The sequence below is a fragment of the Streptomyces sp. TSRI0281 genome (genome assembly GCF_001905125.1).
In the GTDB taxonomy this organism is placed as follows: Bacteria; Actinomycetota; Actinomycetes; order Streptomycetales; family Streptomycetaceae; genus Streptomyces.
The window spans coordinates 1-89,299 of sequence record NZ_LWLE01000038.1; the positions used below are offsets into that span (position 1 = coordinate 1).

Annotated in this window: 69 protein-coding genes, 1 rRNA gene and 3 pseudogenes; 56 read left to right on the plus strand and 17 right to left on the minus strand. The window is 71.4% G+C overall.

The window, feature by feature from the left end; all coding sequences use genetic code 11:
• Positions 1–143 precede the first annotated feature (143 nt).
• The 3 genes and pseudogenes from rrf (at position 144) to A6A29_RS46095 (ending at position 2,784) form a co-directional block, all read left to right on the plus strand.
• Positions 144–260: ribosomal RNA gene (gene rrf / locus A6A29_RS40915) — 5S ribosomal RNA — on the plus strand.
• Positions 261–372: 112 nt separating this feature from the next.
• A pseudogene (locus A6A29_RS46090) lies at positions 373–1,914 on the plus strand (hypothetical protein); the annotation flags it as partial.
• 93 nt (positions 1,915–2,007) lie between these two features.
• On the plus strand, positions 2,008–2,784 hold the full coding sequence (locus A6A29_RS46095) for a tetratricopeptide repeat protein (protein WP_198953579.1): 777 nt from the start codon (positions 2,008–2,010) through the stop codon (positions 2,782–2,784).
• Between the two features lie 70 nt (positions 2,785–2,854).
• Here the strand turns inward: A6A29_RS46095 and A6A29_RS40925 are convergent, their stop codons facing one another.
• On the minus strand, positions 2,855–4,132 hold the full coding sequence (locus A6A29_RS40925) for a DUF1015 family protein (RefSeq protein WP_073728920.1): 1,278 nt from the start codon (positions 4,130–4,132) through the stop codon (positions 2,855–2,857).
• Between the two features lie 72 nt (positions 4,133–4,204).
• Here A6A29_RS40925 and A6A29_RS40930 point away from each other — a divergent pair, with 72 nt between their 5' ends.
• Entirely contained in the window at positions 4,205–5,236 is a 1,032-nt protein-coding gene (locus tag A6A29_RS40930; RefSeq protein ID WP_073728922.1) for an HAD hydrolase-like protein, read from the plus strand.
• Positions 5,237–5,588: 352 nt separating this feature from the next.
• Positions 5,589–6,467, plus strand: a complete 879-nt coding sequence (locus A6A29_RS40935; protein WP_073728924.1) for an ABC transporter ATP-binding protein — start codon at positions 5,589–5,591, stop codon at positions 6,465–6,467.
• 100 nt (positions 6,468–6,567) lie between these two features.
• Here A6A29_RS40935 and A6A29_RS40940 read toward each other — a convergent pair whose 3' ends face one another.
• A complete protein-coding gene (locus A6A29_RS40940) occupies positions 6,568–6,915 on the minus strand; it encodes an SCP2 sterol-binding domain-containing protein (RefSeq protein WP_073728926.1) in 348 nt (115 codons plus the stop codon).
• A gap of 42 nt (positions 6,916–6,957) precedes the next feature.
• Here A6A29_RS40940 and A6A29_RS40945 point away from each other — a divergent pair, with 42 nt between their 5' ends.
• The 5 genes from A6A29_RS40945 (at position 6,958) to A6A29_RS40965 (ending at position 12,393) form a co-directional block, all read left to right on the plus strand.
• Positions 6,958–7,308 (plus strand): hypothetical protein, encoded by a 351-nt coding sequence (locus A6A29_RS40945; RefSeq protein WP_385728832.1) that lies wholly within the window; start codon positions 6,958–6,960, stop codon positions 7,306–7,308.
• Between the two features lie 7 nt (positions 7,309–7,315).
• Positions 7,316–8,131 (plus strand): TlyA family RNA methyltransferase, encoded by an 816-nt coding sequence (locus A6A29_RS40950; RefSeq protein ID WP_073728930.1) that lies wholly within the window; start codon positions 7,316–7,318, stop codon positions 8,129–8,131.
• On the plus strand, positions 8,128–9,033 hold the full coding sequence (locus A6A29_RS40955) for an NAD kinase (RefSeq protein WP_073728932.1): 906 nt from the start codon (positions 8,128–8,130) through the stop codon (positions 9,031–9,033). The genes A6A29_RS40950 and A6A29_RS40955 overlap by 4 nt, the downstream gene beginning before the upstream one ends.
• A gap of 97 nt (positions 9,034–9,130) precedes the next feature.
• A complete protein-coding gene (gene recN, locus A6A29_RS40960) occupies positions 9,131–10,876 on the plus strand; it encodes a DNA repair protein RecN (protein WP_073728934.1) in 1,746 nt (581 codons plus the stop codon).
• Positions 10,877–11,295: 419 nt separating this feature from the next.
• Entirely contained in the window at positions 11,296–12,393 is a 1,098-nt protein-coding gene (locus A6A29_RS40965) for a glycosyltransferase family 4 protein (protein WP_073728937.1), read from the plus strand.
• Between the two features lie 42 nt (positions 12,394–12,435).
• Here the strand turns inward: A6A29_RS40965 and A6A29_RS40970 are convergent, their stop codons facing one another.
• The 4 genes from A6A29_RS40970 to A6A29_RS40985 form a co-directional block, all read right to left on the minus strand.
• Entirely contained in the window at positions 12,436–14,061 is a 1,626-nt protein-coding gene (locus tag A6A29_RS40970) for a PucR family transcriptional regulator (protein ID WP_073728939.1), read from the minus strand.
• A 164-nt stretch (positions 14,062–14,225) separates the two neighbouring features.
• The gene (locus A6A29_RS40975) at positions 14,226–14,768 is read right to left on the minus strand and encodes a DapH/DapD/GlmU-related protein (RefSeq protein ID WP_073728941.1); all 543 of its coding nucleotides are present in this window, start codon (positions 14,766–14,768) and stop codon (positions 14,226–14,228) included.
• An 86-nt stretch (positions 14,769–14,854) separates the two neighbouring features.
• Entirely contained in the window at positions 14,855–15,856 is a 1,002-nt protein-coding gene (locus A6A29_RS40980; protein WP_073728943.1) for a LysR family transcriptional regulator, read from the minus strand.
• A gap of 212 nt (positions 15,857–16,068) precedes the next feature.
• Positions 16,069–17,871, minus strand: a complete 1,803-nt coding sequence (locus A6A29_RS40985) for a glycoside hydrolase family 15 protein (RefSeq protein ID WP_073728945.1) — start codon at positions 17,869–17,871, stop codon at positions 16,069–16,071.
• A gap of 424 nt (positions 17,872–18,295) precedes the next feature.
• Between A6A29_RS40985 and A6A29_RS40990 the strand changes: the two genes are divergently transcribed.
• The 14 genes from A6A29_RS40990 to A6A29_RS41055 all read left to right on the plus strand — a co-directional run bounded on the left by A6A29_RS40990 (position 18,296) and on the right by A6A29_RS41055 (position 33,852).
• On the plus strand, positions 18,296–19,960 hold the full coding sequence (locus A6A29_RS40990) for a CTP synthase (RefSeq protein WP_073728947.1): 1,665 nt from the start codon (positions 18,296–18,298) through the stop codon (positions 19,958–19,960).
• Positions 19,961–20,042: 82 nt separating this feature from the next.
• Entirely contained in the window at positions 20,043–20,669 is a 627-nt protein-coding gene (locus A6A29_RS40995; RefSeq protein ID WP_073728949.1) for an NUDIX domain-containing protein, read from the plus strand.
• A gap of 179 nt (positions 20,670–20,848) precedes the next feature.
• Entirely contained in the window at positions 20,849–22,915 is a 2,067-nt protein-coding gene (locus A6A29_RS41000; protein ID WP_073728951.1) for a tetratricopeptide repeat protein, read from the plus strand.
• A gap of 143 nt (positions 22,916–23,058) precedes the next feature.
• A complete protein-coding gene (gene ald / locus A6A29_RS41005) occupies positions 23,059–24,174 on the plus strand; it encodes an alanine dehydrogenase (RefSeq protein WP_073729557.1) in 1,116 nt (371 codons plus the stop codon).
• A gap of 368 nt (positions 24,175–24,542) precedes the next feature.
• The gene (locus A6A29_RS41010; protein WP_073728953.1) at positions 24,543–25,661 is read left to right on the plus strand and encodes a ParA family protein; all 1,119 of its coding nucleotides are present in this window, start codon (positions 24,543–24,545) and stop codon (positions 25,659–25,661) included.
• Positions 25,658–26,272 carry a hypothetical protein gene (locus A6A29_RS41015; protein WP_073728955.1) on the plus strand — a complete coding sequence of 205 codons (615 nt, stop codon included), beginning with the start codon at positions 25,658–25,660 and terminating at the stop codon, positions 26,270–26,272. Before A6A29_RS41010 ends, A6A29_RS41015 begins: the two co-directional genes overlap by 4 nt.
• A gap of 155 nt (positions 26,273–26,427) precedes the next feature.
• On the plus strand, positions 26,428–27,489 hold the full coding sequence (locus A6A29_RS41020) for a segregation and condensation protein A (protein ID WP_073728957.1): 1,062 nt from the start codon (positions 26,428–26,430) through the stop codon (positions 27,487–27,489).
• Positions 27,486–28,151, plus strand: coding sequence for an SMC-Scp complex subunit ScpB (gene scpB / locus A6A29_RS41025; protein ID WP_073728959.1), 666 nt, complete (start codon positions 27,486–27,488; stop codon positions 28,149–28,151). The genes A6A29_RS41020 and scpB overlap by 4 nt, the downstream gene beginning before the upstream one ends.
• Positions 28,151–29,413: a pseudouridine synthase gene (locus A6A29_RS41030; RefSeq protein WP_073728961.1), complete on the plus strand. Its 1,263-nt coding sequence runs from the start codon at positions 28,151–28,153 to the stop codon at positions 29,411–29,413. The genes scpB and A6A29_RS41030 overlap by 1 nt, the downstream gene beginning before the upstream one ends.
• 135 nt (positions 29,414–29,548) lie before the next feature.
• Positions 29,549–30,205 carry a nicotinamide riboside transporter PnuC gene (gene pnuC, locus A6A29_RS41035; RefSeq protein WP_073728963.1) on the plus strand — a complete coding sequence of 219 codons (657 nt, stop codon included), beginning with the start codon at positions 29,549–29,551 and terminating at the stop codon, positions 30,203–30,205.
• Entirely contained in the window at positions 30,202–31,281 is a 1,080-nt protein-coding gene (locus A6A29_RS41040; RefSeq protein ID WP_073728965.1) for an AAA family ATPase, read from the plus strand. Before pnuC ends, A6A29_RS41040 begins: the two co-directional genes overlap by 4 nt.
• Positions 31,282–31,315: 34 nt before the next feature.
• Positions 31,316–32,050: an NUDIX hydrolase gene (locus A6A29_RS41045; protein WP_073728967.1), complete on the plus strand. Its 735-nt coding sequence runs from the start codon at positions 31,316–31,318 to the stop codon at positions 32,048–32,050.
• 2 nt (positions 32,051–32,052) lie between these two features.
• Entirely contained in the window at positions 32,053–33,069 is a 1,017-nt protein-coding gene (locus A6A29_RS41050) for an ADP-ribosylglycohydrolase family protein (RefSeq protein ID WP_073728969.1), read from the plus strand.
• 3 nt (positions 33,070–33,072) lie between these two features.
• Entirely contained in the window at positions 33,073–33,852 is a 780-nt protein-coding gene (locus A6A29_RS41055) for a nucleotidyltransferase domain-containing protein (RefSeq protein ID WP_073728971.1), read from the plus strand.
• Positions 33,853–34,056: 204 nt separating this feature from the next.
• Here the strand turns inward: A6A29_RS41055 and A6A29_RS41060 are convergent, their stop codons facing one another.
• Entirely contained in the window at positions 34,057–34,755 is a 699-nt protein-coding gene (locus A6A29_RS41060) for a nucleotidyltransferase domain-containing protein (protein WP_073728973.1), read from the minus strand.
• Between the two features lie 128 nt (positions 34,756–34,883).
• On the opposite strand from A6A29_RS41060, the gene A6A29_RS41065 reads away from it, so the two are divergent.
• Positions 34,884–38,186: a hypothetical protein gene (locus tag A6A29_RS41065; RefSeq protein WP_073728975.1), complete on the plus strand. Its 3,303-nt coding sequence runs from the start codon at positions 34,884–34,886 to the stop codon at positions 38,184–38,186.
• 72 nt (positions 38,187–38,258) lie between these two features.
• Here A6A29_RS41065 and A6A29_RS41070 read toward each other — a convergent pair.
• Positions 38,259–38,588, minus strand: a pseudogene (locus tag A6A29_RS41070) (Rieske (2Fe-2S) protein); the annotation flags it as partial.
• Between the two features lie 367 nt (positions 38,589–38,955).
• Here A6A29_RS41070 and aroH point away from each other — a divergent pair.
• The 5 genes from aroH to der all read left to right on the plus strand — a co-directional run bounded on the left by aroH (position 38,956) and on the right by der (position 43,390).
• Entirely contained in the window at positions 38,956–39,318 is a 363-nt protein-coding gene (gene aroH / locus A6A29_RS41080; RefSeq protein WP_073728977.1) for a chorismate mutase, read from the plus strand.
• The gene (locus A6A29_RS41085) at positions 39,315–40,400 is read left to right on the plus strand and encodes a prephenate dehydrogenase (RefSeq protein WP_073728979.1); all 1,086 of its coding nucleotides are present in this window, start codon (positions 39,315–39,317) and stop codon (positions 40,398–40,400) included. The genes aroH and A6A29_RS41085 overlap by 4 nt, the downstream gene beginning before the upstream one ends.
• 100 nt (positions 40,401–40,500) lie before the next feature.
• Complete coding sequence (gene cmk / locus A6A29_RS41090) at positions 40,501–41,196, plus strand: (d)CMP kinase (RefSeq protein WP_073728981.1); 696 nt, start codon at positions 40,501–40,503, stop codon at positions 41,194–41,196.
• On the plus strand, positions 41,193–41,849 hold the full coding sequence (locus A6A29_RS41095) for a lysophospholipid acyltransferase family protein (protein ID WP_073728983.1): 657 nt from the start codon (positions 41,193–41,195) through the stop codon (positions 41,847–41,849). The genes cmk and A6A29_RS41095 overlap by 4 nt, the downstream gene beginning before the upstream one ends.
• A 68-nt stretch (positions 41,850–41,917) precedes the next feature.
• Entirely contained in the window at positions 41,918–43,390 is a 1,473-nt protein-coding gene (gene der / locus A6A29_RS41100) for a ribosome biogenesis GTPase Der (protein ID WP_073728985.1), read from the plus strand.
• A 196-nt stretch (positions 43,391–43,586) separates the two neighbouring features.
• Here the strand turns inward: der and A6A29_RS41105 are convergent, their stop codons facing one another.
• Together A6A29_RS41105 and A6A29_RS41110 are read right to left on the minus strand one after the other, a co-directional pair.
• Positions 43,587–43,916: a hypothetical protein gene (locus A6A29_RS41105; RefSeq protein WP_073728987.1), complete on the minus strand. Its 330-nt coding sequence runs from the start codon at positions 43,914–43,916 to the stop codon at positions 43,587–43,589.
• 137 nt (positions 43,917–44,053) lie between these two features.
• Positions 44,054–44,836, minus strand: a complete 783-nt coding sequence (locus tag A6A29_RS41110; RefSeq protein WP_073728989.1) for a hypothetical protein — start codon at positions 44,834–44,836, stop codon at positions 44,054–44,056.
• A gap of 447 nt (positions 44,837–45,283) precedes the next feature.
• Between A6A29_RS41110 and A6A29_RS41115 the strand changes: the two genes are divergently transcribed.
• Both A6A29_RS41115 and A6A29_RS41120 read left to right on the plus strand, forming a co-directional pair.
• Entirely contained in the window at positions 45,284–46,567 is a 1,284-nt protein-coding gene (locus A6A29_RS41115) for a glycosyltransferase family 4 protein (RefSeq protein WP_073728991.1), read from the plus strand.
• 423 nt (positions 46,568–46,990) lie between these two features.
• Entirely contained in the window at positions 46,991–47,206 is a 216-nt protein-coding gene (locus A6A29_RS41120; RefSeq protein WP_073728993.1) for an I78 family peptidase inhibitor, read from the plus strand.
• A 107-nt stretch (positions 47,207–47,313) separates the two neighbouring features.
• On the opposite strand, the gene A6A29_RS41125 is transcribed toward A6A29_RS41120, so the two are convergent.
• Positions 47,314–48,342 (minus strand): phosphatase PAP2 family protein, encoded by a 1,029-nt coding sequence (locus A6A29_RS41125; protein ID WP_073728995.1) that lies wholly within the window; start codon positions 48,340–48,342, stop codon positions 47,314–47,316.
• A gap of 509 nt (positions 48,343–48,851) precedes the next feature.
• On the opposite strand from A6A29_RS41125, the gene A6A29_RS41130 reads away from it, so the two are divergent.
• Both A6A29_RS41130 and A6A29_RS41135 read left to right on the plus strand, forming a co-directional pair.
• On the plus strand, positions 48,852–50,537 hold the full coding sequence (locus tag A6A29_RS41130; RefSeq protein ID WP_073728997.1) for an MFS transporter: 1,686 nt from the start codon (positions 48,852–48,854) through the stop codon (positions 50,535–50,537).
• Positions 50,538–50,642: 105 nt separating this feature from the next.
• Positions 50,643–51,881, plus strand: a complete 1,239-nt coding sequence (locus A6A29_RS41135; RefSeq protein WP_073728999.1) for an acyl-CoA dehydrogenase family protein — start codon at positions 50,643–50,645, stop codon at positions 51,879–51,881.
• A gap of 40 nt (positions 51,882–51,921) precedes the next feature.
• On the opposite strand, the gene A6A29_RS41140 is transcribed toward A6A29_RS41135, so the two are convergent.
• Entirely contained in the window at positions 51,922–52,368 is a 447-nt protein-coding gene (locus A6A29_RS41140) for a cell division protein SepF (protein WP_073729001.1), read from the minus strand.
• A 309-nt stretch (positions 52,369–52,677) separates the two neighbouring features.
• Here A6A29_RS41140 and A6A29_RS41145 point away from each other — a divergent pair, with 309 nt between their 5' ends.
• A complete protein-coding gene (locus A6A29_RS41145; RefSeq protein ID WP_073729003.1) occupies positions 52,678–53,853 on the plus strand; it encodes a DUF5685 family protein in 1,176 nt (391 codons plus the stop codon).
• Positions 53,854–53,904: 51 nt separating this feature from the next.
• On the opposite strand, the gene A6A29_RS41150 is transcribed toward A6A29_RS41145, so the two are convergent.
• Positions 53,905–54,852, minus strand: a complete 948-nt coding sequence (locus tag A6A29_RS41150; protein WP_073729005.1) for an ABC transporter substrate-binding protein — start codon at positions 54,850–54,852, stop codon at positions 53,905–53,907.
• A gap of 504 nt (positions 54,853–55,356) precedes the next feature.
• On the opposite strand from A6A29_RS41150, the gene A6A29_RS41155 reads away from it, so the two are divergent.
• From A6A29_RS41155 to A6A29_RS41200, 10 genes are all read left to right on the plus strand, one after another.
• Positions 55,357–56,223, plus strand: a complete 867-nt coding sequence (locus tag A6A29_RS41155) for an amino acid ABC transporter permease (RefSeq protein WP_073729007.1) — start codon at positions 55,357–55,359, stop codon at positions 56,221–56,223.
• On the plus strand, positions 56,220–58,073 hold the full coding sequence (locus A6A29_RS41160) for an FAD/NAD(P)-binding protein (protein ID WP_073729009.1): 1,854 nt from the start codon (positions 56,220–56,222) through the stop codon (positions 58,071–58,073). The genes A6A29_RS41155 and A6A29_RS41160 overlap by 4 nt, the downstream gene beginning before the upstream one ends.
• Positions 58,074–58,115: 42 nt before the next feature.
• Positions 58,116–59,003: an amino acid ABC transporter permease gene (locus A6A29_RS41165; RefSeq protein WP_073729011.1), complete on the plus strand. Its 888-nt coding sequence runs from the start codon at positions 58,116–58,118 to the stop codon at positions 59,001–59,003.
• Positions 59,004–59,020: 17 nt separating this feature from the next.
• The gene (locus tag A6A29_RS41170) at positions 59,021–59,773 is read left to right on the plus strand and encodes an amino acid ABC transporter ATP-binding protein (RefSeq protein ID WP_073729013.1); all 753 of its coding nucleotides are present in this window, start codon (positions 59,021–59,023) and stop codon (positions 59,771–59,773) included.
• A 33-nt stretch (positions 59,774–59,806) separates the two neighbouring features.
• Positions 59,807–60,775, plus strand: coding sequence for an ABC transporter substrate-binding protein (locus A6A29_RS41175; protein ID WP_073729015.1), 969 nt, complete (start codon positions 59,807–59,809; stop codon positions 60,773–60,775).
• Positions 60,776–60,790: 15 nt separating this feature from the next.
• On the plus strand, positions 60,791–61,867 hold the full coding sequence (locus A6A29_RS41180; RefSeq protein ID WP_073729017.1) for an LLM class flavin-dependent oxidoreductase: 1,077 nt from the start codon (positions 60,791–60,793) through the stop codon (positions 61,865–61,867).
• A gap of 14 nt (positions 61,868–61,881) precedes the next feature.
• A complete protein-coding gene (locus tag A6A29_RS41185; RefSeq protein WP_073729019.1) occupies positions 61,882–63,162 on the plus strand; it encodes an NtaA/DmoA family FMN-dependent monooxygenase in 1,281 nt (426 codons plus the stop codon).
• Positions 63,163–63,166: 4 nt separating this feature from the next.
• Positions 63,167–63,991: a DUF1684 domain-containing protein gene (locus A6A29_RS41190; RefSeq protein ID WP_073729021.1), complete on the plus strand. Its 825-nt coding sequence runs from the start codon at positions 63,167–63,169 to the stop codon at positions 63,989–63,991.
• 250 nt (positions 63,992–64,241) lie between these two features.
• Entirely contained in the window at positions 64,242–65,174 is a 933-nt protein-coding gene (locus A6A29_RS41195; RefSeq protein WP_073729023.1) for a S1 family peptidase, read from the plus strand.
• 133 nt (positions 65,175–65,307) lie between these two features.
• Entirely contained in the window at positions 65,308–65,787 is a 480-nt protein-coding gene (locus A6A29_RS41200; protein ID WP_073729025.1) for a hypothetical protein, read from the plus strand.
• A gap of 51 nt (positions 65,788–65,838) precedes the next feature.
• Here the strand turns inward: A6A29_RS41200 and A6A29_RS41205 are convergent, their stop codons facing one another.
• Complete coding sequence (locus tag A6A29_RS41205) at positions 65,839–66,738, minus strand: DUF4231 domain-containing protein (protein WP_073729027.1); 900 nt, start codon at positions 66,736–66,738, stop codon at positions 65,839–65,841.
• Between the two features lie 268 nt (positions 66,739–67,006).
• Here A6A29_RS41205 and A6A29_RS41210 point away from each other — a divergent pair, with 268 nt between their 5' ends.
• The 5 genes from A6A29_RS41210 to fxsT all read left to right on the plus strand — a co-directional run bounded on the left by A6A29_RS41210 (position 67,007) and on the right by fxsT (position 76,053).
• On the plus strand, positions 67,007–67,753 hold the full coding sequence (locus A6A29_RS41210) for a hypothetical protein (protein WP_241838851.1): 747 nt from the start codon (positions 67,007–67,009) through the stop codon (positions 67,751–67,753).
• 428 nt (positions 67,754–68,181) lie between these two features.
• Positions 68,182–68,346, plus strand: a complete 165-nt coding sequence (fxsA, locus tag A6A29_RS41215; protein WP_073729029.1) for an FxSxx-COOH cyclophane-containing RiPP peptide — start codon at positions 68,182–68,184, stop codon at positions 68,344–68,346.
• A 30-nt stretch (positions 68,347–68,376) separates the two neighbouring features.
• Positions 68,377–70,683: a radical SAM/SPASM protein FxsBH, inactivated beta-hydroxylase extension form gene (gene fxsBH / locus A6A29_RS41220; RefSeq protein ID WP_073729031.1), complete on the plus strand. Its 2,307-nt coding sequence runs from the start codon at positions 68,377–68,379 to the stop codon at positions 70,681–70,683.
• Positions 70,684–70,774: 91 nt separating this feature from the next.
• On the plus strand, positions 70,775–72,121 hold the full coding sequence (gene fsxC, locus A6A29_RS41225; protein WP_158074510.1) for an FxsC protein: 1,347 nt from the start codon (positions 70,775–70,777) through the stop codon (positions 72,119–72,121).
• Complete coding sequence (fxsT, locus tag A6A29_RS41230; protein ID WP_073729035.1) at positions 72,118–76,053, plus strand: FxSxx-COOH system tetratricopeptide repeat protein; 3,936 nt, start codon at positions 72,118–72,120, stop codon at positions 76,051–76,053. Before fsxC ends, fxsT begins: the two co-directional genes overlap by 4 nt.
• 36 nt (positions 76,054–76,089) lie before the next feature.
• Here fxsT and A6A29_RS41235 read toward each other — a convergent pair whose 3' ends face one another.
• Positions 76,090–76,974 carry an alpha/beta fold hydrolase gene (locus tag A6A29_RS41235; protein ID WP_073729037.1) on the minus strand — a complete coding sequence of 295 codons (885 nt, stop codon included), beginning with the start codon at positions 76,972–76,974 and terminating at the stop codon, positions 76,090–76,092.
• Positions 76,975–77,350: 376 nt separating this feature from the next.
• On the opposite strand from A6A29_RS41235, the gene A6A29_RS41240 reads away from it, so the two are divergent.
• The 3 genes from A6A29_RS41240 to A6A29_RS41250 all read left to right on the plus strand — a co-directional run bounded on the left by A6A29_RS41240 (position 77,351) and on the right by A6A29_RS41250 (position 82,260).
• Entirely contained in the window at positions 77,351–78,436 is a 1,086-nt protein-coding gene (locus A6A29_RS41240; protein ID WP_073729039.1) for a S1 family peptidase, read from the plus strand.
• A gap of 358 nt (positions 78,437–78,794) precedes the next feature.
• Positions 78,795–81,392 (plus strand): bifunctional acetaldehyde-CoA/alcohol dehydrogenase, encoded by a 2,598-nt coding sequence (gene adhE, locus A6A29_RS41245; RefSeq protein ID WP_079183254.1) that lies wholly within the window; start codon positions 78,795–78,797, stop codon positions 81,390–81,392.
• A gap of 253 nt (positions 81,393–81,645) precedes the next feature.
• Positions 81,646–82,260 (plus strand): hypothetical protein, encoded by a 615-nt coding sequence (locus A6A29_RS41250; protein WP_073729043.1) that lies wholly within the window; start codon positions 81,646–81,648, stop codon positions 82,258–82,260.
• Here A6A29_RS41250 and A6A29_RS41255 read toward each other — a convergent pair.
• The gene (locus A6A29_RS41255; RefSeq protein ID WP_073729045.1) at positions 82,253–83,305 is read right to left on the minus strand and encodes a DUF3533 domain-containing protein; all 1,053 of its coding nucleotides are present in this window, start codon (positions 83,303–83,305) and stop codon (positions 82,253–82,255) included. The genes A6A29_RS41250 and A6A29_RS41255 overlap by 8 nt on opposite strands.
• 173 nt (positions 83,306–83,478) lie before the next feature.
• Between A6A29_RS41255 and A6A29_RS41260 the strand changes: the two genes are divergently transcribed.
• From A6A29_RS41260 to A6A29_RS41270, 3 genes are all read left to right on the plus strand, one after another.
• Entirely contained in the window at positions 83,479–86,958 is a 3,480-nt protein-coding gene (locus A6A29_RS41260; protein WP_073729047.1) for a DNA polymerase III subunit alpha, read from the plus strand.
• Entirely contained in the window at positions 86,955–87,953 is a 999-nt protein-coding gene (locus tag A6A29_RS41265) for a DNA polymerase Y family protein (protein ID WP_073729561.1), read from the plus strand. The genes A6A29_RS41260 and A6A29_RS41265 overlap by 4 nt, the downstream gene beginning before the upstream one ends.
• A 207-nt stretch (positions 87,954–88,160) precedes the next feature.
• The gene (locus A6A29_RS41270; RefSeq protein ID WP_073729049.1) at positions 88,161–89,069 is read left to right on the plus strand and encodes an esterase/lipase family protein; all 909 of its coding nucleotides are present in this window, start codon (positions 88,161–88,163) and stop codon (positions 89,067–89,069) included.
• On the opposite strand, the pseudogene A6A29_RS47415 reads toward A6A29_RS41270, so the two are convergent.
• A pseudogene (locus tag A6A29_RS47415) lies at positions 89,064–89,264 on the minus strand (chitin-binding protein); the annotation flags it as partial. The gene A6A29_RS41270 and the pseudogene A6A29_RS47415 sit on opposite strands and share 6 nt — an antisense overlap.
• Positions 89,265–89,299 lie beyond the last annotated feature (35 nt).

The following is an 89,299-nucleotide window of genomic DNA, read 5'->3' on the forward strand; positions in this document are numbered from 1 at the left end:
GCTGACTGGTACTAATAGGCCGAGGGCTTGTCCTCAGTTGCTCGCGTCCACTGTGTTGTTCCCGGGTTGCGAACAGTCGCACCGGTTGAACAGCTTCACTACTTAATTGAAAAGTGTGCTTGTTCGCTAGAACCCGATAGTGTTTCGGTGGTCATTGCGTTAGGGAAACGCCCGGTTACATTCCGAACCCGGAAGCTAAGCCTTTCAGCGCCGATGGTACTGCAGGGGGGACCCTGTGGGAGAGTAGGACGCCGCCGAACAATTTTTCAAGGACCCTTGGTCCCAGCGTTCACGCTGGGACCAAGGGTCCTTTTTTGCTTTTCTTCGAAGCGCGTCGGATCGTCGGCTGCGCGAGAATGTCTGTGGTACCCGATGACAGGAGTCACACCCATGTCCACCAACTCTCCCGACGATCGTCCGGAGCGCGAGCCGCGTCGCCGGGACGGCGGCGACAGGGGCGGCTTCCGCGGTGGTCGTGACGACCGGTCCGGTTCCGGTGCGCCTCGACGTGACAACGACCGTGGCGGTTTCCGCCGTGACGACAGCCGGCCTTCGGGCGGCGGCGGCACCGGTGGCGGCTTCCGTCGCGATGACAACCGTGGCGGTGCCTCGGGCGGTGGTTTCCGTCGTGACGACAATCGCGGTGGCGGTGGCTCCGGTGGTGGTTTCCGCCGTGATGACAACCGTGGCGGTGGCTCCGGTGGTGGTTTCCGCCGTGATGACAACCGTGGCGGTGGCTCCGGTGGTGGTTTCCGTCGTGACGACAACCGTGGCGGTGCGTCGGGCGGTGGTTTCCGTCGTGACGACAGCCGTGGGCCGCGTCGTGATGACGACCGTGGTGGGCGTCCCAGCGGTGGGCAGCAGCGCGACGACCGTGGTGGGCGTCCCAGTGGTGGTTTTGAGCGTCGTGATGATCGGCCGCGTGGGCCGCGTCGCGATGACGACCGCCCCTCCGGTGGCGGCTTCCGTCGTGACGACAGCCGGCCTTCGGGCGGCGGTGGCTCCGGTGGTGGTTTCCGTCGCGATGACAACCGTGGCGGTGCGTCGGGCGGTGGTTTCCGTCGTGACGACAGCCGTGGGCCGCGTCGCGATGACGACCGTGGTGGGCGTCCCAGCGGTGGGCAGCAGCGCGACGACCGTGGTGGGCGTCCCAGTGGTGGTTTTGAGCGTCGTGATGATCGGCCGCGTGGGCCGCGTCGCGATGACGACCGCCCCTCCGGCGGTGGCTTCCGTCGCGACGACAACCGTGGCGGTGGCTCCGGTGGTGGCTTCCGTCGCGATGACAACCGTGGCGGTGCGACGGGCGGTGGTTTCCGTCGTGACGACAGCCGTGGGCCGCGTCGTGATGACGACCGTGGTGGGCGTCCCAGTGGTGGTTTTGAGCGTCGTGATGATCGGCCGCGTGGGCCGCGTCGCGATGACGACCGCCCCTCCGGCGGTGGCTTCCGTCGCGACGACAACCGTGGCGGTGGCTCCGGTGGTGGCTTCCGTCGTGACGACAACCGTGGTGGCGGTGCCTCGGGCGGTGGTTTCCGTCGTGACGACAGCCGTGGGCCGCGTCGTGATGACGACCGTGGTGGGCGTCCCAGCGGTGGGCAGCAGCGCGACGACCGTGGTGGGCGTCCCAGTGGTGGTTTTGAGCGTCGTGATGATCGGCCGCGTGGGCCGCGTCGCGATGACGACCGCCCCTCCGGCGGTGGTTTCCGCCGTGACGACAACCGTGGCGGTGGCTCCGGTGGTGGCTTCCGTCGTGACGACAACCGTGGCGGTGGCTCCGGCGGTGCCTCGGGCGGCGGTTTCCGTCGTGACGACCGGGACCGTGATCGTGGGCCGCGTCGTGATGACGACCGTGGTGGGTACCGCGGTGGGCAGCAGCGCGACGACCGCGGTGGCTTCGAGCGTCGTGACGACCGGGACCGTGACCGGGATCGCGATCCGATCAAGCGGCTTCCGATTCCCGATGACGTCACCGGCGACGAGATCGACAAGGATGTGCGGCAGGAGCTGATGAGCCTGCCGAAGACCCTTGCCGAGGATGTCGCGCGCAACCTCGTCATGGTGGCCCGGCTGATCGATGAGGACCCCGAGCAGGCGTACGCGTACGCGCGTATCGCGCTGCGGCTGGCCTCGCGGGTCGCGGCTGTGCGTGAGGCGGCCGGCTTCGCGGCCTACGCGACGCAGAAGTACGCCGAGGCGCTGGCGGAGTTCCGGGCGTCGCGGCGGATGACCGGGTCCGTGGACCTGTGGCCCGTCATGGCCGACTGCGAGCGTGGACTGGGGCGGCCGGAGCGGGCCATGGCCATGGCCGGTGAGCCCGAGGTGCAGAAGCTGGACAAGGCCGGGCAGGTCGAGATGCGTCTGGTCGCGGCAGGTGCGCGCCGGGACATGGGGCAGATCGAAGCCGCCATCGTCACGCTGCAGAGCCCCGAACTCGCCTCCAGCTCCGTTCAGTCCTGGACGCCGCGTCTGCGCTATGCGTACGCGGACGCCCTGCTGGAAGCGGGTCGCGAGGACGAAGCGCGCGAGTGGTTCGCGAAGGCGCTGGAGGCCGACAAGGACGGTTCGACCGACGCGTCGGACCGGCTCGCCGCGCTCGACGGCGTGGAGTTCGTGGACGCCCTCGGAGAGGACGACGCCCCCACGGATGCGGACCGGGTCGCAAACGTCGAGGACGACGTCGAGGTTGTCGAGACCTCGGACGATGATGACGACGACGACGACGACGATGACGATGACGACGACGATGACGATGACGACGAGGCGGACGGTCCCGCCAAGGCGTAAGCAGTGACGAAAAGGGCGGCACTCCTTCCGGAGTGCCGCCCTTTTCCGTTTCCGGGATTTCCGGGGTTCCTCAGTTCACGCCGAGGCTGCGCAGAACCAGGCCCGTGGCCGGCTTGGGGCCGAAGGATGTCGATTTGCGGGGCATGGTGACGCCCTGCCTGGCCAGGTCCCGGACGACCTCCTCGCGTACCGGATACATCAGTACCGCCGTGGCGCCGAGCCGCTCGGCCTGTTCGACGGCTGCCGCGGTGTCGTGGATGTACGAGATGTGCTCGGGGGCGTCGGGGATGCGCCAGACGTGGTCCAGCAGTGTGGAGTGCAGGACCGTCGCGTCCAGGGTGCGCCAGGCCGGTGGGCGGTCCGTCGGGACCGTACGGGCGAGGAGGGCCGGGTCCGGGCGGTCGATCAGGTGGAAGCCGCCGTCGCCCGCGAGGAGGAACGCGTTGCCTTCGGCCGCCGCCCCGGCCAGGGCGTCGAGGGCGTGAGGGAGCGGCCCGTCGACCTCGCTGACGCGGAAGAGGCCGGTGAGGGCGGCGATCGCTTCGGAGACCGGGAGCCCGCGCAGCAGCCGGTGGATGGCGCGGACCTGGAGCGGGTAGCGGGCCGTGTCGACGAGGAGGACCAGGCCGAAGTCCCACGGGCCGGGCGCGGCCTGTTCCCGCTGGAGCCGGAGGTAGGTGGCCCAGCGGTGGTGGCCGTCGGCGATCAGGGCCTGCTGCCCGGAGAGGTCCACCTCGATCTCGGCCCGCTCGGCGGGGTCGGTGACGGCCCAGAGGCGATGGTTGAAGCCGTCCTCCGTCGTGGTGGCCAGCAAGGGCGGACGGTCCGTCATGCGCTCGATGACAGCGGTCGTTCCGGTCCGGGTGCCGTCGCCGCGGTAGGTGAGCAGCAGCGGTTCCAGATGGGCCTGCATCGTCCGCATCAGGTCGGCGCGGTCCTCGACGACGTGGTCCATGACGTCTTCGTGCGGGAGGACGATGCCGTCGGCCGCGGGGGAGAGTGCCAGGGCGCCGATCACTCCGCGTTGCAGGATCTCGCTGTTGCGCTGCTCGTAGACGTAGAGCGCCGGTGCGGGGTCCGGGGCGAGTACGCCCTCGGTCAGCCAGCGGCCGAGGGTCTCGGCCGCCTGCCGGTGGCGGGCCTCGGCGGTGTCCGCCTGCGGCAGGATCAGCCGGACGATGTTGTGCGGGTCCGCGGATTCCAGGTGGTGAAGTCCGTCCGGCCTGACGACGACGTCGTACGGGGGCGAGGTCACCGCGGCGAGGCTGCCGACCTGCTCGGGGACGTAACGCAGTCCGCGGAACGGGATCAGCCGCAGCCCCTGCTCGACGGGACCTGATGTGTTCATTTCTGCATCGTATGTGTGCTCCGGGGATGCGCGATGATCGGGGGAGAGGCATGGAACGAGGAGCGAGGACATATGAGTGATCAGCAGTACGCGTCCCGGCCGCGCGGGAGCAGCACGGCGCTGAGCGAGGCGTACGACACGGCCCTGCTCGACCTGGACGGGGTGGTGTACGCGGGCGGGGTGGCGATCGTTCACGCCGTCGAGTCACTGGGCACCGCGCGGGACGGCGGTATGCATCTCGCGTACGTGACCAACAACGCGCTGCGGACACCGGACGCCGTGGCGGAGCACCTGACCGAGCTGGGGGTTCCTGCCGAGCCCGCTGATGTGATCACCTCGGCGCAGGCGGTGGCCCGGCTGATGTCCGATCAGTTGCCGTCCGGGGCACGGGTGTTGGTGATCGGCGGCGAAGGGCTGCGGGTCGCGTTGCGGGAACGCGGTCTGGTGCCGGTGGAGTCGGCGGACGACGGGCCGGCGGCGGTGGCCCAGGGGTACGGCGGGCCGGACATGGCCTGGGGACGTTTCGCCGAGGCGAGCTATGCGATCGCTCGGGGGGTGCCGTGGTTCGCGTCCAATACCGATCTGACGATTCCGAGTGCCCGCGGTATCGCGCCGGGCAATGGTGCGGCGGTGGAGGTGGTTCGGATCGCCACCGGTGCCGAGCCCCAGGTCGCCGGCAAACCGTTGCCGCCGATGCACCGGGAGACGGTGCTGCGGACCGGGGCCGAGCGGCCGCTGGTGGTCGGCGACCGGTTGGACACGGACATCGAGGGGGCGTTCAACGGGGGCGTGGACTCGCTGCTGGTCCTGACCGGGGTGACCGACGCGGCGCAGCTGCTGGCCGCCGAGCCCCGGCACCGGCCGACCTATGTGGACCGGGATCTGCGGGGGCTGCTGACCGGGCAGCCCGAGGTGACCGTGGCCGGTGACGCGTTCAGGTGCGGTGACTGGACGGCCCTCGTGCGCGGGGAGGCCCTGGTGCTGGAGGGCGACGGGGACGCACTCGACGGGCTGCGGGCTCTGTGCGGGGCCGCGTGGACACAGGCCGGAGAGGGTTCGTGCGGGCTGGATGCGGCGAAGGTGATCGCCAGGCTCGGGCTGTAGGGCTGTAGGGCGGCAGAAACGCTGACGCGGCCCGTGGTGGCGTGGCGGCGATGGGAGCCGAGGACAGCGGACCTCGTACGGAGGTGGCCTCGTGAGGAGGGGCGGGCTTCGTACGGAGGTGGCCTCGTGCGGGGCGGACCCTGTAGCGGGGGCGGACCGCGTACGGGGCCCGAGCGGCTCGGAGGACCTCCGTCACCGGACCGGCGGCTTCAGGTGGAGGGTAGGCTAACCTAACTTCGCGGTGGCCGTGGTCGGTGGGCTGCGCTCTCCCGGGTTCCGGTCCGCCCCTCTGTGCGGGCTCGCGCTCGCCACGTACCGCGCAGACCCACCCATCAACTCGGGGAGCAGGACCATGCAGCGCCTCACCGCGGACTCGGTGACCCTTGGTTACGACCAGCGGATCATCACCGAGAACCTCTCGGTAGCGATTCCCGACAACTCCTTCACGGTGATCGTCGGGCCCAACGCCTGTGGCAAGTCGACCCTGTTGCGCGCGCTCGCCCGGATGCTGAAGCCGAGAGCGGGGCAGGTGCTCCTGGACGGACAGGCCATCCACCGGATGCCCGCGAAGAAGGTCGCCAGGACGCTGGGGCTGCTTCCCCAGACGTCCATAGCCCCGGACGGCATCACCGTCGCGGACCTCGTCGCCCGTGGCCGCTACCCGCATCAGGGGCTGCTGCGGCAGTGGACGCCGGAGGACGAACGCGTCGTCGTCGAGTCGATGGCGTCGACCGGTGTGGGCGAGCTCTCCGATCGCTATGTCGATGAATTGTCCGGTGGTCAGCGTCAGCGGGTCTGGATCGCGATGGCGCTCGCGCAGCAGACCCCGCTGCTGCTGCTCGACGAGCCGACGACGTACCTCGACATCCAGCACCAGATCGATGTGCTCGACCTCTGTGCGGAGCTGCACGAGGACCGGGGGCGCACGCTGGTGGCCGTGCTGCACGATCTGAACCACGCCGCGCGGTACGCCACGCATCTCATCGCGATGCGGGACGGCGAGATCATCGCCGAGGGGGCGCCGTCGGACATCGTCACGGCCGAACTGGTCGAGCGGGTGTTCGGGATGCGGTGCCAGGTGATCGACGATCCGGAGACGGGCACGCCGTTGGTGGTGCCGGCCTCACGCAGGGCACGGCGCGCGGCAGCCGGAGCCGGTGCGGCAGCCGGTGCGGCCGGGGAGGGTGCCACGGCCGATACCGGTGCGAAGGCTGCGGCGGGGGCGGTCTGAGGGACTCGGCGCAGCCGCCGCTCATGGCCCTGTGTCCGGTGTCAGACACCGTACGGGCTTGATTCCGCGGCCCCGGGCCCGTGTGCCCCGGACCGTTTCGTCACAGCAGTGATCTGAGCTTCAGCAGGTCGCGGAAGCCCGCTTCCAGGCGGACGCGGCCCGAGCCCCATGCCTTGGCGAAGTTCAGGTGTCCGTCCACCATCGCCACCAGGTCGTCGCCGGTCATCGCGAGCCTGATCTCGGCCTTCTCCCCGGGCGGGCCCTCGACCGTGTCGAGCACCCGGATCCGGCCATCGGCCAGCCGGCCGGTGAACGTCACGTCGAGGTCCTTGATGTGGCAGCTCAGCGAGCGGTCCAGGGCAGCAGCGCCGCGCACGTCGCCGTCGGCTCCTGCGATGTTGTCGGAAAGTCTGTCGAGTGCGCTGCGGCACTCCGCCATGGTCGCCATCGCGATCGACGGTACACCGGCCCGTCGCGGTAGCGTTTCGGCATGAGCGACTGGATGCCGGGGCCGGAGACGGCGCCCGCGAGTACGCCCGGGGAAACGGCCCAGGCGAGTATGCCCGGGGAAACGGCCCAGGCCGACGTGGCCGCCGCCGCGCCCTCCTTCGAGCCCGCGGATCCCGCGCCCCTCGGCGTCGGACGCACCCCTACCGGGAGCGCCGATATCGATGCCCAGCTGGAGCGTCTGGCCGACGCGGACCACCTCCCGGCGGACGGACACACCGACGTGTACGAGGATGTACACCGTGGGCTGCGTGATGCGCTGACCTCGCTGGACACCCGTCCGGCACCCGCACCCGGGCCCGCGCCCATGCCCTCGTACAACAACAGGAGCTGAACCGAACGTGGCAGGAGTGGCACGTCGCCGCCTCGACGCCGAGCTGGTACGCCGCAAGCTCGCCCGCTCTCGTGAGCACGCGAGCCAGCTGATCGCCGCGGGGCGGGTGACCGTCGGCGGGAACACCGCGACCAAACCCGCCACCCAGGTCGAGACCAGTGCCGCGGTCGTCGTCACCAAGGACGACAGCGACCCCGAGTACGTCTCGCGCGGCGGGCACAAGCTCGCTGGCGCCCTCGCCGCCTTCGTCCCCCTCGGGCTGAGCGTCGAGGGGCGGCGGGCGCTGGACGCCGGGGCGTCGACCGGCGGCTTCACCGACGTACTGCTGCGGGCCGGTGCCGCCCATGTCGTCGCCGTCGACGTCGGCTACGGGCAGTTGGCCTGGTCGCTCCAGTCCGATGAACGCGTCATCGTCAAGGACCGCACCAACGTACGGGAGTTGACGCTGGAGGCGATCGACGGACAGGCGGTGGACCTGGTGGTCGGCGACCTGTCGTTCATCCCGCTGGGGCTCGTGCTGCCCGCCCTCGCGTGCTGCGCGGCGCCCGACGCGGACCTGGTCCTCATGGTCAAGCCGCAGTTCGAGGTGGGCAAGGAGCGGCTCGGCAGCGGCGGGGTGGTGCGCAGCCCGGAGCTGAGGGCCGAAGCGGTACGGGAAGTCGCGCGCCGGGCCTGGGGGCTGGGCCTGGGAGTCCGGGGCGTGACGGCCAGCCCCTTGCCCGGACCGTCGGGGAATGTCGAGTACTTTCTGTGGCTGCGGGCCGGTGCACCTGAGCTGGATCCCGCGGATGTCGACCGTGCAGTGGCGGAGGGGCCTCGTTGACGACGAATGCGGCACGAACAGTCTTTCTTTTGGCGCACACCGGCCGGCCGGCCGCGATCCGGAGCGCGGAACTCGTCGTGCAGGGGCTGCTGCGCAGCGGCCTCGGTGTGCGGGTCCTGGCGACCGAGGCGGCCGATCTGCCGCTGCCGCCGTCCGTGGAGACGGTCACGGACACCACACCGGCGGCCGTGGACGGCTGCGAGCTGCTGATCGTCCTCGGCGGGGACGGCACGCTGCTGCGCGGCGCGGAGTTCTCCCGGGCCTCCGGCGTCCCGATGCTGGGGGTCAACCTCGGCCGGGTCGGCTTCCTCGCCGAGGCCGAGCGGGACGACCTGGACAAGGTGGTCGACCGGGTCGTCACCCGCGCGTACCAGGTCGAGGAACGGATGACGCTCGATGTGCTCGTGCACAGCAACGGTGCCATCGTGCACACCGACTGGGCGCTCAACGAGGCGGCCGTGCAGAAGGTGTCGCCCGAACGGATGCTGGAGGTCGTGCTGGAGATCGACGGCCGGCCGGTGACCGGGTTCGGCTGCGACGGGATCGTCTGTGCGACCCCGACCGGTTCGACGGCGTACGCCTTCTCGGCGGGCGGGCCCGTCGTCTGGCCCGAGGTCGAGGCGCTCCTGATGGTGCCGATCAGCGCTCACGCGCTCTTCGCCAAGCCTCTGGTGACCTCGCCGAACTCGGTCCTCGCCGTCGAGGTCCAGCCGCACACCCCGCACGGGGTGCTCTGGTGCGACGGCCGCAGGACCGTCGAGCTTCCGGCGGGCGCACGGGTCGAGGTGCGGCGTGGCGCGGTGCCCGTACGGCTGGCCAGGCTGCACCAGGCCTCGTTCACGGACCGGCTGGTGGCGAAGTTCGCGCTGCCGGTCTCGGGCTGGCGGGGCGCGCCCAACTGATGCTCCGGCGGTCCGTCGCGGGGGGTCCTCCGGTGCCCGGGAGAGTGAATTGACGACCGGGGGCCGTCACACACCGGCTCGCGGACCTCGTAAGGTCATGTCCGTGTTGGAGGAGATGCGGATACGGTCGCTCGGAGTCATCGACGACGCGGTGGTGGAGCTGTCACCCGGCTTCACCGCGGTGACGGGCGAGACCGGAGCGGGCAAGACCATGGTCGTCACCAGTCTCGGGCTGCTGCTCGGCGGGCGCGCCGACCCTGCCCTGGTGCGGATCGGTGCCAAGGCGGCGGTCGTCGAGGGGCGAATCACCGTCTCCGAGGGCGACGCGGCCGCGCTGCGCGCCGAGGAGGCCGGTGCGGAACTCGACGACGGCGCGTTGCTGATCAGCCGTACCGTTTCGGCGGAGGGGCGCTCCCGGGCGCACCTCGGAGGCAGATCCGTGCCTGTGGGGGTGCTGGCAGAGCTGGCCGACGAACTTGTCGCCGTGCACGGTCAGACCGACCAGCAGGGACTGCTCAAGCCCGCACGGCAGCGGCAGGCCCTGGACCGGTACGCGGGCGGCGGCGTCGATGTCCCGCACGCCAAGTACGCGGCGGCCTACCGGCGGCTGCGGGCCGTCGTCACGGAGCTCGACGAGCTGACCACCCGTGCCCGGGAACGGGCCCAGGAAGCGGATCTGCTGCGTTTCGGCCTCGACGAGGTCGCCGGGGTCGAGCCGCTGGCCGGGGAGGACACCGAACTGGCGGCCGAGGCCGACCGGCTCGGTCACGCCGAGGCCCTAGCCTCCGCCGCGGCGCTCGCGCACACCGCGCTCGTGGGCGATCCCGAGGACCCGGAGGGCATCGACGCCACGACCGTGGTCGCGGCCGCCGGCCGGTCCCTGGACGCGGTGCGGGCCCACGACCCGGTCCTGGCCGCGCTGGCGGACCGGATCGGCGAGATCTCCATTTTGCTCGCCGACGTGGGCGGGGAGCTGTCCGGGTACGCGGATCAGCTGGACGCCGATCCGCTGCGGCTGGCCGCGGTCGAGGAGCGGCGGGCCGCCCTCACGGCGCTGACCCGTAAGTACGGCGCGGACATCGGCGCCGTGCTGGCCTGGGCCGAGGAGGGCGCGGGCCGGCTCACCGAGCTGGAGGGCGACGACGACCGGATCGGCGAGCTGACGGCGGAGCGGGACGCGTTGCGCGCCGAACTGTCCGGACTCGGCCAGGCGTTGACCGACGCCCGTACGGAGGCGGCGGCGCGCTTCGCCGAGGCGGTGACCGCCGAGCTGGCCTCCCTCGCGATGCCGCACGCCCGGGTCTCGTTCGCCGTCCGGCAGACCGAGGCGCCGGACGAGGCCTCCGGCATCGACATCGGAGGGCGGAGCGTCCTCTACGGCCCGTCCGGTGCCGACGAGGTCGAGCTGCTGCTGGCCCCGCACCCCGGGGCCCCGCCCCGGCCGATCGCCAAGGGTGCCTCGGGCGGTGAGCTGTCCCGGGTGATGCTCGCCGTCGAGGTGGTCTTCGCGGGCTCCGCCCCCGTACCGACGTACCTCTTCGACGAGGTCGACGCGGGCGTCGGCGGCAAGGCGGCGGTCGAGGTCGGCCGCCGTCTGGCGAAGCTCGCCAAGTCGGCCCAGGTGGTGGTGGTGACGCACCTGCCGCAGGTGGCGGCCTTCGCGGACCGGCAGCTGCTGGTCGAGAAGACGGTGGACGGCTCGGTGACCAGGAGCGGTGTCACGGTCCTGGAGGGCGAGGACCGGGTGCGGGAGCTGTCCCGGATGCTGGCCGGCCAGGAGGACTCCGAGACGGCACGGGCGCACGCCGAGGAACTGCTGGCCACGGCACGGGCGGACGGCTGACGGACGGGGGGCGGCGGTACGGGGCGGCCCCGGACCGGCCTCGACCGGGCCCTCGTACCGGCCCCGGACCGGCCTCGACCCGGCCCTCGTACCCGCCCCGGACCGGCCTCGCCCCGGCCCCCCGACGGCTCGACCCGCCCCACACCCCTGGGACGGTCCGGAGGCGCTTGTCGGCTCGTCCCCTGCACCCATGGGCGCCGGGCGCGCTCTCTTCGCGCTCCGGGCGTGCGCTCAGGGGGATGGTCCGTACCAGGGGCGGCAACTTCACGCCAGGCACTTCACTCGTACGAGTGGTGCGGTGCGTCCGGTTGTCGACGAGGGTGCCGCAGCAACGTTCCTGCGGTCCCGGAACGTGCGTACGGACTGGCATCCTTGGCGAGTACCCACCGCCGACTCGGGAGCCCCGGGAGCCATTCAACGTGTCACATCTGCGTACGGTCCAAGTCCTGGGCGGCGGCAGTGCGGGCAGCAGCGCGCACGTCGGTTCGCTGGCCGCGGGACTGATCGCCAGGGGAGTGCAGGTCACCGTCTGTGCCCCGGCCGCAGTGGACCGCGTCTACGACTTCCCGGCGACGGGGGCCCACTTCGCCCCCGTGCCCCGGCGCAGCGACCCGGCCGCCGTCGCCGCGCTGCGCGCCGCCTGCGCGGGCGCGGACGTCGTGCACGCCCATGGGCTGCACGCGGCCGTGCGTACCGCTCTCGCCCTCAGCGGCCGTACGGTTCCGCTGGTCATGACCTGGCACACCCGCGTCCATGCCGAAGGTGCCCGTCGGCGGATGCTGCAACTGCTGGAGCGAAGGGCCGCGCGGGCGGTGGACGTTGTACTCGCCCCGTCGTCGGACCTGGTGGACCGGGCGCGCGGCCGAGGGGCGCGCGATGCCCGCCTCGCACCGGTCGCCGTTCCGGTCGCCCGGTTCTCCGACACCGTCCACGGCGCCAAGGTGCGGGCCGAACTGGGAGCGGTGGGGCGCCCGTTGCTGATGGCAGCCGGTAGTCTCGTACCGCATCACGGATTCGACAGCCTGCTGGACGCCGCTCGGGTATGGCGTGAACTCGACCCGGCGCCCCTGCTGATCATCGCGGGCGAGGGGCGGGACCGGGCGGCGCTGCAACGGCGCGTCAGCGAAGAGGAGTTGCCGGTCTCTCTCCTCGGGTGCCGCAGCGATATCGGTGAACTGCTGGCCGCCGCCGACGTGGCGGTCGTGCCCAGCCGCTGGGAGGCCCGGTCACTGCTGACGCAGGAGTCGCTGCGGCTGGGGGTGCCGCTGGTCGCCACCGCGGTCGGCGGGGTGCCCGAACTCGTGGGTGACGCCGCGGAACTGGTCCCGTACGGGAACGCCGAGGCGCTGGCCCGTACCGTCGTGCGGCTGCTCGGCGATCCGCGGCGACGCGAGCGGCTCGCCGAGGCGGGGCGGATCCGGGCGGCCGACTGGCCCACCGAGGACGACACGATCGCCCAAGTGCTCAGCGTGTACGACGAGTTGGCGCAGCCTCTGGCGGCGCCCCGAGTGCGTTGAGCGCACGGGGCGCCGAAACTCCGGCCCCGTGCGGCGGCGACGTCATCCGGCGTGGCGGCGGGCCCGCAGCGCCAGGCTGAGGGCCAGTACCGTCTGCGGGTCGTCCAGGTCGGTGCCGAGCAGTTCACCGATGCGGGCCAGCCGGTTGTAGAGCGTCTGCCGGTTCAGATGCAGCTCGCGCGCCGTCTCCGCCTTGCGGCCCGCATGGGCGAGGTACTCCTCCAGGGTGGGCAGCAGCGCGGGGCGCGAGGTGCGGTCGTGATCGCGCAGCGGGCCGATCGCCCGGTCCACGAAGGCCGCCAGGTCCGGATGGTCCCGCAGCCGCCACAGCAGCAGGTCGATGTCCAGCCGCCGGGCGTCGTACCACGGCCGGTCGCTCAGCCCCTGCGCCGCCGCGGCCGTCTCCGCCGCGTGCCGCAGCCCCGCCCCGGCCGCCGCCCAGCCGCCCGCGACGCCGACCACCACGACCGGCGGATGGGCCCCCGCCCGCTCCAGCCCGGCCCGCTCCACGCCCGCCCGCAGCGCCGCCGCCACCCGGTCCGCGACCGCGGTGCGTTCGCTCTCCGAGCGCAGGCCCAGCAGCAGCGGCACCCGGCCCTCCACGGGTCGCACCCCCAGCAGAACCGGCACGCCGACGGAGGACAGCTCCTCCAGCACGGCGCGGGCCAGCAGCGCCCAGTTGCCCGAGAGGGACAGCTCGGGGGCCAGCCGCATCACGACCGGGAGCAGCGGGGTGTCGCCGGGCTTGAAACCGAGCACCCTGGCCTGCGCGGGCGCGTCCTCCGGGGCGATCCGGCCCTCCGCGAGGTCGGTGAGGAAGTCGCCCCGGCCGCGGGCCGCCAGCTCCTCCTCCTGCCGCGCCTGCATCAGGACGACCGCGAGGATGCCCGCCGCCCGCTCCGCCGCCATACGGTGCACGGTCACCAGCGGACCGGACACGGCGAGCAGCACCAGCCTGGCCCGTACCGAACCGGTACCCGGGCCACCGCCCGGAACATCCACCAGCACCGCGCCGGTCGGCGGTGTCTCGCGGGCCGCCCGGCCGCCGCGCATGCCGTCCCAGACCTGGAGCGGGTCGGCGCCCACCGGGCCGGTGCCGGTGCCGGCCGCGTACAGGAGCTGGCCGTCGGGTGTTTCGAGGAAGACCGGGTTGGCGGTGAAGTCCGCCAGGATGCCGAGGACCTGCGGTACGCCACCCCCGCCGAGCAGGGCGTGCGTGCAGCGCCGGTGCACCTCCTCGGCCTGCTGGAGCAGCGCGTAGTGCCCGTTGACGATCTCGGTGTGGACCTCTTCGGTGACCGCGACGAACGGCACCTCGCGGTGCAGCTGGACCAGGGGCAGCCCGGCCGCCCGCGCGGCGTCCACGATGGACGCGGGCAGCCTGCTGAAGCGCGGGCCCAGCTCGACCACGAGGGCGGCGATGCCGCGGTCGGCGAGTCTGCGGACGAACGCGCGCTGCTCGGCGGGGCGGGTGCCCAGGCCCAGACCGGTGGTGAGGAGCAGCTCGCCGCCCTTGAGCAGGGAGGCGATGTTCGGCACCTCGCCCGCGTGCACCCAGCGCACCGTACGGTTCAGCCGCTCGGCGCCGGCCACCACCTCCGGGAGCCCGCCGCGCAGGCCGGGCAGTTCCAGCGCGCGTCGGACGGTGATTCCGCCTTGGCTCTCCACAGACTTCGGCCTCGTGCTTCCACTCACCTACGAAACGGGCAGCAGCCCTGGTCAGGAAGCTACCCGGCGGTCGGCCCCCGCGTCACGCGCGGACGGTGGCGGGCCCGATGTCGTGATGGAGACGGAACACGTCGTGCGGGGCCCGGTGCGGCCCGGAGGGGCCGTCACCACTGTCGGTGCACGGTCGCCTTGCCTCCGGTCACCAGGCTTGCCGGCGGAACGTCATCGGCCACGACCGCGCCGGCGGCGACCACGGCATCGCGGCCGATGCTGACGCCGGGCAGGATCGTGGCACCGGCGCCGATCCACACGTTCTCCGCCACGTCGATGGGTCCGCCGCTCAGCCAGCCCCGTCGCTCCTCCGGGTCGACCGGGTGACCGACGGTGATGAACGTGACCTTCGGCCCGACCATCACGCGCTCGCCGAGCCGGATGCCGGCGTAGTCCAGGAACGTGCAGTTCTGGTTGATGAACACCCGCTCCGCGAGGTCCAGGCGAAGGCCGTGGTCCGTGTAGAAGGGCGGATAGACCGTGACTTTCCCGGGCAGCGGCTTGCCGAGGATCTGCTCGAACAGTTCCGCCTTGCCCGCTTCGTCCTCGAAGGGCAGGACGTTCAGACGGGAGGTGAGCTCGGTGGCCCGCAGGACCCTCTCGGCCATGGCCTGGAACTCTGCGCTGTGGATGCGCAGGAGACGGTCGTTGGACATGCCACGAACCTTTCTGGTGTACCGGTGGTTGGACTCTGGCGTACCGGTGGTTGGACGGGACCACTGGGCGCCGGTGGAGGCTGCTCTCAGCAGCCGGTCGCGTCACCCTGCCGGGGTGGGGACCTGCGGACATCTGCGCTGTCGTCGGCGCCGCGCCGTGGTGCCGTGGCCCAGGACGGGAGCCAGACCGGCCCGGGGAGGACCGGCAGGCTTTCGAGGTGGGTGATGATCCCGCGGAGTCCCGGGTGCGGATTCGTCCTGGGGAGGATGAGGGAGAGCGGGTAGGCGAGCGTCGGATTCACGACGGGGATGCGGCGCAGGTCGTGGCTCGCCGGCCAGATGTACCGGTCGCGTGCCCCGACGAGGGTGGCCACGTCCGCGGAGTCCGCGAGGGTGTCCAGGAGCACTTCGTCCCCGAAGTGCGGGCCTGCCGCGTCGATGCGCAGGTCGAAGTCGGTGGCGAGCTGATCGTAGAACTCCGACCATTCGCTTCGGGGCGCGATGCCCGGTACCCAGATCCGGTGTTTGCGCAGCTGGGGTGGTGTGAGACTGCGCGCGGAAGCGAGCGGATGTCCCGGGCCGACGAGGAGTTCCAGCGGAGAGGCGAACGCGTGGATCATCCGCACGTCGGGCGGCAGTGCGTCCGGGGTGGTGACGGTACGGAACGAGGCGTCGATATCGCCCGCTTCGACAGCGGCGACCGCCACGCGTGGGTCGTCGACCCGGAGGGTCACCACATCGAGGTCGGTCTCGGGATGCGACCGCCAGTAGTCGTGCAGCACCACGGCCTGCGCGCTTCGCAGCCCGAGAACGTCGATCCGAAGGGCCCGGGAGCCCGGCCTGACCGCGCCGATGGCGCGCTCCATACCCGCGACGATGCTCCGCGCGTGGGGGAGGAACGCCTGGCCGTCGAGCGTCAGCTCGACCCCTCGGGCGGTACGGGTGAACAGCCGGACCTCCAGCTCGCGCTCCAGGGCGGCGATCCGCTTGGAGACCGCCTGCTGCGTCACGCCCAGCTCATCGGCCGCATGCTGCAACTGTCCGATCTCGGCCGCCCGGACGAACGAGCGCAATGCCTCGGTGTTCACCGGTTCACCTTAGGCGTGCACAACCGGTCGTTGTGGCTCGCCGGGGGTCGGTTGTCCGATGGCGCTCCTGCGCGGTTGATGTGCGGGAACGCCGGATCCCCTGTCCTGCCGGCCACGCGGTGGACAGCACCGGTGGGAAAGGGCAGGGGATCCGGGATCCTGCGGCGTTCCGCGTCGCGTCAGCCGCGGGATCCTGCGCGTTCCGCGTCGCGTCAGCCCACGTACGCCCCGCTGGCCGTCAGCCGCAGTGCCGTGTCGATGAGCGGCACATGGCTGAACGCCTGTGGGAAGTTCCCCACCTGGCGCTGGAGTCGCGAGTCCCATTCCTCGGCCAGCAGGCCCAGGTCGTTGCGCAGGGACAGCAGCTTCTCGAAGAGCTGGCGGGCCTCGTCGACCCGGCCGATCATCGCGAGGTCGTCGGCCAGCCAGAACGAGCAGGCCAGGAACGCGCCCTCGTCGCCCTCCAGACCGTCCACGCCCGCGGCGTCCCCCGCCGTGGGGTAGCGCAGGACGAAGCCGTCCTCCGTGGACAGCTCACGCTGGATCGCCTCGATCGTGCCGATGACCCGCTTGTCGTCCGGCGGCAGGAAGCCCATCTGCGGAATCAGCAGCAAGGACGCGTCGAGCTCCTTCGACCCGTACGACTGGGTGAAGGTATTGCGTTCCTTGTCGTAGCCCTGTTCGCAGACGTCGCGGTGGATGTCGTCGCGCAGCTCGCGCCACCGCTCCAGCGGTCCTTCCACGTCCCCGGACTCGATCAGCTTGATCGTGCGGTCGACCGCGACCCAGGCCATCACCTTGGAGTGCACGAAGTGCCGGCGCGGCCCGCGTACCTCCCAGATGCCCTCGTCGGGCTCGAACCAGTGCTTCTCCAGGTACTCGATCAGCTTGAGCTGGAGGCCCATCGCGTAGTCGTTGCGGGTCAGCCCCGTCATATGCGCCAGGTGCAGCGCCTCGGTGACCTCGCCGTACACATCGAGCTGGAGCTGGTTCGCCGCGCCGTTGCCGACCCGGACAGGCCCGGAGTTCTCGTAGCCGGGCAGCCAGTCCAGCTCCGCCTCGCCCAGTTCCCGCTCACCCGCGATGCCGTACATGATCTGCAGGTTCTCCGGGTCGCCCGCCACCGCCCGCAGCAGCCACTCGCGCCAGGCGCGTGCCTCCTCGCGGTAGCCGGTGCGCAGCAGCGAGGAGAGAGTGATCGCGGCGTCGCGCAGCCAGGTGTAGCGGTAGTCCCAGTTCCGGACGCCGCCGATCTCCTCGGGGAGCGAGGTGGTCGGCGCCGCCACGATGCCACCGGTCGGGGCATAGGTGAGGGCCTTGAGCGTGATCAGCGAGCGGACCACCGCCTCCCGATAAGGCCCGTGGTACGTACACTGATCAACCCACTCGCGCCAGAACAGCTCGGTCGCCTCCAGGGAACCCTCCGGGTCCGGGAGCGCGGGCGGCTGATGGTGCGAGGGCTGCCAGCTGATCGTGAACGCGATCCGGTCACCGGGTGCCACGGTGAAGTCGGAGTACGTGGTCAGGTTCTTGCCGTACGTCTCCGCCTCGGTGTCCAGCCAGACGGAATCCGGTCCCGCCACGGCGACGGTGCGGGAGTCGACCTTGTGCACCCAGGGTGTCACCCGGCCATAACTGAACCGCATGCGCAGTTCCGAGCGCATCGGCACCCGGCCACTGACGCCCTCCACGATCCTGATGAGCTGCGGTGCGCCGTCACGCGGCGGCATGAAATCGGTCACGCGGACCGTGCCGCGCGGCGTGTCCCACTCCGATTCCAGGATGAGGGAGTCCCCGCGGTAGCGGCGCCGGTCCGCCGTCGGCGGCTCGGCTCCTTCCGCCCGCGCAGGACCCAGACGCCAGAAGCCGTGCTCCTCGGTGCCCAGCAGTCCTGCGAAGACGGCGTGCGAATCGAAGCGGGGCAGGCACAGCCAGTCAGCTGTGCCGTCCCGGCAGACCAGGGCGGCGGTCTGCATGTCTCCGATGAGTGCGTAATCCTCGATGCGCCCGGCCACGTGCGTCTCCAGTCGAACGGCCTTGTCGCCCCTCAGGGCTCTTACTGCGGGTTCAAGGGGGTCGTAGAACCGACGAGCTCCTGCACCGGTGAGCGGGCTGGGGTGGTGCCGCTGGCAGGCCGGCTCGGCAGCGAATGTTTGAGCAGGATACGACGCACCAGCAAGATCCGCGCGACGGTCTTCGCAATACGTCTGAGCCGAACGGGTGGGACGTGAAACCAGTGCGGTGAACTTGTGATGCCCGTGTGAGGGGTGTGGCCGGAAGCAGCCTCCCGCCGTCGCTGTTACCCTGGTAGCCCGTGGACCGGTGGTCGTTCGCGACAGCGGACGAGGCCCCCGAACCGCAGCGACGGCACCTCCGGATTCTCCGGTTCGGCAGCCGGTACGCACCTCATCATCGCGACCACGGGAGCCCCCTTTGGCTATGCAGCCCACATCCACGACGACCAAGCACATCTTCGTCACCGGGGGTGTCGCCTCCTCCCTCGGCAAGGGTCTGACTGCCTCCAGCCTGGGTGCCCTGCTCAAGGCGCGGGGCCTGCGGGTCACCATGCAGAAGCTCGACCCCTACCTCAACGTCGACCCCGGCACGATGAACCCCTTCCAGCACGGTGAGGTGTTCGTCACCAACGACGGCGCCGAGACCGACCTGGACATCGGCCACTACGAGCGCTTCCTCGACGTCGACCTCGACGGCTCGGCCAACGTCACCACCGGCCAGGTCTACTCCCAGGTCATCGCCAAGGAGCGGCGCGGCGAGTACCTCGGCGACACCGTCCAGGTCATCCCGCACATCACCAACGAGATCAAGCACCGCATCCGCCGCATGGCGACCGACGACGTCGATGTCGTCATCACCGAGGTCGGCGGCACGGTCGGTGACATCGAGTCGCTGCCGTTCCTGGAGACCGTCCGCCAGGTCCGCCACGAGGTCGGCCGCGACAACGTCTTCGTCGTGCACATCTCGCTGCTGCCCTACATCGGCCCGTCCGGCGAGCTGAAGACCAAGCCCACCCAGCACTCCGTGGCCGCCCTGCGCAACATCGGTATCCAGCCGGATGCCATCGTGCTGCGCGCCGACCGTGACGTGCCCACCGCCATCAAGCGCAAGATCTCGCTGATGTGCGACGTGGACGAGGCCGCCGTGGTGGCCTGTGTGGACGCCAAGTCGATCTACGACATCCCGAAGGTGCTGCACACCGAGGGCCTGGACGCCTACGTCGTGCGCAAGCTCGACCTGCCGTTCCGGGACGTCGAGTGGACCACCTGGGACGACCTGCTGGACCGGGTGCACAACCCCGACCACGAGGTCACCGTCGCGCTCGTCGGCAAGTACATCGACCTGCCGGACGCCTACCTCTCGGTCACCGAGGCCATCCGGGCCGGCGGCTTCGCCAACAAGGCCCGCGTCAAGGTCGAGTGGGTCGCCTCCGACGATTGCAAGACCCCGGCGGGTGCCGCGAAGCAGCTCGGCGGCGTCGACGCGATCTGCGTCCCCGGCGGCTTCGGCGACCGCGGTGTCAACGGCAAGATCGGCGCCATCCAGTACGCCCGTGAGAACAAGGTGCCCCTGCTCGGCCTCTGCCTGGGCCTGCAGTGCATCGTGATCGAGGCGGCGCGCAACCTCGCCGAGATCCCCGACGCCAACTCCACCGAGTTCGACGCCGCCACCGCGCACCCCGTCATCTCCACGATGGAGGAGCAGCTCGCGTACGTCGAGGGCGCGGGCGACCTGGGCGGCACCATGCGGCTCGGCCTCTACCCGGCCAAGCTCGCCGAGGGCTCGCTCGTGCGCGAGGCGTACGACGGCCAGCCGTACGTGGAGGAGCGTCACCGCCACCGCTACGAGGTCAACAACGCCTACCGCGCCGAGCTGGAGAAGAAGGCCGGACTGGTCTTCTCCGGCACCTCCCCGGACAACAAGCTCGTCGAGTACGTCGAGTACCCGCGCGAGGTCCACCCCTACCTGGTCGCCACGCAGGCGCACCCGGAGCTGCGGTCCCGCCCGACCCGCCCGCACCCGCTCTTCGCGGGTCTGGTGAAGGCGGCCGTGGAGCGTCAGCTCGCCGCTCGCACGACGGGCGAGTAACACCGAGGCATTACGGTTGGCCGGGGTACGGATCCTTCAGGGATGCGTACCCCGGTTTCTGTTTGTTCGTGGGAGGACGTACATGGGTTTCCAGGACACGCCCGAGGAGTGGCAGGTCACCGCGACGGTGACCCCCTTCACCGGTAAGAAGACCAGCGTCCGCACCGACGACGTGGTGATGCCGGACGGCACCGTCGCGCGCCGCGACTACCAGGTCCACCCCGGTTCCGTCGCCGTGCTCGCCATCGACGAGGAGGACCGCGTCCTCGTCCTGCGGCAGTACCGGCACCCGGTGCGCCACAAGCTCTGGGAGATTCCCGCCGGGCTGCTCGACATCCCCGGCGAGAACCCGCTGCACGCGGCCCAGCGCGAGCTGTACGAGGAGGCGCACGTCAAGGCCGAGGAGTGGCGGGTGCTGACGGACATCTACACCACGCCCGGCGGCTGCGACGAGGCCGTACGCGTCTTCCTCGCCCGGAACCTCTCCGAGGCCGAGGGCGAGCGGTACGCGGTCTCCGAGGAGGAGGCCGACATGGAGCAGGCCCGGGTGCCGCTGACGGAGCTGGTACGCGCAGTGCTCGCCGGGGATCTGCACAACTCCTGTCTGGTGGTGGGCGTACTCGCGCTCACCGCGGCGCTCGCGGGCGAGGGAGTGGACTCGCTGCGCCCGGCCGAGGCGCCCTGGCCCGCCCGGCCGTTCGAGGCCTGACGGCCATCGGGTCCACCGCTTTCCGGGGTCCCCGGTCGGACGATCATAAAAAACGCTGATCCGATCGGGGGACCTTCCCGCCCTGCTCCGCCATGATCGTCCGCACCCCTGAACTACGCTCGGAAGGTCCCGACCGGAGTTCCGGCGGGCACCGCGTGCAGCGAAGTGGAGCGTGGCTCGTGACGGATCAGGCGGTGGACACCAGCGGCCCGGCCCGGACTGCGGGGACCGAGGAGCCGTCCGGCGCCGCCCCACCCCAATTCTTCGGCCGGGAACGTGAGTTGAAGGCCCTGCGGGCCGACATCGAGCGGGCCGGGCTGGACACGCTGGCCGGCCGCAAGACCCCACGCGCCCGGGTCCTGCTGATCGCCGGACGCCCCGGCTCCGGCCGCAGCGCACTCGCCGCGGAGCTCGCACGACGGCTCGTGGGGACCGGCGACTACCCCGACGGTGTGCTCCGTGCCGGGCTCACCGACCCCGGCGGCGAACGCGTGCCCACCGAGCGCACCGCCCGCGACATCCTCGACCTGCTCGATGTGCCCGCCCCGCCCGGCGCCGATCAGGACGAACTCTCCGAGATGGTGCGCGAGGCCCTCGCCGTACGCCGGGTCCTGCTGCTGCTCGATGACGCGGTGGACGCCGAACAGGTGGACCCGCTGCTCCCCGACAGCCCGGACTGTCTGGTCGTCGCCACCGCGACGGGCCCGCTGACCGGCATCCCCGACGTGCGCCCCTGCACCATCGGCGGGCTCGACGTGGGCTCCGCCGTACGGCTGCTCGGCAGCCTGATCGGCCAGGTCCGCATCACCGTCGACCCGTTGACCGCGGAGACCCTCTCCGAGGAGTGCGGGGGGCAGCCCGCGGCCCTCGTCCTGATCGGTGGCTGGCTCGCCGCCCGCCCGGGGGCCTCGGTCGCCGATGTCGCCAAGCGGCTGCACACCCTGCCGGAGACCGGTGACCAACAGCCCGCGGGCGCCCGCCCGTTGTCCCGGGCCTTCCGGCTGATCCACGACTCCCTCCCGCAGGCCGCCGCCCGGATACTGCGCCTTCTCGCACTCGCGCCCGCCGGGCTCGCCGACGCCCACACCGCCTCCGCGCTGGCCGGCTGCTCGGTGCCCGCCGCCCAGTCGACCCTGGACGACTTCGTGAAGCTGGGGCTGCTGCGGACGAACGGTGCGGCGCAGCCCCAGTACGAGGTTCCCGGCTGCCTCGCGCCCTTGCTGCGGGCCCTGTTGGAGGACCGCGACCGACCGGCCGAGATCCAGCTGGCCAGGGCTCGGATGCTGGAGCGGACCGTGCGCAGGCTCCAGTCCTGCCGGGCGATCACCGAGCCGGAGGGCTCCGCCGCCCGCCGCAAGCTCGCCGGACTGCCCCGCTCGCTGCGCTTCCCCAACGCGGAGGAGGCCGCCGCATGGCTGCGGGTCCGCCAGCCCGCCCTGCTCGCCTCGGCCCGGATCGCCGTCGAGGACGGTGAACTGGACACCCTGGCACGGAGGTTGGTGGCCGCGCTGGTGCGGGCACTGGCGGCGCACCGGGGCACCGAGGCCGCCGCGCCCGAGCTGTACGGGCTGCACGGCCTGGTCCTGGATGTGGCCGAGCGCCGCGAGCTGCCCCGGGAGCGGGCCGCCGCGCTGCTCAACCTCGCCGATCTGGACGCCAGGACCGGCCGCACCGAGGAGGCGCTGGCCCGCTACCGGGCCGCGCTGGACGCGGGCCGCGAGGCGAAGGACCTGTACGCGACCGGCCGCGCGATGGAATCCGTAGGCGGCGCCTACGCCGAGCTCGGGGACTTCCACCGGGCCTCCGACTGGTACGGCCGGGCGCTCGCCCAGCGCCTGACCCAGGGCGAGCGGGCGGACGAGGCGCGGCTGTACGGGCGCCTCGGCGCCGTCCACACGTACGCCGGGCGCTACGGGGAGGCCCTGCGGAACTGGCGGGCGGCGGCGTCCGGCTATCGCAGGCTCGGTGACCTGCCCGCCCAGGCGCGGGCGCTCAGCGAGGCGGCGCGGGTGCAGGAGTACGCGGGGCGCCCGCAGGACTCGCTGCACACCTGCCGGGAGGCCGTCGAGCTGGCCCGGCGGGCCGAGGACGTGCGGCTTCAGGCGGCGCTCCAGCTCAGGCTGGCCGACACGCTGGACCGGCTCGGAGACCCGGCGGCGGCCGGGTTGCACCGGGGTGCGGCCGACAGATTGCTGGGTGAGGAGGGTTCTGCCTACGAAATCCGTAGTGCCGCGACTGAAAATTAATGCTTTGTAAGGCTAGACAGCGCGAAGTCCTTCATTAGACTGGCTCTGCCGCGTTCCTTCGTGGCGTCTCCATTTATGCTGCGTATATCCGGGTATGTCCACTTCTGCCCTGGTAACCCTCCGAGCCAAGGACCGTGATCGACGTGAAGGTCGGCATCCCCCGCGAAGTCAAGAACAACGAGTTCCGGGTGGCGATCACCCCTGCCGGAGTGCATGAGCTCGTCCGCCACGGCCACCAGGTCCTCGTCGAGCGGAACGCCGGTGCGGGTTCCTCCATCACGGACGAGGAGTACGTCGCCGCGGGGGCGCGGATCCTGCCCACCGCCGACGAGGTGTGGGCCGCCGCCGATCTGCTGCTGAAGGTCAAGGAGCCGGTCGCCGAGGAGTACCACCGCCTGCGCAAGGGGCAGACGCTCTTCACGTACCTCCACCTCGCCGCCTCCCGCGAGTGCACGGACGCGCTGCTGGAGTCCGGCACCACCGCCATCGCGTACGAGACGGTCGAGACCGCCAACCGCGCGCTCCCGCTGCTCGCCCCGATGTCCGAGGTCGCGGGCCGGCTGGCCCCGCAGGTCGGCGCGTACCACCTGATGCGCTCGGTCGGCGGCCGCGGTGTGCTGCCGGGCGGTGTCCCCGGCACGGCGGCCGGCAAGGCCGTGGTCATCGGCGGTGGCGTCTCCGGCTGGAACGCCACGCAGATCGCCGTCGGTCTCGGCTTCCACGTGACGCTGCTCGACAAGGACATCAACAAGCTGCGCGAGGCCGACAAGATCTTCGGCACCAAGGTGCAGACGGTCGTCTCCAACGCCTTCGAGCTGGAGAAGGCGGTCGTCGAGGCGGACCTCGTCGTCGGTGCCGTGCTGATCCCCGGCGCGAAGGCCCCGAAGCTGGTCACCAACGAGCTCGTCGCCAAGATGAAGCCCGGAAGTGTACTTGTCGACATTGCAATTGATCAGGGCGGTTGCTTCGAGGACTCGCATCCGACGACGCACGCCGAGCCGATCTTCATGGTCCACAACTCGGTCTTCTACTGCGTCGCGAACATGCCGGGCGCCGTGCCGAACACCTCGACGTACGCCCTCACCAACGCCACGCTGCCGTACATCGTGGAGCTCGCGAACCGTGGCTGGGCCGACGCGCTGCGCCGCGACGCCGCACTCGCCAAGGGGCTCAACACCCATGACGGGCAGGTCGTTTACCGTGAGGTGGCCGAGGCGCACGGGCTCGCGCACGTCGAGCTGAGCACCCTTCTCGGCTGACGGGTCAACGCCTTCCGTCAACCTCGTACGTCCGGCCGGACCTTGCCGAGCAAGGTCCGGCCGGACGTGTATCGGGTCCGGTGGGGGCCTTGCGCAACTCGTCTCGAAGGTAACTCTTTACCCGTTTCGTGCAGCGGCGAAATGTGCGCCTTGCTCGCTGTGCACCCTTGACAGGGCGGTGTTCGATTGCCGACACATCGGGCCGGGTCCGGCGGATTGTGTTGCTGCGGACCGGTGACACGCCATAGAGTCGCCAATCGTCGGCATGGTGCCACGCTGACCTATCGATAAGTTTCCTGGTCACGTCCAAGGAGGTAAGACGACTTGTGAATGAGTCGACATTTACTCCCGGGGGTGGTCAACCAGGGATGCCTGCACGGGGTCAGGGCCCGATCGGGCTCCAAGCTGTCGGCTCCGTAGCTGTCCGCACCTTCACCACCCAACAGCACATGACGACAGCCCCCCAGATGATGGACGGCCTACACGTGAACGCCATGGCCGGCAACGAGAGTGGCCGGGACACCGCCCACTTCGCCGACTTCGCCGAGGTGCCCGAGGGGCACTTCTACGACCCCGACGCCGAGTACGAGCCCGACCCGGAGTACGCGGCCACCCTCGCGCCCGACGCCGCGCGCCAGCGCCGCGAGCGGATCGGCCCGACCGGGCGGCCCCTGCCGTACTTCCCGATTCCGGGCCCGTTGACCGATCACGGCCCCGCGAAGATCATCGCGATGTGCAACCAGAAGGGCGGCGTCGGCAAGACCACGTCGACCATCAACCTGGGTGCGGCACTCGCGGAGTACGGACGACGCGTCCTGCTCGTCGACTTCGACCCGCAGGGTGCCCTGTCGGTCGGCCTCGGGGTCAACCCGATGGAGCTCGACCTCACGGTCTACAACCTGCTCATGGAGCGGGGCATGTCGGCCGACGAGGTCCTGCTGAAGACCGCCGTACCCAACATGGACCTGCTGCCCAGCAACATCGACCTCTCGGCCGCCGAGGTGCAGCTGGTCAGCGAGGTGGCCCGGGAGTCGACCCTCCAGCGCGCCCTGAAGCCGCTGATGGCCGACTACGACTACATCGTGATCGACTGTCAGCCCTCGCTCGGCCTGCTGACCGTGAACGCCCTGACGGCGGCCCACAGGGTCATAGTGCCGCTCGAATGCGAGTTCTTCGCGCTGCGCGGAGTGGCGCTGCTCACCGAGACCATCGAGAAGGTCCAGGAGCGGCTCAACCCGGAACTGGAGCTCGACGGCATCCTCGCCACCATGTACGACTCCCGTACGGTGCACAGCCGCGAGGTCCTCGCGCGGGTCGTCGAGGCGTTCGACGACCACGTCTACCACACGGTCATCGGGCGCACGGTGCGCTTCCCGGAGACCACGGTCGCCGGTGAACCCATCACCACGTACGCCTCCAACTCGGTCGGTGCCGCCGCCTATCGACAGCTCGCCAGGGAGGTGCTCGCCCGGTGTCACGCCGAGTGAGTCTGCCGGGGGCCGACGAACTGTTCCGCACCACCGGTGGGATGGGGCTCCAGGCGTCGTCCCCCGCGGAGCGGCGACGCAAGGCGAACGCCGAGGGGCGGGTGCCCGCACCGGCGGGGGAGGGCGATCCCGCGACGGGCGCGTCCGCTCCGGACGGTTCCGGCGGCGGTTCGGCCGACCGGTCCGCGGCCCGTGCCCGGGAGGAACACTCGGCGGCCGGTGCCGACGGAGGCGAATCGCGCAGCCGCGACGCCGAGGGCGACCGGTCCGCGGCGGGCGGCAGGGCCGTCCCCGGGTCCCGTTCCGCCCCACCGGCCCCTTCCGCCTCGCAGGAGCAGGGCCCCGCCGTCCAGCAGCAGCGCAGGCGCGGCGGCGGTCGTGGTGCCAATCGACGGCCCAGCGGCCGGGAGCGCCACGACGAGAAGATCACCGTCTATGTGTCGGCCGAGGAACTGATGGACCTCGAACACGCCCGTCTCGTCCTGCGCGGCGAGCACGGGCTCGCGGTCGACCGCGGGCGGATAGTGCGTGAGGCGGTCGCGGTGGTGCTGGCCGATCTGGAGTCCCGCGGCGACGCGAGCATCCTCGTACGGCGGCTGCGCGGCCGCTGAGCGGTGCGGCGCCGGTAGCCTGCCCGTCAGGGCCCGCGCCGACCGCCGGGCCCGGTCTCCACGCCGTGCGAGGACGGGGTCCCTCCGGGCCTCCCGTCCTCGCCCGTGCCGGGGCCGCCACCGCCCGCCCGTTCTCCCCGCACCCCTGGACCGCGATGCCCGTGACCGACGACTCCGCCAGCCCGCGCCGCCGCGCTCTCGGCCGCGGGCCCGGCGTCGCCGCGTCCTGGGGCCCGGCGCCCGAAGCCGAAGCCGAAGCCGAAGCTGTTTCCGCTCCTGAGGCCGCTCCCGTGCCGGAGCCCGTGCCGGAGCCCGTGTCCGAGGCTGTTCCCGAGGCCGCTCCCGTGTCCGAGGCGGTCTCCCGGCCCGTGGTGGAGCCGGTGCCGGGGGACGGGCCCGCTGCCGACGACAAACGCTTCACCGTGCGGCTCGTGAACTTCGAGGGGCCCTTCGACCTTCTCCTCCAGCTGATCTCGAAGCACAAGCTCGATGTGACCGAGGTCGCCCTGTCCAAGGTCACCGACGAGTTCATGGCATACATCCGTGCCATGGGAGCCGACTGGGATCTCGACCAGACCACCGAGTTCCTCGTCGTCGCCGCCACCCTGCTGGACCTGAAGGCCGCCCGGCTGCTGCCCACCGCCGAGGTGGAGGACGAGGCGGACCTGGCGCTCCTGGAGGCCCGGGACCTGCTCTTCGCGCGGCTGCTCCAGTACCGCGCGTACAAGCGGATCGCCGAGATCTTCAACGGCCGGCTGGAGTCCGAGGCCCGCCGCTACCCCCGTACCGTCGGTCTCGAACCGCACCATGCCGCGCTGCTGCCCAAGGTCGTCATCAGCATCGGCGCCGAGGGATTCGCGCGGCTCGCGGTGAAGGCCATGCAGCCGAAGCCGAAGCCCCAGGTGTACGTCGACCACATCCACGCGCCGCTGGTCAGTGTGCGCGAGCAGGCGGAGATCGTGGTGGCGCGGCTGCGCGGGGCGGGCGAGGTCAGTTTCCGGGTGCTCACCGAGGACGCTCCGGACACCCTCACGGTCGTCGCCCGGTTCCTCGCCCTTCTGGAGCTGTACCGGGAGAAGGCCGTCACGCTCGACCAGGAGGAGGCGCTCGGCGACCTCCTCGTGCGCTGGTGCGGCGGGGAGGGCGCGGAGCCCGCGGTGACGGACGAGTTCGACCAGGAGATCCACGCGGCGGCCGAGGAGGACACGGAGACATGAGCGCGCACCGCAGGGACGGCGACGAGGACCGGGACATGGGCGCGGTCGCCGCCCTCGATCTGAAGCCCGCCCTGGAGGCGGTCCTGATGGTCGTCGACGAGCCCGCCACCGAGGAACACCTCGCCAAGGTCCTCCAGCGGCCGCGCGGGGCCGTGGCGGACGCGCTGCGGGAGCTGGCCGACGAGTACACCGTGCAGCGGCGCGGCTTCGATCTGCGGCTCGTCGCGGGCGGCTGGCGGTTCTACACCCGGCCCGAGTACGCGGAGGCGGTCGAGGGCTTCGTCCTGGACGGCCAGCACGCCCGTCTCACCCAGGCGGCTCTGGAGACGCTCGCGGTGGTCGCGTACCGCGCGCCGGTGAGCCGTTCACGCGTCTCGGCGGTGCGCGGAGTGAACTGCGACGGCGTGATGCGGACCCTCCTGCAGAGGGGTCTGGTCGAGGAGGCGGGCGCGGAACCCGAAACAGGTGCGATCCTGTACAGGACGACGAACTACTTTCTGGAGCGTATGGGCCTGCGAGGCCTGGACGAGCTCCCGGAGCTCGCGCCCTTCCTCCCGGAGGCGGACGCGATCGAGGCTGAGACGCTAGAGGGTGTGCCGTCGTTCGATCCGGACGCACCGGACACCCCGGATACTCACGCACACGACAAGACGGATTTTTGATGCGAAGCAGTGGCAGGAACAGCGGAAGCGGCGGCGGCAGCGGCAGCGGCGGCGGCGGCAGCAGGAGCGGCGGAAGCAGCGGCGGCAGGAGCAGCAGCGGCGGCGGCAGGAGCGGCGGCAGCGGCGGCGGCAACCGGAACCCCCGGAGCGGCAGCGGCGGATCCGGCGGGGGCTTCCGGCCGAAGGGCCAGGGCAGCGGCCAGGGCGGTCAGAGCGGTCAGGGCGGCGGCCAGGGCGGGCGCGACGACAAGCAGGAGCAGCGTCCCCGCCGTCCCCGTCCCGAGGAGCGCCGCTACGACGTGGGCGCCGACAAGCCGGGCGGCGACGGTGGCCTCCGCAAGGGGCGCGGCGCCGCGGCCCGCGGTGGCGCCAAGGGCGGCCCGAAGGCCTCGCAGGGCGTCGGCAGGATCACCCGGCGCGCTCCGTACGGCGCCCCGGCCCGTCCGCGTGAGCTCGACGCCAAGATCGAGCAGCGCAACCGGGACAGGTACGCGAACAAGCCCGACCTCAAGCTGCCCAAGACCCACCCGGGCGCCGAGGAGGAGGGCGAGCGCCTGCAGAAGGTGCTCGCCAGGGCCGGAATGGGCTCGCGGCGCGCCTGCGAGGAGCTGATCGACCAGTCCCGCGTCGAGGTCAACGGCGAGATCGTCGTCGAGCAGGGCATGCGCGTCGACGTGCACAAGGACGAGATCAAGGTCGACGGTCTGACCGTCGCCACCCAGTCGTACCTCTTCTTCGCGCTGAACAAGCCCGCCGGTGTCGTCTCCTCCATGGAGGACCCGGACGGCCGCCAGTGCCTCGGCGACTACGTCACCAACCGGGAGACGCGGCTCTTCCACGTCGGCCGGCTGGACACCGAGACCGAGGGCATCATCATGCTCACCAACCACGGTGAGCTGGCCCACCGCCTCACCCACCCCAAGTACGGCGTGAAGAAGACCTACCTGGCCGCCATCCAGGGCCCGCTCCCGCGCGACCTGGGCAAGCGGCTCAAGGACGGCATCCAGCTGGAGGACGGGTACGCCCGCGCCGACCACTTCCGCGTCGTGGAGAACACCGGCAAGAACTACCTGGTCGAGGTGACCCTCCACGAGGGCCGCAAGCACATCGTCCGGCGGATGCTGGACGAGGCCGGCTTCCCGGTCGAGCGGCTGGTGCGCACGTCCTTCGGGCCGATCCCGCTGGGCGACCAGAAGTCCGGCTGGCTGCGCCGCCTCACCAACACCGAGGTCGGCATGCTGATGCGCGAGGTCGGTCTGTAGCCACCCCGTACACCCCGTACGGCTCCGAGGCCCGCGGCCGGTTCCTGTTCCCGATAGGTGAACAGAAACCGGCCGCGGGCCTTTCGCCGTCGCCATTCCTTCTTTATAGTCAGAGTGACTATTAAGGAGGCGGGCGTGAGTCTCGCGGATTTCCTCGATCCCCTGCAGCAACCCCTGGTGACGGTCCTGGACACCCCGGTCAGCTGGACCGAGGTGCTCGGCTTCGGCAGCGGAGCGCTGTGTGTCTGGCTCGTGGCCCGCCAGCACCTCGCCAACTGGCCCATCGGCATCGCGAACAACCTCTTCTTCATCCTGCTGTTCGCCCAGTCCGGTCTGTACGCCGACGCCGGCCTCCAGATCGTCTTCATCACCCTCGCCGTGTACGGCTGGTGGACCTGGACCCACGGGGGTGGACCAGGGGCATCCGTCCTGCCGGTGCGCGGCACCTCGCGCACCGAATGGACCTGGCTGCTCACGGCGGGGGCGGTGGGGACCCTCGCGCTCACGGTCCTGCTGTCGCGGGCCACCGACTCGACCGTGCCGTTCTGGGACGCGCTGACCACCTCGCTGTCGCTGACGGCGACGTACGGGCAGTGCCGCAAGCGGGTCGAGTCCTGGTGGCTGTGGATCGCCGCCGATGTGGTCTACATCCCGCTGTACGCGTACAAGGAGCTCTATCTGACCTCCCTGCTCTACATCGGCTTCCTGGCGCTCTGCCTCATGGGGCTGCGCAGCTGGAACCGCGATCTCGCCACGGGCCGGAACCGTACGGCGGAGGTGGCCGCGGTATGAAGCGCTTCGGCCACGGCCTGGTCCTCGGCAAGTTCTATCCGCCGCACGCGGGACACCACCACCTGGTCCGCACCGCCCGGGACCGCTGCGAACGGCTGACCGTCCTGGTCTGTGCCGCCTCCGTGGAGTCCGTCCCGCTCGCCGACCGGGTCGCCTGGATGCGCGAGGTGCACCCGGACGTGCGGGTGGTGGGCGCCGTCGACGACACCCGCATGGATCTGACGGACCCGGCGGTCTGGGACGCGCACATGGCGGTCTTCACCGCGGCGGTACCGGAGCCGGTGGACGCCGTCTTCACCTCCGAGTCCTACGGGGCCGAACTGGCCCGCCGCTTCGGCGCCGCGTCCGTCCTCGTCGACCCCGACCGCACCCTCTTCCCGGTGTCCGGCACAGCCGTGCGCAAGGACCCGGTCGGCTGCTGGGACTTCCTCGAACCGCCCGTCCGGGCCGCGCTCACCCGCCGGATCGTCGTCCTCGGCGCCGAGTCGACCGGCACCACCACCCTGGCGCGGGCCCTCACGGAGCACTACCGGGCACGCGGCGGCGGCTGGGCGCAGACCCGGTACGTCGCCGAGTACGGGCGCGAGTTCAGCGAACAGAAGCTGGCCGCACTGCGCGGCCGGTGGCCGGACGCCCAGTGGGAGGACGTCGTCTTCACCACGGACGACTTCCCCGTCATCGCCGAGGCGCAGAACGCCAGGGAGGAGGAGGCCGCGCGCACCGGCTCCCCGGTGCTGTTCTGCGACACCGACTCCTTCGCCACCACCGTCTGGCACGAGCGGTACGTCGGTGGGCGCAACCCCCTCGTCGAGGACATCGCCGACCGGGCCCGGCACCACCTGTGGCTGCTCACCGACCACGAGGGTGTCGCCTTCGAGGACGACGGACTCCGCGACGGCGAGGAGCTGCGGCCCTGGATGACGGACCGCTTCCGCGCCGAACTCACCCGTACGGGAAGGGAGTTCATCGAGGTCACGGGAGTGCACGAGGCGCGCCTGGAAGCTGCCGTCGCCGCCGTGGACGCGGTGCTCGCCACCGGCTGGAACTTCGCCGCACCCCTCCCGGAGCGCCGATGACCACCAGCGGCACCGCCCCCCTTCCGGGGCACCGATGAGCACCGGCGCCTCCGAGGGGTACGACCCCTACGCCTTCGCCCCCTTCGCGGTCACCGTGGATCTCGCGGTCTTCACGGTCCGCGCCGGCCGGCTGCACGTCCTGCTCGTCGAGCGGGGCGAGGAACCGTACAAGGGCCACTGGGCCCTGCCCGGGGGCTTCCTCCTGCCCCGTGAGTCGGCCGACCTGGCCGCGCGCCGCGAGCTGGCCGAGGAGACCGGCCTCGGCCAGGACACCGTCCGCGGCCTGCACCTTGAACAGCTGCGCACCTACTCCGAACCGGACCGGGATCCCAGGATGCGGGTCGTCTCCGTCGCGTACGCGGCGCTCCTGCCCGATCTGCCCGAGCCGCGCGGGGGCGGGGACGCGGTCCGCGCGAAGTGGTGGGACGCGGGCACCGTGGGCGTCCTCGCCTTCGACCACGAGCGGATTCTCGCCGACGCCTACGACCGGATCGGCGCCAAGCTGGAGTACACCTGTCTGGCCACGGCCTTCTGCCCCGCCGAGTTCACCCTCGGCGAGCTCCAGCAGGTGTACGAAACCGTGTGGGGCGTCGAGCTGGACCGCCCCAACTTCCGGCGCAAGGTCCTCAACGTGCCCGGCTTCGTCCAGGCCGTCGAGGGACCGCCGCGCCGCACCGGCGGACGGGGGAAACCGGCCGCCCTGTACCGGGCGGGTGCCGCCACCGCCCTGCACCCTCCACTCCTGCGCCCGGAAGGACGAACGGAATGAACATGACCAGGACCCTCACCAAACAGGCGGCCACGGGTGCGCTGACCGGGCTCGCGCTCGGCGACGCACTGGGCTTCCCCACCGAGTTCAACGATGTGCCCGCCATCCTCGCCAAGTGCGGTCCGTGGCGGCAGATGGCGCTGCCCAGGCCCGCGATCGTCACCGACGACACCCAGATGACGCTCGCGCTGGGGCGTGGCATACGCACCGCCATGGACCGCGGACCGCTCACCCCGCTGCGGCTGATCCGCCCGGTCCGCGAGGAGTTCGTGGACTGGTTCCACTCGCCGGACAACAACCGGGCCCCCGGACACACCTGCATGAAGGCGTGCCGGCTGCTCGACGGCGACCGGATCTGGCAGGAGGCCAGCCAGACCGGCTCCAAGGGCTGCGGCGCCAACATGCGGGTCGCGCCCGTCGGACTCGTACCCGGCCTCAGCGAGGAACAGCGTGCCGGAGCGGCCCAGCTCCAGGCGGCCCTCACCCACGGCCACCCGACGGCACTGGCCGCCTCCGACCTGCTGGCCCGCGCGGTGTTCCTGCTGGCCCAGGGGGCGGAGCCGATGGGACTCGTGGGGCAGCTGCGTTCGTACGCGTACGAGAACAGCGGCCGCTACCTGGAACGGTGGCTGGGAGACCTCTGGCGGTACGCGGGCGACTCCTCGCCCGAGGCGTACATCAAGCGCGGCTGGGACGAATGCCAGACCGCTCTGGGCACGGTCCAGGACGCCCTGCGCGCCCCGTCGCCCGAGACCGACCCCTGCCGGACCACCGGCGACGGCTGGGTCGCGGAAGAGGCCCTCGCCACGGCCCTGCACTGTTTCCTCCTCTTCCCCGAGGAGCCCGTCACCGCCCTTCGCCGGGCCGCCTGCACCCGGGGCGACTCCGACTCGCTGGCCTGTCTGACGGGTGCGCTGGCCGGGGCCCATCTGGGCGCGGGCGCCTGGCCCAAGGAGTGGGCGGAACGCATCGAGTACCGCAGCGATCTGCTGTCGCTGGCCGCGCTCTGGGATGCTTGATCCATGAGCACCGCGACCTCCTCCCTCCAGCGCGCCGGACTGCCGGTCACCGACCTCGGTCCGGTCCTCGCCGAGGAGCCGGCACCGCTGCTCTTCGCCACGGTCTCCGGGGCCCATCTGTACGGCTTCCCGTCCCGGGACTCGGATGTGGACCTTCGGGGGGTCCATATCCTGCCCCCGCACGACCTGTTGGGGCTGCGCGAACCGGCCGAGACCCGCTCACGGATGTGGGACCGAGACGGGGTCGAGATGGACCTCGTCACGCACGACCTGCGCAAGTTCGTCCGTCTCATGCTGCGGCCCAACGGCTACGTACTGGAACAGCTGCTGTCCCCGCTGGTCGTGCACACGACCGCACTCCACGCGGAACTGTGCGCCCTGGCCCCGGGCGTGCTGACCCGCAACCACGCACACCACTACCGGGGTTTCGCCGGAACCCAGTGGCGGCTCTTCGAGAAGACCGGTGAGCTGAAGCCGCTGCTCTACACCTTCCGGGCGCTGCTCACCGGCATCCATCTGATGCGCAGCGGCCGGATACTGGCCCATCTGCCGACGCTGCTCGGCACGGTGGCCGCCCCGGCGTATCTGCCCGACCTGATCGCGGCGAAGGCGGAGGCCGAGCACGGCATGGCACGCGAGCTGGACGGGGCGGCGGTGGCGCGGGACATCGAAGGGCTGCACCGGGTCCTGGACGAGGCGCAGACCCGGTCGCTGCTGGCGGACGCGGTGACGGAGTTCGACGCGCTGAACGAACTCGTCGTGCGCGCCCGGCTGGGGGAGTAGCAGGCCGGGAGTACGTCCCGCCGGTCGTACGGACGTCCCGGCCGTTCGTACGGACGTTGCGGCCGTTCGTACGGACAGGGCCGTTGCGCGGTCCCGTCCGTGTGGCGGCCGGTCGGTCACGCCACGACTGGCGGGTCGGTCACATCGTCCGGTCCCTCACGAGGTCCTGTGCGCGGTCCGTCACGCGGTCCCCTACGTGGTCCGTCACGCGGTCCCGTGCGCCGACGCCCGCCGGGTCCGGACGAGGAAGTCCTCCACCCGGGCCCGGTCCGGTCCGGCCGGCAGCGGGGAGCGGACGGCCGCCTCGTCGTTCTCCTCGGCCAGCCGGTTCATCCGGCGTTCCACCTCGGCCCACGGGACCTCACCGCGCTTCACCGCCAGCAACTCCTCGCGCGCGTCACCGACCTCGATCGTCAGCTCGCCCGTACGCAGCAGATCCCGGCCGCTCGCCAGCAGCCGCAGCAGATGCATCGCGTGCTTCCAGCGCGGTGCGCCGTGCTGCCTGACGTCCGCGTCCAGCTTCCCGCGCTGGCCCCGCGCGTACCGTACGAACGTCCCGTGGGCGAGCCGGGACAGGAACGCCCCGCGCAGCGCGAGGAGTTCACGGCCCGTGTCGTCGACCCGCTCCACCAGCGGGGAGTGCAGACACTCCAGCACATTCGGGTTGGCCCGCAGCGCCAGCTCGCAGAGCCGTTCCAGTTCCCAGGAGAACTGCTCGTCGGCCGGACCCTCGATGTGCGTCGGCGGCTTCTCGAAGCGCCAGAACAACGGGGTGGGGGCGACGAAGACCCCCCGCAGGTCCGTGTCGCTGCCGTCCGTGGCAAGCCCGAACGCCCGCGAACCCATCACGCACGAGTAGATCGTGTGGTCGCGTACGAGGGTCTCGGCTTCGGCGGTGATCATCTGCGCGAGGGTACGCCAGGGGCAGCCGTCCCGCGCGAAAACCGTTGCGCGCCGACGGCCTCCGGTGCCACCATCGCCGTCATGACGATGATCCGAAAGGTCCGGCTCACCTCCTCCCGGTGAGCGCGATGAACGCACCCACGCCCCACAGAGAAGAAGTCACCGTTCTGTACGCCCGGTTCGACCACCTTCCGTACCCGGCCCGTATGCGGGCCATCGCCGAACACACCCGCTCGCTGGACGACGAGGGCTACCGCGCCGCCCGCGCCGCCCTGGACACCGCGGACCCCGACGACCGCCGGCTGGCACTGTTCCTGGCCGTCGTCCGCCGCGATCTCGAAACCGTCGCCCTCGCCCTCGCCGACCCGGTGCTGCGCCCGCGCGCACTGTCCGCGGCGATCCGGCTGCCGGTTCCCGAACAGGCCCTGGAAGCCCTGGCCCTCGGCCCGTTGCGGGCCGTGCGCCACAACACGTACCGCGTTCTGCGGCTGTCCCGGCGCCGGGACCTCGCCGACCGGATCCTTCCCCGGGTCCGTGAACTGCACGGCGACGAGGACGCCGCCCGGCTGCTGCCCGCCTGTACCCCCGACGCGGTCGGACAGTGGCTGCCCCGGCTGTCCGGGGTGCCGCACGGCATCCTGTTCACACTCACCCGTACCGCGCCCCGCGCCCTCGCCGCCCACCTCGCCGACCGGGCCCCGTCCGACGGCCGGGACCGGTGGGAGGCTGCCCGGCCGCGCAACGGCAGCCAGCACCTGGTCAGCCGCCTCACCGCGCGCGACCCGGCCGCCGGAGCGCTGCTCCTGGAGCGTGCCCCGCACCTGGTCACCGGGCCGGCCGCGCTGGTGCTGCTCAGGGAACCGGCCGCCGTCGCGGCCTCCCTGCGGCGTACCGGAACCGAACGGGTCCCGCTCGCTCCGGGGCCGGTGTCCCGGCGGGTGCGCCGCGCGCTGGACGCCTGCGGCCCGCAGGACGCCGCCCTGCTCGCGGACGTCCTGCGGGTGGAGCACGACATCGGCGGCCCGACCGACAGCTGGACCACGGCGGAGCCGCTGCTCGCCCTGCTGCCACCGGCCGAGCGCCGCCGGGTGGTCGAGGCGCGGCTGGACGCGAGCCGGGGACAGTGGACCGGTCTCATCGGCCCCGTGGCCTCGCTCGATCCCGCCGACCGGACCGAGATCGCCGGACGCCTGCTGAAGGGGCGGGCCGGGCGCAGGGCCTACCCGCGCAGCCGGATCGCCTCCCTGCTGCCGCCGGCCGAGGCGGAACCGCTGCTGCGGGACCTGAGCGCCGCCCACCGCCCGTGGGAACGGGCCCTGGCCTGGGCGGCCCTGCTGCGCTGCGTCGGCGGGCAGCGCGATCCGCAGGCGTACGCACGCGTCCTCCTCTCCTGCGAGCGGGCCTGGCACGACCAGGAGGAGGTGCGCCGCACCGCCCTTCTCGCCGCGGGCGCCGCCCGCGGCCCGCTGCTGGACGCGGCACCCTTCGCCGCGCTGCGGGACGCCGCGACGACCACCGTGCAGTCACGCGACTCCACGGCGCAGACGCTCCGGGCAGCCGAGAAGTGGCTGCGGCGCACCGCCCTCCGCGCGGTACGCGCCGGTGACGCCGAACGGGCGGCGGACGTCATCGGGCTGCTCGTCCAGGTCCTGGACGATCCGCGCGGAAGCGGGGACGTGCGCCCGCTGGACATGGCGGGCGCCGGGGCCCGCGCGGTCTGGGAGCGCTGCGGAACGCCGACGCCCGCCCACGTCCTGCTGTTCGCGGGCCTGTTCGCGCGGCACCTCGCACAACTTCCCGCACTCGACGGGGCCGTGGGCCGGGCGGCACTCGACGATCCGCACGGCGAACGGGGCCGGCGGGCCGCCGCGCTCCGGCTCGCCGATCCCGTCACCCGGGAGCGTCGGTGCGCCGAACTCCTCGCCGCCGACGTGTCCTTCGTGGCCGTGCCCGAAGTGTGGCGGACCCTGTCCCGGCGCCGCACCGACCTCCTCGACGCCGTCATGGGGCCGGACCTGCCGTCGCGCTGGGCACCCCGCCAGGCGCGCGCCGGACTCGGGCGGTGGCTGCCGCGCCAGCGGGCCCTGCTCGACGCGCAACTGGCCCGGGTGGCGGCGGACGACGACGTACCGCTGCGGGAACGCACCGACGCGGCGGCCCTGCTGGGCGACACCGAGGCCCTGTACGCGCTCGTCGCCGGGGCACCGCAGCCCGTGGCGGCCGCCGCCTGCGGGGCACTGGGGGAGCGGGCGGCCGAGCGCGGAGGGGCCGCCGCGCACCCGCGGACGCTGGACTTCCTGCTCGACCGCGCCGGGACCGGCGGGGTGCGGGGCCGGGCGGCGATGGCCGGGGCCAGGACCCTTCTCGCCACGGTGCCCGACGAGGAGGCCGTGGCCCGGTTCGCCCGGATGGTCCGGGACACCGACGGGTCCGTCGGCGGCCGGAAGGCGGCCGTCCGGGGGCTGTCCGCGCTGTCCTCCCCGAACGCCACCGCCGCCCTGCTCGCGGGCTGGGACACACCGGGCCAGCACCGTGACGTCCACGCCGCGATGGCCGGCCCCCTGACGGCGCGGATGGACGTACCAGGCATCGGGGAGCGGCTCGCCGCACAACTGCATCACCCGGCGGTACGCGAGCGGGTTCTCGCCGCACGTCCCGACCGGGCCGCGGCCGCCGGGGCCCGGTACCGGTTCCTCGCCCGGACGGTGGCCACCGCGGAGCGGAGCACGGCGGTGCAGGCCGCCCGTGCGCTCAGGGGTCCCGGCTCCGCCGACGGGCCGGTGCGCGGGACGATGGCGGCCGTGGCGGCCGACCCGGAGCGTCCGCGTGAGGTCCGGGGCGACGCGCTGGACCTGCTGTGCGAATGGGCCGTCCCCGGCCCGCGCCACGGGGAACTGGTCACCGTGCTCGGCGTACTGGTGGCACAGGCCCGGAGCGACGCCCCCGAGGAGCGGCGCGCCGCTCTGTGGGTCCTGGGCGAACAGAACGACGCGTACCGCGACCGCCCGGCGGGTGCGCTCGACGCGGTGGCCGACGCGCTGGAGCGGGCCGGGCTGGCACACTCCGCGTCCCGTGTGGCGCTGACGGCGGCCCTGACGGCGCTGACGGTCGCGGACGCCTCGCCGGAGCGCTGGGAACGCTGGCTCGGCCTGGCGGGGGAGCGGCCGGGCCCTCTCGACCAGGTGCGCGACCACCGGCGGACACCGATGAACGCCCAGCCCGTCGGGGCCATCGCGGCGGTGGTGGAGATGCTGCGCGCACACGGCTCGGTCACGGCCGGGCTCGCCGCCGTGCACCTGGTCGTCAGGGGCGGCGAGTCCACCTCCTGGGCACAGCCGTGGGTGGACGGGCTGGACGCGCTGCGCGCGAGCGGGCATCCGGAGGTCGCGGAGGCCGCGCTGCTGGCGGACCTCCGACGCCCGGTCTCCTGAACCGCACCCCTGACCGGCCTCTCCTGTCCCGTACGGCCGGGATCCTGGTCCCGCACGGAGGGGAGAGGCCGGTCAGGCCAGCCGGATGATCCCGTCGGAGACGGTGATCTTCTGCGCGGGCAGCGGACGCGGCGCGGGACCGGCCTCCACCGCGGCGTCCGTGATGCTGAATCTGCTCCCGTGGCAGGCGCAGTCGATGGTGCCGTCGGCGACCGACGAGACGATGCAGCCCGCATGGGTGCAGACGGCCGAGAACGCCTTGAACTCGCCCGCCGCGGGCTGGGTCACCACGACCTTCTGATCCTGGAACACGGTGCCGTCGGCGACCGGGATGCCGTCGGTCCTGGCCAGCTCCTTCCCGCCGTCGGGCGAGACACCCGGACCGGCACTCGTCGCGCCGCCCGAGGCGGTCCGACGAACCGCGCCGCCGCCGTCCCGGTGGCACGGGGGAGGAAGCGACCGCGAGCGCCGTCGCCGGACTCTTCACCGGGGTCCTGGCCGACTGGGTGCACGGGCGGATCACCGCGACGCCCGAGCGGCTCGCGGCACGGATCCGGCACCTGCTCCTCGCCGTCCACGCCACCGCCGTGTCTCACGGACAGAGCACCGTGACCGAGGGCGGCCGGACCCCTCTAGGCTGAAAGACACAGGAGGGAACGGCGCGACGCGAAGAGCGCGGGCGCCGGGCCCCCGAAGGCGCTGAGGCACGTGGGACGCCGAGGTGCCGAGGTGCCCGGAAACGATGAATCGAAGAGGCGAGGAGTACGACGTGGCGGTACGAGCGGTCCGTGGAGCCGTCCAGCTGGAACAGGACGAGGCCGGACACATGGACGAGCAGGTCGGTGCCCTGCTCACCGCCGTCCTGGAGCGCAACAACCTGGTCTCCGACGACCTGATCAGCATCTGGTTCACCGCCACCCCGGATCTGCACAGCGACTTCCCGGCCGCCGCGGCCCGCGGCCTCGGCATCGTCGACGTCCCGCTGATCTGCGCCCAGGAGCTGGACATCAAGGGGGCCATGCCCCGTGTCGTACGGATACTCGCCCATGTCGAGACCCCGCTTCCCCGGGCCGGGATCCAGCATGTCTACCTCGGCGCCACCGCCACCCTGCGCAAGGACATCGCCCAGTGAGAACGGCCCTCGTCATCGGAACGGGACTGGTCGGCACCTCCGCCGCCCTCGCCCTCGCCGGGCGCGGCATCCATGTCCACCTCGTCGACCACGACCCCTCGTCGGCCCGTACCGCGGCGGCACTCGGCGCCGGCACGGACGAGGCGCCCGAGGGCCGCGTCGACCTGGCGATCGTCGCCGTACCGCCCGCCCACACCGCATCCGTGCTGGCCACCGCCATGCGCGAGGGGGTGGCCCGGGGCTACCTGGACGTCGCGAGCGTCAAGGGCGGCCCGCGCCGCGAGCTGGAAGCCCTCGGTATCGACCTCACCCCCTACATCGGTACGCACCCGATGTCGGGCAAGGAACGTTCGGGCCCCCTCGCCGGCACCGCCGACCTCTTCGAGGGCCGCCCCTGGGTCCTCACCCCGACCCGGGACACCGACACCGAGGTCCTCAACCTCGCTCTGGAACTGGTCGCCCTGTGCCGCGCCGTCCCGGTCGTCATGGACGCCGACGCCCACGACCGTGCCGTCGCCCTCGTCTCCCACACCCCGCAGCTGATCTCCTCGATGGTCGCCGCCCGCCTGGAGGAGGCCGACGAGACGGCCGTACGCCTCTGCGGGCAGGGCATCAGGGACGTCACCCGCATCGCCGCCTCCGACCCCCGGATGTGGGTGGAGATCCTCTCCGCGAACCCCGGCCCGGTCGCCGATGTGCTGACCGGAGTCGCCGCCGACCTGGAGGAGACGGTACGGGCACTGCGCGGCCTCCAGTCCGCCGACGAGGACGAGCGCCGCGCGGGCACCGACGGCATCGAGGACGTCCTGCGCCGCGGCAACGCGGGCCGGGTCCGGGTGCCCGGCAAGCACGGCGCGGCCCCCGCGTCGTACGAGACCGTGGCCGTGCTGATCGGCGACCGGCCGGGCGAGCTGGCCCGGATCTTCGCCGACGCGGGACGTGCCGGGGTCAATATCGAGGACGTCCGCATCGAGCACGCCACCGGCCAGCAGGCGGGCCTGGTCCAGCTGATGGTCGAGCCGAGCGCGGCGGCCCCGCTCGCCGTGGCGCTCCAGGAGCGGGGCTGGTCCCTGCGCCCGTGAGCGGGCCCGCCACCACGGGTACAAGGCTCCGCCCGGCACTCGGTAACCTGGTGCGTGGCCCTCTTGCGGCCCGTTCGCCCTCACCCCGTGCACCAGGAAGGTGTCCACCACCGTGGAAACCGTAAGCGCCTCAGTGATCGTCGCTATTGACGGGCCCTCCGGCACCGGCAAGTCGAGCACGTCCAAGGCCGTCGCCGCCCAGCTCGGCCTGAGCTACCTGGACACCGGCGCCCAGTACCGGGCGATCACCTGGTGGATGCTGAACAACGGCATCGACGTACAGAACGCGGCGGAGGTGGCGACCGCCGCCGCCAAGCCGGTCATCGTCTCCGGAACGGACCCGGCCGCCCCGACGATCACCGTCGACGGCGAGGACGCCGCGGGCCCGATCCGCACCCAGGAGGTCACCTCCAAGGTCAGCGCCGTCAGCGCCGTCCCCGAGGTGCGCAGCCGGATCACCGGGCTCCAGCGCGCCATCGCGGCGGGCGCCGAGAACGGCATCGTGGTCGAGGGCCGCGACATCGGCACCACCGTGCTCCCCGACGCCGACCTCAAGATCTTCCTCACCGCGTCCCCGGAGGCACGGGCCGCCCGCCGCAGCGGCGAGGTCAAGGGCTCCGACCTCGCCGCCACGAAGGAGGCGCTGATCCAGCGGGACGCCGCCGACTCCGGCCGCAAGACCTCCCCGCTGGCCAAGGCGGACGACGCCGTCGAGGTCGACACCACCGAGCTGACCCTTCAGCAGGTCATCGAGTGCGTCGTCACCCTCGTCGGGGAGAAGCGGGCCGAGAGGTGACCGAGGCCACGGGGGCGCCCACGCTGCGCGGAGCGGCCGTCGGGCGGGGCATCGGGATCGGGCTGATGTACGGGCTCTTCAGGCCCCGGGTGCTGGGAGCGTGGCGGGTGCCCGCCTCCGGACCCGTCATACTCGCGGTGAACCACTCCCACAACATCGACGGACCGATGCTGATGGGCACCGCGCCCCGGCCGGTGCACTTCCTGATCAAGAAGGAGGCGTTCGTCGGCCCCCTCGACCCGTTCCTGCGCGGAATCGGTCAGCTGAAGGTGGACCGTACGACCGTCGACCGCACGGCCATCACCCACGCCCTCGGCGTGCTGGGGAACGGCGGAGCCCTGGGGATCTTCCCGGAGGGCACCCGGGGCGAGGGAGATTTCGCCTCGCTGCGTGCCGGACTCGCGTACTTCGCGGTACGCGGCGGTGCGCCGATCGTCCCGGTGGCCGTCCTGGGAAGCACGGAGCGCCGCGGACGGTTGATACGGGGGCTGCCTCCGCTGCGCAGCCGGGTCGATGTCGTCTTCGGCGATGCCTTCGACGCGAGCGACGGGAGTGGGCGGCGGACGCGCAAGGCGCTGGACGAGGCGACCCTGCGGATCCAGGGGAAGCTGACCGCCCACCTGGAAAGTGCCAGGCGCCTCACCGGGCGTTAGGCGAGACTTGAGTAGTGGACCGCGCCGACCGCGGTCCATCGATGATGATGCAAAGAGGAACGGACTTCATGAACGACCAGATTCACTCCGACGGCTCGGACCACGAGCACGGAGCACTTGGCGATGCCGAGTTCGCGGAGTTCATGGAGCTCGCCGCGCAGGAAGGCTTCGACCTCGAAGAGGTCGAGGGTGCCCTCGACGAGGCCGGTCACGGCCCGCTTCCCGTGCTCGCCGTCGTCGGCCGCCCCAATGTCGGCAAGTCGACCCTGGTGAACCGGATCATCGGCCGCCGTGAGGCCGTCGTCCAGGACAAGCCCGGGGTGACCCGCGACCGCGTCAGCTACGAGGCCGAATGGGCCGGACGCCGCTTCAAGGTCGTCGACACCGGCGGCTGGGAGCAGGACGTGCTGGGCCTCGACGCCTCCGTCGCCGCCCAGGCCGAGTACGCCATCGAGACGGCCGACGCGGTCGTCTTCGTCGTCGACTCGACCGTCGGCGCGACCGACACCGACGAGGCCGTGGTCAAGCTGCTGCGCCGGGCCGGTAAGCCCGTCGTGCTGTGTGCCAACAAGGTCGACGGCCAGAGCGGCGAGGCGGACGCCACCGCCCTGTGGTCGCTGGGCCTCGGCGAGCCGTACCCGGTCTCCTCCCTGCACGGCCGCGGCACCGGCGACATGCTGGACGCCGTCCTCGAAGCCCTGCCCGAGGCCCCGGCCCAGCGCTTCGGCGACGGGACCCTCGGCGGCCCGCGCCGGATCGCCCTGATCGGCCGTCCGAACGTCGGCAAGTCCTCCCTCCTGAACAAGGTCGCGGGCGAGGACCGGGTCGTCGTCAACGAGCAGGCGGGCACCACGCGGGACCCGGTCGACGAGCTGATCAAGCTCGGCGGCATCACCTGGAAGTTCATCGACACCGCCGGTATCCGCCGCCGTGTCCACCTCCAGGAAGGCGCGGACTACTACGCCTCGCTGCGCACCGCGGCCGCCGTGGAGAAGGCCGAGGTCGCCGTCGTCCTGATCGACTCCAGCGAGTCCATCAGCGTCCAGGACCAGCGCATCATCACCATGGCGGTGGAGGCCGGGCGTGCCCTGGTCGTCGCGTTCAACAAGTGGGACACCCTCGACGAGGAGCGCCGCTACTACCTGGAGCGCGAGATCGAGACGGAGCTCGCGCAGGTCGCCTGGGCCCCGCGGGTCAATGTCTCGGCCGTCACCGGCCGTCACATGGAGAAGCTCGTCCCGGCGATCGAGACGGCGATCAAGGGCTGGGAGACCCGTATCCCCACCGGCCGGCTGAACGCCTTCCTCGGTGAGATCGTCGCCTCCCACCCGCACCCGGTGCGCGGCGGCAAGCAGCCCCGCATCCTCTTCGGCACGCAGGCGGGCACCAAGCCGCCGCGCTTCGTCCTCTTCGCCTCGGGCTTCCTGGAGCACGGCTACCGCCGCTTCGTCGAGCGTCGGCTGCGTGAGGAGTTCGGCTTCGAGGGGACCCCGATCCACATCTCGGTCCGGGTCCGCGAGAAGCGCGGCCGCAACAAGTAGCACGGGGCAGGGCACGAAGAAGCCCCGGACCGCTCGCTTCGGCGAACGGTCCGGGGCTTCTTCCGTACATACGGTCCCGGGCTTTTTCGGTACATCACGAGCGGTACCTCACGAGCGGTACGGCGGGCGCCGGCGGCCACGCGCCCGTATGCCACGAGCCGTACGTCAGCACGTCCGGGCGCACCCCGCTCCGGCGTCAGTACTCCCGGGACGCCGGCCCCGGGGGCAGCGCCGGCTGCGCCCGTCCGGCGTGCCGGCCGACCCGCTGCCAGGAACCGAGGCTCCCTGTGCGCGGTGTGCCGCTCTGCCCGCCCTGGCTGCCGTAGCCGCCGTGGTGTCCGCCGGTGGCCGAGTGGCCCAGTGGGGGGCGAACGCCGAAGAGCCCGGTGCCGAAGGACGAGAAGCCGAGATTCTCCTCACCGCTCCGATCGCCCGGCAACGCCCGGAACGACCGCCGGTACTCGGAGTACAGGGCGTCGTAGATCGGGGTGGGGGACTTGCCCTCCGAATCCTGCGAGGGGCGCATGGCAGGGATCTGACTCTGGTGCTGGCGGGAGGAGTCGTATGAGTGCACATAGGTGCCAACGACCTCACCGCCCGTCGGATGCGGTCGCGGCGGAGAAATCGCTGTTCGGCGTGGGTGTCCGGGGCGTACGGACACGATCAGGTTCCGGCGAGCGGCATCGCGGCGGCCACCAGGAGACCATTGACCGCGGCCTTCTCCAGGGCGTCGCGCAGCAGGTCCTCGCGCGGCTGCTGGCCGATCGAACCGGCCGGGGCGGCGAAGACGAGGACCGTCTTCGACTTGTTGACCGCGGTCCGCCAGCCCTCGGTGACCTGGAGCGGCTGATGGGCCTGCCACCAGGCGACCGGGGTGCCCCCGCCGGAGCCCGGCTGCAGCACGGCGTGCAGCTGGCCCATGGCGAGCAGGACGGACCAGCCGGGCAGTACGTCCGGCAGCCGGTTCATGTCGGGGGCGGGGCGGAAGCCCTGCTCCAGCAGCAGCTGGAGGAACGCGTCGCCCCCGCTGCCGTCGGTTCCGGGCCGGGCGACCGGGCCGGTCGGTTCGACGACCAGGGCGGGGCGGAGATCGTCCTCGATCAGGACGAGACCGCTGGTGATGCCGAGGACGGCCTGTTCGGGCATGAGACCCTCCGGGTTCTGTGGCTCGCTGCCGGTGATGCTTCGCACTGCGCCCTGGAGCTGGTCCTCCGCGACCTGGACGACCTGCGAAGGGATGCACGTCGCGTGGGCGAACGCGAGCACGGCGGTCTCGTCGCCGATGAACAGCACCGTGCTGGTGCGTTCCTGCTCGGAGTCGCCGGGGGTGCGGCAGGAGGTGCAGTCGTAACTGCCTGGGGCGTTGTCGCCGACGAGCAGCCGGTCGGCTTCGGCATCGCCGATCTCGGCGCGTACGTCCTCGCTGACGTCGAGCATGCGCGGCACGGGTGGCTCCTCGAACTCGGTGCGTGGGCCGGGCGGTTCCCGGCTCATGAAGAGACAACGCGGGATCCGAGGCCGGAGTCACGCACCTGGGGTCTTTGGTTTGAGTCGGGCCGGATCGTGCCGGAGCAGGCCGGATTCCGCCGGGCGGGGGCTCGCGAGCCCGGTGTGATCCGGACGGGAAGCCCTTCGGGAGAGCCGGGTGAGCTCGCGGGCGGGCGGCGACGAGGAGACAGGTCGACACCTCGGCACGCCGATGACCGGACCGGTCCGCCGGGGACGGTCCCGTCATCGAACCGGACCTCCTGATTCCGGAAACAACAGGTCACGTACGGGTTCCGGTCGGCCGGGCGCCCGCGACACGGGACGCCTGTACGGATTCCGTATGCGTGACCGATGGCCAGTACAGTCCCCAGCAGACCAAGCCGACCAGGGGGTTACGGCGACGCCATGCACATTTCTTTCCTGCTTCACAACGCGTACGGCATCGGGGGAACGATCCGTACGACGTTCAATCTCGCTCACGCACTCGCCGAGCAGCACGACATCGAGATCGTCTCGGTCTTCCGGCACCGCGACGCACCCGCACTGGGCGCACCGCCGGGCGTGACGATGCGCCATCTCGTCGACCTGCGCGCGAAGAGCGCGACCTACGACGGCGATGCGGCCGACCACGCCAGGCCCGCCGCGGTGTTCCCGCGCGGCGACAGCAGACATCAGCAGTACAGCCGGCTCACCGACGCCAGGATCGCGGCCCATCTGCGCTCCCTGGAGGCGGACGTCGTCGTCGGGACCCGGCCCGGCCTCAACGTGCACATCAGCAGACAGGCCCGCCGGGGCCCGGTGCGCATCGGTCAGGAACACCTCACGCTGGACAGCCACAGCTACCGGCTGCGCCGCGAGATAAGCCACCGCTACGAGTTACTCGACGCGATCACGACCGTCACACGGGCCGACGCCGAGGACTACCGGAGGCGGCTGCGGCTGCCCGGCGTACGGATCGAGGCGATCCCGAACAGCGTGCCCGCCCCCGTGGGCCCGCCCGCGCAGGGCGATCAGAAGTGGGTGGTCGCGGCGGGCCGGCTGCACAAGGTCAAGCGCTACGACCTGCTCGTACGGGCCTTCGCCGAGGTGAGCGCGGCACGCCCCGACTGGCGGCTGCGGATCTACGGCGGCGGCGACGCCACCGGCAACGAGCAGCGGACGCTGCGTACCCTCATCGAGGAACTCGGACTGCGTGACCAGGTGCTCCTGATGGGATCGGTCCACCCGATGGAGGCCGAGTGGCCCAAGGGCTCCATCGCCGCCGTCACGTCGGACCGGGAGTCGTTCGGCATGACGATCGTCGAGGCGATGCGCTGCGGGCTGCCGGTCGTGGCCACCGACTGCCCGCACGGACCGGCCGAGATCATCGACGACGGCACCGACGGGCGGCTGGTGCCGGTCGGTGACGATGCGGCGGTCGCCGCCGCGCTGCTCGCACTGATCGAGGACGACGGACTGCGGCACCGGATGGGGCGCGAGGCGCTGGCCGCATCGCGGAGATTCGACCCGGCACGGATCGCGGAACGGCACGAGAACCTGTTCACCGAGCTGGCGGCACAGGGCGCGCGGGGCCGGGGCCAGGGCGCTCTGCGCACCGCGTTGCACCGATCCCGGGGCACGGCGCTGGACGGGGCGTACGCCCTGCGCTACAAGGCCGCCGACCTGCTCCGCAGGGGCAGGGCCGGCTGAGCCGCGGAGCGGTTGCGGACCCCGCCGTCCGCAATCGCCGCTTCTCGGACCACGAGATTCCGATCGTGCGAGTGGGGGGCGGAGGGAGTGCGGGAATCGTGCGCATAGATAAGACCTGCATAAAGGCGCATGAATTCCCGGTGTTATGGGCATCCAGGCGAACCCGGCCAGGTGCCGAGGGAAAAGGCAGATCACCGCATGATCCCGTCACGCATTCCGCGTTTGCCGTTCCGAGATCATTTGCCCGTCGGCCGAAAAGCCCCGAGCGCCCGTTCCGGAGAGTCCGTTCGAGTGAATTGTTCGAAGTAAACGAGTGTGGGGATCCTGTGACACAAGCGTGACCGGTACGGCATGTGGGGATGCGGCACGGGCCTCCGGAGCCCCGCCTTCCGTCACGGTCCGAGGCCGCCTACGGTGAGAGGTATGGCATCTATACCGACCCCTCCCGTACAGCCGGACGACGTCCCCGAGTCGTACGTCGGCCTCGGTGCCGAGGCCGCCGAGCGGCAGGCCAGGTCCCGTGGCTGGACCACTGTCAGAGCCGTGCCACCGGGCACGTTCCTCACCATGGAGTTCCGCGGCGGCCGCCTCAACTTCCAGGTCGAGGACTCCACCGTGACGCGTTGCTGGGTGGGCTGAGAGGCCGTGCGACCCCCTGGAGCGAGCGAAGGCCCCGACCGGCGCGGTCGGGGCCTTCGCCGTGCGGAGTGGGGCTGTGCGTACCGTCCCCGCGGTCCGGGGGCGGCTCAGCCGCCCGTCATCGGCCGGGCCGGGCTCGTGCTGCCGCGCGGTGTGCGCTCGGCGTGCGGAGGGCGGCGGGAGCCGGCCGGGGTGACCGGGGTGCGTTCGGAACGCACCGGGTGGGACGCGTGCGCCCGTGACCGGGTCCCCTGGCCGGGGTGACCGGACGGCTGGCCCGTCCCCGTGGCCGCTCCGGGCCCGGGGCCCTCGTCCTCGGCCGCGACGCCCTCGGAGGCGATCGACTGCGGGAGCAGCACCGCGGGCGGTACGTCGGCCGAGACCGGGACCGGGGTGCCGGCCCGACGACGCTGCCGCCACTGCTCGCGCACCGAGAAGACCCGGGCCTCGGCACGGGTGATCAGGGGCTCGAACCAGGGCAGGGCCAGCAGGATCAGCAGACCCGCCGCCCAGCCCAGCAGCACATCGCTGAGCCAGTGCGTACCGATGTAGACGGTGGTGAGCCCGACGCCCAGCGAGACCGTCGCGGACAGGGCGGACAGATAACGCCTGGCCCGTGGCGTGGTGGCCAGATAGGCAAGGATTCCCCAGGTCACGACGGCGTTGGCGGTGTGTCCGGAAGGAAATATATCGCCGCCCGCGAACATCTCGGCGGAGCCGATCCGGGTGGCGTAGTGCGGGCCGAGCCGCCCGAGGCCCAGCTTGACCGCGCCGACCGTCACATTGAGCAGCAGCAGCGAGCAGCCGAGGGTGAGCAGCGGCCGGAGTGTGTGCTGCCGCCAGGAGCGCCAGCCCAGCCAGCTGGCGATCATCACGGCCGTGGGGCCGCGCTGGCCGAGCACGACGTAGTAGTCGAGGAAGGCGTGGAGTTCGGGCCACTGCTGGTAGGGCCGGAAGAGCATGACCTTCCAGTCCAGGGCCACCAGCCAGGACGAGACCAGCACCGCGACGACGATGGCGAGATAGAACGCCAACGTCCCGCCGAAGAGAGCGATGCGGTGACGACTCATCCGCGGTGCCTCTATCTTCGGCGGTTCCGGCTCCCGGTCCAGCCGGGCAAAGATGTCGGTACGCACCCAATCGACGTTACAGCGAGTGAGTGTGTGACCAGGCCGATCCGGCCGCTTTGTGATGACGATGTGATGTGGACTATGTCTCAGATCGGCGTCTATTCGGGGAGCGGCGAAGAATCTTCGTGATCTTGTGGCCAATTCTCGGCGGGCCCGCTTCGTAAGAATGTTTGAGGGGTCGGAAAATTCCGCGTGAGGGTTTCCGCGGTAATTCTTCCGGCCATTCGGGGGAGGCGCGCATCGGCGACGTGTCACCCGTGGGGGGTACCCCGGTGCCGTCCCCCACGGCCCTCGGGTGTTCCGGGGGAGGGGGCGGCACCGGGGTCGGGAAGGGGGCCGGAGTGGCGTACGCCACACTCCGCGGCGCACAGGTGTATGAGCTGGACCACGTGTGACCACGCCGAACTCGCGTACGCTGACGGCTCACTCGCCCGTCGATGCCGGGCCTGGGGGACACCGAAAGCCGGTTCCCCGTTGGCCTGCCGAGCGCGAGGGACTCTCTGGGAGGTACGTAGATGTCCGGGACGACCACGGCCGGAGCCCGGCTGCGTGCAGCGGCCGACGGCGCCAACCGCTGGCTCGTTCTCGTCGTTCTCTGTCTCAGCCTGCTGCTGGTCGCGCTGGACGCGACCGTGCTCCATGTCGCGGTGCCCTCGGTCACCGAGGACCTGCGGCCCAGCGCCGTCGGTCTGCTGTGGATCGTGGACGCCTATCCGCTGGTCTGCGCGTCGCTGCTGATTCTCTTCGGCACCCTCGGTGACCGGATCGGCAGACGGCGGGTGCTGCTGTTCGGCTACGCGCTGTTCGGTGTCGCCTCGGCGATGGCCGCGCTGGCCGACACCCCGGCCGTACTGATCGCGGCGCGCGCCCTGCTCGGCGTCGGCGGCGCGATGATCATGCCCGCGACGCTGTCGATCCTGCGCCAGGTCTTCCCCGACCGCCGGGAGCGTGCCCTGGCCATCGGCGTCTGGAGCGCGGTCGCCGCCGTCGGGGCCGCCGCCGGACCGGTCATCGGCGGCTTTCTCGTCGAGCACTTCTGGTGGGGCTCGGTCTTCCTGATCAACATCCCGCTGATGGCACTGATCCTGCCGGTCGGCCGCTGGCTGCTGCCCGAGTCCCGCGGCAGCAGCGACGGCCCGTGGGACGTGCTGGGCGCACTGATGGCCGCGGCGGGTGTGCTCGGTGTCGTCCTCGGCGTGAAGCGGGTCGGCGGCGGCGAGGGACTCCTCGGCCCCGCCACCCTCGTCCCGCTCGTGGCCGGCGCCGTGCTGCTGGCCGTCTTCGTGCGCCGCCAGAAACGGCGTACGCATCCGCTCATAGACATCGGGATGTTCTCCAGGCCCGCCTTCAGCACGGCCGTCGGCTGCATCGTGCTCGCCATGCTGGCCCTGGTCGGCCTGGAACTGATAGCGGTCCAGTACCTCCAGCTGGTGCTGGGTCTCAGCCCCATGGAGACCGGGCTGCGGCTGCTGCCGCTGACCTTCGCGGCGATGGCCGCGGGCGTCACCGGCTCGTACACCCTGCGGCGCGTCGGGCCTCGCCGGATGGTGGGCTGGGGCTTCGTCCTGACCGCCGCCGCGGTGCTGCTGCTGACCCTGATGGGACAGCAGGACCGGCCCGCCCTGCTGACCGTCGGGTTCGTGCTGCTCGGCTTCGGGCTCCAGTCCACGCTCTTCGGGGCGTACGAATCGATGCTGAGCGAGGTGCCCGCGGACCGGGCGGGCGGTGCGGCGGCGATCGGTGAGACCTCCTACCAGCTGGGTGCGGGCATGGGGATCGCCCTGCTCGGCAGTGTCATGAACGCCGCCTACGCCCCCGGTCTGGCCACGCTGCACGAGAAGGGCGTGCCCAAGGAGGCGGGCTCGGCCGCCGCGCACTCGCTGGGCGAGGCGTATCAGGTGGCGGCGCAGCTGGGCGGCCCGATGGGCGCTCTGCTGCGGTCCACCGCCCGGCACGCCTTCATCGACGGGCTGCACCTCACGCTGTTCGTCAGCGCGGGCCTGCTGCTGCTCGGGGCGCTGGCCGCACTGCGGCTGCCGAGGACCATGGAGTGTCCGCCCAAGGAGACCTGTCTGCCGTACGAGGCACGGGCCGCCAAGACTCCTGCCCCGCGTGTCCCGGACCGCTCCGAGCGGCAGGTCCCGCTGCCCGCGCGGCGCGAGCCGGCCGAGGCCACCGGCTCTGGACGAGCGGCACACTGAGCCGTAACGTCAGCACGACGCCCTGACTATCACTGCTAGTTTTAGAGGGTCCCGGGCGTCCCGAGGGCCCTCCGAAACACCGTGCGAGCCGCCGGAGGCACCCTCATGTCCACCACCGAGTCCGCGAAGCCGTCGACGACACCGAAGCCGCCGAAGCTTCCGCCCTTCGACGCCACCGACCCTCTCGGCATCGACGATCTGCTCGACCCCGAGGATCTCGCGATCCGCGACACCGTCCGCACCTGGGCCGCCGACCGCGTCCTGCCGCACATCGCCGAGTGGTACGAGAACGGTGAACTGCCCGGCATCCGCGAGCTGGCCCGCGAACTCGGCTCGCTGGGCGCGCTCGGCATGTCCCTGAAGGGCTACGGCTGCGCGGGCGCCACGGCCGTCCAGTACGGGCTGGCCTGTCTGGAACTGGAGGCGGCGGACTCGGGTATCCGCTCCCTGGTCTCCGTGCAGGGCTCCCTCGCCATGTACGCGATCCACCGTTTCGGCTCCGAGGAGCAGAAGCGGCAGTGGCTGCCCGGCATGGCGGCGGGCGAGATCATCGGCTGCTTCGGCCTGACCGAGCCGGACCACGGCTCCGACCCCGCCGGGATGCGGACGTACGCCAAGCGTGACGGCGGCGACTGGGTCCTCACCGGCCGCAAGATGTGGATCACCAACGGTTCGGTCGCCGGGGTCGCCGTCGTATGGGCGCAGACCGACGAGGACGACGGCGGCAGCGGAATCCGCGGCTTCGTCGTACCGACCGACAGCCCCGGCTTCACCGCGCCGGAGATCCGGCACAAGTGGTCCCTGCGCGCCTCGGTCACCAGCGAGCTGGTGATGGACGGCGTACGGCTGCCCGCCGATGCCGTGCTCCCCGGCGCTCTCGGCCTGCGCGGCCCGCTCAGCTGTCTCAGCCACGCCCGGTACGGCATCGTCTGGGGAGCCATGGGCGCGGCGCGCGCCAGTTTCGAGGCGGCCCTCGACTACGCGAGGACGCGGGAACAGTTCGGCAGGCCGATCGGCGGTTTCCAGCTCACCCAGGCCAAGCTCGCGGACATGGCCGTCGAACTGCACAAGGGCATCCTGCTCGCCCACCATCTGGGCCGCAGGCTGGACGCGGGCAGGCTCCGCCCGGAACAGGTCAGTTTCGGAAAGCTCAACAATGTGCGGGAGGCGATCGAGATCTGCCGTACCTCGCGCACGATTCTCGGCGCCAACGGGATCTCGCTGGAGTACCCGGTGATGCGGCATGCGACGAATCTGGAGTCGGTGCTCACGTACGAGGGCACCGTGGAGATGCACCAGCTGGTGCTGGGCAAGGCGCTCACCGGTCTGGACGCGTTCCGGTAAACGGGACGCCGCCGGACCACCTGCCCGGCGAGCGCCCTGCTCAGCTCTGGTTGAAGAAGCCGTCGGCCTTCCGGCCGGCGGCTCCGCCGTTGAGGACCTGGGTGTCGGCCGGGGTCAGCAGGAAGACCCGGGTGGCCACCCGGTCGATCGAGCCGCGCAGCCCGAAGATCAGCCCTGCGGCGAAGTCCACGACACGTTTGGCGTCGGCGGGGTCCATGGCGGTGAGGTTCACGATCACCGGGACGCCGTCCCGGAACAGCTCACCGATGGCCCGTGCGTCCCGGAAGCTTTCCGGGGTCACGGTGGCGATCCGGCGGTCCTGCTCCTCGGCCGTCTCGGCGGCCACCTGCACGCGCGGGTCGGTCACCCACGCCTGGCCACCCGTCCCGGTCTCCGCACCCCCGGAGTACTCGTCGTCGTAGTACCGCTCGTCGTGGTTGTCCTCTACGAGGCCCAGCCAGGCACTTGCCTTGCGCACCGATCCCATGGACGCCTCCTCTCACCGCGGTTCCTTGGCGTTCCGCATCTCTTTCGTATCCCTATCGTCGTCCATGATGCGGATACCGCGCCAAGTGGATAGTCGGCGCGCAGGGGATTCGTGACGGTACTGGTGCAGAGGATGTGGCGGTTCGTCAAGGTTCCTCCTGCATAAGGACGGTCGCGGAAGGAAAATATGATGCTCCGGTCCGTACGGGTGACATGGGGGACGTACGGGTGAACGGACCACTCGATACGATGCACGCCGCGCAGGTGCACGAGTGGCGCGTACCTGTCGAACGGCTCTCGGGGGATCGTCGTGTTCGGAATCGTCAGGCCCTGTACCCATCGGCTCACCGAGGGGCTCAGGACCGAGTGGATGGCGCATCTGTGCGGGCTCTGTCTCGCCCTGCGCGCGGACCATGGGCAATTCGCCCGGATCGTTACGAACTATGACGGCCTGATCGTCTCGGTCCTGACGGAGGCTCAGGCCGGGCGCACCCCCGCCGGGCGGCGCACCGCGGGGCCCTGTCCGCTGCGCTCCATGCGGACCGCCCCGGTCGCCCGGGGCGAGGGAGCCAGGCTCGCCGCGGCCGTCTCGCTCGTCCTGGCCTCGGCGAAGGTCCGCGACCACGTCGCCGACCGGGACGGGCTGTTGGCGCGCCGGCCGGTCGCCGCCGCCGCCCGCAGGGTCGCGGCGGGCTGGGACAGGGCCGGTGCCCGCACCGGCGCCGAGCTCGGCTTCGACACCTCGTCGCTGGTCGACGCGGTCGACCGGCAGACCCGGATCGAGGCGCTCGCCGGCCCCGGCACCCCGCTGCTGACGGTCACCGAACCCACCGAGACGGCGACCGCGGCGGCCTTCGCGCACACCGCCGTACTCGCGGGCGTACCGCGGAACGCCGCGCCGCTCGCCGAGGCGGGCCGGCTCTTCGGACGGCTCGCGCATCTGCTGGACGCCGTGGAGGACCGGGAAGCCGACGCGGCGTCAGGCGCCTGGAACCCGCTCACCGCGACCGGTACCCCGCTCGCCGAGGCCCGGCGGCTGTGCGACGACGCGCTGCACGGCGTACGGCTCGCGCTGCGCGACGCGGAGTTCACCGACGGCAGGCTCGCCCATGCGCTGCTCGTGCATGAACTGCGGCGCTCCGTGGACCGGGCGTTCGGCTCCTCCTCCTGCTCGCACCGGGGCGCGTTCGGGCCGCCGCCCGGCAATCCGTACGCGCCGACGCCCGGCGGTCCGGCCCTCCCGCCCCAGCCCCCGCCCGAGCCGCCGCGCGACCGGCGCGGGCTGATCACCGGGTGCCTGGTGTGGGCCGGGCTCGCCTGCACCTGCCAGATGTGCTGCGGGTCCTTCGAGGACCCCTGGTCCCGGCAGGAACGCGAAGGGCTCTGCCGCCAGGCCGACTGCAGCGACTGCTGCGAGGCGTGCGACTGCTGCAGCTCCTGCGGCGACGGGTGCTGCTGCGACTGCGACTGCGGGTGCGACTGCTGAGGCGGGCCCCGGAGCCCTGCCGGGGCCCCGGAGCACTCGCCTGACGGCAGGTCACTTCAGCTCGGGCGGCGAGATCCGCGAGGAGGTGATCGCCGACTCGGCGGTGCCCCACTTCTTCAGGATGCGGTCGTACGTACCGTCGGCCCGCAGACCGTTGACCGCGGCCCGGAAGGCAGGCGCCAACGGGGTTCCCTTCTTGAAGGCGAAGCCGACGTCGAGCCGCTTGAACTCATTGAGGAAGCGCAGCCCCTCCTGCTGCGTCACCGCGTAGCGCAGCCCGTTGATGGTGGACATCACCACATCGCTGCGGCCCTGCTGGAGGGAGATCCAGATGGCCGCCTGGTCGCTGTACGTCTTCACGTCGTACGCCTTCCTGCCCGCGTCCGTGCACAGGTGCTTGTTCTCCTGGAGCGTCACCTCGAACGTGGTGCCCGCCCCGGTGCCCACGGTCAGGCCGCAGAGCTGGGTGAGGTCGGTCACCTTCTTCAGCTTGCTGTCGTCGCGGACCGCGAACCCCTGGCCGTCATTGATGTACGTCACGAAGTCGATCGTTTCGCGGCGCTCGTCGGTGACCCCGAAGTTCCCCGTGCCCAGGTCGTACTTCCCACTGCCCAGCGCCGGGAGGATCGCCTCGAAGGACGCGATCTCGCGCTTCAGCCTCAGCCCGAGCGCCCTGGCCACGGCGTCCGCGAAGTCGATGTCCGCGCCCGCCGGTGTTCTGCCGTCCTCCAGGTAGAACGCCCCGGGCGGGGTGCCGACGCTGGAGGCGATCCTGAGCGTGCCCGAGGACCGGACGTCCGCGGGCAGCAGTTCCGCCGCGGCCTCGTCCTTCTTGACCGCCGACACCACGTCCGCCGTCGGGATCTTCCCCTGGCCGGCACCCGCCGCACCCGATCCGCCGCCCGGCGCCGCCGCCGGGTCCCCCGATCCGCACGCGGTGAGCGCGAGCGCGGCGACGGTGATCAGGGCGAAGGCGGCGGTGTGCCGGGTTCGGGGCATGGCGGGGCTTCTCCGGGTTCGTCAGGGTTCATCGTTCATCAGGGTTCGCCGATGACGTCAGGGCGCGAGCGGGTACGCCGACCGGACTCCGGTGCGAGGACAGCACGGAGCGCGGGGCGGGGAATCAGCGGTGCGAGGGGAGGGCGAAGCGGTGTTGTGTACGTGAGGGCACGCGGGAAAGGGGTGCTCGAACGCGGACAGGGGCGTGAGCGGGTGAAGCGGGAAGCAGGGAGTCAGCTCAACAGGAAGAGGACCACACGCGACCGAAGTCGATGTGGGAGCGGGTGACCAGCCACTGCTGCGCATGCATGGCCCAAGTGGAACAGGCATCCGGTTGCGCGTCAACCGGCCTGAGACGTCGGGCCCACAGTGTGGACAGGCTTGACAACGGGCCGCGCACAGCGCTTATCTCGGAGGCGGACCGGCGCTGAGGGGCCCGGTCCACGTTGTGTTTGGTGTGAAGGCACGCCCCGTGTTCGATCTCTGCATCCACGGAGCCTTCGCATGTCCGCGCAGACAGATGTCCTGCCTCCCCCGCTTCCCGCACCGCCCGTCAAGACCGACGGCGACGTGGTGCCACGCATCGTCCCGGTCCGCCGAACAGGCCAGTGGGCAGCGGCCGTTGCCGTCCTCGTGCTCCTCGCCCTGGCGCTGGTCTCCGTCATCCGCAACGACGCCTTCCAGTGGGACGTCGTCGGCGACTACCTCACCACCGCCTCCGTCCTGCGCGGACTCGGGCTCACCCTCTGGCTCACGGCGCTCGTCATGGTGCTCGGCTTCGCGCTCGGCACCCTCCTGGCCATCCTCAGGCTCTCCGGCAACCGCGTGCTCCAGGCGGTCAGCTGGGGATACGTCTGGCTCTTCAGATCCACCCCGATCCTGGTCCAGCTGCTGTTCTGGTTCAACATCGGCGCCCTGTACCCGCAGATCCTCGGCGTCAGCACGGTCAACCTCCTGGGGCCCGTCACCGTCGCCGTCGTCGGACTCACCCTGCACGAGGCCGCGTACGCCGCCGAAGTGGTCCGCGGCGGCATCCTCTCCGTCGAGCGAGGACAGCTGGAGGCGGCCCAGTCACTGGGCCTGGGCCCCTGGCGCCGGCTCCGCCGGATCGTGCTCCCGCAGGCCATGCGCTCCATCGTGCCGCCCGCCGGGAACATGCTGATCGGCACCCTCAAGGGCACCTCGATCGTCAGCATCATCGCCGTGCAGGACCTGCTCCACTCCGTCCAGCTCGTCTACCACCGCACCTATCAGGTCATCCCGCTGCTGCTCGTCGCCACCCTCTGGTACGTCGCCGTCACCTCGGTCCTCGGCCTCGGACAGCACTACGTCGAACGGCACTACGCACGCGGCACGGCGGGCACCCGATGAGCACCGCACCCGCCGCCACGCCCCGCCTCGTCATCATCGGCGGCGGGCCGCGCGGCACCGGCGTCATCGAACGCATCGCCGCCAACGCCGCCGGTCTGTACCCCGGCGGGCGCCTCGACATCCATCTCGTCGACCCGCACCCGCCGGGCGGCGGCCGGATATGGCGGCCGGACCAGTCGCCGCTGCTCTGGATGAACTCCATGGCCGAGGACGTCACCATGTTCACCGACGACACGGTGCGGCAGGACGGCCCCGTACGGCCCGGACCCGCCCTGGACGACTGGGCGAAGGACGTCCGCGCCGGGCGGATCACCGTCGACGCCGAACCCGCCGTGCTGGAGGAGATACGGCAGCTGTACGGCCAGGACTTCCCCAGCCGCCGGCTCCAGAGCGCCTACCTGCGCTGGGTATACGAACAGGCGCTGGCCGCACTCCCGCCCGGCATCACCGTGCGGGAGCACCGGACCCGCGCCCTGGGCGTCACCGGCCCGCGCGGCGGCCGCCAGCGCGTCCGGCTCCAGGGCCGCGCCGCCCCCCTGACCGCCGACCTCGTCGTCCTCACCGTCGGCCACCTCGACGCCGAACCCGACGCCGAGCAGCGGGAGCTGAGCGCGTTCGCCGGCCGGCACGGGCTCATCCACCTGCAGCCCGACTTCACCGCCGACAGCGACCTGAGCGCCCTGCCCGCGGGCGAACCCGTCATCGTCCGCGGCTTCGGGCTCGCCTTCATCGATCTGATGGTGCTGCTCACCGAGGGGCGCGGCGGCCGGTACGAGAACGGCGTCTACCTGCCCTCGGGCCGTGAGCCCGTGCTGCACGTCGGATCGCGGCGCGGTGTCCCCTACCACTCCAAGATCGGCTACGGCTGGACGGGCGAGCGACCGCCGCTGCCGCGCTTCCTCGGCCCCGGCCTGGCCGGGGAACTGCTGGGCCGGCCCGGACCGCTCGACTTCCGGCGCGATGTGTGGCCGCACGTCGAGAAGGAGCTCGGCCACGCCCACTACCACCGGCTGTTCACCGCCCACCCCGAGCGCACCACCGTCGGCCGTGACGTCTTCGAGGACAAGTATGCCGCCGCCGATCCGGGCAGCGCCGAACTGGCCGCCCTCGTCGCCGCGGCCGTGCCCGACCCCGCCGACCGGCTCGACCTGGCGGCGCTCGACCACCCGCTGGACGGGGTGCGCCACCCCACGTACGACGCGCTCCAGGACGGTCTGCGCGACTACATCACCGCCGACCTGGCACGCCGTCACGACCCGGGCCACAGCCCCGACCTGGCGGTGTTCCTCGGGCTGCTCTCCGCCTACGGGCAGCTGATCAGGTTCGGCGACATCGGCAACTGGTGGCACGGTTTCTTCAGCTACCTGGCCTCCGGCCCGCCCGGCCCCCGGCTGGAGCAGCTCCTCGCCCTCTCCCGGGCCGGGGTCGTCCGCTTCCTCGGCGCCTCGGTCACCGTCGAGGCCGACGAGGAAGCGGGAATCTTCCGGGCCGGCAGCGCCACCGTCCCTGCCGAACGCGTCGAGGCGCGGGCACTGGTCGAGGCCCGCCTCCCGGACCCCTCGCTCCGCCACACCGCCAGCCCGCTGCTGCGCGGCCTGTACGAGGACGGCGCCGCCACCACCGACACGGGACTGCTCTCCGTCGACCCGGGCGACGGCCGGATCCTGGACCGCGACGGCCGCCCGCACCCGCGCCGCTTCGCGCTCGGCCCCTACACCACCGCGCGCAGCAGCGGCGCCTTCACCCGGCCCCGCACCGGCGGCCCGGCCTTCGGCCAGAACGACGCCACCGCGCGCACCGTGCTGACGTTCCTGCGCGACCTCTCCTGTCGCGGCCGCCTCAGCGCCTGACCGCGGCCCACCTCCCGTACATATGTCGCTTAAGGAACCCTCATGTCGCTCACCAGCGATCCACCCATCGACAAAGAGACCGTTCAGGACCCCGTCACCGACTACAGCGGCCTGACCGTCGTCCCGGTCCGCCACCCCTGGCGCTGGGTGGCCGTCGCCGCGACCGCCGTCCTGCTCGCCCAGTTCCTGCACGGACTGGTCACCAACCCCGGCTGGGAATGGGACGTCTTCGCCCGGTTCTTCACCGCCGCGACCATCCTCAAGGCCGTCTGGGTCACCCTCCAGCTGACCTTCTACGGAACCGTTCTCGGCTTCGCGCTCGGCATCGTCCTCGCCTTCATGCGCCTGTCGGCCAGCCCCTTCCTCAGGGCGGTCGCCCACGCCTACATCTGGGCGTTCCGCTCGATCCCGCTGATCGTCCAGCTGCTGTTCTGGTTCAACCTCGCCTACCTCTACAAGGAGTTGCGGTTCGGCATCCCGTTCGGCCCCGGCTTCTTCACCTTCGACACGATGAACCTGGTCGGCGCGATGAGCGCGGCCGTGCTCGGGCTCGCGCTGCACCAGGCGGCGTACGCGGCGGAGATCGTGCGCGGCGGCGTACTGGCCGTGGACTCCGGGCAGTCGGAAGCCGCGGCGGCCCTCGGCATCCCGCGGCTGCGACAGCTGCGGCGGATCGTGCTGCCGCAGGCGATGCGCTCCATCCTGCCGAACGCCGCCAACGAGATCATCTCCCTCTTCAAGGGCACCTCGATCGTCTCCGTCATGGCGATCGGCGAACTCTTCTACCAGGTCCAGGTCGTCTACGGCCGCAACGGCAGGGTCGTACCCCTGCTGATGGTCGCCACCGTCTGGTACATCCTCCTGACCACCGTGCTCTCCGTCCTCCAGTACTACGTCGAACGTCACTACGCCAAGGGGGCCGTGCGATGAGCGCACCCAGCGATGCCATGGTCGAGATCCGCTCCGTGCACAAGAGCTTCGGCTCGCTCCAGGTACTGCGCGGCATCGATCTGTCCGTCCGCACCGGAGAGGTCACCGTCGTCCTGGGACCCTCCGGCTCCGGCAAGTCCACCCTGCTGCGCACCATCAACCACCTGGAGAAGGTCGACCAGGGCTGGATCAGCGTCGACGGCGCCCTGGTCGGCTACCGCAGGGAGGGCGACAAGCTGTACGAGCTGCGCGAACGCGAGGTTCTGCGCCAGCGCACCCGGATCGGCTTCGTCTTCCAGAACTTCAACCTCTTCGGGCACCTCACCGTCCTGGAGAACATCATCGAGGCACCGGTCTCGGCCCTGCGCCGCCCCCGGAAGGACGCCGTCGCCGCGGCCGAGAAGCTGCTCGCCCGGGTCGGGCTCGCCGACAAGGCGGGGGCGTACCCCAAGCAGCTCTCCGGCGGTCAGCAGCAGCGCGTCGCCATCGCCCGCGCGCTCGCCCTCGAACCGAAACTGCTGCTCTTCGACGAGCCGACCTCCGCGCTCGACCCCGAACTGGTCGGCGAGGTCCTCGACGTCATCAAGGACCTCGCCCACCAGGGCACCACGATGATCGTCGTCACGCACGAGATCGGCTTCGCCCGCGAGGTCGCCGACACCGTCGTCTTCATGGACGAGGGCCGCATCGTCGAGCAGGGCCCGCCCGCCGACGTACTCGACCGCCCCGTCCAGGAACGCACCCGCGCGTTCCTCTCCAAGGTTCTGTGATCCCCGCCCGTGTTCCCGTCAAGGAGTAGTCACGTGTCCGTCCACCGCGCCCTCGCCGTCGCCACTCTCACGGCCACCGGGCTGCTCACCGCCTGCGGTACCAGCGACGCCGCCACCGACGTGATCAGGCCCGAGGGGCAGAAGGACACCGGGGTCAACATCGGCCCGGACCAGAACCGGATCAGGGGCAAGGAGGTGGCCGCCATCGCCGACCGGGTACCGGAGGCCGTCCGCCGGAGAGGCACGCTCCGGATCGGGGCGAGCGCCGACGCCTCACCACCCCTCGGCTTCTACGCGACCGACGACAGGACCCGTATCGGCTCCGAGACCGACCTCGCGACGCTGATCGCCGACACGCTCGGCCTGAAACCGCAGTTCGACGAGGTGTCCTGGGAGAACCTCTTCGTCGGCCTCGACAGCTCCAAGTTCGACGCCGTCCTGTCGAACGTCACCGTCACCGAGGAGCGCAAGGAGAAGTACGACTTCGCGACCTACCGGCTCGACAACATCGCCTTCGAGGCCAAGAAGGGATCCGGCTGGAAGGTGAAGGCGCCCGCCGATGTCGCGGGGAGGACGATCGCGGTGTCCTCCGGCACCAACCAGGAGAAGATCCTCGTCGACTGGAGCGAGCAGAACGTCAAGGCCGGGCGCGAGCCGGTGGAGATCACGTACTTCCAGAAGGACACCGACTACTACCTCGCGCTCCAGTCCGGCCGGATCGACGCCTATCTCGGCCCGAGCCCCTCCGCCAACTACCACGTCGCCTCGGCCGGCCGGTCCGAGATCGTCGGCACCCTGTCGGGCGGCGGCGACGGCCTCCAGGGGAAGATCGCCGCCACCACCAAGAAGGACAGCGGACTGGTCGGGGCGTACGCCGCCGCGATCGACCACATCATCGGCAACGGTTCGTACGCCGAGGTGCTGAAGCGCTGGGGGCTGACCAACGAGGCCATCGAGAAGGCGGAGATCAACCCGCCCGGCCTCCCCAAGACCGAGAACTGACCCGAGAGGTCCCGCATGTCCGCCAACAGGCCCCTTCACCTGGCCGCCGAGATCGGTGGCCCGCCCCACTACGACGCCGGGCACTACCTCGCCCTCGCCCGGCTCGCCGAACGCGGCGCCCTCGACTACGTCACCCTCGGCGACTCCTTCGCCCGCCCGGGACTCGACGCGCTCTCCGTGCTCTCCCGCATCGCCCCCGACACCGACCGCATCGGACTCGTACCGACCGTCACCACCACCCACACCGAGCCCTTCCACATCTCCTCCGCCGTCGCCACCCTCGACTGGGTGAGCCGCGGACGGGCCGGCTGGAACGTGGAGGTGTCCACGACGGAGGCCGAGGCCCGGCTGTTCGGCAGACGCGCCGCCGCACCCGCCGACGCGCTGTGGCAGGAGGCGGGGGAGACGGCCGACGTGGCGGCCCGGCTCTGGGACAGCTGGGAGGACGACGCCGAGATCAGGGACGTCGCCACCGGGCGCTTCATCGACCGCGACAAGCTGCACTACGTCGACTTCGAGGGCAGCACCTTCTCGGTCCGGGGGCCCGCCATCGTGCCGCGCCCGCCGCAGGGCCGCCCGGTCGTCGTCCTCGACGGCACCGCCGCCGCGGCCCGCGAGCCGGCCGCCCGCCACGCCGATGTCGTCCACGCACGGGCCACCACCCCCGAACAGGCCGCCGCGATCCGTGACGACGTACGCCGCCGGGCCGCCGCGCACGGCCGCGACCCCGACACCCTGCGGGTCCTCGTCGCGCTCACCGTCGATCTGGGGGACGCCGAAACGGCACCGGAACCCGGTCTGGAGAGCGGCCCGCTCCTCGCCGGGCGGGGCTCCTACTTCCGGGGCGGCCCGGTCGACCTCGCCGAACTCATCACCCGGTGGCACCGGGCCGGGGTGGTGGACGGCTTCCACCTCACCCCCATCACCCCGGGACGCGACCTCGAAAGGATCGTCAACGGCACCGTGGCACTCCTCCAGCACCGCAGTCTCTTCCGCACCTTCCACCCCGGTGGCACCCTGCGCGAACACCTGGGGCTCGCCCGCCCCGCCGCCCGGTACGCCCTCGCCCGGACCGCCGGGGAGGAAGCGTGAGCGCGCCGGCCCGGATGCATCTCGCCGCCCACTTCCCGGGCGTCAACAACACCACCGTGTGGGCCGATCCGCGCTCGGAGAGCCAGATCGGCTTCTCCTCCTTCGCGCACCTGGCCAGAACGGCGGAGCGCGGCAAGTTCGACTTCTTCTTCCTCGCGGAGGGGCTGCGGCTGCGCGAGCACAACGGCCTCATCCACGACCTGGACGTGGTCGGGAGGCCCGAATCCCTGACCGTGCTGAACGCGCTGGCCGCCGTCACCGACCGCCTCGGGCTCGCCGCCACCGTCAACGCCACGTTCAACGAACCGTACGAACTGGCCCGCCGCCTCGCCACGCTCGACCACCTCAGCGAGGGCCGCGCCGCCTGGAACGTGGTGACCTCCTCCGACGCCTTCACCGGGGAGAACTTCCGCCGCGGCGGCTACCTCGACCGCGCGGACCGCTACACCCGGGCCGCGGAGTTCGTCGCCACGGCCCGGGAGCTCTGGGACTCCTGGACGCCGGACGGGCACTCCCGGCCGTTCGCGCACAGCGGTCAGCACTTCACCGTCTCCGGGGAGTTCACCGTCCCCCGCTCCCCGCAGGGCCACCCGGTCGTCATCCAGGCCGGGGACTCGGACGAGGGCAGGGAGTTCGCCGCCTCCGCCGCCGACATCATCTTCACCCGGCACGGCACGCTGGAGGCGGGCCGCGTCTTCTACGCCGACGTCAAGGCGCGCCTGGAGAAGTACGGCAGACGGCCCGCGGACCTCAAGATCATGCCCGGGGTCACCTTCGTCCTCGGGGACACGGACGCCGAGGCCCAGGAGAACGCCGCGGAGATCCGCCGGCAGCAGGTCTCCCCGCAGAACGCCCTCCTCGCCCTGGAACAGGTCTGGGGCCGTGACCTCTCCGCGTACGACCCCGACGGGCCGCTCCCCGGGATCGACCCGGACCCGGACTCCGCCATGGTCCAGGGCCGGGTCCGGCACGGCGATCCGTTCGCGGTGGCCGCCCGCTGGCGCGCGGTGTCCGAGGCCAAGGGACTGTCCATCCGGCAGACGGTCATCGAGACGACCGCGCGGCAGTCGTTCATCGGCTCCCCGCGGAGCGTCGCGGCGGAGCTGGCCGCGTTCGTCGCCGGTGGCGCGGCCGACGGCTTCATCCTCGTACCGCATCTGACCCCGGGCGGCCTCGACGACTTCGTCGACCGGGTCGTACCGCTGCTCCAGGAACGCGGAGTCTTCCGCTCCGAATACACCGGGTCCACCCTGCGGTCGCACCTCGGCCTGGCGGAACCGGTATGGAAAGGTTGAACGCATGAGCACGGACGCAGAGCACAACCCGCAGGACAGCCAGGAGGACCGGGACGCCCGGCAGGACTGGCAGAGCTGGCACGAGGAGCGCGTCGTCGCGGTGGCGGCACCGTACGGTCCACTCTCCCTGGCCGGTACCCACTGGCTCTCCGACTACCCGGAAGGGCGAATTCCGGCCGTCCCGGGGCACTGGCGCGAGGACGGCGACGAGCTGGTGCTCACCGCCACTCCGGCCGACGGTCTCACTGTCGACGGCAAGCCGCTGACCGGCGACATCAGGCTCGGACCGGACCGCGGACCGATCGACGCCTCCCGGGTGGAGCTCGGCGGGCGGCGGCTGGTCGTGCTGCGCCGCGAAGGACTCTGGGCGGTCCGTGACTTCGACCCGGACTCCCCTGCCCGGCAGGCCTTCCGGACCATCGAGGCGACGTACGACGCGCGCTGGACGCTGCCCGGCACCTTCCGCCCGTACGCCGCCGACCGCACCGTCCGAGTGGAGAACGCCGACGGGGTCGAGCGGGGCCTCGGACTGGCCGGTGAGATCGCCTTCGAGGTGGACGGCACCGCGCACACGCTCCAGGTTGCGGTCGAGCCCGACGGCTCGCTGTGGGCCGTCTTCGCCGACGCCACCAGCGGAAACGGGAGCTACCGCTTCCGTTTCCTGCGGCCCGCCGCACCGGCCGAGGACGGCAGTGTGCACGTCGACTTCAACCGTGCGCTGCTGCCGCCCTGCGCCTTCGCCGACCACTTCATCTGCCCGTTCCCGCCGCCCGGCAACACCCTCACGACCGCCGTCGCGGCGGGGGAGCGGAACCGTATCGACGCCTGATCCGTCCTACCGGGACACGGGCGTCCCCTTCCCGCCCCGGCAGCCACGGAGCTGCCGGGGCCGACCCGTGTGCGACGCGCACGCGGCCGAAAATGCGCCCTTGCGCGGCTGGTTGACGCCCCCTGATACTCCCGAGCAGCGCTTGTCAGGAGCACGGCGCCCGGAATGCCGGACGTGTTCCTCGACTGCGCCTCACGGGTCCGGCCACCCCACAGGCAGGACCCCCGATTCCCCTCGGGAGGAACGAGAAGTGAGGATCAAGCGCACCACCCCCAAGGGCACCGCGAGACGCAGCAGGGCCACCGCCGTCTTCGCGGGCCTCGTCGCTGTCGCCGCCCTCGCCGTCCCCACCGCCACCGCCGACTCCACCGGTAGCGCCGACTCCACCGGTAGCGCCGACTCCACCGGTACCTACAGCGCCACGCGGCTGACCGCGGCGGCCGACGCCGTGCTCGGCGCCGATGTCGCCGGCACCGCCTGGAACATCGACCCGAAGACCAACCGACTCCTGGTCACCGTCGACAGCACCGTCTCCCGGGCGGAGATCAAGAAGATCAAGGAGTCCGCGGGAGCCGACGTGGGCGCCCTGCGGATCGAGCGCACCCCCGGCAAGTTCAGCAAGCTGATCTCCGGCGGCGACGCGATCTACGCCGACAGCTGGCGCTGCTCCCTCGGCTTCAACGTCCGCAGCGGCAGCACCTACTACTTCCTGACCGCCGGTCACTGCACCGACGGCGCGGGCACCTGGTGGGCGGATTCCTCGCACACCACCGTGCTCGGCACCACCACGGGATCCAGCTTCCCGACCAACGACTACGGCATCGTGCAGTACACCAACAGCTCCATCGCCAAGGACGGCACGGTCGGCAGCCAGGACATCACCAGCGCGGCCGACGCCACGGTCGGGATGTCCGTCACCCGCCGCGGTTCCACCACCGGCACCCACGGCGGAACGGTCACCGGTCTCAACGCCACCGTCAACTACGGCGGCGGGGACATCGTCTACGGCATGATCCGCACCAACGTGTGCGCCGAACCCGGCGACTCCGGCGGCCCGCTCTACTCCGGTACCAGGGCGATCGGTCTCACCTCCGGCGGCAGCGGCAACTGCAGCTCCGGCGGTACGACGTTCTTCCAGCCGGTCACCGAGGCACTCAGCGCGTACGGCGTCAGCGTCTACTGACCCCGGCCCGTACCCGATGTACCGCATGACGAGCCCCTGTCCGGATTTTCCGGGCGGGGGCTCCCGCTCGACCCGCGGCTTTTGAGAGGATGTCAGGACGGTCGGGCGCAGACACGCAGGGGGTTCCAGGTCCGTGAATCGCATCGGAGTGACCGGTCACCGTTCCATCCCCGCGGAGGCCCAGGCGCATGTGCTGGCCGGGATGCGGGCGGCACTGTGCGGCCCGCAGGGGTCCATGGAAGCACTCTCCAGCCTGGCGGTCGGCGCGGACCAGCTCTTCGCCGGCCTCGCGCTCGCCTTCGGGGCGAAGCTGACGGCGGTGATCCCCAGCGGCGACTACGAGGCGTGCTTCGACGACGAAGCCGACCTGGCCCGCTACCGGATGCTCAAGTCCCGCGCGGCCCAGGAGGTCCGGCTGGACTTCGCGCACTCCACCGACGAGGCGTACTACGCGGCGGGTGCCTACATCGCCGACCACTGCGACCGGCTGCTCGCCGTCTGGGACGGCCGCCCGGCGAGGGGGCTGGGCGGCACGGGCGACATCGTGACGTACGCCCGAACCCTCGGCCGGCCGGTCACCGTCATCTGGCGCGAGGGCGTGGAGCGCGCCTGACGCCGGCGGGCGTCGGACTGATGGATGGAACGTCACTGGACTGATGGGCAGTCACATCCGGTGTCTGGCAAGCCAGTCGGTGTGCTCCGGTGAGACGATCCGCTCGGTCTCGAAGACCGCGACCGGCCACTGCCGTTCGGTCAGAGTGGTCTCCATCGCGGCCTGCATGGACTCCAGGTCCTTCTCGACCAGCGAGTGCGCGGAGATCAGCGGGTGGTGGCGGCGCATCTCGTTCCAGGCGAGACAGGCGGCCGCGGCCGCGGACAGCGTCCCGGTCAGGGCGAAGGACCGCGCCGCCCCGAACGTCTGGAGCACACCGAGCACCAGGGCGGGGGTGGTCAGCGCGGCTATGGTGCTCGACCAGAGGAGCGCCCCGCGCCGCGACACCTGCTGGCGCCTGCGGTACCACCGCCGTTGCTCGATCAGCCGGTCCCGTATGTACGTCTCCTTGCGCACGGTGAAGGCCTTGTTCCGTAACTCGCGCATCGACTCCGTGATGAGACCGCCGCCGGAGTCGTCCGGATCGTCGCGGGGGTCGGCCCACCCCACCTTCCGCAGCTCCTGAAGTCCCTCTTCGAGCCGGTTGGCGAACACCGCCTCCGGGTGCGGAGCGGTGGTGTCGAAGGGGGAGCCGTGGACCGCGTACCGCCAGCAGATCGACTTGATGAACTCCGCAGCGGACCGGTTGAGCTGCCAGTGGGACTTCGCCTTGCGGCGGGAGGCGGCGAAGGTCGTGACCAGGACGCCGAAGTAGGCCAGCACGCCTATGGCGTCGAGCAGTTGGAAGGAGCCGCCGATCCGGGTGTGCCAGGGGAGGGCGGCGGGCACGGTGCCCACGACGAGCAGGGCCAGCTGGCCCCGGGTGGTGTTGACCGCTTCGCGCTGGCGTGCGATGGCGATGGCGTCCGTGCGGTGGAAGAGCGCGGGAAGGTCCTCGTTCCTGAAGACCATGGACCGAAGGGGTCCGGGAAGCGCCGTCATGTTCACCCCCGTCTGCAGTTATGAGCATGCTCGATCGCGCCGCCGGTCAGGGCACGCCTCACAGGTCCACGCCCGGCCGGGGCCACGAGAGTAGGGGGGACCGCCGGGGACGGCAATGCCGGCCCTCGGCGCGGAGGGCTTTCCGGATGTGTTCCGGCCACTCTCGTGCGGACTCGCGAAGTGTGGGAAAGTGACACAACTGTGTTGGCTGGTAGGGGAGTTGCCGGGGGGAGTGCCGGTGACTCGCCTCTTGGTGGGGGACGGGGCGATCCAGACGGACCGGAGTGACGGGGACGGCGGCGTACCGCTGTCCGACAACCAGCGCAGGGTGCGCCGCAGCCCCCTGCTGTTCACCGCACCCCTGGTGCTGCTGTGTCTGCTGACCCTCGTGCTGATCTGGGAGGCGGTCCGGGCCAATGTCACGGCCGAGGCGCGCACCGACTGGCCCTGGCGTCTTCAGCTGCTCGACATGGAGGCGCTGGGCAGTCTGCTGGCCGTCGCCGCCGGCGCGGTCCTGGCCAGGGCCCAGTACGCCCGTACGGTACGTCCGTACCTCGGCTGGCGGGGGGCCTGGACGAAGGGCCTGCTGAAGGGGGATCTGTCCGCGTGGCGCGTGGGCATACTCAACGGCGGTCAGCACATCGCGGTCATCGAGGGCTGGGACTGCCGACTGGTCCGCCGAGGTGAACCCGATGCCGCCGACGCGCCGTGGGCCGATGTCTCCGACGTCCTGACCGAACTGACGGCGTCCGGTCTGCTCGTCACCGAGGACTTCCAGCTCATCGCCTTCGGCCCGGGATTCCCCCTGGTGGGCACCGGGGGGTATGAATCGGTCCTGGTGGGCGCCTTCTCGCAGCGATTCGTCGAGCAGGTCGAGGCGCTGTACGTGCGCGTCAGGGTGACCGATGTCGTGGGTGACAGCCATGAGCGGATCCTGGACTGCATGCGCGGCGCGCGGGCGGGCTACAACGCTCCGATCGACTGAGGGCCGCCGGGGTCCGTTCGCGGACGGGACCGGTGCGGGGGAGTGTCCTCGGCGCCAACGGGGCGGTCACGCCAGGACGTTGCCGGGCGATGTGCCGGGAGGGGTGATTCCGGGACACCCGGCAATCCGGGAGTTGCGCGCCGCGGCGGTCCGTGCGTGGACCTCGTCCGGGTCCGCGCACGGCCCCGCCGGGCCGTGTTCCCCGTCACTCGTACCCGACCCGCTCCCACCCCTGCCGCCTGCGGGTTCCCACCTCACCCGGCCGGTCCAGCGCGCACGATGTTCCGCCTGGGGATCCGGGGCGTCAATGACCGGCCGGTCAGCGTGTGTGAGGGGCCGGATGGGAGTAAAGTCATGCCGCCGGACGCTGCAATTATGCAGATACCGGTGGCATTCAAATGTCCGGAAACAATCCATCAAGGACGGCCGTGAAGATCTACGAATCCTCCCCCGCCTTCGCCAATGCGAAGAGTCGTGCACCGCTCGCCGAGATCGACGTCCGGGACGTCGACACCACCAGGAAGGTCAGCCGCGTCTTCGGTGCGTCCACGGGCCGCAACACGCGTACTTCGACCTTCAGTTCGGCGCTCTGAACCGGACCGACAGGTGGCTAGACTGGGGGAATGACAGGACCCCTGGTCCCCTTTCGCGAAATCGTGCTCAAGGTGCACAGCCGGTGCGATCTCGCCTGTGACCATTGCTATGTCTACGAACATGCAGATCAGAGCTGGCGTACCCGCCCCAAGACAATCTCTGACGACGCTATTTCCTGGACCGCCCGACGCTTGGCCGAGCATGCGGCGACTCATGCGCTCTCTTCCCTTTCAGTGATCCTGCACGGTGGAGAACCGCTTCTGGCAGGACCGGCGCGGCTGCGCCGTGTCTGCGAGGAGCTCGGCTCAGCTATGCACGGCATCGCTGAGCTGGACCTGCGGATTCACACCAATGGCGTCCAGCTCAGCCCCCGATACCTCGACCTCTTCGACGAGTTCGGCGTCAAGGTCGGGATCTCGCTGGACGGGGACCGTACGGCGAACGACCGGCACCGCCGCTTCGCGAACGGACGCACCAGCCACCCGCAGGTCCTCAAGGCCGTCGAACTGCTCCAGCGGGAGCGATACCGCCATCTCAACCTCGGCCTCCTGTGCACCGTCGACATCCACAACGACCCCCTCGCGGTGTACGAGGCCCTCGCGGAGCTCGAACCGCCGCTCGTCGACTTCCTCCTCCCGCACGCCACCTGGGACGACCCCCCGCCACGCCCGGACGGATCGCCCACCGCCTACGCCGACTGGCTCCTCGCGGTCTTCGACCGCTGGACGGAGCGGGGCAGGCCGGTGCCGGTGCGGATCTTCTCCTCGGTCCTGTCCAGCCTGAGCGGCGGCCCCAGCCTCACCGAGTCCCTCGGACTGGCCCCCACCGATCTGGTCGTCGTCGAGACCGACGGGCAACTGGAACAGGTCGACTCCCTCAAGAGCGCCTACGAGGGGGCCGCGGCCACCGGATTCGACGTGTTCACGAACTCCTTCGACGAGGTGGCCGCCCACCCCGGCGTCCGGGCGCGACAGCTCGGTCTGGCCGGGGTCAGTGACACCTGCCGGAGCTGCCCCGTCGTACGGTCGTGCGGCGGCGGGCTCTACACCCACCGCTACCGCTCCGACAACGCCTTCGACAACCCCTCGGTCTACTGCGCCGATCTGAAGGCGCTCGTGGAGGGCATCGAGGAGCGCACGGCGGCGGCCACCGGCTCGCCCGCGGTCTCCGAGCCGCGGGAACTCCTCGCGGCGCAGCGGGACCTGACGCGCACCCTGCTCGCGGTGCTCAACGAGGACCTCGGCGGGCGGGGCGGGGAGAGCTGGGACCGGGCGTGGGAACTGGCGGCGCGGGCCGAGGGGACGGCGGCGGGCGCCACCGGACTGGACGGCGTGCTGGCCCATCCGTTCACCCGCGGCTGGCTGCTGGACGCGCTGGAAGGGGTGCGCGACGGGCGGCCCGACGCCGGGCGGGCCGCGGAGCGGCTGGCCTCGTCGGTGGCCGCCGCCGCCGTGCTCGCCGGACACGACCTGCCCGTCCCGGTGGACTACCGGGACGGCCGGCTCTTCCTGCCCACCCTGGGCGCCGTGCGCATCGGCGGGCCGGGGGACCGGGGCACGGCTCTGGTACGCGCCACCGGCGACGGGTTCACGGTCCGCCGCGAAGGGCCCGGCGAACACACGGAGCTGCGGGTCCTCCGCGGCGCCGCGGACAACGCCCACTGGCAGCCGGTGCGCCGGGTGGAGGCGGCCGGGGTGCCCGCCTTCGTACTCGACGATCTCGACCCGTACCGCGACTGCTTCGGCGCCCCCGTCGCGCCGCGGCTCGGGCGGGCCGAGGCCGACGCCTGGGGCGCACGCCTCGCCGCCGCGTGGGCGCTGCTGGAGGAGGCCGTACCGGAGCAGGCGGCCGAGGCGGCGGCGACGCTGACCACGCTGACCCCGCTGGCCGCGGCCGGGGCCGCCGCGGGGCGGCACGGCTACGGGGCGCTCGGAATCGGTGCGGCGAACGACGCCCGGGAACTGGCGCTCGCACTGCTGGGCGGATTCCGGCGGGCGAAACTGCGCGCGCTGGCCGAAGTCACGGATCTGTACGCGTCGGACGGTTCCTGGGATCATTGGTTGCCCTGGCGGGAAGAGTCCGTTCCCTTCTCCCGATTGCTGGCGGAGACCTTCGAACGGGTGGGGCTCGGCCTCTTCGCACCACAGTTCCTCCAGGGCGTACCACAAGCACTCGACATGATCGAAAAAGCGGCCGAACCGACCGTTGACGGAAAGCGGCTGCTGGCCGGAGTCCGTAAAGAGATCAGCGGTACACACGGGACATCTGGGGGGAACAGTCGCAAGCCTGTTCTTGATCAGGAAAGACATGTGCCGAACATGGAGACGGTTGACTGAAAAGCGGCGTTCAATGACCGAACGCCAGGGGGGTGGAGCATGGTCTGCTCCGGAATGATGAATTCGCTCGCATTCTTTCCCTACTCCTCGGATGCGAGTGCTCACACAGGACGGGGGTCGTGTGCACGCATCGACGCAGCAGCGAGCGGCGGACCATCGGCCGTACTTCTTTCTGAGTTACGCACACACACCGGGGTACGGCGGTGGAACGGACCCCGATATGTGGGTCGAAAGGCTTTTTCAGGATCTGTGCGGCCATGTGATGGCCATGACCGATCTTCCCGCGGGCGCACCCGCGGGGTTCATGGACCGGGAGATACGCTCCGGTGAGGGCTGGTCGGAACGGCTCGGCGGAGTGCTCGCCACCTGCCGGGTGTTCGTCCCCCTGTTCTCACCGCGCTACTTCGCCAGCGAGATGTGCGGCAAGGAGTGGTACGCGTTCGAACAGCGCGCCATCCACCACCGGGCCCGCTCGAACCAGCCGGTCGAAGCGATCGTACCGGCGCTCTGGGTTCCGGTGCCTCCCAGCCAACTGCCCGGATCGGCCGAGCGGTTGCAGTTCAATCACCGTGACTTCGGAGACCGCTACGTCAGCGACGGACTCTACGGGCTGATCAAACTCAGGCTGTTCCACCAGGACTACGAACGGGCCGTCTACGAACTGGCCAAGCGCATCGTCAGCGTCGCCGACACGGCGCGCATCGACACCGGACGACCGGTCGACTACCGCATCGCCCCCAGCGCCTTCGGCTCGCCCAGCAGCGGCGTGGGCGCCCCCCGCCCGATGCGGATCACCATCTGCGCTCCCACGCGCCACGACCTGCCCGCAGGGCGGAACTCCGACTACTACGGAGACAACCCGCAGGAGTGGAACCCCTACCACCCGGCCGCCGCGAGACCGCTCGCCTATGTCGCCGAGGAGCTGGTGCGCTCGCTCAACTACCAGGCCGCCATCTCCTCGTTCGACGAGGAGTCCGGGCACCAGGAGGGCAAGCAGTCGCCCAGCACCCCCGAGATCCTCCTCGTCGACCGCTGGGCGCTTCAGGACGAGGACCGGCGGCGCCGGCTCGCCGCCTTCGACGCCGAGAACCGGCCCTGGGTGACCATGGTCGTCCCGTGGAACCGCGACGACCACCAGAGCCGGGCGGCCGAGGCCGAACTGACCGAGAAACTCGAACAGACGATGCCGGCCAAAATGCGGCAGGGACGGGCCTTCTGCCGCGCCGCGGCCAAAGGAGTGCCGAGCATGGAGGCATTCGGGCAGGTCCTGCCCCAGGTGGTCGAGGTGGCCGCCCAGCAGTATCTGCGGCACGCGACGGCCTATCCGCCGGCCACCGGTGGAGGACACAGCGAACGGACGCGACTGATGGGGCCGATGGGCAACACCAGCTTCCTACCCGACCCGAACGACCCTGCGACGCAAGCGGAGGACGTATGACAGCCGGTCGTGACGGGCGCATCGTCACTTTCTACTCGTACAAGGGCGGAACGGGCCGCACGATGGCCCTGGCGAACACCGCCTGGATCCTCGCCGCCAACGGCAAACGGGTACTGGCCGTCGACTGGGACCTGGAGGCACCCGGTCTCCACCGGTTCTTCCACCCCTTCCTCGATCCCTCCACCCTCGGTGCCACCACCGGTGTGATCGACCTGATCACCGAGTACGCGTGGGCCGCGACCAGCCCCGCCCAGCGATCCGACGACTGGCACCGTGACTACGCCCGCATCCAGCCGCACGCGGTCTCCCTCACCCCCGAGGCGCTGGGCTGGGCGTTCCCGCAGGGCGGCACCCTCGACTTCGTCTCCGCCGGACGGCAGAACCGCGAGTACTCCGCGACCGTCTCCACCTTCGACTGGGACAACTTCTACGACCGGCTCGGCGGCGGCCACTTCTTCGACGCCCTGCGCGACGACATGAAGGCCAACTACGACTACGTCCTCATCGACAGCCGTACCGGGCTCAGCGACATCGCCGACATCTGCACCGTCCACCTCCCGGACGTGCTCGTCGACTGCTTCACCCTCAGCGACCAGTCCATCGACGGCGCTGCCTCCGTCGCCCGGCAGATCTCCGAGCGCTACACCGGCCGCCCCATCTCCATCTTTCCCGTCCCGATGCGCATCGACGAGGGCGAGAAGGAGAAGGCCGACGCCGGACGCGCACTCGCCCGGCTCAAGTTCGACCGGCTGCCGCGCGACCTGTCCGGCGACGAACTCACCGCCTACTGGGGCGCGGTGGAGATCCCGTACCGCCCCTACTACGCGTACGAGGAGACGCTCGCCACCTTCGGGGACGAGGCCGGACTCACCAACTCGCTGCTCTCCGCCTTCGAACGGCTCACCACGGTCCTCACCGACCGGCAGATCACCTCCATGCCCCCGGTGGGCGAAGAGGCGCGCCTGCGGATCCGCGACGCCTTCACCCGGCGCAGGCCCGCGCTGCCCGCCGACCTCTTCCTCAGCTATGTGGCGGAGAACCGGATGTGGGCCGACTGGATCGAATCCGTCCTCACCCGGGCCGGCTTCCGGGTCGTCCCGCGCGACGTCTCCGCCGAACGGGGCCCACAGGAGCCCGTCGCCGTCACCGCCGAGAACGCGGCCAGGACCGTCGTCCTGCTCTCCAGCGCCTACCTCAAGTCGCAGCGTGCCGTGGGTGTGTGGGACAGAGCGGTCGCCGAGGACCCCGGCGGCGGCAGGCGTCAGCTGCTGCCCCTCAGGGTCGGGGACGTACGCCTCAGCGCGCCCTACATCGACCGCAACCCCGTCGACCTCTTCCGCCTCGACGAGGTGCACGCCACCTCGGCCCTGATGCGGGCCCTGGACCGGCCGGTGCAACTGGTCGACGGGACGTCACCGGGGCCCCGCTTCCCCGGCACCGTGCCGAGGATCTGGAACGCGCCCCCGCGCAACCCCGGATTCACCGGCCGCTCCCTCGTCCTGGAGCGGATGCGCGACCAGCTCGGCGGCGGCATGGCCGTCGTCCTGCCGCAGCCGCAGACGCTGTACGGACTCGGCGGCGTCGGCAAGACCCAGGTGGCGCTGGAATACGTGCACCGGTTCATGGCCGACTACGACCTGGTGTGGTGGATATCGTCCGAGCAGACCGACGACGTGGTCGCCTCACTGGCCGAACTCGCCGTCCGGCTCGGTGCCCAGGGCGGCGAGGACATGGCCGCCGCCTCGCAGGAGGCCGTCGACCTGCTGCGGCGCGGAGTGCCCTCGGACCGCTGGCTGCTGGTCTTCGACAACGCCGACGACCCGGAACAGCTCCGCCGCTACTTCCCGCAGGGCGGCTCCGGCCACATCCTGGTGACCTCCAGGAACCAGACCTGGTCCCAGCACGGTGACGCGCTGCCCGTCGACGTCTTCCTGCGGGAGGAGTCCATCGAGCACCTCCAGCGCCGCGCCCCGGGACTCGGCGACGACGACGCCGCCCAGGTCGCCACCGCCGTCGGTGACCTGCCGCTCGCCGTCGAGCAGGCGGCGGCCTGGATCGCGGAGACCGCCACTCCCATCGGCGCCTATCTGGAACAGCTCGCCCAGCAGGCACCCCAGGTGCTCGCCCTCAACCAGCCCGCCGGCTACCCGGAGCCGGTGGCCGCGACCTGGAACATCTCCATCGTCCGCCTGAAGGAGCGCTCGCCCGCGGCGGTGCGGCTGCTCCAGCTCTGTGCCTTCTTCGCTCCCGAGCCGATCTCCGCGAATCTCCTCTACAGCAAGGAGATGATCGAGGCGCTGAAGCCGTACGACTCCTCGCTCCAGGAGAAGCTGGTGCTGGGCCGGGTCATCCGGGAGATCGGCCGGTTCGCCCTCGCCAAGGTCGACCAGGTGTCCAACTCGATCCAGGTGCACCGCCTGGTGCAGGCGGTGATCAGGGCCCAGCTCAGCGAGGAGGAGCAGCGCGAGGCCCGGCATGTGGTGCACCGCATCCTGGCGGGCGCGCGGCCCGACGACGACGAGCCGATCGACAACCCGGAGACCTGGCAGACCTTCGCCACCATCTGGCCCCACCTCGGCCCGTCCGACGCGCGCAACTGCAAGGAGCCGGAGGCCCGCAGGCTCCTGATCGACCGGGTGCGCTACCTGTGGAAGCGCGGAGACGTCCGGACCGCGGCCACCCTCGGGGGCGAACTGCGCGAGACCTGGCTGGAGACGCTGGGGGAGCGGGATCTCCAGTACCTGTACCTCTGCTTCCACATCTCCAACATCCTGCGTACGCGCGGACGGTATGTGGAGGCGAAGGAGCTCGACGAGTTCACCCTCCAGCGGCAGCGGGAGGTACTGGGCCCGGAGCACCCGCACACGTACATGACCACCAGCAGTCTGGCCATCGACCTCGGTCTGCTCGGCGACTACGCGCAGGCGATCGAGCTGGCGACCGACGCCCGCGACGGATTCAGCCAGATCTTCCACGACTCGCACCCCAGGACGCTGGCGGCGGCCAACAACCTGGCCCTGAACCTGCGGAGCGTCGGGCAGTACGCCAAGGCGCGCGAGATCGACCAGGACGTCTACGACCTGCGTTCCGACGTGCTCGGCCCGGAGCACCCGTACAGTCTCTCCTCCGCGATGAACCTGGCCCGCGACCTGCGCGAGGTCGGACGGTACGAGGACTCCGTGGGGCTGCTCAGCCGCACGTACGACAGTTTCAAGCACACGCTCGGCCGGAGTTTCCCCGCCACGCTCAGCGCCGCGAAGAGCCTGGCGGTGTCGCTGCGCAGGGCGGGCCGGCTGGAGGACGCCCACCGGCTGACGGTGGCCACCCGCGCCAGGTACCGGGCGAAGTACACGATCGCCAACCCCGATTCGCTGGCCTGCGACCTCAACCTGGCGGCGGACCTGTTCGCGGCGGGCGAGGCGGCCGAGGCCAGGGACACCGCCCAGGAGGTCGTCGACCAGTACATGAAGGTGCCGGGGGAGAAGCACCCGTACACCCTGGCGGCCCAGAACAATCTCGGCATCTATCTGTCGGGCACCGGGGAGGTGGACCAGTCGGAGAAGGTGCTGACGATGGTGGTCGCCTCGATGCGGGAGAGGTTCGGCCGCGAGCACCCCAACACCCTGTTCTGCGTGATGAATCTCGCCGGCACGACCGCGGACCGGGGGAATCTCGCCCTGGTGCTGGAGACCGAGGAGCGATTGACCACGCAGCTGCGGGAGGCCCTGGGGGCACATCACCCCGAGACCCTGGCCATGATCTCGAACAGGGCGGTCACCCTCGACGCGCTGGGCCGCGAGGACGAGGCGGTGCAACTGCGTGCGGAGGTGGTCGCCGAGCTGTCCCGGCAACTCGGGGACGACCATCCGCTGACCCGGATAGCCCGTGACGAGCGCCGGTTCCGGCGCGAACTGGAACCGCTCACGGTGTGAGCCGGACCGGGCCCGCCGCGGCGGGCCCGGCCGCGCTCACGCGTCCGTGCGCTCCCGGTCGTCCAGCAGCCAGTTGAGGATTCCGGGGAGCGCGGACAGTGCGTCGAAGTGTGCCGCCGCCGGTTCCAGTACGGCGGTGACTCCCGGGATCTGTCCGGCCAGCCAGCGGGTGTGGCCGACCGGGGTGAACACGTCCTTCTCCCCGTGCCAGAGCATCACCGGTCCGGTGATCGACGCCGGATCGAAGCCCCAGGGGCGGCAGAGGGCGATGGCGTCGTCGATCCATCCGTACGCCGAGGTGCGCAGCCCCTCGCGGTAGTTGCGCAGCAGCATCGAACGGATTCCGGCGTCGTTGACCACCACCCGGTCGGAGTCGGTCAGCTCCCGGCGCAGATCGTCCAGGAGCCGGACGGGGTTCTGCCGGATCTCCGCGGAGCGGATGATGAAGGACTCCGCGAGCCCGTCCGGGTCGGCGGCGGCGGTGGAGTAGGCGAGCACATTGGACGCCGCCATCCCCTCGAACCAGTCGAGACCTTCCGCGTCCCAGGGGGCGAGGCCGACCAGGGCGGCGGTGCGGGTGACCCGGTCCGGCATCAGCGCCGCGCAGGCCAGGGCGTGCGGGGCGCCACCGGAGCGGCCCACGACGGCGAACCGCTCCAGGCCCAGCGAGTCGGCGATCGCCCGTACGTCCTCGACGCCGTCGATCACCCGGCGGCCCGCGTGCCGGTCGGAGCCGCCGTATCCCGGGCGGTCGTAGGCGATCAGCTGTGTGTGGCGCTGGTAGAGCACCATGCCGCGTGGAGCGGGGCCCAGCCTGCTGCCCGGCATTCCGTGGAGCAGGAAGACCGGTCTGCCGCGCGGATCACCCAGGCGCTCCACCATCAGATGCCGCCCGTCCGCCGCGCGCACCCGACTTCGCACCCGTGCCTCCTCCGCTCGGTTCCCCGGCCGGTCCGGGCACGGTGTGCCCGCGTGTGCTGCCTTTTCGATGATGACCCATCAGGGGCGTGACCGGGACTCCTCGCCCGAAGGAACCGTGAAGGTATTGAGCAGGGCATTCCGCGGGGGCCCCGGCCCGTATCCGCAGACGTTCGCTGGTTGTACGGGTGTTCGCACATGGAACGGCCGTTGCATCGCCTTCCCGTACGTGAACACGAGAGGGGTGAAGTGTCGGTGTCGTGTGTGCGTCCGGGCATCGGCCTTGTGCGCTGTCCGGCGGCATCGCCATAGTGGGCGGCCCCATCCTCCGTGTACGGGCACCCCACTTGTCCGTGCGCGGCCCCACAGGAGGTCGAAGTTGAAGCATCGACGCATATCCAGGAAGCGCGCGATGGTGACCGGTTCGGCCGTCGTCGCCCTGGTCGCAGCGGGAATGACGTTTCAGACTGCGAACGCCAGTGACGATGTGCCGCAGTTCTCCGCGCGGACGCTCACCGCGAACGCGGCCGGAAAGCTCGCCACCACCCTGGACAAGGACCTGGGCGGTGACACGGCCGGCGCGTACTACGACGCCGGGGCGAAGAGCCTCGTCGTGAACGTGGTCGACGAGGCCGCCGCCGAGCGGGTGCGCCAGGCGGGTGCCGAGGCCAGAGTCGTACAGAACTCCCTCGCCGAGCTGAAGTCCGCCCGCGCGACCCTCACCGACAGGGCCGCGGTCCCCGGTACCTCCTGGGCCGTCGACCCGGTGAGCAACAAGGTGGTCGTCACCGCCGACCGCACGGTCGACGGTGCGGCCTGGGACAAGGTCTCCGCGGTGGTCGACGGACTCGGCTCAAAGGCCGAACTGAAGAGGACCGCAGGGGAGTTCAAGCCGCTCATCGCGGGCGGCGACGCGATCTGGGGCTCCGGCTCCCGTTGTTCGCTCGGCTTCAACGTGGTCAAGGACGGCGCGCCGTACTTCCTGACCGCCGGGCACTGCACCGAGGCCGTCACCAGCTGGTCGGACTCGCAGGGCGGTGCGGAGATCGGGGCGAACGAGGGCTCCAGCTTCCCGGACAACGACTACGGCCTGGTCAAGTACACCTCGGAGGTGGAGCACCCCAGCGAGGTCGACCTCTACGACGGCACGACCCAGCCGATCACCCGGGCGGGTGAGGCGACGGTCGGCATGTCGGTGACCCGCAGTGGTTCCACCACCCAGGTGCACGACGGTGAGGTCACCGCCGTGGACGCCACGGTCAACTACGGCAACGGTGACATCGTCAACGGTCTCATCCAGACGACGGTCTGCGCCGAACCGGGCGACAGCGGCGGCTCGCTCTTCTCGGGCGACACCGCGATCGGTCTGACCTCGGGCGGCAGCGGCGACTGCTCCTCGGGCGGGGAGACCTTCTTCCAGCCGGTACCGGAGGCGCTGGCCGCCTTCGGGGCCGAGATCGGCTGACCGGGTCCCGGCGGAACAGCGCGTAATAGCGCGCGATAGCGCGGGACGGCGCGGAACAACGCGGAACAGCACATCGCGGAACAACGAGGCCCCCGGCTGAGCCGGGGGCCTCTCCGGTGCGTCTCGGACTCCGGGTCCGGGTGGTCCCGCGACATTATTTGTGAACGCTTTCACAAGGCTGGGCGGGGCTTTGGTCCCTTGCTGTCTTCGCAGGTGGGAGCGGGTGCGCAGGGAGAACGGTGCGCCCCGTGAAGGACTTTGTGCCCTGCGCTCGGGGCCTTTGGCGACAGCCTCCGAGTGATCACCGGTGTCGAATGGAAGGGCGGAGGAACACAGACTCGAAGAAGGAGTTCCTGCCATGAAGGCCGATGAGATGGTGGACGAAATGGTCCAAAGGGCCCTGAACGCGCTGGACGCCTATGGGGCGTTCACGCAGGAACAGGTCGACCACATCGTCAAGAGGGCATCGCTCGCGGCACTCGCCCGGCACGGCGAGCTCGCGCAGATGGCGGTCGAGGAGACCGGGCGCGGGATCTTCGAGGACAAGGCCGTCAAGAACCTGTTCGCCTGCGAGCACGTCACGCATTCGATGGAAGGGCTGAAGACCGTCGGGGTCATCAGCCGCGACGAGGTGAACGGCATCACCGAAATCGCCGAACCGGTCGGTGTCGTCTGCGCGATGACCCCGGTGACCAACCCGACCTCCACCACCGTCTTCAAGGCGCTGATCGCGCTGAAGACCCGCAATCCGATCATCTTCGCCTTCCACCCCTCCGCGCAGCGGTGCTCGGCCGAGGCCGCCCGGACGGTCCGCGACGCGGCGGTCGCGGCCGGCGCGCCCGAGGACTGCGTGCAGTGGATCGAGGAACCCTCGATGGAGGCGACGGGCCTCCTGATGAACCACGACGGCGTCTCCACCATCCTGGCGACGGGCGGGAACGCCATGGTCAAGGCCGCCTATTCGTGCGGCAAGCCCGCCATCGGTGTCGGCGCGGGAAACGTGCCCGCCTATGTCACCGCAAGCGGCGGGCTCCGGCGCGCGGTGCATGACATCGTGCTCTCGAAGTCCTTCGACCACGGCATGGTCTGCGCCTCCGAGCAGGCCGTCATTCTCGACCACGAGGTGTACGACCGGGGCCTCGCGGAATTCGAGCGCCTGGGCGCGTATGTCGTCACCGCAGCCGAGAAGACCAAGCTGGAGGAATTCGTCTTCGGCACCACGGCCTTCGCCGCCAACTGCTCCGGCGCGAAGCTGAACGCGGACGTCGTCGGGAGGTCGCCGCAGTGGATCGCCGAACAGGCCGGATTCCAGGTCCCCGACAACACCTCGCTCCTCATCGCCGAATGCGCGGAGGTGGGTGAGGGCGAACCGCTCACCCGGGAGAAGCTCTCCCCGGTGCTGGCCGCCCTGAAGGCCGACTCCACCGAGCACGGACTCGGACTCGCCGCCCGGATGGTCGAGTTCCACGGGCTGGGGCACAGCGCGGCCATCCACACCGAGGACGAGGAGCTGGCCGAGGAGTTCGGCAGGCGCGTCAAGGCGGTCCGGATCATCGTCAACGCCCCCTCGACCTTCGGCGGCATCGGCGACGTCTACAACGCCTTCCTGCCCTCTCTCACCCTCGGCTGCGGCAGCTACGGGCACAACTCGGTCTCCGACAACGTCTCCGCGGTCAACCTCGTCAACATCAAGCGGATCGGACGGCGCAACAACAACATGCAGTGGTTCAAGGTGCCGCCGAAGATCTACTTCGAGCGCAACGCGCTGCGCTACCTCGCCGAGATGGACGGTCTGAGCCGGGTCACCGTCGTCACCGACAAGACCATGGGCAGGCTGGGCTACGTACAGAAGGTCATCGACATCCTGCACTCCCGTCCGGGCGCCGGGGTGACCCTCCAGGTGATCGACCAGGTCGAGCCCAACCCGGAGCTGGAGACCGTACGGGCCGGGGCGGCGCTGATGCGCGACTTCGAACCGGACACGATCATCGCGCTCGGCGGAGGCTCCGCGATGGACGCGGCGAAGATCATGTGGCTGATGTACGAGCACCCCGAGGTCGAGTTCGCGGACACCAAGGAGAAGTTCTTCGACATCCGCAAGCGCGCCTACACCTTCCCCTCGCTGGGCGAGAAGGCGCAGCTCGTCGCCGTCCCGACCACCTCGGGCACCGGCAGTGAGGTGACCCCGTTCGCGGTGATCTCCGACCCGGCGGCGGCGCAGAAGTACCCGCTCGCCGACTACGCCCTCACCCCGAACGTCGCCATCGTCGACCCGGTGCTGCCGATGGGGCTGCCGCCGAACGTCACCGCGGACTCCGGGTTCGACGCGCTGACCCACGCCACCGAGGCGTACGTCTCCGTCTACGCCAACGACTACACCGACGGGCTCTGCCTCCAGGCCATCAAGCTGATCTTCGGGAACCTGGAGCGGTGTGTGGTGGACGGGGCGCGGGACCCCGAGGCGCGGGAGAAGATGCACAACGCGTCGACCGTCGCCGGGATGGCCTTCGCCAACGCCTTCCTCGGCCTGGTGCACGCCATGGCCCACACCCTGGGCAACACCTTCCACGTCCCGCACGGCCGCACCAACGCGCTGCTCCTGCCGCATGTCATCCGGCACAACGGCCAGGTCACCGGCAAGGCCACCCCGTGGCCGAAGGCCGAGGTCTACCGGGCCCCGGAGCGGTTCCAGGAGATCGCCGGGATGCTGGGGCTGCCCGCGTCGACCCCGGCCGAGGGCGTGGAGTCCTACGCGCGGGCCGTCGAGGAGCTGCGCGCCAAGTGCGGAATCCCGGCCTCCTTCGCCGAGGAGGGCGTCGACGAGACGGCGTTCATCGAGGCGCTGCCCCAGCAGGCGATGAACGCGTACGCCGACCAGTGCGCCCCCGCCAACCCGCGGATGCCGATGATCGACGACATGGTCCGGCTGATGCGACGGGCGTATTACGGCAGCTGAGCGGAGACCCGCGTGCCCCGTCCCCGATGCCCGGTGCCGAACAGGCGCCGGGCATCCGGGCGTTCGGATTCCGGCCATCCGGGCGTCCTGCTGTTCGGGGCGAAACTCGTGAAGAGTGGTGGTATTCGGCACAACTCATGTGTATATCCAGCCTTTCTGTGTGCATCAGGTGTGCGCTCCGGCCGTATCGGCACATGCTCATCGCGTCGGCGCCCGAGGGGCGGGCGCCGCGTCACCCGCAGGGGGAAGTGTGATGAGACGTGGACGTCGTCCGGCCGGAGGGATCGTGGTGGTGGCTGCCGTCGCCGCGGCGTTGGTGACGGGAGTGGTGCCGGCCTCGGCCGCCGGTGCGGCGGAGGCGACGATGCCGGGGTTCCTGGAGCCGTCGGACATGCCGCCGGATCCCTTCTCGGCGTGGTACTGGTCGTCCGGTCCCTCCGAGGGGCCGCACCAGGCGATCTGCGCGGAGGCGCTCGTTCTGCCCGAGGGGGATGTCTGGAACGCCACCTACGGCACCCCGGAGACGGCCGGGGGCTCGCAGGTGTCCGTGGTCTTCCCCACCGAGGCCGCGGCCGCCGGATTCGGCGCACAGGCCGAGGCGTCGATCGCGGGCTGCGAGGCCCGTATGGAGCAGGAGCAGCCGAGCCGTCCCGTGACGTTCTGGGACCACGGCACGGTCGCCGCCGAGGAGGGCGCCCATGTCTACGGCATCGGCTTCCAGGGCGGCTGGGGGTATCAGAACCAGCTGGTCTCGGTGGGCCGCGACGGCGACACCGTGACGATCGTCAGCTGGGAGAGCAACTGGGGCGACCCGCCCGTCGCCGCCTTCAAGGAGACCACCCGGGTGGCCGTGAACAAGCTCAGGTGAGGGTCGGCCCGCCCGGTGCCGTCGCCGTGGGCGCCGGGCCGGGCGGGGCCGTCTCCGGCTGGTGCCGCATCGACAGCAGCAGGGTGAAGACCGTACCGACGACCGCCCAGGCGGAGAGCACCAGCAGCGGTCCGGTGATCGCGTTGCCCTTGAAGTACGCGATCGAGCGGGCCACCCAGGTGCCCGCACCCGGTGGCAGGGCGGGGCCGATCGCCCGCCAGAAGTCCGGCAGCATCGGCAGCGGGAAGGCGCCGCCCGCGCTCGGGTTGCCCGCGATCACGATGATCAGGACGGCCAGGCCGATGCCGACGATGCCGGTCAGCGCCTGCAGGGCGAGCGTGATCATGCCGACCGCGAAGACGACCAGCGCGCCCAGGCCGGCCAGGCCCCACACGCTGCCGGGCAGGGCGCCGAGGATCGGTCCGATGATGATCGCGCCGCCGATCCCGCCCGCGATCGAGTACAGCGCCATGACGCCGGTCCGGATCATCGCGCGCTGCCGGTTGGCGGGCTTGGAGCCGGCGCTGATCGCCAGGATCGAGGCGCAGAGATAGCCGCCCACGCACCAGCCCACCACGAGGTAGAAGGACGAGAGCCCGTCGAAGTCCTCGCGGGAGGCGGGGGCCACGTCCACGGTGCGCACGGTCCGGCGCTGGGTGGCCTCGACCCCGGTGAGGATCTTCTCCAGGGAGGAGGCCAGGACGGTGCCGCCGCCGGAGGCGACCAGCAGGGTGTCGGTCCTTCCCGCCGGGTCGACGATCAGGGCGCCGTCGATGTCGCGGTTCAGGATCTGCTCGCGGGCCTCGGCGGCGTCGCCGACCTCGCGGGGGTCCAGGGGACCGCCGGGCAGCTCGTCCAGCTGGGTGACGAGTCGCTGGGACATCTGCTGGGGGGCCACCACCCCGAACGCGACATCGGTCGGCTTCGGCTTGTGCAGCGCCCCGACGTAGGACGCGATGAACAGCAGCTGCAGCCCGAGCACCCCGATGACGAGCAGGGCGGCCCGTGGAGTGACGGCGTTCTTCACCTCGTCGACGAAAGTCATGCCCCCACGGTCCGGGCGGCCCGTTGTTTACGCAGGTGGGGCAGGGCCGAATGGCTGACGGAACGGTCGGAGGGGTGCCCCGCCCCTCGGTTATCGCACGAATGTTCGAACTTGGTCTATGGTGGAGAGACAGGGGGTGGTGAGTACAGAGCGGATCGGTCCAGGAGGTGCGGATGTCCGGGTTCACACATCTGCGCACCGCTTCCGGGTTCTCCCTGCGGTACGGGGCCTCGCACCCGGAGCGGCTGGCCGAGCGTGCCGCGGAGCGGGGGATGGATGCCCTCGCGCTGACCGACCGCGACACCCTCGCGGGCGCGGTCCGTTTCGCCAGGGCCTGCGAGAAGGCCGGGATCCGGCCGCTCTTCGGGGCGGACCTCGCGGTGGCGCGGCGTACGAGGGAAGCGGGCCGTACGCATCGGCTCCGCGCGCCCGTCCGCGGTGGTGCCTTTGTCGATGAATCCGCGCCCCGGGTCACCTTTCTCGCCCGTGACGGCGCCCGCGGCTGGGCGGAGCTGTGCCGGCTCGTCACCGCCGCCCATGCCGTACCCGCGGACCCGTCCGTCGCGGGCGGGCCGCCCCTGGTGGACTGGCCCGCGCTGCCCGCCGAAGGGCTCACCGTGCTGCTCGGGCCCGCCTCCGAGGTCGGCTGGGCGCTGGCCGCCGGCCGCCCCGACCGGGCCGCCGCGCTGCTCGCGCCCTGGCGGGAGATGTACGGCGACGACCTGCGCCTCGAAGCCGTCCACCACGGACGCGAGGGCACCGGACCCGGATCGCTGCGGCTCGCCGCCCGTACCGTCGGCTTCGCCGCCGAACAAGGGGTGCGGGCCGTGCTGACCAACGCCGTCCGGTACGCCGACCGGGAGCAGGGCCCGGTCGCCGATGTGCTCGACTCGGCCCGCAGGCTCGTTCCCGTCGACCCGCGCCGCTCGCCCCTCGACAGCGGTGAGCGCTGGCTCAAGGACGCCCGCGCGATGGGGGAGACCGCCGGGCGGATCACCGCCGCCGCCGGTCTCGGCCCCGACGCCGGGGCGCGACTGCTGGCGGAGACCCGCCGCACCGCCGACGCCTGTCTCGTCGACCCCGAGGACGACCTCGGGCTCGGCTCCGTCCACTTCCCCGAACCGCGTCTCGTCGGAGCCGGGCGGCGCACCGCCCAGCGGGTGCTGGCCTCCCGGGCCGCCGCGGGCATGGTGCTGCGCGGGTACGACCGCAGGCACGACTACTGGGAGCGGATGCATCACGAACTGGACGTCATCGCCCACCACGGCTTCGCCTCGTACTTCCTCACGGTCGCCCAAGTCGTCGACGACGTACGGGACATGGGGGTCCGGGTCGCCGCCCGTGGCTCCGGGGCGGGCTCCCTGGTCAACCATCTCCTCGGGATCGCGCACGCCGACCCGGTCGAGCACGGGCTGCTGATGGAGCGCTTCCTGTCCAAGCGGCGCTTCGTGCTGCCCGACATCGACATCGACGTCGAGTCGGCCCGCCGCCTGGACGTCTACCGCAGGATCATCGGGCGCTTCGGTGCCGAGCGGGTCGCCACCGTCGCCATGCCCGAGACCTACCGGGTGCGCCACGCGATCCGGGACGTCGGGGCCGCGCTCTCCATGGACCCGGCCGAGACCGACCGGCTCGCCAAGGCATTCCCGCACATCCGGGCCCGCGACGCCCGCGCCGCCATGGAGGAACTGCCCGAACTGAAGGAGGTGGCCCGGCACAAGGAGAGGTACGGCCGGCTCTGGGAACTGGTGGAGGCGCTGGACGCGCTGCCCCGCGGCATCGCCATGCACCCGTGCGGGGTGCTGCTCTCGGACGCCACGCTGCTGAGCCGTACCCCGGTCATGCCCACCAGCGGCGAGGGCTTCCCGATGGCGCAGTTCGACAAGGAGGACGTGGAGCACCTCGGGCTGCTCAAGCTCGATGTGCTGGGCGTACGGATGCAGTCGGCGATGGCGCACGCGGTCACGGAGGTGAAGCGGGCCTCGGGGGAGGAGGTGGACCTCGATGCCGTACCGCCCGGAGACCCGGAGACGTACCGGCTGATCAGGACCGCCGAGACGCTGGGCTGCTTCCAGATCGAGTCGCCGGGCCAGCGCGATCTGGTCGGCAGGCTCCAGCCCGCCACCTTCCACGACCTGGTCGTGGACATCTCGCTGTTCCGGCCCGGACCGGTCGCCGCCGACATGGTGCGGCCGTTCATCGAGGCCCGGCACGGCAGGGCGCCCGTCCGTTACCCGCATCCCGACCTGGAAGGGCCGCTGCGGGACACCTACGGGGTGGTCGTCTTCCATGAACAGATCATCGAGATGGTCGACATCATGACCGGCTGCGGCCGGGGCGAGGCCGACCGGGTGCGGCGCGGGCTCTCCGACCCCGAGTCGCAGGGCCGGATCAAGATCTGGTTCGCGCGGCATGCGGCGGCGAAGGGGTACGGCATCGAGGTGATCGCCCGTACCTGGGAGATCATCGAGGCGTTCGGCAGTTACGGCTTCTGCAAGGCGCACGCGGTCGCCTTCGCCGTACCGACGTACCAGTCGGCCTGGCTCAAGGCGCACCATCCGGCGGCCTTCTACGCCGGGCTGCTCACGCACGACCCGGGGATGTACCCGAAGCGGCTGCTGCTCGCGGACGCGCGGCGGCGCGGAGTGCCGGTGCTGCCGCTGGACGTCAACCGGTCGGCGGCCGCTCATCGAATCGAACTGGTGTCCGGTGAGGAGGGCGGTGCCGGGAAGTGGGGGCTGCGGCTGGCGCTCCCGGACGTCCACGGCATCAGCGAGGCGGAGGTCGCCCGGATCGAGGCCGGGCAGCCGTACACCTCGCTGCTGGACTTCTGGCAGCGTGCCCGGCCGGGCCGGCCGGTGGCCGAACGGCTGGCCCAGGTGGGCGCGTTGGACGCCTTCGGCGCCAACCGCCGCGATCTGCTGCTGCACCTCTCCGAACTCCACCGCGCCCGGCGGAGCGCCGGACCGGGCACCCGCGGGGCCCAGCTCCCGCTGGGGGAGGGCCGGAAGTCCGGCTCCATCGGCCTGCCCGACCTCAATGACGCGGAGCGGCTCAGCGCCGAGCTCGGTGTGCTGAGCATGGATGTCTCGCGCCATCTGATGGGGGACCACCATGCCTTCCTGGAGGAGCTGGGCGCGGTCTCCGCCAAGCGGCTGCGGGAGGCGCGGCACGGGGAGACGGTGCTGGTCGCGGGCGCCAAGGCGGCCACCCAGACCCCGCCGGTCCGCTCCGGGCGCCGGGTCATCTTCACCACCCTGGACGACGGCACCGGCCTGGTGGACCTGGCCTTCTTCGACGACAGCCACGCGGCCTGCGCGCACACGGTCTTCCACTCCTGGCTGCTGCTGGTGCGCGGTGTGGTGCAACGGCGTGGCCCGCGGAGCCTGAGCGTGGTCGGCGCCGCGGCCTGGAACCTGGCGGAACTGGCGGAGCTGCGCCGCACCGGCGGACTCGACGCGGTCGCGGCCCGGCTGGCGGAGGTGCCGGACGAGGACACCGCTTCAAAGGAGGCACCCGGGGGCGCCGACGGCCGGCGTATCCAGCTGTCCACCGGCTACGAGATGAATCCCTGGTCCGACCTCCAGCCGCCCGGCGAAGGGGCCCCCACCGGAAGGAAGTTGTGGCACCGGAGCCCCGGGAGCGCGGGATGAGTGACCGGGCGACGATTCTGTGCCTGCGCTTCCGTCGGATCGGCGGCGGGCCGGTGGACAGCGCCGGTTACGAGGGGATGCTCGCCCTCCTCGGCGCGTTCACCCCGGTCGTCGAGGCCGCACCGCCCGACGGGGCGCTCGCCGATGTGAGCGGCGCGCTGCGCTACTTCGGGCAGGACGCGGCGGGCCTGGCCGCGGTGATCCGGGTCCGGGCGCTCGCCCTGCACGGCGTGGAATGCGCGATCGGGGCGGCCCGCACCCCCATGCCGGCCCGGATGGCGGCGCGGCGGGCGGCGCCCGGCGCGACCTTCGTGGTGCCCGGCGGCCAGGAGGCCGCGTTCCTCGCGCCCCTGCCGGCCGCCGCGCTGGAGGGTGTCGGGGCGGCGACGGCACGCACCCTGTGCGGATACGGGCTCGACTCCGTCGGCCGGATCGCCGCGGCGCCGCTCGCCACCCTGCAGCGGATCACCGGGGTGCGGACCGGCCGCGAGCTGTGGGAGCGGGCGAACGGCATCGACCGCACCCGGGTCCTGCCGAACGCCGCCGCCCGGTCCATCGCCGCCGAACGCTCCTTCCCGCACGACGAACTGGACCGGGAGCGGCACCGCCGCGCGCTCCTCTCGCTCACCGAGGAGCTCGGCGCCCGGCTGCGCGCCGAGGGGCAGGTGTGCCGTGCGCTCGCGGTCTCCGTGCGGTACGCCGACCGGACTGGCTACGCGACGCTGACCCGCAGCCGTACGCTCCGGGAGCCCACCGCCCACTCGGCGGCGCTCACCGCGCTCGCGTACCGGATCCAGGACTCGCTCGGCCTGCAACGGGCCCGGGTCCGGGGGATCGCGCTGCGGGCCGAGGGGCTCGGCGACGCGGAACGGGCGTCCCATCAGCTCAGCCTCGATCCGGCGGACGAGCGGGCACGCCGGATCGAGGAGGTGTCGGACCGGCTGCGGGCGAAGTTCGGGCCACAGGCGGTGAAGCCGGGGCGGCTCGCCGCCTGACGTGCCGTGATGTCCGTCCGGTGCGGCATGCGGTGGTGCGGCAGCAGTTTTTACCGACGCGTAACTTCCCTCCCGACCTTACTCGTGCGTAATTTGGCATGAGCACGAAAAGAAGAGCGACCGAAGGAAGAGCGACAGAAGACTTGTGGTCCGGGCCGCAGGGCGCACCGACATCCCCACTCCCTTGAGCCGCAAGGAGACCACACGATGCTGCCCCGGACACGTGCGTCGCGCACCCCTCGTGCGCGCAGGACCCTCGCCGCACTGCTCCTCGCCGTCGCGGCCCTCGCCACCCCCACGGCGACCGCCACCGCGGCCACCCCCGCCGCCTCCACGGTCGCCGCGGAGGCCGCCGCCTCCCGTGGCTGGAACGACTACTCCTGCAAGCCCTCCGCCGCCCACCCCCGCCCGGTCGTCCTGGTCCACGGAACCTTCGGGAACGCGATCGACAACTGGCTCGTCCTCGCCCCCTACCTCGTCAACCGGGGCTACTGCGTCTACTCGCTCGACTACGGCCAACTCCCCGGCGTGCCGTTCTTCAACGGACTCGGCCCCATCGACAGGTCCGCCGGTCAGCTCGACACGTTCGTCGACAAGGTGCTCGCCGCCACCCGAGCGCCCAAGGCCGACCTGGTCGGCCACTCGCAGGGCGGCATGATGCCGAACTACTACCTGAAGTTCCTCGGCGGCGCCGACAAGGTGAACGCCCTCATCGGGATCGCCCCCGACAACCACGGCACCACGCTCCTGGGGCTGACCAAGCTGCTGCCGTACTTCCCCGGCGCCGAGGACCTGCTCACCGCGAAGACCCCCGGCCTCGCCGACCAGATCGCGGGCTCGCCGTTCATCACCAAGCTCAACGCGGGCGGCGACACCGTACCGGGCGTCCGCTACACCGTCATCGCGACCAGGTACGACGAGGTCGTCACCCCGTACCGCACGCAATACCTCGACGGCCCGAACGTACGCAACGTCCTGCTCCAGGACCTGTGCCCGGTCGACCTGTCCGAGCACGTGGCGATCGGGACCATCGACCGGATCGCCTTCCACGAGGTTGCGAACGCCCTCGACCCGGCGCGCGCCACCCCGACGACCTGCGCCTCGGTGGTCGGCTGACCCGGAGGCCGCACCGACCGCCGCCCTGCACGCCGCCGAATCCGGGCTCTGGGGCCCTTCCGCGAAACAGGCGGACACCCGGCTGACCGGGTCCGTCGGCGAACCGTGGGCGGCGGCCGGGGTGACGGACAGACCGGTCAGCGCGAGCGGTACGGCACCGAGGGCGGCGGCTGCGGCGAGCCTGCGACGGGCGATCGTGATGACGCCCTTGAGGAGCCTCTGAGCGGGGG

What these genes read in the sequence shown, in the direction of transcription:
- fsxC (WP_158074510.1), top strand. Translation starts at nt 70,775, where the DNA reads ATGCGAGTGCTCACACAGGACGGGGGTCGTGTGCACGCATCGACGCAG.
- A6A29_RS41120 (WP_073728993.1), top strand. Translation starts at nt 46,991, where the DNA reads ATGGCATCTATACCGACCCCTCCCGTACAGCCGGACGACGTCCCCGAG.
- A6A29_RS41250 (WP_073729043.1), top strand. Translation starts at nt 81,646, where the DNA reads ATGAGACGTGGACGTCGTCCGGCCGGAGGGATCGTGGTGGTGGCTGCC.
- A6A29_RS41140 (WP_073729001.1), bottom strand. Translation starts at nt 52,368, where the DNA reads ATGGGATCGGTGCGCAAGGCAAGTGCCTGGCTGGGCCTCGTAGAGGAC.
- A6A29_RS41170 (WP_073729013.1), top strand. Translation starts at nt 59,021, where the DNA reads ATGGTCGAGATCCGCTCCGTGCACAAGAGCTTCGGCTCGCTCCAGGTA.
- A6A29_RS41165 (WP_073729011.1), top strand. Translation starts at nt 58,116, where the DNA reads ATGTCGCTCACCAGCGATCCACCCATCGACAAAGAGACCGTTCAGGAC.
- A6A29_RS41040 (WP_073728965.1), top strand. Translation starts at nt 30,202, where the DNA reads ATGAAGCGCTTCGGCCACGGCCTGGTCCTCGGCAAGTTCTATCCGCCG.
- A6A29_RS41205 (WP_073729027.1), bottom strand. Translation starts at nt 66,738, where the DNA reads ATGGTCTTCAGGAACGAGGACCTTCCCGCGCTCTTCCACCGCACGGAC.
- A6A29_RS41180 (WP_073729017.1), top strand. Translation starts at nt 60,791, where the DNA reads ATGTCCGCCAACAGGCCCCTTCACCTGGCCGCCGAGATCGGTGGCCCG.
- scpB (WP_073728959.1), top strand. Translation starts at nt 27,486, where the DNA reads ATGAGCGCGCACCGCAGGGACGGCGACGAGGACCGGGACATGGGCGCG.
- A6A29_RS41265 (WP_073729561.1), top strand. Translation starts at nt 86,955, where the DNA reads ATGAGTGACCGGGCGACGATTCTGTGCCTGCGCTTCCGTCGGATCGGC.
- A6A29_RS41160 (WP_073729009.1), top strand. Translation starts at nt 56,220, where the DNA reads ATGAGCACCGCACCCGCCGCCACGCCCCGCCTCGTCATCATCGGCGGC.
- A6A29_RS41115 (WP_073728991.1), top strand. Translation starts at nt 45,284, where the DNA reads ATGCACATTTCTTTCCTGCTTCACAACGCGTACGGCATCGGGGGAACG.
- A6A29_RS41255 (WP_073729045.1), bottom strand. Translation starts at nt 83,305, where the DNA reads ATGACTTTCGTCGACGAGGTGAAGAACGCCGTCACTCCACGGGCCGCC.
- A6A29_RS40935 (WP_073728924.1), top strand. Translation starts at nt 5,589, where the DNA reads ATGCAGCGCCTCACCGCGGACTCGGTGACCCTTGGTTACGACCAGCGG.
- recN (WP_073728934.1), top strand. Translation starts at nt 9,131, where the DNA reads ATGTCCGTGTTGGAGGAGATGCGGATACGGTCGCTCGGAGTCATCGAC.
- A6A29_RS41185 (WP_073729019.1), top strand. Translation starts at nt 61,882, where the DNA reads ATGCATCTCGCCGCCCACTTCCCGGGCGTCAACAACACCACCGTGTGG.
- A6A29_RS41055 (WP_073728971.1), top strand. Translation starts at nt 33,073, where the DNA reads ATGAGCACCGCGACCTCCTCCCTCCAGCGCGCCGGACTGCCGGTCACC.
- A6A29_RS41270 (WP_073729049.1), top strand. Translation starts at nt 88,161, where the DNA reads ATGCTGCCCCGGACACGTGCGTCGCGCACCCCTCGTGCGCGCAGGACC.
- A6A29_RS41135 (WP_073728999.1), top strand. Translation starts at nt 50,643, where the DNA reads ATGTCCACCACCGAGTCCGCGAAGCCGTCGACGACACCGAAGCCGCCG.
- A6A29_RS40975 (WP_073728941.1), bottom strand. Translation starts at nt 14,768, where the DNA reads ATGTCCAACGACCGTCTCCTGCGCATCCACAGCGCAGAGTTCCAGGCC.
- A6A29_RS40925 (WP_073728920.1), bottom strand. Translation starts at nt 4,132, where the DNA reads ATGAACACATCAGGTCCCGTCGAGCAGGGGCTGCGGCTGATCCCGTTC.
- A6A29_RS40945 (WP_385728832.1), top strand. Translation starts at nt 6,958, where the DNA reads ATGAGCGACTGGATGCCGGGGCCGGAGACGGCGCCCGCGAGTACGCCC.
- A6A29_RS41020 (WP_073728957.1), top strand. Translation starts at nt 26,428, where the DNA reads ATGCCCGTGACCGACGACTCCGCCAGCCCGCGCCGCCGCGCTCTCGGC.
- A6A29_RS41190 (WP_073729021.1), top strand. Translation starts at nt 63,167, where the DNA reads ATGAGCACGGACGCAGAGCACAACCCGCAGGACAGCCAGGAGGACCGG.
- fxsT (WP_073729035.1), top strand. Translation starts at nt 72,118, where the DNA reads ATGACAGCCGGTCGTGACGGGCGCATCGTCACTTTCTACTCGTACAAG.
- A6A29_RS41060 (WP_073728973.1), bottom strand. Translation starts at nt 34,755, where the DNA reads ATGATCACCGCCGAAGCCGAGACCCTCGTACGCGACCACACGATCTAC.
- A6A29_RS41260 (WP_073729047.1), top strand. Translation starts at nt 83,479, where the DNA reads ATGTCCGGGTTCACACATCTGCGCACCGCTTCCGGGTTCTCCCTGCGG.
- A6A29_RS40930 (WP_073728922.1), top strand. Translation starts at nt 4,205, where the DNA reads ATGAGTGATCAGCAGTACGCGTCCCGGCCGCGCGGGAGCAGCACGGCG.
- A6A29_RS41130 (WP_073728997.1), top strand. Translation starts at nt 48,852, where the DNA reads ATGTCCGGGACGACCACGGCCGGAGCCCGGCTGCGTGCAGCGGCCGAC.
- der (WP_073728985.1), top strand. Translation starts at nt 41,918, where the DNA reads ATGAACGACCAGATTCACTCCGACGGCTCGGACCACGAGCACGGAGCA.
- A6A29_RS41155 (WP_073729007.1), top strand. Translation starts at nt 55,357, where the DNA reads ATGTCCGCGCAGACAGATGTCCTGCCTCCCCCGCTTCCCGCACCGCCC.
- A6A29_RS41050 (WP_073728969.1), top strand. Translation starts at nt 32,053, where the DNA reads ATGACCAGGACCCTCACCAAACAGGCGGCCACGGGTGCGCTGACCGGG.
- A6A29_RS41010 (WP_073728953.1), top strand. Translation starts at nt 24,543, where the DNA reads ATGCCTGCACGGGGTCAGGGCCCGATCGGGCTCCAAGCTGTCGGCTCC.
- A6A29_RS41045 (WP_073728967.1), top strand. Translation starts at nt 31,316, where the DNA reads ATGAGCACCGGCGCCTCCGAGGGGTACGACCCCTACGCCTTCGCCCCC.
- adhE (WP_079183254.1), top strand. Translation starts at nt 78,795, where the DNA reads ATGAAGGCCGATGAGATGGTGGACGAAATGGTCCAAAGGGCCCTGAAC.
- A6A29_RS40995 (WP_073728949.1), top strand. Translation starts at nt 20,043, where the DNA reads ATGGGTTTCCAGGACACGCCCGAGGAGTGGCAGGTCACCGCGACGGTG.
- A6A29_RS40940 (WP_073728926.1), bottom strand. Translation starts at nt 6,915, where the DNA reads ATGGCGACCATGGCGGAGTGCCGCAGCGCACTCGACAGACTTTCCGAC.
- A6A29_RS46095 (WP_198953579.1), top strand. Translation starts at nt 2,008, where the DNA reads ATGAGCCTGCCGAAGACCCTTGCCGAGGATGTCGCGCGCAACCTCGTC.
- A6A29_RS41030 (WP_073728961.1), top strand. Translation starts at nt 28,151, where the DNA reads ATGCGAAGCAGTGGCAGGAACAGCGGAAGCGGCGGCGGCAGCGGCAGC.
- A6A29_RS41105 (WP_073728987.1), bottom strand. Translation starts at nt 43,916, where the DNA reads ATGCGCCCCTCGCAGGATTCGGAGGGCAAGTCCCCCACCCCGATCTAC.
- A6A29_RS40990 (WP_073728947.1), top strand. Translation starts at nt 18,296, where the DNA reads ATGCAGCCCACATCCACGACGACCAAGCACATCTTCGTCACCGGGGGT.
- fxsBH (WP_073729031.1), top strand. Translation starts at nt 68,377, where the DNA reads ATGACAGGACCCCTGGTCCCCTTTCGCGAAATCGTGCTCAAGGTGCAC.
- A6A29_RS41150 (WP_073729005.1), bottom strand. Translation starts at nt 54,852, where the DNA reads ATGCCCCGAACCCGGCACACCGCCGCCTTCGCCCTGATCACCGTCGCC.
- A6A29_RS41065 (WP_073728975.1), top strand. Translation starts at nt 34,884, where the DNA reads ATGAACGCACCCACGCCCCACAGAGAAGAAGTCACCGTTCTGTACGCC.